We start from the raw sequence: 90,812 nt of genomic DNA on the forward strand, positions 1-90,812 counted from the left end.
CCGGCCTCCGCCGTGGCGAGACAGGCGCCGAGCGGAAAGCCGCCGCCTATGCCTTTGGCCAGAGCGGCGATGTCCGGCGTCACGCCGGAATGCTCGACCGCGAGGAAACGCCCGGTGCGGCCAATGCCCGTCTGCACCTCGTCGACGATGAGCAGCAGCCCATGCGCGTCGCAGAGCTCGCGCAGGCCGGCCAGGAAGCGCGGCGGGGCCGCGCGCACGCCGCCTTCGCCTTGAATGGGCTCGAGCAGCACGCCCGCCGTCTGCGGGCCGACGAGCGCGCGCACGGCGTCGAGATCGCCAAAGGGAGCCTGGTCGAAGCCGTCGGTCGGCGGGCCGAAGCCGTCGAGATATTTGGGATTGCCGCCGGCGGCGATGGTCGCCAGCGTGCGGCCATGGAAGGCGCCCTCGAAAGTGATGAGCCGATAGCGCTCCGGCCGACCTTCCACTGCATGGAACTTGCGCGCGGTCTTGATCGCGCATTCGACCGCCTCGGCGCCCGAATTGGTGAAGAAGACCAGATCCGCGAATGTCGCCTGCGCGAGCCTGCGGGCGAGGCGCTCGGCCTCTGGAATCTGAAAGAGATTGGAGACGTGCCAGGGCTTCGCCGCGGCGGCCGTCAGCGCGCCGACGAGATGCGGATGGCCATGGCCGAGCGAATTGACCGCGACGCCGGCGCCGAAGTCGAGATAGCGCTCGCCATCGCTGGCGGTGAGCCAGGCGCCCTCGCCCCGCTCGAAGGCGAGATCGGCCCGCGCATAGGTCGGAAACAGCGCCGAAACCACTTGGCGACTCCTTCGGAGAGACCTTAGCTCGCCGGCGCCCGTCGGGTCCCGCCGCCATGCAGCGGCCGCCATGCAGCGAGGGTCTGAAAATCAAAGTGCCGCCCTTCTGGGGCGGCATCTTTCTCGTGGAAACATTCTAGGTCCTCCCCTTGCGCGGGTCAAATCCCATTCCCCCGCCTCATTCTCCATGGCGACGCGGCGCCGGGACTGCGGCGAAACGACGGCGCCGGCGCCGCCGCGATCGACCGCGCGACAAAGCCGCCGCGCGCCGATGACGCATATAGAGACGTTCGTGCGCGGCGAAATGCGCCGCCAGATGCGCCGCCATGCGTGAAATCCCATGCGTTTCGACGCCCATAGTGAGTCTTTCGCGCAACACCCGCGGGGAATGAGCGGCATTACCTTGTGGGGAACGCTGTTTCGCTTGCCAGGGACTCTTGCGCGTGATTCAACTGGTAGGGTAGCGTTCGCGTCATCGCCCACGACATCTCGTGTGGCGCCTTCATTCGAGTGTGTGCGCGTCTTGTCGACTCCGGCGTCGCCGGTTGCGCGAGCGTTCGCCGATTCTCTCGGCTGAAGCCGGCTTAATCGAGGAGGACCTTAATGTCCTGGACCGACGAGCGCGTCGAGATGCTACGCAAGCTCTGGAACGACGGCCTCAGCGCCAGTCAGGTGGCTGCCGAGATCGGCGCAGGCATCACGCGCAACGCCGTTATTGGTAAGATTCATCGTCTCGGACTCGCACAGCGCGCCAAGACGCCCATAGCGGCGCGTCCGCGCGTCGCGAAACCACAACGCCCGCAGGCCGCTGCGCCGCGCGTGCATCACGGACATGCGCCCGCTGTCGTCGGCAATGTCGCGTTGGCATTCGCGCCGCGCGCGCTGGTGATGCCGGACGCCCGCCCGCAAGAGGAAGTCGTCATTCCAATGTCCGAACGCGTCACGCTGATGGAGCTCAGAGAGTCGATGTGCCGTTGGCCGATCGGCGATCCGACATCGGCCGAGTTTCGCTTCTGCGGCGCGCGCTCGCCGGGCGGCGGCGGCAGCCCTTATTGCGGCTATCATTCGCAGATCGCCTATCAGCCTGTGCAGGATCGTCGCCGCGCGCGCGATCAGCTTCGCTCCGCCGCGCGTCTCGCCTGAGACGCGTTCGTCTCGGGCGCCGAGCGTCCCGAGATCATTACGGCGAGCTTACTCCGCGTTCCAGAAATAGTGCCAGACGCCATCCGCGCCGACGCCGATCCGCATCACTTTCGGGCGGCCGTCGGCATTGGATGCGGCGAGATCGGCGAAGCGCACGCAGGCCCAGAGCGCGCGCGTCTCTTCCTCGCTCGCCGGCGGCGCGGGACGTCGCGCGAAAGCCGGCCATTCATAGCTCTCGAACGGCCCGCGCGTGATGCGCAGGAAGGGCTGCGACAATACGGCGCGCGCGAGCGAGAGCATCTCGCGTCCCGCGCGATCGAATGAGAGCGATTTCAAGGTCTCGATCGGATCGGCGCCCGCCGGCCGCCGCGCGCCGCGCTCGAACAAGGGGCGCACCTCGTTCCAGTCGATCGGAATGCGCAGCGCCTCTATGTCGCCCGTCTCGCAAGCGGCGAGAATCTTCTCGCGCAGCGCGCGCACCGGCGCGGGCAGTGCGGCGAGGTCGCGGAGCGGCTGGGAGATCGTCTCGACAACTGGTTTTATCGGCTTTTTCACGCGCGCACGCGGAAAAGCGCGCTCAATGGCGCAGGCCGCTCGAGAATTCGCCGTCGCGCAAGCGCCGCGGCAAACGTTCCACGAAAGCCGCGACCTCCTCCTCGCCATAAGTGGCGACGAGCTCGTGCAGCGCCGCCGAGAGCGCGACATGGGCGAAGGAATCCCCTTCGATCCCGGCGAGCGCGGCTTCCGCGAAAGCCTCGGCGAGATAAGCGAGCGCGACTCGCCGCTGCTCGGAGCCGGCGGCGTCGTCCAATGTGGAGGAAGGAAAGCCCGTCATGCGATCACTCTAATCAACGGCGGCGCGCCGCGCGAGACGGGTCCTTGCCGGAGGGTTAACGCACATCCGCGTTTGCGACGTCAGGAATTCCCGTAACGATACGCGATGTCGTGCGCGATGCGGCCGCCTTCGTCGAGATAGCGTGAGATGGCCAGGCGCGCATTGGGCGTGCAGGAGCGATAGGTGGTCTCATAGCCGCGAAAGCCGCGGTTGAATGCGCCCGTCAGCTTCAGCCGGCGCTGGCCCGTCTTGGCCTCCGCCTCCAGCAGCGAGCTCATTTTGGCGCGCCAATCCTCGCCATCCTCGGAGCCGCAGAGATCGCGCAGATAGGAGAGCGCGCCGAGTATCTCGGAGAGTCGGAGCAATTGCGGCTCATAGGGCGGCGGCGGCCCTTCGGCGGCAGGCTGCTGCGCGGCGCCGTTGGGCTGCGCCTGCTGCTTGCCTCCCGGCGGCGTTTTCGCGGCGTTCTTCTTCTTCGGCTTGGCCTTGCCCTGCTGCGGCGCCCGCTCGATCACGCGCGGCGCCGAATGCTGCTGGCCCCAGCCGAACAGATTCTGCAGAAAATCCTGCGCGCGCGCCGGCTGCGCGAACAAGGCGCAAGAAAGCGCGAGGGCGCTGGCGAGCCTGAAGGCTCGCGGTCCGGAGCGCGGCCAGGACCGCGAGCCTTCAGGCTCGCTCTTCGTCGCGATCGTTCTGTTTGACGAGAATGGCATCGCTTCGCCGCTTTCTTTCGAGCTTCGACGTATCTCCCTCTCCCCGCGCGCGGGGAGAGGGTCGGGGTGAGGGGCTCGGGGCGTTGGCCACAGACGGGAAACGCCCCGAGCCCCTCATCGGCGCCTTCTCCCCGCATGTGGGGAGAAGGCGCCGACGCCTCGCGAACGCGTCAAGGATAGAGCCGCGCCTTGGTCCAGCCCGCGCCCTCGCGGGAAAATTGCACGCGATCATGCAGGCGGAAGGGCCGATCCGCCCAGAACTCGATCGCGACCGGAAGGATCCGATAGCCGCGCCAATGCGGCGGCCGCGGCACCTCGCCGAGCCCGAAGCGCGCGGCCTGATAAGCGACCGCTTTCTCGAGCGCGAATCGGCTCTCCAGCGGTTGCGACTGGCGGCTCGCCCAGGCGCCGATGCGGCTGTCGCGCGGGCGGCTGGCGAAATAAGCGTCGGCCTCGGCGTCCGATACGGGCTCCACCGGACCGCGCAGCCGCACCTGGCGGCGCAGCGATTTCCAGTGGAAAAGCGCCGCCGCCTTCATCGTGGCCGCGAGCTCGCGGCCCTTGGCGCTCTCGGCGTTGGTATAGAAGGTGAAGCCGGATTCGCCCCAATCCTTCATCAAAACCATGCGGGAATCCGGCAAGCCGGTTTCGTCCACGGTGGAGAGCGCCATCGCTTCGGGAACGTCGGGCTCGCTCGTCCTCGCCTCCTCGAACCACTCGCCGAATAATGCGTAAGGTTCGGAGGCCTCGCAGAAGTCACTCTGTTTTAACCCCTTCACGGGAAAATCCTCAGCTGCCGCCGAAACGAGGGCGGTGGTCATGGTGGTAAGGCAGCGCATTGCACGACCCGCGAGACACACATAACGCCGCCGCAGCCGCTTCTCAAATCGGTCTCGCCGCCGCGCGTCTTCTCGCAGCCACGCTGATGGCGGCGGCGCTCGGCGGCTGTTCTTTCGCCATTCCCGGCGGCGAGCCGGCCCCGGCCTGGAAGAATGTCAGCGACGATGTGACCGGCTCCATTCCGCATAAGACCACGCCGACTCTCTCCCATTCGCTCGACCAGGAGGATTGGCGGCGCGCCAATGCGGCCCTTGGCGTCGCGCTCGATCCTCAGGGCGCCGGCGCGACGGTCAATTGGGACAATCCCGAAAGCCATGCGCGCGGCTCCTTCACGCCGGTCGGCCAGCCCTATCCTTCGGAGGGCAAGGTCTGCCGCGCCTTTCTGGCGGAAGTCGGGACGAAAGAGAGCCACGAGCAATTGCAGGGCACGGCCTGCCGCGACAAATCCGCCGATTGGGCGCTGATCGATGTGCGGCCCTGGCGCAAGGCCTGAGAAATCCGGCCTGAAAAATCAGCGGTCTCGTCCTCCGACCTTCGCCGCATCCTTGCGCGCGGCCGCCTCTTCTCCCAAATAGACATGTCAGACATGAGCGTCCGCGCCGCATGAGGCGGGCGCCACTATGGGCTTTTGAAGAAAATGCGCGATCCATATGATGTCCTGGGCGTCGCCAAGACGGCGAGCGCCGCCGAGATCAAGAAGGCGTTTCGCAATCTCGCGAAAAAATACCACCCGGATCAGAACAAGAACGACCCCAAGGCCAAGGAGAAATTCGCCGAGGCCAATTCCGCCTATGAGATTCTCGGCGACGAGAAGAAAAAGGCGCAATTCGACCGCGGCGAGATCGACGCCGAGGGCAAGCCGCGCTTCACCGGCTTCGAGGGATTCGGCGCGGGACCGGGCGGCGGCTATCGCGGACAGCGCGGCCCTGGCGGTGCCGAGCATTTCGAGTTCCATTTCGGCGGCGACGCTCCGGGCGGCGGCGGCCGCGCCGGCTTCGACCCTTCTGATCTTTTCGCCGATCTCTTCGGCGCCGGGGCGGGCGGACGCCGCGGAGCCCGCGCGCCGCGCCGCGGCGAGGATGTGGCGCTGCAAGTGACCATCTCGCTGGCCGAGGCGGTGACGGGCGGCAGCACGCGCGTCTTTCTGCCCACCGGCCGCACGCTCGATGTGAATATTCCGATCGGCATAGAGGACGGCAAGCAGATCCGCCTGCGCGGCCAGGGCCACGCCGCCCCACCCGGCGGCGAGCCCGGCGACGCCATCGTCACCATCCATGTCGCGCCGGACCCGCTGTTCGCCATCTCTGGCCGCGATCTGAAGCTCGATCTGCCGATCGCCTTCTACGAGGCGGTTCTGGGCGCCAAGGTCGCGGCGCCGACGCTCTCCGGCAAGGTGGAGCTGACCATCCCCGCCGGCTCCAACGGCGGCCGCGTGCTGCGCCTGCGCGGCAAGGGACTGCCCGCCGCGGAGGGCAAGCCGGCTGGCGATCTCTATGTGACGCTGCGCGTGCTGTTGCCCGAAGGCGCCGACGCCGAGCTCGAGGCCTTCGCTCAAAAATGCCGCACGGCCAAGCCCTACGATCCGCGCAAGGGAATGTGAGACGGGCGCGTCGCCTTCTCCGCCGGCAGGAGAAGGCGGAGCCCCAGAAACGGCTTCGTGACCGGCTGCCCGCTCCCTTATGCTGAAGCCCGAATCGGTGACGGGAAAGGACGGCGATGTCGGGGGCTGCGGCGTTTCAGTGGGGCGAGTATCGTGAGGCGCTGCTGTTTCTGGGCACGGCGGGAGTCGTCGCGCCTTTGTTTCATCGGCTGCGCATCAGCCCCATTCTCGGCTTTCTGCTCGCCGGCGCGGCGCTCGGCCCTTTCGGCCTCGGCAAGCTCGCCGAGCGTCATGAGCTTCTCTCGGCGATCGCGCTGAGCGATCTCGAGGGCGTCGCCAAGATCGCCGAATTCGGCCTCGTCTTCCTCTTGTTCATGATCGGCCTCGAGCTCTCCTGGGAGCGCCTCGCGCGCATGCGCACGCTCGTCTTCGGGCTCGGCCTCTCGCAGGTTCTGCTCTGCGGCGGGGCGCTGACGGCGGCGGGCGTGTTCTGGGCCGGGCTCGGCCCCGCGCCGGCGGCGCTGCTCGGCGCGGCGCTCGCAATGTCCTCCACGGCGATCGTCATTCCGCTGCTCGCCGAGCGCCGGCGCCTCAATCGCGCCGCCGGCCGCGCCGCCTTCTCGGTGCTGCTGCTGCAGGATCTGATGGTGGCGCCGCTGCTCTTCCTCATCTCCTTCCTCTCCGATCCGCAAGTGGAGAGCGAAGGGCTGAAAGCGCTGCTCGCCTTTCTGCCGGCGCTCGCCGCCATGGGCGGACTGATCATCGCCGGACGGCTGCTGCTGCGGCCGCTGTTCCATCTGGTGGCGGCGGCGCAATCCATCGAGCTGTTCACCGCGGCGAGCCTGCTGGTCATCATCGGCGCCGGCGTCGCCAGCGCGGCGGCGGGCTTTTCGATGGGGCTCGGCGCCTTCATCGCCGGCCTGCTGCTCGCCGAGACCGAGTTTCGCCGCGAGATCGAGGTGACGATCGAGCCGTTCAAAGGCCTGCTGCTCGGCCTCTTCTTCGTGTCGGTGGGCGCCGGGCTCGATTTCGATCGCGTGATCGAGGACCTGCGCCAAGTGCTGGTCATCGCCATCGGCCTCATCGTGACCAAGACCCTCATCGTCTTCCTGCTCGGCCGCGCCTTTCGCCTGCGCCCGCGCATAGCGGCGGAAGTGGCGCTGCTGCTCGCGCCCGGCGGCGAGTTCGCCTTCATTCTCGTCGGCGCCGCCATCGCCTCCGGCGTGCTGCCGAAAAATCTCGGCGCCGACGCCATGCTGGCGGTGACGCTCGGCCTCTTCGTGCTGCCGGCGCTGGCGCGCCTCGGCGAATGGGTCAATCCGGGCCGCCGCCTGCAAGACGACGAGGCCGAGTTCGGCCATCTCGCGCCGGAGCGCGAGATCGCCGCCGGCCGCGTCGTCATTGTCGGCTATGGGCGCGTCGGAGCGCTCATCGGCGCCATGCTGAGCCGTCACGAGATTCCCTTTGTCGCCGTCGACAATGACGTGAAGCTCGTCGCGCAGACGCGCGACAAGGGCGTCGATATTTATTGGGGCAATTGCATGCGGCGCGAGTTTTTGATGCGCCTCGGCGTCGCCCAGGCGCGCGCGCTGGTGGTGACGGTGGAGAATCCGCAAGCCGCGCAGGAGATCGTGCGCCTCGCGCATCAGCAGCGCGCCGATATGACCATTGTTGCGCGCGCCCGCGACGCCTGGCACGCCACCCATCTCTACGAGCTCGGCGCCAGCGACGCGATACCAGAGACGATCGAGTCGAGCCTGCAGCTCGCCGAGACGGTGCTCGTCGATGTCGGCGTGCCCATGGGCTATGTGATCGCTTCCATCCATGAGAAGCGCGACGAATATCGCAAGCTGCTGCAGCCGACCGGCGAGGCGGCGCGCCAACGCGCCGCGCGCGCTTCGACGCGGCTGCGCGAGCTGAAGAAAAGGCGCGCCCGTCCGACGCAGGGGCTGGAAGACGAGTAGGAACGGCGGTTTTGGGCGCTAACTACTGGATCAATTTGAGCAGGGCTTCGCGCATGGCGTTGCGCGCGATCTCCTGCTTGGGGCGGTAGACCTCCGGCGGCGCGAATTTCGGTTTCCAATCGGCAGGAGGCTCGACTTGAAATGTCTTGCCGAAATGCCCTGTCGAGTTTGGAACTTCGGTTTGCGTCCCTCCCTCGAAAGCTGCTTTGTATTCCTCCAAGCCGCCACGGCAGAGCAAGTCGTCATCACGGCGAGCGGACGAGGTGCGGTTTTCGATCGTGATCGCCAAATCGATCATTTTTGCTTTCGTCTCTGCCGGCTGACTCTTCACAAACGAAAAGGTCGAGGGATTGAGGCCCAACAATTGGGTCATGCGATTGCCCGGCGCCGTCAGGTCCTGGCATTTGGCGCCGTCGATCGCGATGAGCGCATAGGCGTAGAGCGCCATCGCGCCCGCCGTTTGGCGCATTCCCTCCGACTGCGACACGGTTCCGACAGTCCATAGCTCGCGCATATAGGCGTAAACGACGAAATATTCCGCGCCGCGCAAGACCCGGCGCTGTAGCCAGTTCATCGCTTTCACGCGGGTGACCGGGGTCTGATCGGCGTCCTTCAGCGCGGCTCCGAGACCGTTCCAATCTTTCATATAGAGAAGACCATTCAGGTCAGCGGCATTCGCCGGAAGCTCCGGCGAAGGAGCATCGGATGCGACTTGCGCGCTGGCAGAGCTCGTCGTCCAAAAAGCGACGAAAAGAAGTAACGCGAAAATCGCGCGAAAATGTTTCATGCCACGCTCTGCGTCGTGCCGACGATAAAAAGTACCGAATATCTCCTTACGAAGACGCTTTTTTGACGGAACGCGAATGGCGGACGGCTTCTCGGGACGAAAGTTTTCGATTCGACCTTCATTCGTCATACGCTTCGATTTCGCGCAGAAAGGCCGGCGCGTCGACGATCTCGCCGGGCGGAAAATCGCCGATCATGCTCGGCCGCGTGATCGCGAGCCGACGCAGCATCATGTCGCTGGCCACCGCGCGGGGGGAGAGACGGCCGCGCCTCGCAATATCGAGCCGCAAATGCAGCAACCGCCGATAGAGCCGCTCCTCGGCCACGCTGAGCCGTTCCTCAGTCGGCGCGATGGAGAGGCCCGGCGCCACAGCGGGGATAGACGCCTCCTCCGGCTCGTCGAGCCTCTCGGCGCCGGCGCCGGAGAAGCGGGCGAGCAGCGCCACGCGCCAGCCGAGCGCGACGAGGCCCGCGCGGCGCGGCAGCGCCATCAGGCCGCCGCGGCAATTGTCGCAGCGCCCGCAGCGGCCGCTCTCCTCGCCGAAAGCGGCGAGCAGCGTCTGGAAGCGGCAGGCGGGGGTGAGGCAGAGGCGCGCCATGGCGCGTCGCCGCTCCGTCTCGCCGAGCGCGACCGGATCGTCCGCCGGCGGCGCGAAGCCGAAGCGGCCGGCGAGCTCGCGCGGATCGAAGAGGGCGAGCGCATCGGCCGGCAGTCCGTCGCGGCCGGCGCGGCCGATCTCCTGATAATAGGCCTCGATCGAATCGGGCGGATCGGCGTGGACGACGAAGCGCACGTCCTTTTTGTCGACGCCCATGCCGAAGGCGATGGTCGCGATCATCGCCACGCCGGCGCGTTCGAAGAAAGCGTCCTGATGGGCCGCGCGCGTCGCCGCATCGAGGCCGGCGTGATAGGCGAGCGCGTCGAAGCCGAGCCCGCGCAGCGTGGCCGCCATAGCGTCGGCCTTGCGGCGCGAATTCACATAGACGACGCCGCTCTCTCCCTCCCGCCGGCGCAGGAAGCGCGTCAGCCGCCCCGCCGCATCGCCGCGGGGACGGAAAGAAAGGCGCAGATTGGGCCGCGCGAAGGAGGAGACGAAAACCTCCGGCGCGCGCGTGAACAGGCTGGCGATGATATCGGCGCGCGTGCGCGGGCCGGCCGTCGCCGTCACCGCCAGCACCGGCGCGCCGAGCCGCGCGGCGATCTCCCCCAGCCGGGCGTAATCCGGGCGAAACTCATGCCCCCAATGGGAGACGCAATGCGCCTCGTCCACGGCGAGCAGCGCCACGCCGGCGGCGCGCAAGAGCGCGATGGTTCCGTCTCCGGCGAGGCGTTCCGGCGCGAGATAGACGAGCTTCGCGCGCCGGTCCGCTATGGCGGCGAGCGCGGCGCCATGCTCCTCTTCGCTCTGGCCCGAATGTAGCGCGACGGCGGCGACGCCCGAGCGCGCGAGGCCGCGCAATTGATCGCGCATCAGCGAAATGAGCGGCGAGACGACCACGACCGGCGCCACGCCCAGGGCCGCCGGCAATTGGTAGAGCAGGGATTTGCCGGCCCCGGTGGGCATCACCGCGAGCGCGTCGCGCCCCTCGAGCAGAGCCGCGACCACGGCCGCCTGTCCCGGCAGAAAATCCTCATGCCCGAAGCGCGTGCGCAGGATGCGCCGCGCCTCTTCCATATCGGCGGGCGAGCGGCGCAATGGCTCAGAAGGATGCGGCGCGCGGGACGAGCACGGATATGCGCACCAGCTCGGACAGGCTCTTGACCTGCATCTTCACCATCAGCCGGGCGCGATGCGCCTCCACTGTGCGGACGCTGATGCCGAGCTCATGGGCGATGATCTTGTTGGGGCGGCCTTCGAGCACGCCGACCAGCACCTCGCGCTCTCGCGCCGTGAGGCTGGCCAGACGGTCGCGCGCTATCGCCGCCTCCGAGCTATGGCCATCGCCCGCGCCGCGAAGACCGAGCGCCTGGCGGACAGAGCGGAGCAGCGTCTCCTCGCCGAAGGGCTTTTCGAGAAGATCGACGGCGCCGGATTTCATCGCTTGAACCGCGAGCGACACATCGGCATGGGCGGTGATGACGATCACCGGCAAATCGAGCCCGCGCGCTTTGATCTCGGCGAGCAGCTCCAGGCCGCTCTCGCCCGGCATGCGCACATCGGTGACGACGCAGCCGCCGTCGCCGGGGCCGAGGCTGGCGAAAAACTCGCGCGCCGAGGCATGGGCGCGAACGTCGAAAGCCTCCATCTTCAGGAGGAGCCTCAGCGAGTCGCGGACGGCGGCGTCATCGTCGATGACATGAACGACCGGAGTATGGGCGAGGGCGCTCATTCGAGCGCTCCGCCGAGCCGAGGCTCCAGGGCGTGCTCGTCAGAAAAGCCGAAATCGAAATAGTCTACCGATTGCATAGAGAAGCGGGTCCGACCACCCGAGCGTTTTGCGCCTCGACAGGCGCGTCGGGCCGGGATGATCCTATGCTGCGCGTCGATTGGCAATAGCCCGCGTGACGCCCACGTGACCTCCGGCGAATGAGGCGTTCCGCTTCGGCGCCGTTCCAGAGTCCTTCCGGCTCGTTCGAATGGGAAGGACTCTGGACGCTATTGCTCTGCGCTGCGCGAGCCGGCTCCCGCTCGGCGCGAAAAAACTCTAACGTTCGCCGCGCAGATAGGACGCCCGCGCGCCGAAGCGCGCGATGATCGGATCGCCGCCACAATGGGACTCCGGCGGCTCGCCGCGCGCGGCGCGCCGCTCGGTCCGGCGCCCCTCGCGAAAGAAGGACAGCACCACGCCCGGCTCGCGGAGAGGCGCGCCCTTGGCCCCACCGCGGCGGGCGTCGAAATAATGGCCGAGCAGCGCGGTCTCGAAAGCCGCCTCGCTCTCGGCGTGATGCGGACGTTGGGCGCGGCCCGCCTGTGGATGGGCGGTGAGCAGCAGGCGCAGCACGATCAGCAGATCGGCGGCGCGGCCCGTCACGCCGAGATCGAGAAAGCCGCGCAGATCGGCGACAATCATCTCGCGCACTGCCTCGAGCCCACGATGGCCGTTGAGGAGATAGCTCTCGAGCAGCGCGTCATGCTCGCAAGAGGGGATGGCGCCGAGAACCAGCTCGTTGGAGGCCAGGCCCGCCTGGGCCGCGCATTGCGACACGGTGATCATGAGAAGCTCCTTACGCGTTACGCAAACTCGTTACAGTTCGATTGAAGGGCGATCAGCAGGCGGCAAATGGGCCGCGGCTGTCGGCGAATGGGCAAAGCGGCTCGGCAAAGACGAGAAGCCGAAAGGAACGCTTCAAATTGATCGATTGCGTGCGGAGATCAAATTGATCCATGGATGTCATCAGCGCCAATTCTCCCTGGGCGGCGAGATTGCAGCGGGCCGCGCTGTTCCGTCAATACTTGCTGGCGACCAATTCCAAAATTAGGACATGTACTTATGCGGCGCATCGGCGCCGCGGGTCGTCGCAAAAATCGTTCTATATCAATATATTATGATATAAGCCGGCATGGGGTTGGACGCGGGATTTTTACGATCGTCTGTGAAAGAATAGAAAATTCTATTCATTTATCGAGCGAATATACTACAAATATATTCAAATTCGATGCATTTTGCCCGACGACACGGCGAAGGCGCCGCCGCGCTTTTTCACGCCGCGCGGCTAAGATCGGCGATCACCGCGCCGAGAAAGCGCGCGGCCTCGCCGCCGGTGACGACCCGATGGTCGAAGGTGAGGCTCAACGGCAGCATGCGCCGCGCGACGGGACGGCCTTCGTCATCGGCGACGATCGCGCGCCGGATGCGGCCCGCGCCGAGAATGGCGACGGTCGGCGGCAGCACGATCGGCGCGGCGTAGCGCCCGGCGATCATGCCGAAATTGGAGAGGGTGATGGTGGCGCCGCGCAATTCCTCCGGCGGAATGCGCCGCGCCTCTATATCGGCGCGCATTTTGTTCAGCCCGGCGCGCAGATCGGAAGGATCGCGCTGGGCGACATTGCGCAGCACGGGCACGAATAATCCGCCTTCCGCCGAATCGACGGCGATGCCGAGATCGATGGCGGTGAGCACGCGTCGCGCCAGCGCATGGGATTCGAACCAGGCGTTGAGCCCCGGCTCGACGCGGCAGCCGGCGACGAGCGCGCGAATGAGCCGCAATGTCGTATCTTCGCCCTGCGGCCAAGCGTCTATGTCGGCGTCGTCCACCACTGTCGCCGCGGCCACCTCGGCTTGCGCCAACGCCATATTCTGCGCCATGGCGCGACGAAAGCCGCGCAGAGGCTCGGACGGCGCCGTCTCCGCCAATATGCGCGCCACGCGCTGCACATCGCTCGCGGTGATGACGCCATCGGCGCCGGAAGGCGTCACCATCGCGAGATCGACATCCAGCCGCCGCGCCAGCGCGCGCACCGCCGGCGTCGCGCGAAGGCCGGCGCCATTGCGCCCGAGCGGCGCCGCGCCTTCCTGCAGCACGCGGCCGCTCGTCTCCATCGCGCCGACGACGGTTCCCTTGTCCTCTCGCGTCGCGAGAGGCGCCGCTTCCGCATCGCCCGCAAAGGCGATGAGCGGGCCGCCGATGCGGATGATCTCGCCCGCCTGCGCGAACAGCTTTTCGATGCGCCCGGCTTGCGGCGAAGGAATCTCGACGACCGCCTTCGCCGTCTCCACGGAGACGAGCGGCTGATCGATCGCGACCTCCTCGCCGGGCGCGACATGCCATTGCACCAGCTCGGCCTCTTGCAGTCCCTCGCCGAGATCGGGAAGCTTGAAGACGCTCATGCCGCCTCCATCGTTTTGCGCACGGCGTCGGCGATGCGCGCGACGCTCGGCAAATATTGTCCCTCGAGCCGCGCCAGCGGCATCACGACGTCATAGCCGGTGACGCGCCGCACCGGGGCTTGCAGAAAATACAGCCCGCGCTCGGCGATGACGGCGGCGATCTCCGCGCCGAAGCCCGCGGTGCGCGCGGCCTCCTGCACGATGATGCAGCGGCCGGTCTTCTCCACCGAGCGCAAAATGGTCTCGGCGTCGAGCGGCTTCAGCGTCGCAATGTCGATGACCTCGCAATCGACGCCTTCGCTCGCGAGGCTGTCGGCGGCGGCGAGCGCCTCGTGCAGCATGCCGCCCCAGGCGACGAGGGTGACGTCGCGCCCCTCGCGCGAGACGAAGCATGTGTCGAGCGGCAGGCTCTCGCCATCGTCGATTACCTCTTGCTTGAACAGACGATAGAGCCGCGTCGGCTCGAGGAAGACGACCGGATCGGGATCGCGAATGGCGGCGAGCAGCAGGCCATAGGCGCGCGCGGGCGAAGACGGAATGACGACGCGCAGGCCCGGCGTATGCGCGAGCATGGCCTCGGGGCTTTCCGAATGATGCTCCGGCGCGTGAATGCCGCCGCCATTGGGCGCGCGCAAGACCATGGGACAGCTGAGCCGTCCGCGCGTGCGATTGCGCAGACGCGAGGCGTGATTGATGAGCTGATCCAGCGCCGGATAGATGAAGCCGCTGAATTGAATCTCCATCACTGGCTTCAGCCCCATCGCCGCCATGCCGACGGCGACGCCGGCGATGGCCGCCTCGGCGAGCGGCGTATCGAGAACGCGCGCCGAGCCGAAGCGCTGCTGCAGGCCGAGCGTCGCGCGAAACACGCCGCCATTGACGCCGATATCCTCGCCGAGAAGCAGCACGGTGGGATCATGCTCGAGCGCACGCGCGAGCGCGCGATTGACGGCCTCGACGAGAGTGAGCTCAGCCATTGCCGCCATCCTTCGGCGCGAAGCGCCGCGCCTCCTCATATTGATCGCGCATCGACTCCGGCAGCTGCGCGAAGAGATAATCGAACATTGCCGAGAACGCCTGCGGCGGCGTCGCGAGATAGGCGGCGACGGCGCGCTCCACCTCATCGGCGCAATCCTTCGCGAATGCCTTCTCCTGCTCGTCGCTCCACAATCCATGCGCGATGAGATATTTGCGCAGTCGACCGATCGGCTCCTTCTCCGCCTCACGCCGTACGACCTCGACGTCGCGATAGCGCGACGCGTCATCGGCGGTCGTATGGTCGCCGAGCCTATAGCTCAGCGCCTCTATGAGCGTCGGTCCGCCGCCGTCGCGCGCTTTCTCGATCGCCGCATGCGCGACATGGCGCATGGCGATCACATCATTGCCATCGACCTGACGTCCTTCGACGCCGGCGGCGACGGCCTTTTGCGCGAGAGTCGCCGTCGCCGATTCCATTTCGCGCGGTGTCGAGATCGCCCATTGATTATTATTGATGACGACAACGAGCGGAACGCGCCAGACGGCGGCCATGTTCAAGGCCGAATAGAAATCCCCTGTCGAGGCGCCGCCATCGCCGAGGATCGTCACCGCGACGCGCTTCTCATTACGCAGCTTGAAGGCGTAAGCGGCGCCGGCCGCATGCGCCACCTGCGTGCCGACGGGAACGCAAATGGGAAAGTCGCTTCGAGGCACAGCGTAATCGCTGCCGCGCTCGTCGCCGCCCCAATAGACGAGATTTTCCACCATCGTCATGCCGCGCAGCAATTGCGCGCCATGATCGCGATAGGATGGCGCGAGCACATCCTCGCTGCGCATGGCCGCGCCTATGCCGACGCCGATCGCCTCCTGCCCCAGAGCGGAGGCGAAAGTGCCGAGCTTGCCGGTGCGCTGCAGAGCGATCGCTTTTCCGTCATAAGCGCGCGTGCGCGTCATGGCGCGATAGAGGCCGAGCAAAAGCTCGGGGTCTATCGCTTCGCGCGGCGTCGCGGGGTCGAGCTCGCCCGACGCGGAGAGGAAGCGAAGAAAGTCGATCTGGAAGGAGACGCCAATGGTCATCGGGCCTGCCTCGAGCTTCGTCAGAGTGACGTAAGGCGCCGCCTCGCGCTTTTCATCCGCCCTAGGGAATTTTTTGCTGCGTGAGCCGAAGAGCGCTTGAATCGATCGTGCGCGCGCCCAGTTCATGATTCATGTCCGCGTCGTCCCTGTCCGCGTCGTTCAAATCAGACGCTTTCCCCTTCGTCGACGAGTTCGGCCCGGCGAAAATCGTCTATGTGAGCACGCCGGGCGTCGGCCTCGAGGCGATCGTCGTCATCGACAATATCGCCGCCGGCCCCGCCATAGGCGGCGTGCGCATGGCGCCGGATGTCGGCGTCGAAGAATGCTTCCGCCTCGCGCGCGCGATGACGTTGAAGAACGCCGCCTGCGGCCTGCGCCATGGCGGCGGCAAATCCGTCATCTTCGGCGATCCTGCCATGCCGCGACAGGAGAAGGAGCAGCTCATCCGCGCCTTCGCCAAGGCGATCGAGCCTTTGACGGACTACATCCCCGGCCCGGACATGGGCACGAATGAAACATGCATGGCCTATGTGCATGACGAGATCGGCCGCGCCGTTGGATTGCCCGCCGAGCTCGGCGGCGTTCCGCTCGATGAGATCGGCGCGACAGGCTATGGCGTCGCAATAGCCGCCGAGGCCGCTGCGCCATCCGCCGGGCTGAAGCTCCAAGGCGCGCGCGTCGTCGTCGAAGGCTTCGGCGCCGTCGGACGACATGCGGCGCGATTCCTTTCACGCAGAGGCGCGAAATTGGTGGGCGCTTCCGATAGCCGCGGCGCGATCTATGACGCGGCGGGACTCGACATAGAAGCATTGGCGCAAATTCGCAGCGAAGGCCGCAGCGTCGCCAGTTATCCGCGCGGCGAAGCGCTGGCGCCCGATGCGCTGCTCGCCGCGCCTTGCGATATTTTCATCCCCGCCGCGCGGCCTGATGTGCTGCGCGCCGACAATGTCGGCGGCTTGCACTGCAAGCTCGTGGTGCAGGGCGCCAATATTCCCGCGACAGCCGAGGCGGAGCGCATCATGTTCGAGCGTGGAATCGTCGTTGTACCAGATTTTATCGCCAATGCCGGCGGCGTGATTTGCGCTTCCGTGGAATATGCCGGCGGCGACGAGAAGGCCGCCTTTGCGGCGATCGAAGAAAAAATCTCCCGCAACATGCGAGAGATCATCGCGCGCGCCTCCACAATGCGCGTCTCGCTGCGCGACGCCGCCACCGCGCTGGTGCAGGAGCGTCTGCGTAAGATGATGGCGACGCAGCGCTGGCGCTAGAGTTCTATTCTATCGCGTTTTCTTCACGCGAACCGGTTCCCACTTCGCTCGAAAACACTCTAATTCACGGTCTCTATCGCCACTGCCGCCGCCTCGCCGCCGCCGATGCAGAGCGCGGCGACGCCGCGTCGCAGCCCATATTTGCGCAGCGCCGCGAGCAGAGTAACGACGATGCGCGCGCCCGAGGCGCCGATCGGATGACCGAGCGCACAGGCGCCGCCATGCACATTCACTCTGTCGCGCGGCAGATCGAGCTCGCGCATCGCTGCCATGACGACGACGGCGAACGCCTCGTTGATCTCGAAGAGATCGACGCTCGACAGCGGCCAGCCCAGGCGCTCGGCGAGCTTGCGCATGGCCGAGATCGGCGCCGTCGGAAACAGATTGGGCGGCCCCGCATGCGTCGCATGCGCGCGAATGATTGCGAGTGGCGTGAGGCCGGCGCGCTCGGCGCGATCCCGCCGCATCAAGGTCAGCGCCGCGGCGCCGTCGGAAATGGCGCTGGAATTGGCCGCCGTCACCGTGCCGCCGTCACGAAACGCAGGCTTCAATTTCGCGATCGCCTCGATCTTCGCTTTCGCCGGCAATTCGTCACGCGCAATCGTCGTCGAGTCACGGCCCTGCGTTTCGAGCGGCGCGATCTCCCAGTCGAAGTCGCCCTGCTGCGCCGCACGCCGCGCGCGCTCGAGCGAGAGCGTCGCATAATCATCCTGCATTTGCCGCGTGAATTGATGAGTCGTCGCGCAATCCTCGGCGAAATCGCCCATCAGCCGGCCTTTGTCATAGGCGTCCTCGAGCCCGTCGAGAAACATATGATCGAGGAGCCTCTTATGGCCCATGCGATAGCCTTCGCGCGCGCGCTCCAGCAGATAGGGCGCATTGCTCATGCTCTCCATGCCGCCGGCGACGATGGCGTGCGAGCTGCCGGCGAGCAATTGATCATGCGCGAGCTGGATCGCCTTCATGCCAGAGCCGCACATTTTGTTGATCGTCACGCAGCCCGCGGCCTCCGGCAGACCGGCGGCGAGCGACGCCTGCCGCGCCGGCGCTTGGCCCAATCCCGCCGAGAGCACGCAGCCCATGAGCACATCGTCGATCTGATCTGTCGGCGCATCGGCGCGCGCCACCGCGGCGCGAATCGCCGCTACGCCGAGCCCCGGCGCCGAAACACTCTTCAGCTCGCCGAGCATCGCCCCGATCGGCGTGCGCGCGGCGCCGATGATGACGACGGGATCGAATGTCTCGCTCATGTCCACGCCCGAAATTCGAGGTCCGGCGCCGCGCCGCCGTCGAGCAGCGCTTTCACCGAGGCGTCGTCCACTTCCGCGAGCGTCGCCGGCGACCAATGCGGATCGCGATCCTTGTCGATGACGGCGGCGCGAATGCCCTCGTAGAGATCATGCGTCGAAAGAAGATTGCAAGCCGTGCGCAACTCCTGACGCAGGCAGGCCTCGAGATTTTCCGCATCGGCGGCGCGGCGCAGCAGCTGCAGCGTCACCTTCAGGCTTGTCGGCGAGCGCATGGCGAGCGTCGCCGCCGCCTCCCGTGCGAATTCCGAACCATCGGCCTCGAGCGCGGCGATGATGCGCTCGACGCTCGAATGCGCCATCACGCGCCGCAGCAAAGTCTCGTGCCGCGACAAAGCGCCGAGGCCGGATGATTTCGCGAAGCGCGCCAGCAGCGACCGCACCTCTTCCGCCTCGCCAATGTCGCATAGAAGGGCGAGCAGCTCGGGAAGCGAGGCCGAATCCACGAGCACATCGGCGAGCCCGGCGAAGATCGCGTCATGCGGACCGACGGTCGCGCCGGAGAGCGCCATGAAGCGTCCGACGCCGCCATTGCGTGTGAGCAGCCAGGAGCCGCCGACATCTGGAATGAAGCCGATTCCCGTCTCCGGCATTGCGAAGCGCGTGCGCTCGGTGACGATGCGAAAATTGCCATGCGCGGAAAGCCCAACGCCGCCGCCCATGACGATTCCGTCCATCACCGCGACATAGGGTTTCGGAAAGGCGGCGATGCGCGCGTTCAACCGATATTCCTCGCGCCAGAAAGTCTCATAGAGGCTGCGCTCGCCATTGCGCAGCTCATAGAGCGCGCGAATGTCGCCGCCGGCGCAAAAGCCGCGCTGACCTTCGCCCGTCACGACGACGGCGACGATCTCCCGATCGGCGCCGAAGCAGTCGAGCGCGCTGGAAAAATCGCGCACCATATCCAGCGTCAGGCTGTTCAGCGCCTTCGGCCGGTTCAAAGATAGGCGCCCGACATTGCGCGTGCGGGAGACGAGAATATCGCTCATGCGACGCGCCTTCTCTCTCGTTGGAGAAGCGATGCGCGCGCGGCGCGGCTCTGACTCTCGCGTCCTAGATTTTCGCAAATGAACGCTCCGGCCTCGATCAGCGCGGCGAGATCGACGCCGGTGTCGATTCCCGAACGCTGGAGCATATAGACGACATCCTCCGTTGCGACATTGCCGCTCGCGCCCGGCGCGAAGGGACAGCCGCCGAGGCCGGCGACGGATGCGTCGACGATGCCGACGCCCATCTCGACGCAAGCGAATATATTGGCGAGCGCCTGGCCATAGCTGTCATGAAAATGAACCGCGATCTGCGCCAATGGAATGTCGCGTCCGACCTCTTCCACGAGCCGCCGCGCCTGCAAAGGCGCGCCGACGCCGATCGTGTCGCCGAGCGAAATCTCGTGGCAGCCGAGCGCGGCTAGATCGCGGGCCAGCGTCGCGACGGCGCGTGGCGCGACATCGCCTTCATAGGGACAGCCGAGCGCGCAGGAGATATAGCCGCGCACCTCGAGTCCTGCGCCGACCGCCGCTTCGACGACGGGCGCATAACGCGTCAGGCTCTCCGTGATCGTGCAGCCGATATTTTCTTCGGAGAAGCTCTCGCTCGCCGCGGCGAAAATGGCGACGCCGCGCACGCCGCAAGCGAGCGCTTCCTCGAGCCCGCGCATATTGGGAATGAGAACGGACAGATGAACATGCGGCGGCAAACGAAGATGTGCGAGCACGCGCTTCGTATCCGCCATTTGCGGAACGCGCCTTGCCGAGACGAAGCTTCCCGCTTCTATGTCGCGCAGCCCCGCCGCGGCCAGCTTTTCGATCAGCGCGACCTTGGTCTCCACTGACACCATTGCGCTCTCGTTCTGTAGGCCGTCGCGCGGGCCGACCTCGACGATTCGCACGCGCTGCGGAATGCTCATCATGCCGCTTCTCCCTCGGCGAAGACGATCAGCCGCTCGCCCTGCCGCACCATATCGCCGATCGTCGTCCGAATCTCCGATATGCGTCCGTCGCGCGGCGCGGACAATGCGATTTCCATCTTCATGGCCTCGAGCATGACGAGCGGCGCGCCTTTCTTCACGCTCTCGCCGACGCTGGCGAAGAGTCCGGTGACGCGCGCCGGCAGCGGCGCCGCGAGCGCCGCCTCATCGTCGCGCTCCGCGCGCGGCGGCGCGAGCGGATCGACGAGCGAAAGCTCGTGGTTGCGTCCATTCCATATGATGACGAAGCCATTCGCGCGCTCGACGATCGAAAGCTTTCGCGCGACACCGTCCACGCGTAGGCTCATGCGACCTGCGTCGCTCTCGAGCGCGACGCAATGCAGCGACTTCGGCGTTTGCAAGCGATAGGCGCCCTTGGGCAGAGGCGCGAGCGTCAAGGGAATGTCGCGATCCTCGAGGCGGACGAACAGCTTCTGCCGCGCCGCGCCATTGAGGCGCCAAGCGTCGCACGCGTCCCAAGGCGATTCCTCATTGCGCTCGGCGCGAAGACGGCGCAGCCAAGCGGCGGCGCCCGCAGCGAGCACGATCGTCTCGGCGTCCTCGTCCAGCGCTTCCGATCCCGCGAGGACAAGCTCGAGACGCCGTGGCAGAAATCCCGTGTCGATCTCGCCCGCAGCATGCGCTTCGCTGTCGAGAATTGCGCGCAGCAAAAGCAGATTCGTCTCCACGCCGACGATCTCGCAATCGCGCAGCGCCGCGGCGAGCTTTGCGCGCGCGGTCTCTCGGTCTTCGCCATGCGCGACGATCTTGGCGAGCAGCGGATCGTAGAAAGGCGTTACCGCATCGCCTTCACGCACGCCGGTTTCGACACGAATAGCGCCATCCTCGCGCGGCGTGCGCCAGTGCTCGAGCCGGCCGACGCAAGGTAGAAAATCGCGCGCCGGCGCTTCCGCATAGAGCCGCGCCTCGATCGCATGTCCATGCCGCGCGATCTCGTCCTGCTGCGCAGGCAGCGGCTCGCCGGCTGCGACGCGCAGCTGCCATTCGACGAGATCGACGCCCGATATCATTTCGGTGACCGGATGCTCCACTTGGAGCCGCGTGTTCATCTCGAGAAAATAGAAGCTGTCGCCCGTCACGAGAAATTCGACGGTCCCGGCGCCGATATAGGAGACCGCGCGCCCGGCGGCGAGCGCGGCCTCGCGCAAGGCGCACCTCAGCTCCGTCGAAAGGCCCGGTGCGGGCGTCTCCTCGATGATCTTCTGATGACGGCGCTGGATCGAGCAGTCACGTTCTGGGAAAGCGACGAGGGCGCCATGCGTGTCGCCGAAAATCTGCGCTTCTATATGCCGCGCGCCGTCGAGCGCCTTCTCGATCAGCAGCGAATCGTCGCCGAATGCGGACGCCGCCTCTCGCCGCGCGCTCTCGATCGCGCCGCGCAGCTCGCCCTGCGTCGCGACGTGGCGCATGCCTTTGCCGCCGCCGCCCGCGGAAGCCTTGACGAGCACGGGAAAGCCGATGCGCGTCGCCGCCGTGACGAGGCTCTCCGTATCTTGCGCGCCGTGAAAGCCCGGCACGATCGGCACGCCGGCGCTTTCCATCAATGCGCGTGCGTGCGTCTTGGAGCCCATGAGACGCATGGCTTGCGGCGTCGGTCCGATGAAGACGAGGCCGGCCTCGGCGCAACGCTCGGCGAAAGCTGCGTTCTCGGAGAGAAAGCCATAGCCGGGATGCACGGCTTGCGCGCCCGCGCGGCGCGCGACGGCGATGATCTTGTCGATTGCGAGATAGCTCTCACGCGCAGGCGCTGCGCCCAGCGGATAGGCTTCGTCGGCGAGCGCCACATGACGCGCATGCGCATCGACGTCGGAATAGACGGCGGCGGCGATGATGCTCATGCGCCGCGCCGTCGCGATCACGCGGCACGCGATCTCCCCGCGATTGGCGATGAGAATCTTACGAAACATCGTCGCGATCTCGTCTCCAATAGGGGGCGCGCTTCTCGAGGAAGGCCGCGAGACCCTCCTTTCCTTCCGCAGACGCGCGCCGTGCGGCGATCCGCTGCGCTGTCTCGCGCATCAGCGCTTCGTCGATTGGATGCTCGGCAAAGAGCGCCATGGAGGCTTTCGCCTCTGCTTGCGCGCCGGGCGCGCCGGCGAGCAGCGCGTCCACGATGCGCGCCAGCCGCGCGTCCAGCTCTGCCGCGGGAGCGATCTCGTGAACGAGGCCGAGCGCGCGCGCCTGCATCGCGGAGATCGTCTCGGCGCTGAGAAAATAGCGCCGCGCCTGGCGCGCGCCGATAGCGCGCTGAACATAAGGACCGATCACCGAGGGCGTGAGGCCGATCCTCGCCTCGCTCAAGCAGAAGCTCGCTGCATCGCTCGCGACGGCGATGTCGCAGCAGGCGACGAGGCCGACGCCGCCGCCATAGGCCGCGCCATGGACGCGCGCGAGCGTCGGCTTGGGCAGCGTGTCGAGCGCGCGCATCGCACGCGCGAGTAGAAGCGCATCCTCCTCATTGGCGCGTGGCGTGTCGGCGGCGACGCGCTTCATCCATTCTATGTCGCCGCCGGCGCAAAAGGCGGGGCCCTCGCCGGCGAGCAAGAGAATGCGCGTCTGCGAATCGTTCGCGGCGCTTTCCAGAGCCGCGATGAGCTCGACGACCATTGCTTGGTCCAGCGCATTGCGACGCTCCGGTCGCGCGAGCGTGAGAGTGGCCAAGCCGCTGGAATCGAGGGACGAGCGAATAAGGGACATTTGCGCCTCACATGCGGAACACACCGAAGCGCGTCGCCTCGAGGGGCGCATTGGACGCCGTGGCGAGAGAGAGCGCAAGCACGCGGCGCGTATCCGCCGGGTCGATGACGCCGTCGTCCCAAAGACGCGCGCTCGCATAATAGGGATGGCCTTGCCGCTCATATTGCGCGCGGATTTGCGCCTGATAGGCGTCATGGTCGGCTTGCGGCCAATCGCGGCCTTTGGCGGCGTAGCTGTCGCCGCGCACGCGGGAGAGAACATCGGCCGCCTGCTCTCCGCCCATCACGGAAATGCGCGCATTGGGCCAGCTCCACAAGAAGCGCGGACCATAGGCGCGGCCGCACATCGCATAATTGCCGGCGCCGAAGCTGCCGCCGACGACGACGGTGAATTTCGGCACGGCGGCGGTCGCCACCGCCGTCACCATTTTTGCGCCATCCTTGGCGATGCCGCGCGCCTCATAATCACGACCGACCATAAAGCCGGTGACATTCTGCAGAAACAGCAAGGGAATCCCGCGGTGCGCGCAGAGCTCGATGAAATGCGCGCCTTTGAGCGCGCTTTCGCCGAACAGGACGCCATTATTCGCGAGCACGCCGATGCGATAGCCGCAAATATGCGCGAAGCCGGCGACGAGCGTCTCACCATAGAGCTTCTTGAACTCGTCGAAATCGCTCGCATCGACGAGCCGCGCGATCAGCTCGCGCGCGTCATATTGGCGGCGGCGATCGGTCGGAACCAGACCATAGATCTCCATCGGATCATAGAGCGGCTCGCGCGCCTCGCGCTTGTGCAATGAGGGCGGCGGCGCCGCGCCGAGCGTCGCGACGATGTCACGCGCGATGCCGAGCGCATGGCCGTCATTCTCCGCATAATGATCGACGACGCCGGAGCTGCGCGCATGTACTGTGGCGCCGCCCAATTCTTCCGCCGTGACGATCTCGCCTGTCGCGGCGCGCACCAGCGGCGGCCCGGCGAGAAAAATCGTGCCGGTATCGCGCACGATGATGGACTCGTCCGACATGGCGGGCACATAGGCACCGCCGGCCGTGCAAGAGCCCATGACGACCGCGATCTGCGCTATGCCCGCAGCGGACATTTGCGCCTGATTATAGAAAATGCGGCCGAAGTGATCGCGATCGGGAAACACCTCGTCTTGACGCGGAAGATTGGCGCCGCCGCTATCGACGAGATAAAGGCACGGCAGGCGGCTCTGCGCGGCAATCTCTTGCGCGCGCAAATGCTTCTTCACCGTCAGCGGAAAATAGGCGCCGCCCTTCACGGTCGCATCATTGGCGAGGATCATGCAGGCGCGGCCGCAGATGCGTCCGACGCCGGCAACGACGCCGGCGCAAGGCGCCTCGCCGTCATAGAGATCATAAGCTGCGAATTGGCCGATCTCGAGAAAAGGCGACATGGGATCGATGAGCGCGTCTATGCGCTCGCGCGCCGTCATCTTGCCGCGGGCGACATGCTTCTCGCGCGCCGCGGCGCCGCCGCCTTCGGCGATGCGCGCAGCCGTTGCGCGCAGATCGGCGACGAGGCCGCGCATCGCCCGCGCATTGGCCGCGAATTGCGCAGAGCTCGTATCCAAGCTCGTCTCCAGAACTGTCATTGCCAAATTCTCTCTTGGCCAATTCTTTCGTCGCGGCAGCTCGCCGCGACCGTCACGCAGTTTCGCTGTAAAGCTCACGGCCGATCAGCATGCGACGAATCTCGCTGGTGCCGGCGCCGATCTCATAGAGCTTGGCGTCGCGTAGCAGCCGGCCGGTCGGATAATCATTGATATAGCCATTGCCGCCGAGGCATTGGATGGCTTCGAGCGCCATGCGCGTCGCGCTTTCCGCTGCGAAGAGAATGGCGCCTGCGGCGTCCTTGCGCGTCGTGCGGCCGCGGTCACAGGCGCGCGCGACGGCATAGACATAGGCGCGCGCCGCATTTTGCGCCGTATACATATCGGCGAGCTTGGCCTGCATGATTTGGAACTCGCCGATCGGCTGGCCGAACTGCTTGCGATCGTGGACATAGGGCACGACGATATCCATGCAGGCGCGCATGATTCCGATGGGGCCGCCGGCAAGAACGGCGCGCTCGTAATCGAGCCCGCTCATCAGCACATTTACGCCCCGCTCCGGCAGGCCGAGCACATTCTCCTCGGGAACCTCGCAATCGCTGAACAGCAATTCGCAGGTGTTGGAGCCGCGCATGCCGAGCTTGTCGAGCTTTTGTGCCGGCGTGAAGCCTTTGAAGCCCTTTTCTATGATAAAAGCGGTAATGCCATGCGCGCCGGCGGCGGGTTCGGTCTTGCCATAGACGATGACGATATCGGCGTTGGGTCCATTCGTCACCCACATCTTATCGCCATTCAGCACATAGCGGTCGCCGCGCTTTTCCGCGCGCATCGACATATTGACCACATCGGAGCCGGCGTCCGGCTCGGACATGGCGAGGGCGCCGATGTGCTCGCCGGAAACGAGCTTGGGCAAATAGCGCCGCTTCTGCTCGCATGTGCCGTTGCGGCGCAGCTGATTGACGCAGAGATTGGAATGCGCGCCATAGGAGAGGCCGACGGAAGCGGAGGCGCGGCTCAGCTCCTCCATAATGACGACATGCTCGAGATAGCCGAGCCCGACGCCGCCATATTCCTCCTCGACGGTGACGCCGAGCAGGCCGAGCGCGCCCATCTTGAGCCAGAGATCGGGAGGGAAGTCATTCTCGCGATCGATCGTCGCGGCGCGCGGCGCGATCTCTCGCGCGGCGAAAGATTCGACCTGGTCACGCAACATGTCGGCGGTTTCGCCGAGCGCGAAATCGAGCGAAGGAATCCAGTGACGCATCGGTCCCGAGCCTCCCGGACGCGATAGAAGCGTATATTTGGCGGGCGCGCGGCGTTTCAAGACCGAGAACGCGGGCGGAGCCTCTTTTGCGTCACTCCTTCATCGCCAACAGCCGCGCGTCGCCGCCGAAGGAGGCGGTGTTGATCGTCACCGTCTCCTCACGCAGGAAGCGGCGCAGATAGTCGGGGCCGCCGGCCTTCGGCCCGGTGCCGCTCATGCGCGATCCGCCGAAAGGCTGGCTGCCGACGACCGCTGCGATCATGTTGCGATTGACATAGAGATTGCCGGCGGGCGTCGCCTCCGCGAACATGCGCATGCGCGCCTCTATGCGCGTGTGCAGACCCATTGTGAGGCCGAATCCATTCGCGGAAATTTCATCGATGAGAGTCGACAGATCCTTTTCATCCTCTGCGCGCCAAGTCGCAATATGGAGGACGGGGCCGAAAATCTCCTCGCGCAGATCGCCGGCGCGATCGAGCTTTACGATATGCGGCGCGACGAAGCTGCCGCTCTGCGGCGCCTCGCCGGCGTAGAGCACGCGCCCTTGCGCGCGGCGCTGCACCAGATAGTCGCAAAGCCGCGCTTGCGCCGCGCTATCGATGACGGGGCCGATGTGTGTGGAAGGATCGCGCGGGTCGCCGATGCGCAGCTCCTTTGTTGCGCCGATCAGCATGGCGAGCGCGTCCTCGGCGATATCCGCCTGCAGGCAGAGGAGGCGCAGAGCCGAGCATCGCTGGCCTGCGGAACGAAACGCCGAGGCGAGCACGTCGTCGACCACTTGCTCGAGCAGAGCTGTCGAATCGACGATCATCGCGTTGACGCCGCCGGTCTCGGCAATGAGCGGAACGATCGGCCCATTCGACGCCGCGAGCGTTCGGTTGATGGAATGCGCGGCTTCGCTCGAGCCGGTGAAGACGACACCGGCGACATGCTCATCCGCCACGAGCGCTGCGCCGAGTGCGCCGTCGCCCGGCATATAATGAAGAGCGTCGCGCGGGACGCCCGCTTCATGCAGAAGCGCGACGGCCTCGCGCGCGACGAGCGGCGTCTGCTCCGCGGGCTTGGCGATGGCGCTATTGCCCGCCGCGAGCGCAGCGGCGACTTGGCCGAGAAAAATCGCCAATGGAAAATTCCATGGCGAGATGCAGACGAAATTGCCGCGCCCACGCCGGCGCAGGCGATTGTCTTCGCCGGTCGGACCGGGAAGATTCTCTTCCGCGCAGAGCCGCCGGGCCTGTTCCGCATAATAGCGGCTGAGATCGGCGGCCTCACGTATTTCCGCGAGCGCATCGTCGAGCGTTTTGCCGCCCTCTCGTTGCAGCAATGCGATGAGAGGGCCGCTGTGCGCCTCGACGAGATCGGCGGCGCGCTCGAGAATGGCGGCGCGCGCTTCTACAGGCGTCGCCTCCCATGCGGGAAAGGCGCGTGAAGCTATCGCCATTGCGGCGCGCGCCGTTTCGACATCGGCTTCGACGACGGAGCCGATGAGCGAAGAATCGGTAGGTGAACGTAATTCGTGCGGGGCGAGGCCGGTGCGCCCCGATGATGGCGCAGCGGTCAGAATGGCGGGCGCCGCGTCTCTCTCGGCGAGCAATGCAGCGAGCGCGTCACGGTCGCCGAATTCGACGCCTTTGGAATTCGCGCGCAGGGGCCGATAGAGATCGGCCGGGAGCGGCAAGCGCGAATGGCGCGCGCGCGAGGCGTCGGCGATGATCGCGCCGGGGGAGGCGAGCAATTCGCTCTCCGGCGTTGCGGAGTCGGCGGCGCGCGCGATGAAGGATGAATTGGCGCCATTCTCGATGAGGCGCCGGACGAGATAGGCGAGGAGATCGCGGTGCGGGCCGACCGGCGCGTAGACGCGGCAGCTAGAGTTCCTCTGCTCTTCGAGCAACGCGCCGAACAGTTCTTCGCCCATTCCATGCAGACGTTGGAACTCATATTGCGCGGGATCGCCCGCGCGCTCCACGATCGTCGCCACTGTGGCGGCGTTATGTGTCGCGAATTGCGGGAATATGCGCGGCGCGGCGAGCAGACGATCAGCGCAGGCGATGTAATTCAAATCCGTCATCGCCTTGCGCGTGAAGACAGGATAGTCGGCGAGGCCGCGCTCCTGCGCGCGCTTGATTTCCGTATCCCAATAGGCGCCTTTGACGAGGCGGACCATGAAGCGCCGATCATGCGCTTGCGCGAGCGCCTCTATATGGTCGATCACCGCGGCGGCGCGCTTCTGATAGGCTTGAATCGCGAGGCCGAATCCGTCCCAGTCGGCGAGCGACGAATCGGCGACGACGGCGTCTATGACGTCGAGCGACAGTTCGAGACGATCCGCCTCTTCGGCGTCGATGGTGAAGACGAGATCGTGACTGCGGGCGAGGCGCGCGAGCTCTAGCAGCCGCGGCGCCAGCTCGCGCAGCACGCGCGCGCGCGACAAGGGTTCGAAGCGCGGATGCAGCGCGGAGAGCTTGACGGAGACGCCCGGCCGCTGTGGAAGCGTGCGCGCGCCGGCCTTTGCGCCTATGGCGTCGATCGCCGCCGCATAGGCTGCAAAATAGCGCTCGGCGTCCGCGACGCTGCGCGCGCCTTCGCCGAGCATGTCGAAAGAATAGCGCCAGCGCTCATCGGCGGACGCACGCGCGAGCGCCTCGTCGATCGTCTGGCCGAGCACGAAATGACCGCCCATCAGCTTCATCGCCTGCCGCGCGGCGCCGCGCAGCGCGGGCATGCCGAGACGCCGCGCCGCTTGCGCGACGAGTCCGCGCGGAGTCTCTTCTGTGGCGAAAATCTTGGTCGACAATCCGAGCGCGAAGGCGGCGGCTTGCACGAGCAGCGCATCGGAAGCTGGCGCATGGCGATCGAAGGCGCCGGCGGCGAGCTTGTCGGCTATGAGAAGATCGAGAGTGGAATCGTCGGGCACGCGAAGCAGCGATTCGGCGAGCGCCATGAGCGCGAGCCCTTCGCGCGTCGATAGCGAATATTCCTGCAGCAGCTTTTCTACATTGCCCATGCCTTTCGGCGCGCGCATGGCGGCGAGCAGGCGCCGCGCGAGCGGCTCGACGCGGGCGCCCCGCTCGGCGTCGCCTGGCTGCGACAAGAGTTTCGCCGCGATCTCTTCATCGGCGGGAAACCAAGGCGCATGAAACGGCTCGACAGGCGGCATATCATTCGTCCCGAACGATGGCGCGCCACCGGCGAAGCTCGCGGAGAAGAGACGCGAGCTCTGCTGTCGTGATGGTCGCACATCGTCATTGAAAAGGTGGAAGTCGTCCATAGTTGTTTCACAAGCGAAGGCGGGAACACGCCGTTCGCGAGAGGGCGAGCCGGCGCGAACGTCGCCGTTCCTACCATTCGACATGAGCACGAGAGGTCGCTGCGGCAAGATGCGGCCAGAGGGAGACGCTCGAATAATGTTGCCCAATGTCGACGATATCGGTCGTTTCGCGCTGTTTCTCGATCTCGACGGCACAGTCGCGGAAATCGCCGAGCGGCCGGAAGCTGTGCGGGTCGAGGCGGCCACGATCGCGCTGCTCGATGCGTTGCGGCGCACGGCGGGCGACGCACTCGCTGTCGTCTCGGGCCGCGACATCGCCGTCATTGACGCGCTTCTCAGCCCGCTGCGGCTGCCGGTCGCCGGCGTGCATGGATTGCAGCGTCGTGACGCCGCCGGCCGTATGCATGGCGCCGCTGAAGCCGGCGGCGATCTCGACTCTGTCATACGTACGATCACGCAAGGCCTCGATGGCGAGGAGGGCGTTGTCGTGGAGCGCAAGACGGGCGCGGTCGCGCTGCATTATCGCCTTCGGCCGGAGCTCGAGGAGAAATGCCGCGGCGTCGCCGAGCGCGCGACGCGCGAGCGTCCCGATCTCGAGATTCTGCCGGGAAAGAAGGTTTTCGAGATTCGCCTGCAGGGGGCCGACAAGGGAGACGTCATCGAGGCCTTTTTGAAGGAGGAGCCGTTTCGCGGGCGCATGCCGATTTTCGCGGGCGACGATGTGACCGATGAGGTCGCCTTCGGCGCCGTCAACGCGCTCGGCGGCCTCTCCATCAAAGTGGGGAGAAGCGCCACTCTGGCGCGCTATAGAGCGGCCGATCTGCGCGAGTTGCATCGCTGGCTCGCCGATCTCGCGCGCATGTCGCAAGCGGAGCGCGCGAGATGAGCGACGCGCAGCAGAACGAACGCAAGATCAGCGATCTCGAGCTTGGCGTCGTCGGAAATTGCTCCTTCGCCGCGCTGATCGATCGCGACGCCAGCGTGGTGTGGTGCTGTCTGCCGCGTTTCGACGGCGATCCCGTGTTCCACAGCCTGCTCGGCTCGCCGCCGGACATGGAGGATGGCGGCTTTTTCGCGATCGATCTCGAGGATCGCGTTCACAGCGAGCAGGATTATTGCGGCAACACGGCGGTGCTCGAGACTGTGCTGCATGGCAAGCAGGGCTCGGTGCGCGTCACTGATTTTGCGCCGCGCTTCTTCTGGCGCGATCGTCTCTATCATCCCAACATGCTGATCCGTCGGCTGACGCCGGTATCCGGCACGCCGCGCATTCGCATTCGGCTGCGTCCGCGCTACGATTATGGCGCGGCTCTTCCCAGCCTCACCTTCGGCTCGCATCACATTCGTTATGTCGGCCCGCATTCGGTTCTGCGGCTCACCACCAATGCGCCGCTCGATTATGTGCGCGAGGAGACGCTGTTCAATCTGAGCAGCCCTGTCGATCTCGTGCTCGGTCCGGACGAGACATTGCACGAGGGCATTGCGCATACGGCGCGCAATTTCGAGGAGCGCACGCGCGACTATTGGCGCCGCTGGGTGCATCGGCTGGCGATTCCCTTCGAATGGCAGAGCGCGGTGCTGCGCGCCGCGATCACGCTGAAGCTCTGCACCTATGAAGGAACGGGCGCCATCGTCGCCGCGCTGACGACGAGCATTCCCGAGGCGCCGGGAACGCAGCGCAATTGGGATTATCGCTATTGCTGGGTGCGCGACGCTTATTTCGTCGTGCGGGCGCTCAATCGCATGGCGGCGATGCGCAAGATGGAGAATTACTTCGATTGGCTGATGAATGTCGTCGCCTCGGCGGCGGGCTCGCATATTCAGCCTGTCTATGGGCTCGGTCTCGAATCGGAGCTCACCGAGCGCATCATCCCCAATCTTCCGGGCTATCGCGGCATGGGGCCGGTGCGCGTCGGCAATCAGGCCTATCAGCATTTTCAGCATGATTCCTACGGCAATGTGATACTCGGCGTCGCGCAGGCCTTTCTCGATCGGCGCCTGTTGTCGCCGCCGACGCGCATGGATTTTCTGCGGCTCGAGGATATGGGCCGGCAGGCGCTCGCCTGCTACGACAAGCCCGACGCCGGCATGTGGGAGCTGCGCTCGCGCGCCCGCATCCATACGACGTCGAGCCTCATGTGCTGGGCGGCCGCGGATCGGCTCGCGCGCATCGCCGATTACATCGGCGAGCCGGAGCGCGCGCGCGATTGGCGCATCGAGGCGGAGCGCATCAAGCAGGTGATTCTCGAGCGTGCCTGGTCGCAGAAGCGCCAAGCCTTCGTCGAATCGTTCGACGGCGAGCATCTCGACGCCGGCGTGCTGCTGATGACGGAGGTCGGCTTCATCGATCCCAATGATCCGCGCATGGTCTCGACGCTCGAGCAGATCGAATCTGCGCTCGGCCGCGGCGCGCATATGATGCGCTATGAGGCGGCCGATGATTTCGGCGAGCCGACGACCGCCTTCACCACCTGCTCCTTCTGGCGCATCGACGCGCTCGCTCGCATGGGCCGGCGCGAGGAGGCGCGCGACTATTTCGAGGCGCTGCTCGCTCAGCGCAATCGGCTCGGCATCATGTCCGAGGACATAGACGTCAAAACCGGCGAAGCCTGGGGAAACTATCCGCAGACCTATTCCATGGTCGGTATCATCAACTGCGCCATGAGGCTGTCGCGTTCTTGGGAGAAAGCCATATGAAACGCCTGGTCGTCGTCTCCAATCGCGTCGCCGACCCCGGCTGCAGCCAGGCCGCCGGCGGGCTCGCAGTGTGCATTCTCGACGCTCTGCGCAAGCGCGGCGGCTTATGGTTCGGCTGGAATGGCGAGATCGTGGCCGATGACGCGGAGATCGACGTATCCCGCGTGAAATTCGACGAGCTGACGCTCGCCACCATGCCGCTCAGCGAGCGCGACTATCGCGATTATTATCTCGGCTTCGCCAATGCGGCGCTATGGCCGGTGCATCATTACAGGCTCGATCTCGCGCGCTTCACGCAAGAGGCGACCGACGGCTATCGCCGCGTCAATGATCGTTTCGCGGAAAAGCTTGCGCCCATGCTGAAGAGCAATGATCTCGTCTGGGTGCATGATTATCATTTCATTCCGCTCGGCGCGGCGTTGCGCGAGCGTGGCGTCTCCAATCGCATAGGCTTTTTCCTGCATATTCCGTTTCCGCCGCCGGATGTGCTCTGCGCCATGCCGGAGCACGAATGGCTGATGAAGGCGCTCGTCGAATATGATCTCGTGGGCTTTCAGACGAAGACCGATCAAGCCAATTTCTTGCGCTTCATGTGCGACTTCATGCAGGGCGAGATGCTGACGCCCGATCTCGTGCGCGTCGGCGGCAAGACGGTGACGGCGTCTGTCTTCCCTGTCGGCATAGACGTCGATTCTTTTGCCGCCATGGCCGAGAGCCCGAGCGCGGCGAAGCGCATCGAGCGCCTGCATCGCGCCGGCGAGCCGCGCATAAATGTCATTGGCGTCGATCGGCTGGATTACACCAAAGGCCTGCCGGATCGCTTGCGCTCCTTCAAGCGGCTGCTCGAAATCTATCCGCAGAATTGCAAGGCGGTGACGCTGATGCAGATCGCGCCGCCGACGCGCGAGGATGTGCAGGCCTATGCCGACATACGTCATGAGCTGGAGGCGCTGTCCGGCGAGATCAACGGGCAGTTCGGCGATTTCGATTGGACGCCGGTGCGCTATCTGCATCGCCGCGTCGACCGCGACACTTTGGCGGCGCTCTATCGCGGCTCACAAGTGGGGCTGGTGACGCCTCTGCGCGACGGCATGAATCTCGTCGCCAAGGAATATGTCGTCGCGCAGGACGCCGAGAACCCCGGCGTGCTGGTGCTGTCGCGCTTCGCCGGCGCGGCGGAGGAGCTGCAGGAAGCGCTGATCGTCAATCCGTATGACGCCGACGAGGTCGCGAATGCGATGCAGAGGGCGATCGTGATGCCGCTCGCCGAACGCCGACAGCGTCACGCGGCGCTGCTCGCGCGCGTGCGCAAGCATGATTCCTTCAATTGGATGGATGGATATTTGCGCGCGCTCAGCGCTTGCCGCATGCCGCTGGCGGCGTGAACACCCGGTCTGTCAGCCGCCGCTGGCGCGCGACGCCGGCGATGCAGAGAATAAGAGAATATTCGCGTGGGCGGGCCGCATAGCATCAGATATGCGTTCGGAATCCGCACGGCGTCAGGGAACGCGCGCCAGCATGGCTTTGACGATCACGCGATGAAAAGGCAGGATCGTGGCCAGATAGACGCGGCCGAGCAGATTGTGGGTAGCCACCAGCGTGGTCGCGACGACGCTGCATTCCACGCTCGTTTTGCGAAGCTCGACGATGACGCGGAAGTCGAGATGCTTGTCGTCGAGCCCTAGGACGATGCGATCGGCCGATTGCTCGAGGACCGGAAAAATCCCCACGCGATCGCGCGCCTCGGAAGTGTCGGTCACGAGGCCAAAGGGCGCGACGAGGATATTGCGGAGCGTCATCAGAGCGCCGATCCACGCCGGTCGATCCGACACCATTCGGAGCGCCGCCGTGCGCGCGTCCGGCGCGGCCGAGAGGCCGATCGACACGCTATAAGCGTCGATGAAATCGGAGCCGGGAAGCACGCCGGCCGCATCGTCCGACGGCGCAATCTCGATGATCTCGATTTCGCGGCCGCCGAACATTGCGTTTTTACGCCACCGCGGCCGATTTGCCGCGCGCGCGCTTGCGCTCATTGGGGTCGAGATAGGTCTTGCGCAGGCGGATCGACTTCGGCGTCACCTCGACCAGCTCGTCGTCCTCGATATAGGCCAGCGCCTTCTCCAGCGTCATCTTGATCGGCGGGGTGAGGCGCACGGCCTCGTCCTTGCCCGCGGCGCGGATGTTGGTGAGCTGCTTGCCCTTGAGGACGTTGATCTCGAGGTCGTTGTCGCGCGTATGCTCGCCGACGATCATGCCGCGATAGACCTTCCAGCCCGGCTCGATCATCATCGGACCGCGATCCTCGAGCTTCCACATGGCGTAGGCGACGGCCTCGCCCTGCTCATTGGAGATCAGCACGCCATTGCGACGGCCGACGATCTCGCCCTTGTGGTGCGAATAGGAGTGGAACAGGCGGTTCATGATCGCCGTGCCGCGCGTGTCGGTCAGCAATTCGCCCTGATAGCCGATGAGGCCGCGCGTCGGCGCATGGAACACGAGACGCAGGCGATTGCCGCCCGAGGGGCGCATCTCGATCATCTCGGCCTTGCGCTCGGACATTTTCTGCACGACGACGCCGGAATGCTCCTCGTCGACGTCGATCACGACCTCCTCGATCGGCTCCAAAATCTCGCCGTCCTCGTCCTTCTGGAACACGACCTTCGGACGCGAGACGCCGATCTCGAAACCCTCGCGGCGCATGGTCTCGATCAGAATGGAGAGCTGCAATTCGCCGCGGCCGGAGACGATGAAGCTCTCGCCGCCGGGCGAATCTTCGACGCGCAGCGCGACATTGCCCTCGGCTTCCTTGAACAGGCGGGCGCGGATCATGCGGCTCGTGACCTTGTCGCCCTCCGTTCCCGCCAGCGGCGAGTCGTTGACGAGGAAGGTCATGGAGAGCGTCGGCGGATCGATCGGCTGCGCCTGCAATGGCTCGTTCACCTCGAGCGCGCAGAGCGTGTCGGCGACGTTATATTTCTCGAGGCCGGCGATGGCGACGATGTCGCCCGCCTCCGCCTCGTCGATCGGCTGGCGCTCGATGCCGCGGAAGGCGAGAATCTTGGAGACGCGGCCTTGCTCGACGACCTTGCCGGTGCGGTCGAGCACCTTCACCGCCTGATTGGGCTTCACGCTGCCGGCGAAGACGCGGCCGGTGACGATGCGGCCGAGATAGGGGTTCGCCTCGAGCAGCGTGCCGAGCATGCGGAAGCCGCCCTCTTCGATCTTGGGCTCCGGCACATGCTTGATGACGAGATCGAACAGCGGCCCCATGCCGTCCTGAGGACCGGTCGGCTCCTCCGCCATCCAGCCCTGCTTGGCGGAGCCGTAGATGATCGGGAAGTCGAGCTGCTCGTCGGTGGCGTCCAGCGCGGCGAAGAGGTCGAACACCTCATTGACGACCTCGCTGATGCGGGCGTCCGGCTTGTCGACCTTGTTGATCGCGACGATCGGGCGAAGGCCGATCTTCAGCGCCTTGCCGACGACGAATTTGGTCTGCGGCATCGGCCCTTCGGCCGCGTCCACCAGCACGATGGCGCCGTCCACCATGGAGAGGATGCGCTCCACCTCGCCGCCGAAATCGGCGTGGCCGGGGGTGTCGACGATATTGATGCGCGTGTCCTTCCAGGCGATGGAGGTCGCCTTGGCCATGATGGTGATGCCACGCTCTTTCTCGAGATCGTTGCTGTCCATCACCCGCTCGGCGACCCGTTGATTCTCGCGGAAGGCGCCCGATTGCCGGAGCAGCTGGTCGACGAGCGTCGTCTTGCCGTGGTCGACGTGGGCGATGATGGCGATGTTACGCAGCTTCATGGGGTAGGGCCGATCGGTTCGCGGGCGAAGCGCGGCCCGGCGCACCTTTCGGGGCGCGAGGCGGACCGCGGCTTTTTGCAGTGCGGCATCTCATACAGGAGCGCGGCGCGAATGGGAAGCGTGGCGGCAAGGGTCGTCGGACTCTCGCTGCAGGCCGGCCCCGCCCGAGGCTGGAGGAGGGAGCCGCCTCATCAGGGGCCGGAGAAGCGTTCCGGCGGCGTCGCCCGGATGAAATCCCCGATAGACGAGGACATTCCGACGCCATAGGTCACGCCCGTCTCGATCCGCTCATAGACATTGTCGATCCCTCTCGGGGTCTCGATGGTGATCCAATTGACGGAATGGCTGCCGGCGCCCGCGGTGGTGAAACGGGACCAGCGGCCGAACTGCCACACCGCCATCGGCTTTTCGGTGGTGAAATCATTCCACGGGCCATGGGTGGTGACGGACCCCGAGGGTAGGGACGGAAGCCCGACGCCGAGGCCGAGGCCGACATAGACGTACATGCAGGCGATGTTGTTGGTCGTGTCCCAGACGGTGAAAACGGCGAAATCGACCAATGGGCCGCCGCCGAGCTTGAGCCGCGCGAATTTGGCAAGCCGGGAGGCATGGGCGGCGGAGATCGCGGTCACCATGGCGATCCGGAATTTCTGGCTGAGCTTGGGTCGCGGCGGGACTTTTTTCGGCGGCCTCGGATCGGTTTTGAGCTTGGGCATGATCCAGAGTCGCACGGCGCGGTCGCGATCGTCGTCCAGCGCGTGAGCCTGGGCCTCTTCCTCGCCGACGGCGTTGGGCTCGATCTGGCTCGCATCGACGCCGTGATCGAGGAGATAGGCCTGGACTGTCCCCACCCGGACCATGGAGGTCTCCATGTTCCAGCCGTTCGTCCCGATGCGGCTCGCCGAGCCGGTCATCCAGACGAATCCTTGATTATGCTCGAGAAGCGGCACGACGCGCTCGGCCAGAAATTTCTGGTGCTCCGTCTTCAGCGGACGAAACTTGCGCTTGTCGAAGTCGTCGAAGTCGAAATTATAGAGCAGGGCCTTCAACATGCCGGCGCCGCTGAAATTCTGGTCGATTTCGACCTTGCCAGGACCCGTGGGTCGAAACATCGCGCGCTCCATTCGATCGTGAAAAAAGATTTGCGCGGGAAAAGCTCCGCGCCACGGTCGAATTATGCGTGCGTCGCCCGGCCAGACTGTGCGCTGGCGCACAGTCGCCACCCTATTCTGCGATGCGGATATTTTTGAGCGGCGTCACCGTGGCCGCGCCCTTCGCCTCGCAGAGCGTGCGGCGGCGGTCCTGGATCGCGAGCCGCGCCTGGTCCAGCGCCAGCGAGACCACATGCAGCGCGGTTCCGTCCATATTGCGCAGGCGCAGATCCGCGACGGAGCTGACCAGCGCCTGGTCGAGCTCGCGCTCATAGCTGTCGAGCTCGGCGACATCCTGGGCGGCGCGGGCGGCGGGCAGAATCTCGAGCAGGCGCTCGATCAGCTGCTCGGAGCGCTGATGCGTTTTCGTCCGCATGCGGCTGGCGAGCGCCGCCGCGGCGGAGCCCAAGAGCGAGGCGAGCATCGCGCCGAGATAGAAGAAGTCGCTGTATTTGTCGAAAAATCCGTGCTCGTTGCCGTCGATGAAGTCGATCGTGCCCTGATGCGCCGGGACCGCCGCATCCTTGTCGGTGGAGGGGGCCTCGATATTATTGGCGAGCGGCGCGAGCGCGGCGATGGTCGATCTATGGGTCAGGAACTGGCGCGTCGCCTCGCCGGCGACGGTCGCCGGAATCGACGCGCGCCCGACGAGGAGGACGGCGACGCTGGTGGTCTCCAGCGCCTTGTCCGGGCGGGGCGGGTCGCCGCCGAAAGCGCCATGGACGATCTCGGTCGATTCGAGCGTCGGATAGCGCTTGGCGATGGCCTGGGCTTCCGACACGGGGAGAAAGACCGGCGGCTTGCCGGCCCCGGCGACGATTTGGTGGATGATCTCGCTCGCCGGGCCGATCTGCGGAACGGCGACCAGAAAGACGGCGTCCACCTTGCGCGCCCGCAGCGCCGCCTCGACCTCCCCCGGCTGTAGCGTGACTGTCGTAAAGCCTTGCTCGGGAATGTCATATTGAGCCAGGATTGTCCCGAGCAGCCGGACATTGCCATGCCCGCCGACGATCTCCTGGACGACGCCGATTCTCTTGCCGCGCAGATCGGCGACGCGCTTGATCTTGGAGCCGCCCGGCGCGACCAGCACCGCGGCGTTGCGATGCAGGACGACGATGGCCTGCGCCGAGGGCGGCAGCGCGTCGCTGCGCGCCACTGCGAGATCGGCCGAGCCATGCTCGAGCGCGGCCGCTGCGGCGGCGGAATCGACGACCGGCACGACCTTCAGCCGCACCGGCTCGTGCTGATGCGAGAAGGCCTGCGCCGCCGCTGTGAGCAGGCGGTAGTCCTGCGCACCCTGGGCGACAGCGACCCGCAGCTCGGTCGGGCGGTTATACAGATACAGCGCAGTCGCCGCCCCGCCGACGAGGGCGAGGCAGACGATCAGCGCCACGAGAATGGTTCGCAGCATGGGATCAGCCTCGGGTGCGAAGCCGAACTTCCTCATATAGTGCGACCGTTTCTCGATTTATCGAAGGCGAAGTCGTGGAGGCGGGAGCGTTTCCGGTCCAGAGCGTTTCCGGTCCATGTCTGATCGGAAACGCTCCCTTCCGGCGGAAGCCAGGGGCTAGGGCTTTTCCTTCGCGCCGCGGGCGCTCCGCTTGGCCAAGGTGCGCAGGCGCAGCGCGTTGAGCTTGATGAAGCCCTCGGCGTCGCGATGGTCATAGGCCACCGCGCCCTCCTCGAAGGTGACGAGCTCCTTGTCGTAGAGCGAATAGGGGCTCTCGCGGCCGACGACATGGACAGAGCCCTTGTAGAGCTTCAGCCGCACGCGGCCGGTGACGAGCTCCTGGCTCTTGTCGATCAAGGCCTGCAGCATCTCGCGCTCCGGCGCGAACCAGAAGCCATTGTAGATCAGCTCGGCGTATTTCGGCATGATCTCGTCTTTCAGATGCGCCGCGCCGCGGTCCAGCGTCACGCTCTCTATGCCGCGATGGGCGATCAGCAGAATAGCGCCGCCGGGAGTCTCGTACATGCCGCGCGACTTGATGCCGACGAAGCGGTTCTCGACGAGGTCGAGCCGGCCTATGCCATGGGCGCGACCGAGCTCGTTGAGCTTGGTCAGCAGCGCCGCCGGAGAGAGCGTCACGCCATCGACGGCGACGGCGTCGCCCTTCTCGAAATCGACGGTGACATATTGCGGGAGGTCCGGGGCCTTCTCCGGATCGATGGTGCGGGAATAGACATAATCCGGCACTTCCTCCGCCGGATCCTCGAGCACCTTGCCCTCGGATGAGGTGTGCAGAAGATTGGCGTCGACCGAGAAGGGCGCGTCGCCGCGCTTGTCCTTGGCGATCGGAATCTGGTTCTTTTCCGCGAAATCGATGAGCGCGGTGCGGGAGGTCAAATCCCACTCGCGCCAGGGGGCGATGACGGTGATGTCCGGCTCCAGCGCGTAATAGCCGAGCTCGAAGCGGACCTGGTCGTTGCCCTTGCCGGTGGCGCCATGGCAGACGGCGTCGGCGCCGAGCTTGCGGGCGATCTCGATCTGCTTCTTGGCGATGAGCGGGCGGGCGATCGAGGTTCCGAGCAGATAGAGCCCCTCATATTGGGCGTTGGCGCGGAACATGGGGAAGACGAAGTCGCGGACGAACTCCTCGCGCAGATCCTCGATGAATATGTGCTCGGGCTTGACGCCCAGCAGCTCGGCCTTGGCGCGGGCGGGCTCCAATTCCTCGCCCTGGCCGAGATCGGCGGTGAAGGTCACCACCTCGCAGCCATAGGTCGTCTGCAGCCATTTGAGGATGATCGAGGTGTCGAGGCCGCCGGAATAGGCGAGAACGACGCGTTTGATGTCTTTCTTGGAGCGGGTCATTCGAGGTTCTTCTTTCGGCGCCGCCTCGCGCGGGCGCGCATCGCGCCGCGACTATAGAGGCGCGCCGCGCTCGCGCAAGCCGGAGCGCGCCGTGAGCGGGCGCTCTCGTCATCGCGGCCGCGGCGCGCTACAATGGCGCATGACCACCAAGCGAGCGGCGCCGGGGACGACGGCGCGGGGCCTCACGCCGGCGCGGCGCGCCGCGCTGGATATTCTCACCAAGGCGAACCGGCCGGTCGGCGCCTATGAGATGATCGATCTTCTCGCCGGCGAGAGCGGCAAGCGCCCGGCTCCGATCTCGGTCTATCGGGCGCTCGGCTATCTGCTGGACCAGGGACTCGCGCATCGGCTGGCCTCCCGCAACGCTTTCGTCGTCTGCGGCCATGCGCATGAGGCCGGCGAGCCGGTGATCTTTCTGATCTGCGACGAATGCGGCGAGGTGAGCGAGGCGACGAGCCCGGAGCTGACGCGCGGCCTCGCCGGCCTCACTGCGGCGGCCGGCTTCCAGCCGCGCACGCGCGTCGTCGAGATCGCGGGCCTGTGCGGGCGCTGCGCCACGGCGGAGGGAAAAGCGAGCTGAGCTCCTCCTGCTCGAGAACTTTACCATCGGGAAAAGGATTGGTGTCGACGAGACCGCCGATCTTCGCCAATATCTGCGATCGCGCCCCAGTTGATATCGACGGCCCGCGTGGAGCGATATCGGCGCGCGAGTGATGCGGACGCTCTCGGCGACGAGGGAATCGCAACTGTTACGTCTACCCTGAGCAGACTTCGATGCTCATATGACAGGAGACAAGCTTTCCGCTGCGACCGGCACAAACCTTGCCTCGAATGCCCTGAACTCGGTCTATGGCCAGTCGACAGGGGTGGGGCGGTCGACAGCGAAGACGAGAGGGCGGCCGATCGATTTCGAGCCGTCTCGGGAATCGTGAGCCATAACGCTCCAGCGACAGGTGCCCCATGACGAACTCCGACGTTTTTGCGGATTTTGCGAGGTCCTACAGAGGCAGACGGGCGGTCGAGATGACGCTCTCCGAATACCTCGATCTATGCCGCGAGAATCCGAAGACTTATGCGACCGCAGCGGAGCGCATTCTCGACGCGATCGGCGAGCCGGAGCTGATCGACACATCGCGCGACCCGAGGCTCGGCCGCATCTTCATGAACCGCACCATCCGCGTCTATCCGGCCTTCGCCGAATTCTTCGGCATGGAGGAGACGATCGAGCGGATCGTCAGCTTCTTCCGCCATGCGGCGCAGGGGCTCGAGGAGCGCAAGCAGATCCTCTATCTGCTCGGCCCCGTCGGCGGCGGCAAATCCTCGCTCGCCGAGCGCCTGAAGGCGCTGATGGAGATCGATCCCATCTATGTGCTCAAGGCCGGCGAGGAGCTCTCGCCCGTCTTCGAGAGCCCGCTCGGCCTCTTCGATCCGGCGACGGCGGGCGACATGCTCGAGCAGAGCTACGGCATTCCGCGCCGGCGCCTCAATGGGCTGATGAGCCCCTGGTGCCTCAAGCGTCTCGACGAATATGGCGGCGACATCACCCAATTCAGCGTGGTGAAGATCACGCCCTCGCGTCTGCGCCAGATCGGCATAGCCAAGACCGAGCCGGGCGACGAGAATAATCAGGACATCTCCTCGCTCGTCGGCAAGGTGGACATTCGCAAGCTCGAGAATCTCGCGCAGGCGGACCCCGACGCCTACAGCTATTCCGGCGGCCTCAATCGCGCCAATCAGGGCCTGCTCGAATTCGTCGAGATGTTCAAGGCCCCGATCAAGATGCTGCATCCTCTGCTGACGGCGACGCAGGAGGGAAATTACATCGGCACCGAGAATATTGGCGCAATTCCCTTCTCCGGCATCGTCATGGCCCATTCCAACGAGGCGGAATGGCAGAGCTTCAAGAACAACCGCAACAATGAGGCCTTCATCGATCGCATCTATGTGATCAAAGTGCCTTATTGCCTGCGGGTGACGGAAGAGCAGCATATCTACGAGAAGCTGCTGCGCGGCTCTGAGCTCGCCGAGGCGAGCTGCGCCCCGAGCACGCTGGAGATGCTCGCCCGCTTCATCGTGCTCTCGCGCCTGAAGCCGCATGAGAACTCCAATCTCTTCTCCAAGATGCGCGTCTATGACGGCGAGAGCCTGCGCGAGGTGGACCCGCGGGCGCGCAGCATGCTCGAGTATAAGGACGCCGCCGGCGTCGATGAGGGCATGGACGGCTGCTCGACGCGCTTCGCCTTCAAGGTGCTGGCGGCGACCTTCAACCATGACACGGTCGAGGTCGCGGCCGATCCCGTGCATCTCATGTATGTGCTGGAGCAGTCGCTGCGCCGCGAGCAGATGCCGCCGGAAATCGAGAAGCGCTATCTCGAGTTCATCAAGGCCGAGCTCGCGCCGCGCTACGCAGAATTCATCGGCCATGAGATTCAGAAGGCCTATCTAGAGTCCTATCAGGATTACGGACAGAATCTCTTCGACCGTTATATCGACTATGCCGACGCCTGGATCGAGGATCAGGATTTCAAGGACCCGGACACGGGACAGCTGCTGGACCGCGACCTTTTGAACCAGGAGCTGACCAAGATCGAGAAGCCCGCGGGCATCGCCAATCCCAAGGACTTCCGCAATGAGGTGGTGAAGTTCGCGCTGCGCTGGCGCGCGGCGAACGAGGGGCGCAATCCCTCCTGGGCGAGCTATGAGAAGATCCGCGACGTTATCGAGCGGCGCATGTTCTCCCAGGTGGAAGAGCTGCTGCCGATCATTTCATTCGGATCGAAAAAAGACACGCAGACAGAAAAAAAACATGCAGAATTCGTAAGCCGCATGATGGCCCGCGGCTACACGGAGCGCCAGGTGCGCCGTCTGGTCGAGTGGTACATGCGCGTAAAACAAGCCGGTTGACCGAAAGGCGGCCGGCGAAGAAACGGGTGATGAAACGATGCACATCGTCGATCGTCGGTTGAACCCCGGAAGCAAGAGCTTCGCGAACCGCCAGCGCTTTCTCCGCCGCGCCAAGGATATGGTGGAGAAGGCGGTTCGCGAGGCGAGCAAGGACCGCGCGATCGGCGATCTCGAGAGCCCCGGAGAGATTTCCATTCCCTCCGAGGGCACGCGCGAGCCCACATTCCGCCACACGCAGGGCTCGCGGCGCGATCTCGTGCTGCCCGGCAATAAGGATTATGTCGAGGGCGATCTCATCGAGCGCCCGCGCGGCGACGGCGAGGGCGAAGGCGGCGGCGGTCAGGTCGGCCGCGGCGACGGGCAGGAGGACGCCTTTCGCTTCATCCTCTCGCGTGACGAGTTTTTGAGCATCTTCCTCGATGATCTCGAGCTGCCCGATCTCGCCAAAAGGCGCGTCGCGCAAACAGAGAAGGAAGGGCTGCGCCGCGCCGGCTACACCACCACTGGCACGCCGGCCAATCTCGCGCTGCACCGCACGCTGCAAACGTCGCTCTCGCGCCGCATCGCGCTGAAGCGTCCCAAGCAATCGGCGATCGACGATCTCGAGAGCCGCCTCGTGGAGGCGCAGAGCCGCGACGACGCCGACTCCGAGCGCCTCGCCGCCGAGCTCGAGACGCTGCGCAACAAGCGGTCGCGCATCTCCTATCTCGATCCGATCGATCTGCGCTATCGCCGCTTCGAGCGTTTTCCGAAGCCCGTGACGCAGGCGGTGATGTTCTGCCTCATGGACGTCTCCGGCTCCATGACCGAGCATATGAAGGATCTCGCCAAGCGCTTCTTCATGCTGCTGCATGTGTTTTTGACGCGGCGCTACAAGCGCGTGGAGATCGTCTTCATCCGCCATACGGATCGCGCCGGCGAGGTGGACGAGGACACATTCTTCCGCTCCGCCGAGACCGGCGGCACCATGGTCTCCTCCGCTCTGCAGGAGATGCTGAAGGTCATTCGCGAGCGCTATGATCCGGGCGTGTGGAATATTTACGCCGCGCAGGCCTCGGACGGCGACAATCTCTCCAGCGACAATCCGCAGACGCGCGACCTGCTGCAGAACCAAATTCTGCCGCTGTGCCAATATTTCGCCTATGTGGAAGTGAGCGGGCCGAATACCGAGACGCATGGCTATGTGCCGCATCACGGGCAGAGCTCGCTATGGCTCACCTATGCCGCGCTGCAAAAGGAAAGCGAGAAGTTCCAGATGCGTCGCGTCTCCCGGCGCGAGCATATCTATTCCGTGTTCCGGCAATTGTTCCAACGGCGCGCGGCCAAGACGGCGGAGGTCGGCTGATGCGCGGCGAGCTGCTCTATGAAGGCAAGGATTGGGATTTCGGCACGATCCAGCGCATCCACGACGCGGTCGCGGACATTGCGCATAAGGAGCTCGGGCTCGACACATTCGCCAATCAGATCGAGATCATCACCGCCGAGCAGATGCTCGACGCCTACGCCTCGACCGGCATGCCGCTCTTCTACAAGCATTGGTCGTTCGGCAAGCGCTTCGCCCAGCACGAGGGCATTTATCGCATGGGGCTGCAGGGCCTCGCCTATGAGATCGTCATCAACGCCGATCCCTGCATCAGCTACATAATGGAGGAGAATTCCGCCACTATGCAGACGCTGGTGATCGCGCACGCCGCCTTTGGCCACAATCATTTCTTCAAGCATAATTACCAGTTCCGGCAATGGACCGATCCAGAAGGCATTCTGGATTATCTCTCCTTCGCCAAGGCCTATATCGCCAATTGCGAGGAGCGCTACGGCCATGCGGAGGTGGAGCGCCTGCTCGACGCCGCCCATGCGCTGATGCCGCAAGGCATAGACCGCTATCCGCGCAAGCGTCCGCTCAATCTCCATATGGAGGAGAAGCGCGAGCAGGATCGCAAGGAGGAGCGCGAGCGCGTCTATGACGATCTGTGGCGCACTGTGCCCGGCCGCGCGCGCGGCGCAATGCAATTGGCCGGCGACAAGCGCCGCGCCCTGCTCGGCCTGCCGCAAGAGAACATCCTCTATTTTCTCGAGAAGGCCGCGCCGCGTCTAAAACCCTGGCAGCGCGAGGTGCTGCGCATCGTGCGTCTGATCGCGCAATATTTCTATCCGCAGCAGCAGACCAAGGTGATGAACGAGGGCTGCGCCACCTATTGCCATTATCGTCTGCTGGGCCGCCTGCACGAGACGGGGCAGATCGGCGACGGCAGCTTCCTCGAGTTCCTCACCTCGCACACCAACGCCACGCGGCAGCCTTTCTACGACAGCCCGTCCTATAATGGCATCAACCCTTATGCGCTCGGCTTCGACATGATGCGCGACATAGAACGCATCGTGCGCGAGCCGACCGAGGAGGACCGCTATTGGTTCCCCGAGATCGCCGGAACCGGCGACGAGATGGAGGTGCTGCGCCATGTCTGGGCGAATTATCGCGACGACAGCTTCATCGCGCAGTTCATGAGCCCGCGGCTCATCCGCAATTGGCGCCTGTTCCATGTCGTCGATGATCGCGAGCAGCCGAATCTCGAGGTGTCGGCGATCCATAATGAGCGCGGCTATCGCGATCTGCGCCGCAGCCTCTCCGCGCAATATGACGTGGGGGGCTATGCGCCGGACATTCAGATCGTCGATGTCGATCTCGCCGGCAATCGCAAGCTCGTGCTGCATCATCGCGTGCGCGACGGCAAGATGCTGGAGCTGACCAACGCCGCAATGGTGCTCGGCCATCTCGCCAATCTGTGGGGCTATGAGGTGCTGCTGCAGGAGATCGACGCCGGCACGGAGCAGGTGCTGAAAGAGCATATGGTGCGGCCGGAGGCGGGGTGAGGGGATTCGGGCTCTACAATCTCCCTCATGCTGAGGAGCGGCCGATAGGCCGCGTCTCGAAGCACGCGGCCTCTTATGGTTCCGCAGCGGCGAGCCCACTTCCCTTCGACGTCCATCTGTGCGACGGCTGCGCGAACGCTTCGCCTCACGCATGCCGCACGAATGACCATCAAGCGCAAATATCACCATGGCGCCCTCAAGGAGGCGCTGGTCGAGGCTGCGCTCGAGCTGCTGGCGGAAGGCGGGCCGGCCAATCTCAGCCTCGGCGAGGCGGCCAAGCGCGTCGGCGTCACGGCGGCCGCGCCCTATCGCCATTTCGCCAGCCGCGAGGATCTGCTGAACGAGGTCGCCCGGCGCGGCTTTCTCTCCTTCGGCGCGGCGCTGGAAAAAGCCTGGGACGAAGGGCGGCCGGAGGCGGCGACCGCCATGTGGCGCATGTGCGCGGCCTATCTCGCCTTCGCGCGTGAGGAGCCCGGCCTCTATGCCGCAATGTTCGGCTCGGCGGCGACGCTGGCGAGCGAGCCCTCAGCCGACGCCGCCGATCATGCGCTGGATATTCTGTGGCGCTCTGTGGTGGCTTTTCTCCAACAGCGCAGCGTCCCTGCGCAGGGCGCGCGCAAGCTGGCGTTGCAGCTCTGGGCGCTCGCCCATGGCGTCGCCATGCTGACCATCTCCGGCCATCTCGACGCCGCCAAGGGGCTCGATCCCGTCCCCGTGCTCGACTCCGCCGCGCGCAATCTCATGGAATCCGCCGTCCGCCGCGTGGAAACCCCTTCCGTTTAAGTCTCCGCCCGCCGGGCGAGACGGGCGGAGCGATCCTTCAACGCGTCGTAGATGGGCTCGTTGCGGCAGACGGCGGCGATGGCCATGGCCGAGAAGCAGGCCGCCAGCATGGGCAGCAGCAGCTGGGAATTATCGGTCATCTCGGTAATGAGGATCATGCCTGTGAGCGGCGCGCGCACCACGGCGGCGAAAAACGAGGCCATGCCGATGAGCGCGAATTTCATTCCCGTGGTCGGCCCATCCTCGCCCGGGATCATGAGGCCGAAAAAGAGCCCGATTTCGGCCCCGAGCGCCAGCAGCGGCGCGAACAATCCGCCCGGCGTTCCCGCCGCATAGGAGACGACGCCGAGCGCGAAACGCAGCGCGAAGACCAGCGGCAGGGCGTCGAGCGCATAGGCGCCGTCCAGAGTTTTTTGCGTGAGATTATCGCCGCCGCCGACGAGATCGGGCGCGAGAAAGCCGATGGCGCCGACGCCGGCGCCGACCAGAGCGGCCTTCGCCTCCGCCGGCCAGGGCGAGCGATCGGCTATGTCCAGCGCGCGGAGAATGGCGCGATTATAGGCGAGGCTGGCGAGCCCCGTCGCGGCGCCGAGCGCGAGGCCGAGCGGAACATCGAGCGGCCCAACGGGATAATGCGTCGCGACGCGCAATTCCGGCTCCGGCCCGAGCAGAAGGCGCACGACCGATATGGCGCCGACCGAAGCGCCGAGCGCTATGGTCGCATGGCGCATGTCGAAGCGGCGCAGCAATTCCTCGAGCACGAAGGCCGCGCCGGCGAGCGGCGCATTGAAGGCGGCGGCGAGCCCGGCTCCGGCGCCCGCGGCCAGCAGCGATTGCTGATCACGCCAATCATAGCGCAAATAGCGGCCGAACTGATGCGCGAGCGTCGCGCCCATCTGCACCGACGGCCCTTCGCGGCCGAGCGCGAGGCCGGCGCCCATCGCCAGCATGCCGCCGATGAATTTCACCGGCAGCAGCAGCGGCGGGGAGGGCGGCTCGTCGCCGTCGATCACCGATTCGACATGCGGAATGCCGCTTCCCACCGCCGCCGGGACGAAACGGCGCACGAGATAGGCCGCGAGCCCGGTGGCGAGCGCCGCGCCGACGACCATGATCGCGAGGCCGAGCAGCGGACGCTCCGCGAACCATTCGGGAATGGCCATGCGCATGCGCCCGGCGGCGTCGAGGATGAGGCGGAAGCTTCCGCAGAGCGCGCCAACGGCCACCCCGGCCAGCAGCGAGACGGCGCCGAGCGAAAAAAGGCCGCGCAGCTCGGACGGCGGTGAGGGCGTCTCCACGGCCGGGGCGGCGTCGGCTATATGGGATTCGACCACCACATCGCTCGTCTCGCCGAGCAGAAGCAGGCGCTCCGTCCCCGCGGCGGCGACCAGCGCCAGGCGGCGCGAGCGGCCGAGCGCCAGCGCGACCGAGGCGGCGCGCGCGCGGCCCTTGCGCCTGCGGCGGCCGAAGGCGAGGCGGAACAGAAAAGGCAGCGCCGCGGCGCCGATGAGCGTCGCCAGAGCGAGGAGAGCGCTTGCGTCCTCGTCGGAAAAACCGGTCATGGAAACGATTCGCGAGAGAGGCCGCGCGCAGGATAGCGCGCCGCAGCGCGGGAGACGAAATCGGCTGGGATGCGCATGGGGCGGAATCTTTGGCGGACCCCTTGCGAAACAACAATGTTAATGTATGTTACATTCACATTGCGACGGCGGCGCACGGATCGTCCGCGCGCGCCCGCGATGAGCGAAGGAACTGGAGAGTCCGAACATGGGCTGTCATCGTCACTCCCGCATGGGCCACGAATCTCACTATCGCTTCGGAGACGGCGGACGGCCATGGAAGCCGCTCGAGCTTCTGGCGATGGTTCTGGGCTTTATCGTCTTCTGGCCGATCGGCCTCGCCATCGTGCTCTTCAAGGTGTGGCAGCGGAAGATGGGCTATGAGGGCGATCTCTTCGCCTTCGCGCAGGAGCGCGCGGCCGATGTCCAGGCCCGCTGGAAAGAGGCGACCGGCCAGCCCGGCCAGCCCGGCCCGACCGGCGGCTGGCGTGGTCCGGGCTTCATGCGCTCCTCGGGCAATGTCGCCTTCGACGATTGGCGCGAGAGCGAGCTCGCCCGCCTCGAGGAGGAGCGCCGCAAGCTCGCCGAGGCCGAGCGCGAGTTCTCCGAGCATATAGACGAGCTGCGCCGCGCTCGGGACCGCGAGGAATTCGAATCCTTCATGCGCGCGCGCCGCGATCGCGGCGAGCCGCAGAGCTGACCCATTTGCGAGATGGGCGCGTCCCGCGGGACGCGCCCTTTTTTTTAGCTTATTTGCAGCTCGTCAGCGGATCGACGCAATAAGCGACATTCTTCCAGCTGAAGACGCTGGGCGTGCGCGCGTCGATGGTCAATCGCAGCCATTCGCCCGGCGCATTGGTCGAGCCCTGGACGGTGACGCGCGTGAGATTGGCCGCCGCCGCCGCATTATGAATCTTGCCGGTCGTGCTCGACGGATCGGCGAGCGGGTGATCCGATCCATAGAGATGCGAATCGCCATTGATGAGCAGCACCGGACGACGAAAGCGCACGGCCTGGTTCGCCAGCTCGCGAACGAAACCGGTGTAGCGATCGAGCCCGTCGCCGCCCGCCGCGAGCGCGGACGGGTCCCACATATCCGCCTGCAGGCCGATCACCACAGCGGCCGCATGCTCGCGCTCGGCGAGATTGAAGGCGGCTTGCAGCCAGCGAATATCGGCGTCGGTGCGGGCGGCGATCTCCGCCTCGCGCGCGGTCTTGTCCTCCAGGCTGCTCCAGGGCAGGCCGTCATTGTCCGAGCCCGGCATGTTCACCGTCACGAAGACGGTCCGCGCATCCATCCAGATCACATTCTCGGCGAATTGCGCATCGGCCGGATAGGAGGGCGAGAAATATTTCGCCTGGCTGTAGACCTCCATATCACGGAGGCCGAGCGTCCAGCCCGGCCGCGCGAAGAACAGGCTGCGCACGGCGGCCAGCTCCTGCAGCGGCTTGCCGGAAGCGGATTCTTTCGACTTGTGGCAGTCGGTCCATTCATTGTCGCCCGGCGTGTAGACGACCGGCGATTTGAACTTCTGGAAGGCCGCGAAAATCTGCTGGTTCCAGCCGGGATTCGACGCCGCGATCGGCGGCAGCGTTCCGGCGCTGGTGCAGGGCATGCTGCCGGAATGAATGTCGCCGACATGCATCACCAGGCTCACCTCGGGATCGGAATTGACCGAGTCGAGCAGCAGATTCGCATTGTTCAGAAGATTGAGATTATAGGGCCAGTCGCCGAAAACGGCGATCGTGGTCTTGTGCTCGTGGCGCGGCTCCAGCCGCCGCTCCAGGCCGCGCTCATCAGCGCCCGCGGAAACGCCGCTCGCGAGAACAGCCGCCAAAAGCGCTATCGAAAATCGTCTTGCGCGCATGAAAATCCCCCAGCTCGGCCGAGCGCGAAGATGCGCTCTGGCTTCAGCTGGCCCGATTACGACGCGCGCGTGACGGTGGGATGTCGCTCGTTGCGGCCGACGTTCCGGGCGATCGGCGATGATACGGAGAGATTCGTCGAACCGTATCTCGCGCTCGCCGCGCCATTCCGGCTAACATTCGAGAAACGCTGGCGTTAACCAAACTTCTCGACGCCGCGTTAACGCTTGCGCCGTCATTGTTGCGGCATGGCTCGCCGCATAACGCCATTGCTGCTGCTCTCCCTCGCGCCGCTCGCCGCGGCGGGGCTGTCGGGTTGCGGATTCATGGCCAAGCCGCAGCGCCCGGCATGGCGCGCACACGCCGAGAACGCCTGCCTTGCCGAAAAGCGCGTGCAGCCCACCGCCTATGTGCAATTCGCGCCGGAGATCGACGGGCCGGGCATTTGCGGCCTCACCAAGCCGCTGAGGGTCACGGCGCTGCAGGGCGGCGCCGTCGCGTTCAACGCGCGGGCGACGCTCGACTGCTCCATGGTGGCCGAGCTCGACCAATGGCTCGCCGATGTGGTGCAGCCCTCGGCCATGGCGCGCTTCGGCCAGCCGGTGGCGCAGATCAATTCCATGGGCTCCTATTCCTGCCGCGGCATGAATGCGCAGGCGGGCGCGCCGCTCTCGGAACATTCCTTCGGCAATGCGCTCGATATCGGCGGCTTCGTGCTCGCCGACGGGCGCGAGATTTCCATCGTGCGCGATTGGACGCATGGCGAGCAGCAGGTGAAGGATTTTCTCGCCGAGGTGCACGGCGGCTCCTGCCGGCATTTCACCACCGTGCTGTCGCCCGGCTCCAACGCCTTTCATTACAATCATATTCATGTCGATCTCGCCATGCATGGCCGCAATGGCGATCGGCATATCTGCAAGCCGGTCCCGCGCGACGTCGCGCCGCCGCCGGGCCAGGACCCGCAGCTCATCGCCCATGGGCCGGACGACGACGATGTCGACACGCCCGGCGCCCAGCCGCCGCTCGCCGCTTTTCAGGCGCAGGCCTCGCGCGGCGTCAATGACAGCCTCATCCTCGCCGCGCCCGTGCCGCCCGTGCGGCCGAAGCCCTCGGCGCTCTCGCCCGAAGGCGCGGCGAAGGATTGGGACGTCACCTCCAGCATCCGCCCGCGCGCGCGCTGATCCGCCCGCGTGGGTTGCGCGGGACGCGTGATTGCCGATATGAACATCAATCTCATAGACTAATAGTCTGCGTCAGCCGGATCGACGGCGCTAAAGAGCGAGCCTTCAGGCTCGCTCTCGACGCCATGCGAATTGAATGATGCGGAGCTTCTCGAGGAGCGACATGCAGACGAATTTCGGTCTTTTCCCGTCTCGCGGGTTTTTGCGCGCGATCGGCCTCGCGCTTTCGTTGAGCCTCGCGACTGCGGCCTCCGGCGAGACGCTGCTCAACGTCTCCTATGATCCGACGCGGGAGCTGTTCAAGGCCATCGACAAGGCCTTCGTCGCCGATTGGAAGAAGAAGACCGGCCAGGATGTGCTGATCCAGGCCTCGCATGGCGGCTCCGGCGCGCAGGCGCGCTCGGTCATAGAGGGGCTCGCCGCCGATGTGGTGACGCTCGCTCTCGCCAATGACATAGACGCCATCGCCAGCAAGACCGGCAAGATTCCGGCCGATTGGCAGAAGCGCCTCCCCAATAATTCCTCGCCCTACACATCGACGATCGTGCTGCTCGTGCGCAAGGGCAATCCCAAGGGGATCAAGGATTGGGACGATCTCGCCAAGCCCGGCGTCGTCGTCGTCGCGCCCAATCCCAAGACCGGCGGCGGCGCGCGCTGGAACTTCCTCGCCGCCTGGGCCTATGGTTTGAAGAAGTTCGACGGCGACGAGGCCAAGACGAAAGAGCTGGTGAAGGCGATCTACAAGAACGCGCCCGTGCTCGACTCCGGCGCGCGCGGCTCCACCACCACTTTCGCGCAGCGCGGCTTCGGCGACGTTCTCATCGCCTGGGAGAACGAGGCCTTTCTCGCCATCGACGAGTTCGGCAAGAACAAATTCGAGATCGTGGTTCCGTCGCTGTCCATTCTCGCCGAGCCGGCGGTGTCGATCGTCGACGGCAATGTGGACGCCAAGGGAACGCGCAAGGCCGCAGAAGCCTATCTCGGCTTCCTCTACACGCCGGCCGGTCAGGCGCTCATCGCCAAGCAAGGTTATCGCCCGTCGAAGCCGGAATTCGCTGCGCCGGAAGATTTGAAGCGCTTCCACAAGCTCGATCTTGTGACGATCGACAAGACTTTCGGCGGCTGGCCGGCGGCGCAGAAGAAATTCTTCGTCGATGGCGCGCTCTTCGACGAGATGCAGAAGCCCTGACGCGAAAGCGGCGGACGCTGGAGGTCCGCCGCTCTTTCCCTTTTCGTCAGTGCGCGGCGACGCTCGCCTGGCCTTGCAGCTTGCGCAGCAGCTTTTGCGTCACCTCGCCGGTGACGGGAAGATGATTGTCGCGCTCATATTTCTCGATCGCCTGCTTCGTCGCGCCGCCCATCTTGCCATCCGCATGCAGCGCATAGCCGAGCTTGGCGAGCGCGCGCTGCGCGACCTGCACATTCTTATCGGCCTCGTCGGCCTTGGGCGCGGCCTTATGCGCATTGCCGAGCAGCGCGCCGATCGCGTCGCGCTTCTCGCCGCGCGCCTGCTCCGGCTTCGCCGCGGGCTTGGGCGCCGCCGCATGGGGTACGAGCGCGGGCTGGATGGATTGCGGCTGGGCGGCGGGCGCTGTCGCGGTCTGCGGGCGCGCGGGCGGCAGCGGCGCCGGCGCCTCGACCGCAGCGCGGGACTCCGGCGCGCGGGACTCGGGCGCAAAGGCGCGGAAGAGCGGCGCCGGATGGCGGCCGTCCTGGAAATAGAGCGCGTTCAGCGGCACGCCGATCGCCGTCGCGCCGGCGAGGCAGAGAAACACGACGCCGCGTCGGCGTCCGCCGAACAGCCTGGTCAGCGCGCCTTTCTTATTGGCCTTCGCCTTGTCCTTGGCGCCGCGGCCGCGCCGCTGCGTCTCGCCGCGATCCTCGTCGCGGAGCAAAAAATCATGATTTGTGGCTGCGAGAGCTTCACGCAATTTTCTTCACCCTGTCTTCGGCGGCCTCGAGCTCCTCGGCGGGACGGATGACGCCGCGGCGGGCGATCGTCTCGATCCTGGCGAGAGCGGGGGCCTTGTTCTGAAAGGGACGGCAATCGAGGGGCAGGCGCACGGTGACGCTGGTGCCGCTGCGCGGCGCGCTTTCCACCGCAATGGTTCCGCCATGCAGTCCGACGAGGCCGCGCACCACGGAGAGGCCGAGGCCGGTGCCTTCATAGGCGCGATCATGGCTGGCGCTGGCCTGGAAGAAAGGATCGCCGAGCCGGCCGAGATCGGAGGCGGAAATGCCGATGCCGCTGTCTGTGACGGAGAGCGCGAGGCAATTGCCGTCCGGAGCGAGGCGGATGCGCACGCGGCCATTGGCGGGCGTGAACTTCACGGCGTTGGAGAGGAGATTGATGAGGATCTGCTTGCAGGCGCGCTTATCGCCGACGATTTCCTCGAGCCGCTCGGGATAATCGCGCGAGAGAGTCACCTGGCCTTGCTCGGCCTTCAGCTGCATCATGCTCACGCATTGATCGACGAGCTCGGGCAGAGAGAAGGGCTCGGGCGAGAGCTGCATCGAGCCCGATTCGATCTTCGACATGTCGAGGATGGTGTTGACGACGGCGAGCAGATGCTGGCCCGAATTGCGGATGATCTCCGCATATTCGCGGCGCTTGGCCGGATCGGCCGGCGCGAGCTGCTCGCTCGCCAGCATTTCCGAGAAGCCGATGATGGCGTTGAGCGGCGTGCGCAGCTCATGGCTGACATTGGCGAGGAAGCGCGTCTTGCCGGCGGCGGCCATCTCGCTCTCGCGGCGCGCCGCCTCTATCGTCTCGGCGGCGTGGCGCTGCGCCGTCACATCGCGCAGAATGCAGACGACGCCGGCCGAGCGCTCGCCGTCGGCGGCCTCCACCAGGCTGCTGCGCGCCTCGAAGAAATGGAACACCGGCTCGACGAACTCGCCGCGCTCGTTGCGCGCATGGCCGGTGCGCAGCCGCAGCGTGGCGCGCATCGCCTCGCCGGTGGCGATGGCGTCGGAGACGAGCTTGAGGAAGGCCGGACGATCGCCGACATGGACGCGCTGGAAAAAGCCGCGCCCCATCAATTCGCGCGCGTCGAGCCCATAGGCCTTGGCGGCCTCTCCGACGACAGAGGCGACCGCGCCGCCCTCGTCGAAGCCGATGACGAGATCGCCCGCCGCCTCGGAGACGAGCCGCAGATCGCGACGATTGCGCGCCTCCGCCTCGGCGCGGACCGTCTCGACCTTCCCCGCGCTGCGGGCGAGCAGCACGACATAGAGGACCAGCGGCGCCGCCAGCAGCGTCTCGAAAAATCCGCCGCCGGTCGCCGCCGTGAGGGCCGCGACGGCGAGCATGGCGAGAGCGGCCGAGGCCGTCGCCGAAACGAGGATGAGATCGCAGGCGAATGTCGCCTCTATGAGAGCGAGCGCGCCGAAGGGCGCCGCCGCGCCGACATGCGCGCCGGTGAAGAGGCAGGCCGCGGCCAGCGCCAGCCAGCCGAAGGCGGCGATGGATTGGGCGGTCCTCAAATTGTCGAGGCGCAGCAGGGCGACCACCGACAGCAGCGGCAATTGCGCCAGAGCGAAGATCGCGCTCTCGCCGAGCGTCGGCGCGCCATTGACGACGATCCACAGCGGCGCCGCGATCAGCACGCCGGCGGCCAGAACGAGATGAGACAGGAGGAAGGCTTCGCGACGCGCGCGCTCCATCGAATCGATCGCCCGCCCGGATTGCGCCAGACGCTCGATCCATTCATTCGACACGGTCGCCCAAGGTGCAGCTGGCTTACGCAAAATCACACGCTCCCGATTGAGGGCAATGTGACAAATCGGTCTTAAGTGACTGCTAAACCGACCACAGAAATGGAAGATTTCGGTTTTTACGGGCGCTGAACGGCGCATATGGTTTGCGACTTCTTAGCCCCGCGCCGCATTTACGAAGCGGTAACGGCGGCGCGCCATCGTTTCTCTCGCGCGCGGCGGCTCCCCGCCGGCGAAGCGAGGCGGCGGCCGTGGGATTTCTCTTCAAGAGTCTGTTTTTCTTTGGGGTTATCTGTCTCGTCATTCTGCGTGACGCCGAGCGGCGACCTGCGCCGCGCGACCCCGCCGTGGCGGCGCGGGTCCCCGCTGCGGCCTCGGTCATTCCTCCCGCCAGACCTCGGGCTTCCGCCAAATCCGAGCCCTCGAAATCCGAGCCCTCGCCCGTCGGCTTGGCGCGCGATGCGCTCGCCGATCTCGCCGAGGAGGCGTCCAGCCGAATCGTCGCTGTCGCGCGTGACCATTGCATGGCGCATCCGATGGATTGCCTGCAGGCGGCGGAGCGAATCGGCCGCGCGACGGCGGCGGTCGAGCCGCCGCGGCGGCCCGCCGGTCTCGGCGCGGCGCCGTGATTGCATCATCGCTGGCGATTGCGCCAAAACGGACAGTAGCCATATAACTGTCGGAAAGGCGTCTCGAGCGGGCGAGCGAACAATGGTGATAGACGAGATCATCGGCAATTTCGAAATGCTCGACGAGTGGGAAGATCGGTATCGATATCTCATCGAGCTCGGCCGCACTCTCGAGCCGCTGCCGGAGGAAGCCCACACCGAGGAGAACAAGGTGCGCGGCTGCGCGAGCCAGGTCTGGCTCGACAGCAAGGTGATTCGCGAGGGCCGCGGCGCGCCGATCCTGTCGCTGCGCGGCGACAGCGACGCTCATATCGTGCGCGGCTTGGTCGCGCTGATTCTGGCGCTCTATTCCGGCCGTCCGGCCGATGAGATCGCCGGTCTCGACGCCATGCCGCTGTTCACCGAGCTCGGCCTCGCCCAGCATCTGACGCCTCAGCGCAGCAATGGCGTCCGCTCCATGGTCGAGCGCATCAAGAACGAGGCGCGCGCCGCTCTGGCGGCGTGAGGCTCGTCCGTCCTGCTCGGCGGCTATCGGATTCACGCATCGCTAGACACTGTGGCCGTCATGGCCGGGCTTGTCCCGGCCATCCACGCCAAGCAGCTGAGAAACCGAAGGAAAACGCCCGCTATCGACGGATTCATTCTCCCTGGCGGACGCCATCGGAGCTTCGGAGTTACGCGAACCTTCTAAGACGCCTCGGCGTCCCGGCGTGGATGGCCGGGCCAAGCCCGGCCATGACGTCGCGGGGACGAGGGCGAGGAGGTGTGTGCTTCGATCGCCGCTCGACGGAGAGAGGGGCGCCTCTGGCGCATCGTCCCGAAAAGTGCGAAGCGATTTTCGCAATCGAACGCGCAAGTCCAAATAGGGGCCGGCGCCGCGCGCATTCCGCTCGGCGCCGTCGGGCATGACCGAAAATCCACATGTGACCTTCGTCCTCGGCGGCGCTCGCTCCGGCAAGAGCGCCTTCGCAGAGCGGCTCGTGACCGCCGAGCCCGGCCCCTGGACCTATATCGCCACGGCGCAGGCTTTCGACGAGGAGATGCAGATCCGAATCGCCGCGCATAGAGAGCGGCGCCCCGGGGATTGGCGCACGGTCGAGGCGCCGCAGGCGCTCGCCGCGGCCATTGGCGAGGCCCCCGCGGAGCTTCCGCTGCTGGTCGATTGCCTCACGCTGTGGCTGACCAATCGCTTGCTCGCCGAAGCGGATTTGCGCGCCGATCGCGCGACGCTGCTCGAAGCGCTCGCCGAGCGGCGGGCGCCGACCGTGCTCGTCTCCTCCGAGGTCGGCCTCTCCATTGTGCCGGAGAATGCGCTGGCGCGGCGCTTTCGCGACGCCGCCGGCGAGCTGCATCAGGCTGTCGCCACAGCGGCGGGGAGGCTCTATCTCGTCGTCGCCGGTTATCCGCTCACGGTGAAGTGACGGGCAGTCAGGCGCTCGGTCACCTTCTCCAGCATGGCCGGATCATCCATGGCGCGGGCGAGCAGCACGCCGCCCTCGAAAGCCGCGAGCATAGCCTCCGCCTCGGCCGCCTCGCCGCGCAGGGCGAGGCGGAGCCAGGCCAGCGTCTCGGCGAAGAAACGCCGCGCTTCCGCGCCGACATCGGAAGGCAGGCCGCCCACTTCCGCCGCCAACATGCCGAAAAGGCACATGCGTTTCTTTTCCGCCACGGTGCGGCGGAACATTTCCGCCACCAGAGCCACGGCCTCCGCCGGCGTTCGCGACTGCGGATCGCCCAGCTCCGCGAGGCAAAGATCGGCGTAGCGCCGCGCCACGGCGGCGACCAGCGCCGGCTTGGTGGGGAAAAAATAATGGACGCTGGCGCTCTTCACCCCGACATCCGCGGCGATGTCGCGAAAGCTCACGCCATTATAGCCGTAGCGGCAGAGCCGCTCCTCCGCGCTGTCCAGAATCCTCGCGGCCGTCGCCTCGCCGCGTCGCGCAGTCGTCATTCTGCTCCGTCCTTCCGCCGGGGGAGTAGCGCCATTGACAGGCTCTTCGTCAATGGCGCATGGTGTTAACCTATCATCTGATAGGTAGGCTCTATTCACAAGGAGGGAAGGCCATGTACGATATGCAGAATGTGAAGCGGCTCAAAAAGATCGGCGACTCTGCGCCGGCCGCCTGGGAGGCCTTCAAGCAATTCGACGCCGCGGCCATGGCAGATGGCGCTATTCCAAAGAAATACAAGGAGCTGATCGCGCTCGCCGTGGCCATGACGACGCAATGCGCCTATTGCCTCGAGATCCATCGCAAGCAGGCCATCGCCGCCGGCGCGACCGAGACGGAGCTGGCCGAGACGGTCTTCATCGCCGCGGCGCTGCGCGCCGGCGCCGCCGTCACCCATGGAACCCATGTCGCCGGCGTGGAGTGACGGCGCGGCGCGCCGCTCGGAAACGCGCTAGAGCCTTTCCGGTTCGGATCGAACCGAAAAGACTCTAGAGTCTTGGTTCTGTCGTGTTTTCTTCACGCGAACCGGTTCCCACTTCGCTCGAAAACACTCTATTGCGCCGCCAGCCGATCGGCGGCGGCCAATATTTCCGCCAGCGTGAAATCCGTGCGGCCCTCGAAGCTCTGAAAAATCGCCTCTATGCGCGGCAGATCGGCGAGGCTCTCGACGCCGAGCCGCACATCCGGCCGCGCGACCTCCGGCGGGGCCTTCAGGCTCAACGGGCGATAGATTCGGCCGTGCTCGCGCAGAAAAGCCGGGCCGCGGCGACGCTGCTCCGGCTCGCCGCAACGTTTCTCGGCCTCGGTCAGCGCGGCGGCGGTGAAGCCGTCGATCTCCATGCCGCGCGGATAGGCCGGCGCCAGAGTGTTGCCGATCCAATCCAGCATTCCATCGGTCATTTGCAGCAGATCGGCGACCTGGGTGACGAGCGCCGGATCGATGAGCGGATTGCGGGCGTCGAGCGAGACGCCGCCCTTGGCAGCGGCCGCCGCCATCGCCGCGAGCTGGCGGCCGATGAGATCGTCGCGCGCGCCGGTCTGGCATGGCGTTCCGCGCGCGGCGCAAAATTCGCGGATCGGCGCATCGTCCGGCTCATCGCTGGTGGTGACGACGATGCCGGCGAGCTTTTCCGCATGGGCGAGACGATCGAGCAGCCGTCCCAGCAGCGGCGCGCCGGCGAGCGGCGCAAGCACGCCGGTCGCTCGGCCGTCCTGCGTCGTCGCGGCGGAGATGATGGCGAGGACGTTCATGAACGCCGCCTTTCGTGAGCGGCCGCCCTCGGCGGCCTTCCTCGCACGATAAAAGCAAGCGATACGCCAGCTCGCCGCTCGCTCAATCCTGCGAGAGCGGCTCGCCTTCCTCGCGCGGCTCCGGCAGCGGCTCCAGCGGCGGCTCGCCGCGGGCGCGTTGCGCGGCGCGCTCCAGCATCTGCATGAAGTCGTCTATGTCCGTCTCGCGCGTGCGGTGATTGAAGATCGCCGCGCGGATCGTCGGATGCCCGTCGAGCAGAGTGAGCGAGGGCGCCGCCTCGCCGCTCTCATGCAGCTCCATCACGATCTCGCGATTGAGCCGGCCGCTCTCATCGTCGTCCTTCACGCCGAAGCAGACGACATTGAGCGCCACCGGCGCGCGCATCTCGAAAGTCTGCGAGGCTTCGATATGGCCGCGCAGCCGCTGCGCCAATGCGCAGCTTTTTTCGATGCAGGCGCCGAGCTGCTGCGCGCCGAAGACTTCTATGGTGAACCAGGTCTTCAGCGCGCGAAAGCCGCGCGAGAGATCGGCGCCGAGATCGCAAGGCCATATCTCGCCGGCCGCGAGCCCGCGCGGCGCGCGCGTCAGATAGGCGGCGTTGGCGGCGAAGGCGCGGCGATGCGCCTCCGGGTCGCGGACGAGGAAGAAGCCCGCGTCATAGGGCACATGCAGCCATTTGTGGAAATCGAAGGCGATGGAATCGGCGCGCTCGAGGCCCTTCACCAATGGCTTCAGCGCCGGCGAGAGAACGGCCAGCGCGCCGAAGGCGCCGTCGATATGGAACCAGAGATCTTCCGCCTTCGCTATGTCGGCGAGCGCGTCGAGATCGTCGATCGCGCCGGTATCGACGGAGCCCGCCGTGCCGACGACGAGAAACGGATGCAGCCCCGCGGCGCGATCCTCGGCAATGGCGCGCTTCAGCTCGTCGATGCGCAGCGAATGAGAACTGTCCGACTCGATGAGCCGCAAATGGCGCGCGCCGAGGCCGGCCAGCTCCATGGCCTGCCGCACGCAATTATGCGCCTCGCGCGAGGCATAGGCGACCAATTGCTCCTCGAGCGCCTTCAGCCCGTTCTTGCGCACATTCTTTTCGCCGAGCGCATGCTCGCGCGCGACCAGCAGCGACAGGAAATTGGCGATCGAAGTGCCGGTGACGAAGACGCCGGACGCATCCAGGGGGAAGCCGAAGGCCTCCGCCATCCAGGCGGCGATCTGCCGCTCGACGTCGAGCGCGATATGGTTGCGGCCGCCGCAATTGGAGTTGAGCCCGGCCGCGAGCATTTCCGCGATCATGCCCACGGGCGTGCCGGCGCCCTGCGCCCAGCCCATGAACAGCGGATGGATATTGCCATTGGCGTAGGGCTGGATGAAGCGCTCGAAATCTTCCAGCGCGGCGGAGAGGCCATGGCCCTCGGCCGGCAGCGGGCGCCGGAAGCGCTCGCGCGCCTCCGCTGAAGGCTCGCGCCAGACCGGCCGCTCGCGCAGAGTGGCGAGATGGTCGATCATGGCGTCGAGCGCGCGATGGCTCTCGGCGCGGAACGCCTCCCAATCCGTGGGATCGAGATCCGCGGGCGAGGCGTCGGCGGGCGCCGGGACGGCCGCGCCGATCGGCTTCGGCGGCCGTTGTGAGTGGTTCATTCCCGCTTCATCCCCGGGAGCTTCGTAAGTGGGACAGGACTAATCAGCTTTCGCGCTGCGAAGCAATATCGCCGCCGAAAGCGGCGCAGCTTCCGCTCTCGCCCGGGCCGTCCGCCCCGGCCAGCCGGGCGACCTCCGCCCGCACCACCGGCAGGAGCTCCGCCGCGAACCAGGGATTGCGCTTCAGCCAGCCCGTGTTGCGCCAGGAGGGATGCGGCAGCGGGATGATCTTCGGGGTGAACGCCGAAAACTCCCGCCAGCGGCCGACCGCTTCAGTGACGCTCGCGCTCGCGCGCAGCGCGACGCCGAGACGGCGCAGATGATAGGCCTGCGCATATTTGCCGACCGCCAAAATCGTCTCCACCCGCGGCAGCGCCGAAAACAGCGCGTCGCGCCAATGTGGCGCGCATTCCCGGCGTGGCGGCAGATCGCCGCCATGGGCGTCATAGCCCGGAAAGCAGAAGCTCATCGCGGCGACGCCGATGCGCGAGACATCGTAGAAAGTCTCGCGGTCGACGCCCATCCAATCGCGCAGTCGATCGCCGGACGGATCATCGAAGGGAAGGCCGGAGCGATGCACGCGCATTCCGGGGGCCTGGCCGGCGATCAGCAGCCGCGCTCGCGGCGAGACGCGCAGCACCGGCCGCGGCTCATGCGGCAGAGGCGCGCCCTGCGGCCGCTCGACGCAGATGCGGCAGGCGCCGACATCGGCGACGAGCGCGGCCAGAACGGTTTCGCTTTCGGTGGAAAAGGTCACTTTTGCGTTCCCTCGCGGGACCATTCCATCAAATTCGACAAATGTCGTGAGTCCCCCGTTAACGTTTCCGTCCCATTATCGGCGACGCTCGACCTGACGCCTAGATTGCGGAGATTTATTTCGGCTTCTGGAAAGGTCGTGACGGCGTTTCCCTTTTCGGGGTCGCCGTTCGAAGGCGAGAATTTCGTTGCTTGCGGGTCCAGCGTATCATGAATGACATCACCGCCGAGATGATCGAGCGAGGCCGGGGCAAGGATCCGCGCATCGTCGCCGAGCGCCGACGCCGCAGCGCCGAGGTGCGCGCGGCGCGTGAGAAGCTCACCACCTCGGACACCGGCCATCGCGGCTGCGACGTCGGCCTGCTGCGCGCCTATGCTTCCGCCCGCATCCATTCCGCCGTGCCGGCCACGGCGCTCATCGCCATGGTGGCGGCGCTCACCCGCTATTGGATGGAGGGCGAGCTCGACGTCATCTGGACCGTGCTGGCCTTCTCCAGCCTGCTGCTGTGCTACGGCCTCGCCAAGAAGCTCGAGCGTCTTTCCGACGACGAGATCAATGTGGTCGGCTGGCGCAGCAAATTCGTCGCCGCGGAATTTCTGCACGGCCTCGTCTGGGCGGCGATGGCGCTGCTGCTGCTGCAGGCGAGCGACCCCAACGCCAAGGCTTTCGTCACCGCCATGCTGATGCTGGCGGCGGCCTTCAATACTATGGTGACGGCGACCATACCCTTCGCCGTCTATGCGACGATCACGCCCATGTCGCTCGCCATCGTCGTCTGCCTGCGCATAGACGGGATAGAGGATACGAGCCTCTCGCTGCTGGCGCTGGTGGGCGCGGCGCAGGTCTTCTTCGTCGTGCTGGCCAAGCGCTTTCACCATGTGACGCGCGAGAGCCTGTTCTTCCGTATCGAGAAGGACGATCTCATCGGCGAGCTCGAGCACGCCAAGGCCAATTCCGACGAGGCGCGTCGCCGCGCCGAGGAGGCCAATCTCGCCAAATCGCGCTTCCTCGCCACAATGAGCCATGAGCTGCGCACGCCGCTCAACGCCATTCTCGGCTTCTCGGAAGTGCTGAAGAACGAATTGTTCGGCGTCCACGCCGTGGCGGCCTATAAGGATTACTCGCAGGACATTCACTCGAGCGGCCAGCATCTCTTGATGCTCATCAACGAGATTCTCGATCTCTCGCGCGTCGAGGCGGGCCGCTACGAGCTGAAGGAGGAGAGCGTCTCGCTCGCTGGCGTCGTCGAGGATTGCCGCCATCTGCTGACCATTCGCGCGCAAAAGCGCGGCATAGAGATGATCGAGGCCAAGGAGCCCGATCTCCCGCGCATTTGGGCGGATGAGCGCGCGGTGCGGCAGATCGTGCTGAACCTTTTGACCAACGCCATCAAATTCACGCCGCAGGGCGGCCAGGTGACGCTCAAGATCGGCTGGACCAGCGCCGGCGGGCAATATGTGGCGATCCGCGACACGGGTCCGGGCATTCCAGAGGAGGAGATCGCCGTCGTCATGTCCTCCTTCGGCCGCGGCACGCTGGCCCAGAAGAATGCGGAGGAAGGCACCGGCCTCGGCCTGCCCATCGTCAAGGGCCTCGTCGATCTGCACGGCGGTCTGTTCAAGCTGAAGTCGAGAGTGCGCGAAGGCACGGAAGCGATCGTCGTCTTCCCGCCGGAGCGCGTGATGAACGCGCTGCCGAAATTCGACGACGACGCCCCGCAATTCGCCAGCCTCGAGCGCAGACGCAACGCGGCGGCGTGAGGGGCGCTGGCGGCGGCTCCTGTAAGAGCGATATAGTCTGCCGGCAGCCCTCTTTCTGCGTCCGAGAATGACCGATATGATTTCCCCGAGCGCGTCAGACTCCGCCCTCGTCCTCTTCTCCGGTGGGCAGGACTCCGCCACCTGCCTCGCCTTCGCGCTCTCGCGCTTCGCGCGCGTCGAGACCGTCGGCTTCGACTATGGCCAGCGTCATCGCGTCGAGCTCGAGCAACGCGGCGTGCTGCGGGAGGGGATGAAGCGCATCTCGCCGCTGTGGGCGGAGCGGCTCGGCGAGGACCACACCATCTCCATAGAAGCGCTCGGCGCCATCTCCGACACGGCGCTGACGCGCGAGGCCGAGATCGCCTTCGACGCCTCGGGCTTGCCAAATACTTTCGTGCCGGGGCGGAACATCCTCTTCCTCACCTTCGCGGCGGCGCTCGCCTATCGGCGCGGGATCGGCAGTCTCGTCGGCGGCATGTGCGAGACGGATTTTTCCGGCTATCCCGATTGCCGCGACGCGACGATCCGCGCGGTGGAGACAGCGCTGACTTTGGGCATGGACCGGAAGCTCGCAATCCTCACGCCGCTGATGTCGATCGACAAGGCCGCGACCTGGAAGCTCGCCGAGGAGTTGGGCGGCGAGCCGCTGGTGCGGCTCATCGTCGAGGAGAGCCACACCTGCTATCTCGGCGAGCGCGGCAAGCGCTTCGACTGGGGCTATGGCTGCGGCGAATGTCCCGCCTGCCGCCTGCGCGCCGCCGGCTGGGAGAAATATCGCGCGGCTCAGCCTTCCGGCGCGCCGAGCTGACGAAACATCACCAAGGCGTCGACCAAGCCCAGCGTCGGATGCTGGAAGGCGCGCGGCTGCCGGCCGACGATCTCGAAATCGAAAGAGCGCCATAGGCGGATGGCGCGGATGTTCGTCTCGACGACGAAGTTGAACTGCATGCCGCGAAAGCCGCGCTCGCGCGCATGATCCAGCGAATGCGCGCACATTGCGCGGGCGACGCCGCGACCGGCCGCTTCGGCGCTGGTCATATAGCCGCAATTGCAGATATGGGCTCCGCCGCCGGCCTGATTGGCGCGCAGGTAATAGGAGCCGATGATCCTCCCCTCGTCGTCTTCCGCGACGAAGGTCTCGCGATCCGCGCCCAGCCAATAGGCGAGGGCGTCGGCCTCGCTCATGTCGCGATCGAGCGCATAGGTCTCGCCGGCGCGGATGGTCGGGCCGATGACGCGCCAGATCGCCGGCGCGTCGCTGTTTCGAGCGGGGCGAATGCGCATGGGTCGTCCTCGACCGAGCGGCTCAGGCCGTTCGAGCCGCGATATCGACGAAGCTCTTGCCCTCGCGATCCTCGATCTCGACTAGCCATAAATCCGGATCGAAGGCGATCTCCTTGCGGGCGCGCTCCTCGGCCTCCAGCGGCGTCACCCATTCATCCGCGTGCAGACGCGCGAAAAGGCGATCGACGCCTTCCGGCAAATCCACGCTCTGCGGCGCCGGCCCGAGCAGCGCCGCGCGTCCATCCAGGCGGTCGATCTTCACGAAGATCGCGCCCGCTTCCTCGGAGCCGCGGCGGCGCAGCATGGCGACGGAGCCGGCCGTCTCGGCGCGGCGGATGAGGGCGGAGACGAAAAAGTCGGATCGGAGACGCATGAATTCTTTTCAGCCATGAGAACCCGTCCGCGCAAGCGCTTTCGACATTGCCGCCGGCGGCGGCGCTTCGATCGACGAGCGCGAGACGGCTCAGCTCCAGCTCGTTCTTGACGCTGTCTCATCGCTCAGATACCAATTTCGCCAAGGCCGCCGCTCGCGCGTGCGGCCGGGGGATGGGGTCCCCCTTCAACCGCCGCAAAGGCTGATGACTCCTGCTGATGTCCGATGATCGACCGATCGTCGGAGAGAGCGATCTATTCGCTCGGCAGGAGTCCGTCATGAGTCCGATCGCCGCGGTTTTTCCGTTTCGTAAAGTCCGATCCGTCGAATGCGCGCGCATCGTCGCCGCGCTTTCGATCGAGCTTCGTCGCGCAGAGGCGCGCGCCCTCGGCCGGGCGGTCACGGCCAATCCAATGAGATTCGAATGACCGCGTTCACCGGCTGCGCCGCGTCGGCGCGGCCGGCGACGAAAAAATCGAATCCGAAACGTCGACCGCAACGGTCGAAATGAGGAGAGTGAAATGAAAATTCGCAAATTCGGGCTCGCCGCGAGCCTCGGCCTCGCGGCGCTCATCGGGCCGACGCTCGCTCGCGCCGACGACCGGCTGGACCAGGCGATCTATCACGTCAATGAAGCGATCACCCACGGCGGCAAGCTGCATGACGCCGGCCTGCTCTCCTATCACGCCGATCTCGCGCTCGAGAAAGCCGAGGGCCTTCAGAAGTTCAAGCCCAATCCGCACATGGCCGAGGCGATCGTCCATATAAAGGCGGCGATAGAGGAGGGGCAGGCGAACCACACCGAAGCCGCGACCAAGCAGGCGAAGGAAGCGCTCTCGCATCTCGAGGAAGCGAGCAAAGAGACCGCCCAATAAAGCTCTGCAACGCGCGAGGCCGCGATCGGCCTCGCGCGAAGCCCCTACCGGCAAAGGCTCGAGATGATCTATGTTCTCATCATGATCGGCAGCGCGATCGGCGGCGTCGCGCGTTATTGGCTCTCTGGAGTCGTTTCCCGCTGCTTCGGCGAGGCCTTTCCCTGGGGCACGCTGATCGTGAATGTCTCCGGCTGTTTCGCCATCGGCTTTTTCGCGACGCTCACGTCGCCGGGGGACGGCCGTCTCTTCGTCGATACGCAGACGCGCCAATTCGTGATGATCGGCCTATGCGGGGGCTATACGACCTTCTCCTCCTTCGGCCTGCAGACGCTCAATCTGGCGCGCGGCGGCGAGGCCTTCGCTGCGCTCGCCAATATCGGCCTGTCGTTCGGGCTCTGCCTTTTCGCCGTCTGGCTCGGACATGTCGCCGCCGCTCATCTCAACGCGCTGAAAGGAGCCTGACGATGCAATTGCCTCGAGACGCGACTCTGCTGCGCATCTTCATTGGCGAGGACGAGAAATTCGAAGGGCGACCGCTGCATGAGGCGATCGTGCGGACGGCGCGCGCGCTGCACCTCGCCGGCGCCACCGTGCTGCGCGGCCCTGTAGGATTCGGCCATAACAGCCGGCTGCGCACGACGAAGATATTGAGCCTCTCGGAAGATCTCCCCATTGTCATAGAGATCGTCGACGAAGAGGAGAAGATCGACGCCTTTCTGCCGACGCTCGACTCGATGATGAGCGGCGGGCTGGTCACGCTCGAGAAAGTGCGCGTGATGCGCTATGGCGAGAAGACGTGATCACGCCAGATCGGCGAGCTGCCCCCGCGCCGCCGAGCGGATGAGGCGCTTCTCCGCCTCCCATCGCGTCGCCTCATCGACGCTCGTCAGAAATTCGATCTTGCCGCCCGCGAGCGCGGCGATCGGCAATCCGTCGCGAAACAGCAGGCGATTGCCGGTGAGCGCGGCGAGCTTGCCGCCCGGGGTCAGCACGCCGATGAGATTGAGCGGATCGGCCGCCGACAGCGACACATATTGCCCGTCGGCCGGCCGGCGGCGAATCTCGCGCAGCAGGCCGACGGCGTCCGGCAGCGCATATTGCTCGCCGGAAAAGCCGGCGACGAAACGCCCGCCGCGAATTTCGCCGCGCGCCTCGAGCCGTCGATAGACGCGCAAGAGATCGCGCCAGGGCGGCAGCCAGCCGCCTTCGCGCGCCAAAAGGCGCCAGAAGACGACGCCATAACGGCGCAGCAGCGCCTGCGCGATGTGCTCCACGCAAGCATGACGCGCTTGCGAGCCCGGCGGCGCATAGGCGCGGCGAATGAGCGACCAGCGCCCGGCGCTCTCCATGCCGAAGGAAAGCACTTTGCCGCGCCGCCGCGCGCCGTCGAAAGGCTTGCGCTTCTCGGAAGGCACGAGCAGCGCGCGCAGCCCGCCGAAACTATCCGAAGTGACGAGGCCGAGCGCGGCCAGCTCGCCCAGCGCCGTCTCCAGCTCCGAGCGCAACAGCCGCGAGGCGTCGACCAGCTCCTCGAAGAACAGCGCCCCCTCGGCGCGCAGCGTTTCGAGCGCCAATTGCGCGCGGCCGCTCAGCGCCGGCGGCTCGGTGGGGGTGGCGATAGAGGTCCAATCGCCGAGCCGTCGCCGCTCCAAAAGGGCGACCGGCGAGCTTTTGATCGGCGAGACCGCGCGGGCGCCTTTGGTGGCGGCGGGCGGCGTCAGCCGCGCCCAGGCGATGCGGCCGGAGAGGCAGAGCGAATCGAGATATCCGGTCTCGTAATCGGAGAGGCGGGCCGGGAGAATTTCCGTCTCCCACGCGCCCGCCGGCGCTTCATATCCCTCGAGCCCGGAGAGTGCGGCAGGCAGCGCCTCCGGCCCCTTCAGCCGAGCGTCCTCGGCGACATGCTGCCAATCGAAGAGGAAGCGCAGGAAGTCGCGCGCCGCCACCGGCTCGATCTCCGCGCGCAGACGCTTGATCGTGTAATGGTGGATGCGCGCCAGCAGGCGGCGGTCGCACCATTGCTCGTCATTGGCGCCGGGCAGGAAACGCCCGCGCATGATCGTGCCTTCCACCTCCAGCGCGACGAGCGCCGTCGCGAGGCTCGTGGGCTCGAGGCCGAGCGCCGCGGCGAGCCCCGTTTGCGTGACCGGACCCAGCCCCTCGAGCCGACCGCGCAAAATCTCGATCAGCGCCTGCTCGGCCGACCATAGCGCCGGCGCCTCGCTCTCGGGCGGCGAAATCTTCGGCGCCAGCCGCGCCTTGGGCCAGAGGGCGTGAAATTGCGTCAGCCGCTCGGCCGCGACCCAGAACGCCGCCTGCCCGGTCTCGAAACGCGTCGCGCGCTTTTGGCGGGCCAGCGCCTCGAGCCAGCCCGCCCAATCCGGCGCGGCGGCGACCTCCGCCTCTGTGAGGCAACCGATCCACAGCAGCGCGTCATGCAGCTCCTCCGGGTCGATGGGCTCGGGCCAGGCCTCGCTCTTCACGCGCTCGATCGCCTCCTCGTCCAGCCGGCCGAGATCGGAGGCGCTCTGCGGGTCCTGCCAGCGTCGCGCCATCACCGCCTGCGCGCGGCGCTCCTCGAGCGGGGCGTCGTCGAGGAAAGCGTAAGGCCGCGCCGACAGCGCCTCCAGCGCCAGCGGCGAAGGTTGGGTGAGATCGCAGGCGACGACGCGCACCTCGCCAGACTCCATGCGCCGCAGCAAGCGCTCGAGCCCTTCGATGTCCATCGCCTCGTGCAGACAGTCCCAAATCGTTTGGTTCGTCAGCGGATGGTCGGGAACCTCGCGCTCGCCGGCAAGATTTTCGGCGCAGGCGATCTGATCGGGAAAGACGGCGGCGACCAAATCCTCCGCCTGCATGCGCAGAAATTGCGGCGGCGTTTTCTTGCCGCCCTGGAAGCGCGGCAGAGCGAGCGAGATTCCCGCCGTCCAGCGCCAGCGCGTCATGAACATTGGCGCGGCGAGCATCGCCTGCACCAGCACGCCGCGCACGCTGCTCGAGTGGAGATATTTCGCCACCTCGGCGAGCTCGAAGCTGTGCGCCGTGGTGAGCGAGAGCAGGATATTGTCCTCGGTCGCGGCCGCCTGAAGCTCGAAGTTGAACTTGCGGCAAAAACGCTTGCGCAGCGCGAGGCCGAAAGCGCGATTGATGCGCCCGCCGAAGGGCGAATGCACGACGAGCTGCATGCCGCCGGCCTCGTCGAAGAAGCGCTCCAGCACCAGAATGTCCTGCGTCGGCAGCACGCCGCCGAAGGCGCCGAGCGCCCCGGCGAGATATTCGACCAGCTGCTCCGCGGCGGGCGGCGCGACGCCGACCTCCTCCATCAGCCAGCGCTGCGCCTCGCCGCCGCTGGGGTCCCGGCGCAGACGTTCCGCGATCTCGGCGCGCAGGCGCGAGACAGAGAGGGACAGCTCATCGGCGCGCGCCGGCGCCTCGCCGAGCCAGAAGGGAATGGTCGGCGGCTGGCCCTGCGCATCCTCGACGCGCAAGGTCCCGCGCTCGACGCGTTGCACGCGATAGGAGGCGTTGCCGAGCTGGAAAATGTCGCCGGCCATGCTCTCGACGGCGAAATCCTCATGCACCGTGCCGACGATATGATTCTCCGGCTCCAGCAGCACTTGATAATCGGCGGTTTCGGGAATGGCGCCGCCGGAGGTGAGCGCGGTCATGCGCGCGCCGCGCCGCTCGCGCAGAATGTGATTCACCGCATCATGATGCAGCAGCGCGCCGCGCCGTCCGCGCCGCGTCGCATAGCCCTCGGCGAGCATCTTCACCACATCGTCGAATTCGGCGCGCTCCAATGCGCGATAGGGCCAGGCGCGCTTGAAACGCTCATAGAGCTCGGCCTCGCTCCATTCCTGCGCCGCCACCTCGGCGACGATCTGCTGCGCGAGCACGTCGAGCGGGCGATGCGGAATTGTGAGCCGGTCGAGTTCGCCGCGCCGCACGCTGTCGAGCAGCGCCGCGCATTCGACGAGATCGTCGCGCGAGAGGGGAAACAGCCGCCCCTTGGGCAGGCCGCCGACGACATGGCCGGACCGCCCGACGCGCTGCAGAAAGCTCGCTATGGAGCGAGGCGAGGCGATCTGGCAGACGAGCGTCACATCGCCGATATCGATGCCGAGCTCCAGCGAGGCGGTCGCGACAAGGGCTTTCAGCTCGCCGCGCTTCAGCCGCTGCTCGGCGAGAAGGCGATGCTCCTTCGCCATGCTGCCGTGATGCGAGGTGACGGCCTCCTCGCCGAGACGATCCGACAATTCCCGCGCGATGCGCTCGGCGAGGCGGCGCGTGTTCACGAAGACCAGAGTGGTGCGATGCTCGGCGATCAGCTCGGCGAGCCGGTCGTAAACTTGCGTCCAGACCTCCGCCGACATCACCGCCTCGAGCGGCGCGCCGGGAACCTCTATGGCGAGATCACGGGCGCGGTGATGGCCGGAATCGACGATAGCGGGCTCGCGCGCCGGCGCGGCGCTCGAGCCCGCGCCGACCAGAAAATGCGCCACCGCGGAAATGGGGTTCTGCGTGGCGGAAAGGCCGATGCGCTGCAATCCGTCGCCGCAGAGCGCGGCGAGCCGTTCCAGCGAGAGCGAAAGATGCGCCCCGCGCTTATTGGGCGCGACGGCGTGGATCTCGTCCACGATGATGGCGCGCGTCGTCGCCAGCGCCTTGCGGCCCGATTCGGAGCCGAGCAGCACATAGAGCGATTCGGGCGTGGTCACGAGAATATGGGGCGGGCGCTTGCGCATTCGCTCGCGCTCGGCCGAGGGCGTGTCGCCGGTGCGCACCAGCACGCGAATATCCACGTCCGGCAGCTCGGCCTGTCTCAGCTTTTCACGCACGCCGGCGAGGGGAGCCTCGAGGTTGCGGCTGACGTCATTGGACAGCGCCTTGAGCGGCGAAACATAGACGATGCGGGTTTCGTCGGGCAGCGTCCCGGCGAGGCCCTGGCGGATGAGATCGTCGATCGCCGCCAGAAAAGCCGCCAGCGTCTTGCCGGAGCCGGTGGGCGCCGCGATCAGGATATTTCGGCCGGATTTGATTTGGGGCCAAGCTTCCGCTTGCGCGGGCGTCGCATTGCGGAAATGATCGGCGAACCATGCCGTAACCGCCGGATGAAAAAGGTGCGACAGATGCATGGCCTTGAGGAGAGGAGAGAGCCCCGTGGAGAGTTCAGGCTAGCGGCGATCGGGTCGCGCGCCAACCATGAGATTTGGGAATTTCGCGGCGCCGCGACAAGCGCGCGGCGGCTTCAGCCACATTTCGGGCCGGACGGGAGGCGGCCGCTCACGGCGAGCGGACGATCCGCCATTGCGCCGAGAGGATGTTCATGCGCAGCAAATTCATCGACACGTCGTCGTTTCTCTATGCCGGCTTCGCCATTCTCGCGGCGTCCTTGTTCGCCGCCTTCGCTTTCGTCGGCAAGCAGGCGACCGACTATCGCGACGTGCGGCAGCTCATCGGCGAAAAGCGGATCCATCACAACATACTCGATCGGCTCCAAGAGGCCGAATCCGCGGAGCGCGGCTATTTGCTGACCAATGACGCGGCCTATCTCGCGCCCTTCGACGCCGCCAAGGCGCGCATAGGCGCGGATTTCGACGCTCTGCTGCGGGTGAGCGAGCCGGGCGAGGAGCGTAATACGCTGGAAGCGCAGCGGGCGCTGGCCAATGAGAAGCTCGCCGAAATGGCCAAGACCGTGGAGCTGCAGGCAGCCGGACGGCATGAGGACGCGGTGGCGATCGTGCGCGCCGGCTCCGGCAAGGCCTTCATGGAGCGGCTGCGCGTCGGCCTCGACGACAAGACCGCTCGCCAGCAGCAGCTTATCGATTCGCAATCGCGCGCCGTGGAGACGAACGGCTCGCTGCTGCGCGCAGGCGCGGCGCTCGCCATTTCCATCACCATTCTCATCGGCGCGGCGACCATCGCTCTGCTGCGCGGCCGGCTCGACGAGATCGCGTCGGCGCAATCGGAGCTGCGCGATGTCAACGCCGCGCTCTCCACCGAGGCGGCGCAGCGCGAGCAGCTCGCCGAGCAATTGCGCCAATCGCAGAAGATGGAGGCGATCGGCCAGCTCACTGGCGGCCTCGCGCATGATTTCAACAATATGCTCGCCGTCGTCATCGGCAGCGTCAATCTCGCCAAGCGGCGGCTCGCGACCGATCCGGCGGAGACGCTGCGCTATCTCGACAGCGCGCTGGAAGGCGCCGAGCATGCGGCGACGTTGACGCATCGGCTGCTCGCCTTCTCGCGCCGCCAGCCGCTCGCGCCCGAGCCGATCGACCCTAATAAAATGGTCTCGTCCATGGCCGAGATGCTGCGCCGCACGCTGGGAGAGGATGTGCGGCTCGAGGCGGTCTTCGCCGGCGGCCTATGGCGCGCCTATGCGGATACCAGCCAGCTCGAGACGACGATCCTCAATCTCGCGCTCAATGCGCGCGACGCCATGCCCCAGGGCGGCAAGCTCACCATAGAGACGAGCAACGCCTATCTCGACGAGGAATATGCCGCGCGCGAGGTGGGCATACCGCCCGGCCAATATGTGCTGATCGCCGTCACCGACACCGGAACCGGCATGAGCCGCGAGACGGTCGCACGCGCTTTCGATCCTTTCTTCACCACCAAGCCCGCCGGGCGCGGCACCGGGCTCGGCCTCAGCCAGGTCTATGGCTTCGTGCGTCAGTCGGGCGGGCATGTCCGCATCTATTCGGAGCAGGGGCTCGGCACGACGGTCAAGCTCTATCTGCCGCGCCATCATGGCCCGGCCAGCGCGACGACCACATCCGCGACGCCTGCGCGCACCGCGCCGCGCAGCGAGAAGAGTGAGACGATCCTCATCGTCGAGGACGATGTGCGCGTGCGCGATCTCACCGCCGACACGCTCGCCGAGCTCGGCTATAATGTGCTCGCCGCCGAGAGCGCCGCCGCCGCGCTGCGCCAGCTCGAGGTGAACCCGAATATTTCGCTGCTGTTCACCGATGTGGTGATGCCCGACACCAATGGCCGCAAGCTCGCCGAGGAGGCGTGGAAGCGCCGGCCCGATCTGAAGATTCTCTTCACCACCGGTTACACGCCCAACGCCGTCGTCCATAATGGCGTGCTGGACCCCGGCGTCGAGCTGATCGTGAAGCCCTATTCGATCGATCGGCTGGCGCGCAAGGTGCGCGATGTGCTGGACGGCGCGCGCGCCGCTCCCCCGGAGACAAAGACGTCGCGGCGCAAGGTCATGATCGTCGACGATGACGCCGCCGTGTGCGAGGCCATGGCGGAGCTGCTGCGCCTCGAGAATTACGACGTCGGCGTCGCCAGCGACGGGATGCGCGCGCTCGAGCTGACGCAGAGCTTCAAGCCCGACGTCGCTCTGCTCGATCTCGGCCTTCCCATCATGGACGGCTATGAGACGGCGCGTAAGCTGCGCGCCACGCCGGAAGGGCGCGACCTTCTCCTCATCGCCTCCACCGGCTCCGGCGGAGACGAGGTGCGGCGTCTCTGCGAGGATGCGGGATTCGATCTCCATCTCGTCAAGCCGATCGATCTCGACACGCTGAAGACGCTGATCGACGGCCAAAAGCCGCACCCCTCTCGTGCGACGTGAGGCGCTCCCCATATAGAGGCGCCGAAGGACCATCGCCTATGGTCAGCGCCAATGAACGCGACGCCCGAGCAGCTGAAGATGATCGTCGAATCGGCCTTCGCCGCGCGATTTCTGATCGCCGACGATCGCATTCTCTATGTCAATCGCGCGACCGAGGACATGTTCGGCTATTCGGCCGAGGAGCTCGTCGGCCGCACCGTCGATATGCTGCTGCCGGATGCGGCGCGCGCCCGCGACGCCGGCCTGCGTGAGGAGTATTACAAGGCGCCGCGCCGCATTCTGCTCGGCGTCGACAAGGATCTTCGCGCGCGCAAGAAATCGGGCGTCGAATTTCCCATTCATCTCGGCCTCGCGCCGATCCGCGAGGACGGACGCTTATACGTCGCCGTGACGGTGTTCGACATCTCGCATCACAAGGAGATCGAGCGGCAGCTCGTCGAGCGCGCCGATGAGCTTCAGCTCGCCAATGAGCGTTTGGCGCGCTTCGCCTATATCGCCTCGCATGATCTGCAGGAGCCGCTGCGCAAGATCGCCGCCTTCGCGGATATCGTCACAGCTTCGATCGCCAAGGGCGATCTCGCGGAGGCCGCGCATGCGAGCGAGGTGGCGCGCGCCTCGGCGCTGCGCGCGCGCCAGCTGGTCGACGGGCTGCTCGCCTTCTCGCGGCAGGTCTCGACGCCGCCGCGGCTGGAGACGTTGGACCTTCGCCGCGAGATCGAGGCCGTCGTCTCCGATTTCTCCGAGCTGATCCGTCAGACGCAGGCGCAAATCGCCGTAACGGTTCCGCCCGGCGTGCTGATCGAGGCCGACAAGCTGCAATTCGAGCGCTGCCTCTCGAGCCTGCTCTCCAATGCGATCAAATATCGCAAGCCCGGCCGCGCGCCGAATATTCGCTTCTTCCTTCAGCGCGAGCCGGAACTCGCCCTTTCGGTCGCCGATGACGGAATAGGCTTCGAGCCGAAATATGCCGAGGCCATATTCGAGCCGCTGCGCCGTCTCCACAGCTTCACGCAATATCCCGGAACGGGCGTCGGCCTCGCTCTGTGCAAATCCACATGCGAGCGCCACGGCTGGCGCATAGAGGCCGATTCGCAGCTCGGCGCCGGCGCGACTTTCACCATGACCATTCCGCGCGGCGAGAAGGTTAGTCCTCTGAAAGCTTCAGCGTGAGGCATTTGGCGGCGCCGCCGGCCTTCATGAATTCCGAGAGCGGCGTGACGACGGGCGCGAAGCCCGCCTCGCGCAAGCGCTGCTGCAGCTGCGGCGATGCGTCGTTCATCGCGAGGCCGCCATCGAGATCGACGGCGTTGCAGGCAAAGCGCATCGCATCCGCTTCGTCGATCTCTATGCGCTTCTCGGGCGGAACGATCGCCTCGATCGCAGCGCGCGAGGCGGCGTCGAACGCCGGCGGATAATAGAGAAGATAGCCGCCGGCCAGCGGGCAGCAGCATGTATCGAGATGATAGAAGCGCGGATCGACGAGCCTGAGCCCGATCACGCGCCGCCCGATGATGCGCTCCAGCGCCGTCGGCGCCTCATCGGCCGAGCGCATGCCATGGCCGCACCAGACAACCTCGGCGCCGCGATCGATGAGCGCGTCGCCCGCGCCCTCGAAGGGGAGATGCTCTGGCCAAGCCGCGACGCGAAAGCCGCGCGCCTCGAAGAAGGCGCGAAACAAGGGCTCCTCCGGCCGCCGCTCCTCGGCGCGAAAGCGGCTGACGACGGCGATGTTTCCGAGCACGAAGCCGGCGTTGGCGGTGAACACCATATCCGGCAGGCCCGCCGCCGGCGTAACCAGCTCCACCTCGGCGTTCTCTGCGACGAGCGCGCGCAGATTTTGCCATTGCTCCCGCGCGAGCGTGCGCGTGGTGCGGCCGATCTGATGCTCCATCCAGGGATTGATGACATAGCGCACGTCGAAATCATCCGGCGCGCACATCAGCACGCGCTGGCGCCGCTCCTCGCGCGGCGCGCGCGCGGGCTCGAACATGGAATGCCGCTGCGTCATCTCGAGTCCTTTCGTTTCCTGGCATGAAGACGGCGCCGAGACTGCTCCGTCTCGGCGCCGCAACGATGACAGGCGGCGATCAGCTCGCCAGAGCGCGCTTGGCCGGACGCGCGCGCTCGACCAATTCGGCGAGCGTCTCCTCGAAGCGATCGAGCGCCCAATCCAAATCCTCGCGCGCAATGACGAGCGGCGGCGACAGGCGCACGACGCTGTGATGCGTCACCGTGGAGAGCACGCCCTTGTCGCACAGCATCTCGCAGACCTCGCGGCCAGTAGCGTAGCGCGGATCGATCTCGGCGCCCGCCCACAGGCCCTTGCCGCGCACGTCGCGCAGCGCGGGACTGTCCATGTTGCGCAAACGGCGCAGCATATGCTCGCCTAACGTCTGGCTGCGCTCGACGAGCTTCTCGTCGCGCATCACATGCAGCGCCTCGAGCCCCACCGCCGCGGCGAGCGTGTTGCCGCCGAAGGTCGAGCCATGCGAGCCGGGCGTGAACATATCCATCAGCGCGCGCGTGCCGACGAAAGCCGAAACCGGCAGCACGCCGCCGCCGAGCGCCTTGCCGAGCATCACGCCATCCGGCTTGATGTTCTCGTGCTGAAACGCGAACCAGGCGCCGGTGCGCCCGAGCCCCGCCTGCACCTCGTCCACAATGAGCAGCAGGCCGCGCTCGTCGCAGAGCTTACGCAGGCCGGCGAGCCAGCCGACCGGCGGAACGATGACGCCCGCCTCGCCCTGCACGGGCTCGACCATTATGGCGACGGTATCGGGACCGACCGCCGCTTCCGTCGCCGCGAGATCGCCATAGGGAACCGCGCGGAAGCCGCCGCCATAGGGACCGAAATCGTCGCGATAGGACGGCTCCGAAGAAAAGCCGACGATGGTCGTCGTGCGGCCGTGGAAATTGCCCTTGGCCACGATGATCTCGGGGTTTTTCAGCCCGCGCACGCGGCGGCCGTAGCGGCGCGCCGCCTTGATCGCCGTCTCCACCGCCTCGGCGCCGGTGTTCATCGGCAGCGCGACATCGAGGCCGGTGAGATTGCACAGCTCCGTGAGGAAAGCGTCGAGGCGATCGTCGTAATAAGCGCGCGACGGAACCGCGAGACGCTGCGCCTGCTCGGTGAGGACTTTCAGAATGCGCGGATGCGCATGACCGTGGCTCACCGCGGAATAGGCGCTCATCATATCGACATAGCGTCGACCGTTCACATCGAACAGAAAGGCGCCTTCGCCGCGCGAGAGCGTGACCGGAAGCGGCGCATAATTGCGAGCGCGATGCGGATTATCGACGGACTTGACGTTGGCGTTCATGAACGAATGACCTCGCTGGTTCGTTATGTGGGCGTCGCCTCGACGATTTGCATCAGTGCGGGCGATCGGCGGCTCACGGGACACGACGCCTCTGCGAGCCATTCTCTCGTGGAGCGCGTCGTTACGCCGCTCCGACGTTCGCGTTGCAAATACATCGAACACGGGGTATTTGCGAGACAAATAAAGCAGCAAAACGACGAGATGGGAAGCACAGCTATGGAATCATGTGCAGCAACCAACGATATCGCAGCGAGAGCTGAGGAGCTGCTCTTTCGTATTACTGTTCCGTCTGCGCTATTCCGCGATGGGAATTTGCAAGTGCGAACGCCGATTACCGGCGAAGTCATCGCCAGAGCAAAAACAAAAGACAGCGATGCTTTAGATTTGGCGATCAGCGAGGCCGACGCCGCCTATCGCGAATGGCGCAATATTCCGGCGCCGCGGCGTGGCGAATTGGTGCGCCTCTTCGGCGATGAATTGCGCTCGGCCAAGAATGAGCTCGCCGAGCTCATCACCATAGAAGCCGGCAAGATCGTCTCCGAAGCGCGCGGCGAAGTGCAGGAGATGATCGATATTTGCGACTATGCCGTCGGCCTGTCGCGCCAGCTCTACGGTCTCACAATAGCGACCGAGCGTCCCGGCCATCGCATGATGGAGACATGGCATCCGCTCGGCGTCGTCGGCATCATCTCCAGCTTCAATTTCCCGGTCGCCGTCTGGGCCTGGAACGCCGCCATAGCGCTCGTCTGCGGCGACGCGCTGGTGTGGAAGCCGTCCGAAAAGACGCCGCTGACCGCGCTCGCCACACATGCGCTGTTCGAGCGCGCGCTGGCGCGTTTCGGCGAGGCGCCGAAAGGACTCTCCGCTCTCGTCATCGGCGGGCGCGAGCTCGGCGAGCGGCTCGTCGACGATCGCCGCGTCGCGCTCGTCTCGGCGACCGGCTCCACCGCCATGGGCCGCGCCGTCGGGCCGCGGCTCGCGCAGCGCTTCGCGCGGTCCATTCTCGAGCTCGGCGGCAATAACGCCGCTATCGTCTGTCCGTCGGCGCCGCTCGATCTCGCTGTGCGCGCCATCGCCTTCGCGGCCATGGGCACGGCCGGCCAACGCTGCACCACGCTGCGCCGCCTCATCGTGCACGAGTCCGTCTATGACCAGCTCATCGGCCGGCTCTCGCTCGCCTACGCCTCGGCGCCGGTCGGCGATCCGCGCGAGGGCAAGACGCTCATCGGCCCACTCATCGACGGCGATTCCTATCGCGCCATGCGACACGCGCTGGACGAAGCCGCGACGATCGGCGGAAAAATCTACGGCGGCCAACGCCTGTTCGCACAGGAGCGGCCGGACGCGTATTACGCGCGGCCGGCGCTGGTGGAGCTGGCCGAGCCGGCGCCGGTCTCGCGCCGCGAGACATTTGCGCCTATTCTCTATGCGATGAAATATCGCGATCTCGGCGATGCGCTGCATATGCAGAACGATGTGAGCCATGGCTTGGCGTCGTCGATCTTCACGACCGATCTGCGCGAGGCGGAGCGCTTCCTCTCGGCGGAAGGCTCCGATTGCGGCATCGCCAATGTGAATATCGGCCCTTCCGGCGCCGAGATCGGCGGCGCATTCGGCGGCGAGAAGGAGACCGGCGGCGGCCGCGAGGCGGGCTCCGATTCCTGGAAGGCCTATATGCGCCGCGCCACCAACACGATCAATTATTCGAGCGCTCTGCCGCTCGCGCAAGGCGTCGTCTTCGACGTGTGATCCTTAGGCCGATCGATCTCGAGGAGTCCGACATGACCGAGACCCATGTTTCCGCCGATACGATCCGCTCGATCTTTTCCGCGGCGATGACGCAAATGTATCGCGACGAGGTGCCGCGCTATCAGGAGATGACGCGCATCGTCGGCGAGATCGATGGCGAAGCGCTGGCGCGTGATCCTGCGCTGGAGGCGCGGCTGCGCCGCTCCGGCGCTTTCGATCTCATCGGCGTCGAGCGCCATGGCGCCATTCGCGTCGGACGGCCTGAGGAGCTCGCGGGGCTGCGGCGGCTCTTCGCCGTCATGGGCATGTATCCGGTCGGCTATTACGATCTCACGCCCGCCGGCGTGCCGGTGCATTCGACCTGCTTCCGGCCTGTCGAAGCGGCGTCGATCAGGCGTTGCCCTTTCCGCATCTTCACCTCGCTGCTGCGTCCGGAACTCATAGAGGGCGAGGACCTGCGTCGCGAGGCGCAGGAGATTCTCGCGCGTCGGCGCATCTTCACGCCGCGCTGCCTGCATCTCATCGACATCTTCGAGGCCAATGGCGGGCTCGGCGAAGCGCTGGCGATCGAGTTCGTGCATGAGGCGCTGCACACCTTCCGCTGGCGCGGCGAGGCCACCGTCACCGCCGGCGTCTACGAGGCCTATCGCAAGGCGCATCCGCTCGTCGCCGATGTCGTCTGCTTCCACGGCCCGCATATCAATCATCTGACGCTGCCGACGCTCGACATAGACGCCGCGCAACAGGCGCTCGCCGAGCGCGGGCTCGATCCGAAATCCATCGTCGAAGGCCCGCCGCAACGGCAGTTCCCGATATTGCTGCGCCAGACGAGCTTCAAGGCCATCGCCGAGCCTGTGCGCTTTGCGGGACGCGATGAGGCGCGCGGCGAGCATCGCGCGCGCTTCGGCGAGATCGAGCAGCGCGGCGCGGCGCTCACCGCAAAGGGCCGCGCGCTCTATGACAGATTGCTCGCCGAGACGCTCGCCGCCAATCCGCCGCGCGATGGCGCGACGAGCGATTACAGGGCCGAGCTGGAGCGCCGCTTTGCCGCCTTCCCCGATGACGCGGCGACATTGCGCGCGCAGGGCCTCGCCTTCTTCCGCTATGCGCCGGGCGAGAAGCGGGGCGCGACAGGCGATGTCGAGACTCTGTTGCGCGACGGCGCGCTCGTCGCGGAGCCGATCACCTATGAAGATTTTCTGCCGGTGAGCGCGGCGGGAATCTTCCAGTCCAATCTCGGAGAGGGCGGACGCCGCGAGCTATCGGCCTCGGCCAATCGCGAAGCGTTCGAGCATGTGCTCGGAACGAAGGTCGCCGATGAGATGGCGATTTATGCGCATGAGGAGAAAAGCTCGCTGGAGCGCGCGCTCGCCGCGCTCGGGCAGCGATCACCAATGGCCGAGAATGCAGGCCGATAGCGGATAGCCCATGGCGAGGCCGAGCGTCACGCCGCCGAGCACATCGCTGGGATAGTGATGCGCGGTGGCGATGCGCGACCACGCCATGGAGAGCGCGAGCGCAGCGGCGGAAGCGGCGGCCGAAGGCCAGGCGAGAACGATCGGCGCCAGCACGCCGCTGAGCGTCATCATATGGCCGCTCGGAAAGGAATGTTCGTCGAGTATCTTCAGAAGCGACGTCAGCCGCGGATCGACGTGAAACGGACGCTTGCGTCCGATGCGCTTCTTGATGATCGGAAACAGCGTGTGCAAAAGCGCGGCGTTGAGTCCGCCGAGCGCGATCACCGGCCAGGCGTCGCGCCCGACGAGCCAGAAGATCGCCGCGGCGAGGATCGGATAGATCCAGCCATTGCCGAGCTTGCTGATCGTGATCGCGAGCATTCGGCCCAGCGTGAATTGCGTGGAGCGCGCGACGAAATGCACGCCGGCGAGATCGGCGCGCAGCAGGCGCTCGCGCCAGAGGAGCAGCGTCTCGGCGAGAACGAGACGTTCGAGTGAGAGGCGGCGGTTCGAAGCGAGCAGCATGGCGAGAAAGCTAGGCGCCGCGTGCTGCCGTTTCGTGACACATGAACGACGTTTCGATTGCAGCGCGCGCCGCGAACGTCACATCATTGTCAATCCGCACGCGAGCCTGCATGCGCAGAAGGAGATAGATCGCGAGCTTCAGCGCAGGGCCGCGCGCGATGTTTTTTTCGCCGCCCGCGAAGCTCGCGCCTATCCGGCAATTTTTCCCGAAGGTCCGCGAGCCCTATTTGGGCGTCGCAGGCGCGGGGTCGAAGAGAAAATAGCGCCCGCCCAGCGCGCCCTCATAAGGCCGGCCGTCGCCGTGGCGTCGCAATTCGAAACGGACCACCGTGTTCGGAACCAGGACGCGCAGCGTCGTCGGCGAGCTAGCCTCGATGGCCACCTGCAGCGGCTCGTCCGCTCGATCGATATCCGTCAGCCAGACGAGGCTTTCCATTTCGACCCTTCCCGTGACCCGCTCGCCATCCCGAGCCGCCGGGCGGCGGCCGCTGCTACGGCTTCGATTGAGGCGACGCCAGTTTGGCGACATCACGGCGCGACTGCGGCGTGAGCAGGACGTCTCACCCGAGGGGTCGTGAGGAAGGCTCGGCGCTCATGCCGATTCTTCCCGTGTCAGATTACCGACAAATCATACAGACAGAGGCGCGGCCGAAAACCTATATCTCGCCGGCCCCGCTCTCCGCTTTTTCGCGCCGATAACGTTGCGACGACGTCGAGGACGATGGCCGACAAACAAAGACATGGCTCGAGAGATCGCGAGCCGATGCTTCACGAGGCGACATCTCCATTCCGCTCTGCGATCCGCCGGGCGATGGCTGTTGCAGGAGGACTCGTCGATGAGGAAACTACTGAATTCGGTATCGCTGCTCGCCGTGCTGACGGTGGCGCCGATCGGCGTCGCTGCGGCCAACGACAAGCTCGACCAGCTCTCCAAGAGCGAAGACAACTGGGTGATGCCCGGTAAGAACTATCATTCGGACAATTACAGCACTCTGACGCAGATCAACACGAGCAACGTCAAGGATCTGAAGGTCGCCTGGACCTTCTCGACCGGCCTGCTCAACGGCCACGAGGGCGCGCCGCTCGTCGTCGACGGCAAGATGTATATTCACACGTCTTTCCCGAACAACACTTTCGCGCTCGATCTGGACGATCCGACCCGCATCCTCTGGCAGGACAAGCCGAAGCAGAATGCGGCCGCCCGCGCGGTGGCCTGCTGCGATCTCGTCAACCGCGGTCTGGCCTATTGGCCGGGCGACTCCAAGACCCCGCCGCTCATCCTGAAGACGCTGCTCGATGGTCATATCGAGGCGCTCAACGCCAAGACCGGCGAGCTCCTGTGGAAGATGGAGAATTCCGACTATAAGGTCGGCTCCACGCTCACCATCGCTCCCTATGTCGTGAAGGATAAGGTTCTCGTCGGCTCCTCCGGCGCCGAGCTCGGCGTGCGCGGCTATGTGACGGCCTATGACGTCCACACGGGCGAGCAGTCCTGGCGCGCTTACGCGACCGGTCCGGACGAGGACGTGCTGCTGGGCAAGGACTTCAACAGCAAGAACCCCCATTACGGCCAGAAGGGCCTCGGCACTTCGACCTGGGAAGGCGACGCCTGGAAGATCGGCGGCGGCACCAATTGGGGCTGGTACGCTTATGATCCGGGCACGAATCTCTTCTACTACGGCTCGGGCAATCCGGCGCCGTGGAACGAGACGATGCGTCCGGGCGATAATAAATGGACGATGACCATCTTCGGCCGCGACATCGACACGGGCGAAGCGAAGTTCGGCTATCAGAAGACCCCGCATGACGAGTGGGACTTCGCCGGCGTGAACTTCATGCTGCTCACCGAGCAGAAGGACAAGGAAGGCAAGGAGCGCAAGCTCCTGACGCATCCGGACCGCAACGGCATCGTCTACACGCTCGACCGCACCAATGGCGATCTCATCTCCGCGGATAAGATCGACGACACGGTCAACGTCTTCAAGACGGTCGATCTGAAGAGCGGCCTGCCGGTTCGCGATCCGGAGTATGGCACGCGCATGGACCATCTCGGCAAGGATATTTGTCCTTCCGCCATGGGCTATCACAATCAGGGCCATGATTCCTACGATCCGACCAAGCAGCTGTTCTTCCTCGGCGTGAACCACATCTGCATGGATTGGGAGCCCTTCATGCTTCCCTATCGCGCGGGTCAGTTCTTCGTCGGCGCGACGCTGAACATGTATCCCGGCCCGAAGGGCGATCGTCAGAAGGGCGAAGGCCTCGGCCAGATCAAGGCCTACAACTCGATCACCGGCCAGTTCAAATGGGAGAAGTTCGAGCGCTTCGCGGTTTGGGGCGGCACCACGGCGACGGCCGGCAACATTGTGTTCTACGGAACGCTGGACGGCTTCATCAAGGCCCGCAACAGCGATAATGGCGAGCTGCTGTGGAAGTTCAAGCTTCCCTCCGGCGTGCTCGGCTATCCGATCGTCTACAACCACAAGGGCACCGAATATGTCGCCATTCTCTACGGCGTCGGCGGTTGGCCGGGAGTGGGCCTCGTGTTCGATCTGCAGGACCCGACCGCCGGCCTCGGCGCGGTGGGCGCGTTCAAGCAGCTCGCCAATTACACGCAGATGGGCGGCGGCGTGATGGTCTTCTCGCTGAACGGCAAGGGTCCTTACGACGACGTGAACCTCGGCGAATATAAGGCCCATTGATCCATCGGCAGTCGTCGGCCGCGTCCTCCCCTGTTCGCGACCGACACAGCGCGCCGCCCGGATGCATGAAGCGCGTCCGGGCGGCATCGCCACACATGCAAACTGATCGGATCGCTCCCATGTCGCGTATCACCTCTCCGCGTCTCGTCGCCTCCGGACTCGCTCTGGCGCTGCTGACCGGCGTCGCCGGCGCTCTCGCGCAAGAGACGAAGCCTTCGGCCGCCGCTTCTGCGAGCAAGGCCGACACATTGCGCATCTGCGCTTCGGAAGCGCAGTCGCCGCTCTCCCTCAAGGACGAATCCGGCCTCGAGAACCGCATCGCCGTCGCGCTCGCCGAGGCGATGGGCCGCAAGGCGGAATTCGTTTGGTCGTCGAAGCCGGCGATTTATCTCGTGAGGGATTATCTCGACAAGAATCAGTGCGACGTCGTCATCGGACTGGACACGGGCGATCCGCGCGTCGCGACGAGCAAGCCCTATTTCCGCACCGGCTATGTGTTCGTGACCAAGGCCGAGAAGAATCTCGATCTCAAATCCTGGTCCGATCCGCGCATCAAATCCTTCAACCACATCGCCGTGCCATTCGGCTCTCCGGCCGAGGTGATGCTGAAGGAGATCGGCGAATATGAGAACGACATGGCCTATCTCTATTCGCTGGTGAATTTTCGTTCGCCGCGCAATCAATATACGCAGATCGACCCTGCGCGCATGATCGGCGAGGTGGCGAGCGGCAACGCCGAGCTGGCGTCCGCCTTTGCGCCCGATGTGGCGCGTTTCGTCAAATCCTCGCCGACGCCTCTGCGCATGACGCTGATCGACGACGATTCCAAGCGCAGCGACGGACAGAAGATCGGGCAGCACTATGACCAATCGGTCGGCGTGCGCCTTTCGGACAAGGAACTGCTCGCGCAAGTGAATGCGGGCCTCGATCGCGCCAAGCCGAAGATCGACCAAATCCTCACGGCGGAAGGCGTTCCGCTTCTGCCTATCGTCAATCCGGTCGCAGCGCACTGACGCTTGGCGAATATCGAAGAGACCGACAAAAATGAAATCGAGCAAGAAAAAGGCCTGTGTCCTGATCGGCGGCGCCTTCGCCAGCCTGATCGCCCTCTCGGCGATCGCGCAGAATGCGGGCATCACCTTTCGCAACACGATCACCGGCGAAGTGCTGAACTTCGACGACGCGCTTCCCGAGGGCAAGGATACGCCCGGCGTGAAGAAATTCATGCAGACGGGCGTCAATCCTTACAATGAGGATGTGAGCTGTCTGAAGCAGGGAGAGCAGCTCTTTCTCTCCGCCTGCTCTGGTTGCCACGGCCATTTGGGCGAAGGCAAGATCGGCCCCGGCCTCAACGACTCCTATTGGACCTATCCGCAGAACGCGACCGACGAAGGATTTTTCTCGACGATCTTCGGCGGCGCTCAGGCGTCCATGGGGCCGCAATACGCCAATCTTCAGCTCGACGAAATGCTGAAGGTCATGGCCTGGGTCCGCCATCTCTATAAAGATCCCGTTGCCGGAGCGACCTGGCTGACGCCGGAGCAGCGCGCGAAATACAAGCCCTATCCCGGACACGAGACATTCCCCGACGATCCGCCCGGTCAGTGCAAGACCTCGGGAAAATGAAAGACGTCGGGAAAATGAAAGTCGCGCACGCGTGAGCGGCGCGGCGGCCGCGGCGAGAGCCGCGCATAAATTGGAGGAAGGCACGATGGGAGTTTTGAAGATTGCGGCGGCCGTCGGCGTTGCGTTCGTCATGAACGCGGCTGCTATCGGCGCGGCCTCGGCCTATGACGGCACCAAATGCAAGGCCCCCGGCGATTGCTGGGAGCCCAAGCCCGGCTTTCCGGATAAGGTCGCCGGCTCCAAATACGATCCCAAGCACGATCCGAAGGAGCTCGCCAAGAACCAGTCCGCCGTAGCGGCCATGGAAGAGCGCAACAAGAAGCGCGCCGAGCACTTCAAGAAGACGGGCGCGTTCGTCTACGACGTGACCAAAATTCCGTAAGCGCACGCGCGAGAATGCCGTCCCCGCGCCCCCGGGGACGGTCGTCATGCGGCCACGATCCGGGTCCGGCGTTATTCGACAACAACGCGTCGGACCCCTTCCCGGGATCGTGGCCGCAACGTCCTCTCTTCCGACGAGATTGTTGGACCTGTTCAGCGTGACAGACACCGCCGAAACCGACGCCGTCTTGGCCGATTGGCGCGCCAAGGCGCAGGAATTCGAGACGCGCGTCGCGCGCGTCGTCCTCGGCCAGAATCGCGTCATCCGCTTGGTGACCATCGCCATTTTCGCACGCGGCCATGTGCTGCTGGAAGGCGATGTAGGCGTCGGCAAGACGACGCTTCTGCGCGCTGTCGCACGCGCGCTCGGCGGCGCCTTCTCGCGCATAGAGGGCACGGTCGATCTCATGCCGAGCGACCTCCTCTATCACACCTATCTCGCCGACGACGGCCGCCCGCGCGTCGAGCCCGGCCCGGTGCTGCGTCACGCGGAAGATCTCTCCATCTTCTTCTTCAACGAGATCAATCGCGCGCGTCCGCAAGTGCATTCGCTGCTGCTGCGGCTGATGGCGGAGCGCAGCGTCACCGCCTTCGATCGCGACTATTTCTTTCCCGCGCTGCAAGTGTTCGCCGATCGCAATCTCGTCGAGCGGGAGGAGACATTCGAGCTGCCCGCCGCGGCGCGCGACCGCTTTCTCATGGAGATATCCATGAGGACGCCGAGCGATGCGGCCGCGCGGCGCGCGCTGATCTTCGATCCTCGCTTTCACGACGTCGATCGCCTGCTCGATGAAATCGGCGAGCCCGTCTTCGATTATCGCGCGCTGGCCTCTGTCGCCGAGCTCATCCAGAACCGCGTCCACGCCAGCGAGACGCTCGAGGCCTATGTCGCCAAGCTCTGGGATGCGCTGCTCGATCCCTACGCCGCGGGCGTCTCTCTGCCGGATGTCGAGATGCGCGGCCTTGTGCGCGGCGGCGCGAGCCCGCGTGGCCTCGCCTTTCTCGTGCGCGCGGCGCGCGTGCGCGCCTGGCTCGAAGGGCGCGACGCGCTGACGCCGGAGGATATTCGCGAAATCTTCCTCGAGACGATGGCGCATCGCATCTTCGTTGATCCGATCTATGCGATGCGCGGCGACGACATTGTCCGGGATCTGTGCCGCGCCGCTTTCGCGACGGTCCCGGCGCCTTGAGACGCGAGGCGTGACGATGCAGCGCTTCGACCTCGCCTATCGTCCACGCGGCCGCGTCTCCAACGGCTCGGTCGGCGCGCATGGCGGCGTCGATGTCGGCGGCATAGGCGTGTTTCGCGATCACGCGCGCTTCATTCAATTTCCCGATGCGCGCCGTATCGACATTCGCGCGACCATGCGCGACCCGACCGGCGAGACTCATGTGCGTCGCTTCGAGCAGCGCAACGCCATCGACGTTTATGCGCTGGTCGATCTTTCCGCCTCCATGGGCTTTCGGGGCGCGGCGCGCCGTCTCGATCTCGTCGCCGATCTCTGCGCGGCGCTCGCCTTTTCGGCGACGCGCATCGGCGACCGTTTCGGCGTCATCGCCTGCGACGAGTCAGTGCGCAATGATCTTCTGCTGCCGGCGACGCGCGCGCGGGGCGCCGCGGTCGCAGCGGCCGAGCGCTTGCGCGACGCCGCGCCGCGCGGCGCCTCGGCGAAGGCGCTGACGGAAGCCGCCGGTCTCATCGCCGGGCGTCGCAAGCTCGTCCTACTCATCTCCGATTTCCACTGGCCGCGCGACTTTGCGACGCGCCTTTTCAGCCTGCTCGCGCAGCATGATCTCGCGCCTATTCTCGTCGCGGATTCCACGGAAGAGCGCGATCTTCCGCACTTCGGCCTCGTCGAGCTCGACGATCTCGAGAGCGGCGCGCGGCGGCTCGTCTTCATGCGCCCGAGCCTGCGTCGCCGCTGGCTCGCGCGCGAGGCCGAGCGGCGCGACGCGCTGCGTCGTCTCGCGCTCGCGCATGGACGCCCGCCTTTCGTCATGAGCGACTCTTTCGACGCCGACGCGCTGTCGCGTCATCTGCTCGGGCTGTGACATGCGCGCAGCGTTCTTCGCTCTTTCGCTTCTTCTCGCGCTGGCCGCGCCCGCTGCGGCGGAAGTGAAATCCGTGCGTCTCTACGCCGATCGCAGCTTTGGCTTCTTCGTCGGCGATCTAGTGACTGCGCGGCTCGAGATCATCGCCGATTCCGCCTCCCGCTTGCAGACGGCGTCGCTGCCACGCCCCGGCGCGCTCGATTATTGGCTCGATCTGCGCGACGTCCATGTTCGCGAGCAGCCCATCGGCGACGGGCTCACACGCTGGGACATAGAGCTCGTCTATCAGCTCTTCTATGTCGCGCTAGATGTGCGCAATCTGCAAATCCCGCCTTTTCCTCTGCGCTTTCTGCGCGAGGGCGAGAGCGAGATCGCGCGCGCGCCCGCCTGGACGATCGGCGTCTCGCCCTTGCGCGAGGTGCTGCCGGCGCGCCGCGACAATCCCACCGATTACATGCGCGCGGACCGCGGCGTCGAGCAAGGCGACGCAACGACTCCGGCGGCGCGCGCAGGCATATTCGCCGCGCTCGCATTCGGCGCGTTGGCGCTGGTCGCGCATGATCGTGGCTGGCCGCCGTTTCATCGTCGCCGCGCGCGCGTCTTCGCGGCCGCCGCGCGTCGCATCGCCGCTCTGACGAAGGGCGACGGCGAGGCGTCGCGCCGCGCGGCGATGCTCGCATTGCATCGCGCGATCGACGAAGCCGCCGGCCGCCGCATCTTCGCCGAGGACCTCGACGCCTTTCTGTCCAGCCATGCGGAATTCGCATCGGTGAAAGAGGCGCTCGGCCGCTTCTTCAACAGCTCGCGCGCGCTTTTCTTCGGCGTCGCCGATGCGGGCGGCGATCTTGCGGCGACAGAGCTGCTCGCGCTGGCGAAAACATTGGCGGCGTTGGAGAGGAGCGTGGGATGAGCTTCGGCCTCGCCTCTCCGCTCGCGCTTTTCCTGCTGCCGCTGGCGCTCGCGCCGCTGCTCTTCTCGCCATTGCGGCTATCGCCCATATCTTCCGTCTCCGCCGCGCCGCAGGATGCGCTCTCGACCCTCGTCGCATGGGCGCTGCGCCTCTTGGCCAGTCTCGCCATCGGCGCGAGCACGCTCGCCGTCGCCGGGCCTTTTCGTGAAGGCCTCGCCATCCAGCGCTATGGCGAAGGCGCGGAAATCTCGATCCTCGTCGATCGCAGCGCGAGCATGAACGAGACATTCGCCGGCCGCACGCCGGCCGGCGGCGAGGAGTCGAAAGCTTCCGCCGCCAAGCGATTCATGACGGATTTCGTCGACCGGCGGGCGCATGATCTCTTCGGCGTCACCGCCTTCTCCACCTCGCCGATTATGGTCATGCCGATGACCAATCATCGCGCGGCGGTGCGCGCCGCGATTCAGGCGATCGACCGGCCGGGCCTCGGCTACACGAATATCGGTCGCGGCCTCGCAATGGCGCTCTCGCAATTTCCCGCGGGCGGCGAGATCGAATCGCGCGTGATATTGCTCGTCTCCGACGGCGCAGCCGTCATCGACCCGCGCATTCAAGATCAGCTGCGCGCCGATTTTCGCAAGATCAGGCCCAATCTCTATTGGCTGTTTCTGCGCACGCGCGGCGCCAAAGGGATAAGCGACCAGCCGGACGCCGGCGAGCTGGACACGCCGCAGGCCTTGCCGGAGCGCCATCTCGATCTCTTCTTCAAATCGCTCGGCATCGGCTATCGCGCTTTCGAGGCGGAAGGCCCCGCTGCTGTGGCCGACGCCATAGCGGAGATCGACCGGCTCGAACGTCGCCCGTTTCGCTATGTCGAGCGCATTCCGCGCAAGGACCTGACGGACCAGAGTCTCATCGTCGCCGCCTTCGCGACCTCCGTGCTGGTCGTCGCCAAATTCGCCGAGACGCGTCTGAAGCAGACGGCGCGCGCAGGCGCGTCGCCGCAATTCGCGAAGAGGGCCGCATGAGCGAAGCCCTCCGCGCGCAATTTTTGCAGACGCTCGCGCGCTTCTTGGCGCGCTGGCGTTCGACGCTTCTTCTCGCTTTGCTCGCCGCGGCGCTCGCCGGGGCGCTGCAAAACGCCATCGCCGCATGGCGCGTGCGCGTCGACAATGCCGCGATCGGCGCGCTCGCCGCGGGGCGAGATATAGAGACCGATTCTGCTTCTGCGCCCGAGCTCATCGCTGCGCGCATCGAATTTCTGGCCGAGCGCGAGGAATTCGACAAGGCGCGCGCGCTGCTGGAGCCGCTGGGCGCCGCCGGCCGCGACGAGCTTTCCGCCACCGCCCATTATGATCTCGGCAACGCCTTGCTGCGCCACGCCTTCGATCTCCTGGAGCGCGGCCAGCTCGAGCCGGCGGGTCCCTTCGTCGAGCTGGCGCGTCGCGAATATCGTCGCGCATTGCAATATCGGCCGGAGTTCTGGGACGCGAAATATAATCTCGACGTCGCCGCGCGCCTGGTGCGCGACAATCCGCAGCTCGAGCATTCAGGCGGCGACGAGCTGCCCGCGGACCCCAAGAAAATCTGGACCGATATTCCCGGCGCGCCCAAGGGGCTGCCATGACAGGCCGACGATGATGATCGCCCGCTTGCGCGATGCGCGCTTTCTCTCGCTCGCCTTCGCTCTGGCGATGCTGGTGGCCGCCTTTGCGTTTCCGCGCGCCGAGGTGGTTCGCAATGGCGCCGATGTGCTGGCGACGCTCGACATCACCGGCAGCATGAACACGCGCGATTATTCTCTGGACGGCGCGCCGGCCAGCCGCATCGAATTTGCCAAGCAGGCCTTGCGGCGGCTCGTCGCCGATCTTCCCTGTCCCTCGCGCGTCGGCCTCGCCATCTTCACCGAGCGCGAGCCCTTTCTTCTGTTCGAGCCCATAGACGTCTGCGAGAATTTCGCCGCCCTCGACGCCGCGATCGGCACGCTCGACTGGCGCATGGCCTGGGAGGGCGACAGCCGCATCTCCGCCGGCCTGTTCCGCGCGGTCGAGATGGCGCGACGCACCGGCGCCGATCTCCTCTTCATCACCGATGGCCAGGAGGCGCCGCCGCTGCCGACCTATGGCGCGCCGGTTTTCGATGGCCAGCGCGGCGAGATATCGGGGCTCATCCTCGGCGCCGGCGGCTATGAGCCCGCGCCCATTCCGAAATTCGACGATCGGGGCCGCGAGACCGGTTTTTTCGGCGTGGACGAGGTGCCGCATGAGAGCCGCTTCGGCCTGCCGCCGCCGGACGCCGAGCAGCGCGAGGGCTATAATCCGCGCAATGCGCCATTCGGCGGAGAGATGCGCGCCGGCACGGAGCATCTCTCCAGCGTGCGCGAGCCCTATCTGCGCCAGCTCGCCGAGACCACGGGCCTCGGTTACGCCCATTTGGAGAAGCCGGATGGGCTCGCGAGCGCGCTGCTCGCCGTCGCGCGGCCGCGGCCGAGCCTCGCGCCTTTCGATCTGCGCCCCGCTTTCGCCGCGGCCGCGCTCGTCGGCTTCGCCAGCCTCTATCTCATCGTCCCGCTCGCGGAGATTTTCACGCGGCGACGCCATTCCCGTCTCGCAACCACACGCTCGAGGAGAATAGAGTGAAACCGAAAATCGCCCTCTTGGCCTTGCTTTTGTCTATCGCGCCGGCGCTGGCGCATGGCCCGACGCCGATCAAGGTCGATGAGAAGATCACCGTCGCCGCCGATCCCAAGGCGGTCTGGGCGCTCGTCGGCCATTTCGGCGCGCTCGACTGGCATCCCGATGTCGCCAGCGTGAAGGCGACCGGCGGCGACGCCAATGGCGCGGTGCGCGAGATCACGCTGCGCAAGGGCGGCGTCGTCATCGAGAGCCTCGACGAATTTGATCCGCAGCAGATGAAGCTCAGCTATCGCATGTCGGACGCCAATCTCGACGCTCTGCCGATCAGCTCCTATTCGGCGACTTTGGCGGTGAAGCCGGCGGCGGGCGGCGGCAGCGAGGTGCAATGGTATGGTCGCCTCTATCGCGGCGACACCAGCAATGAGCCGCCGGACAATCTCAATGACGACGCCGCGCGCGAGGCGATGACCACATTCCTGAAGGATGGGCTGCAAGGCCTCGCCAAAAAGCTGCAAGGCAAGTGACGGCATGAGAGCGCCGCGTCTCGCCGCCCTCTGCGCGACGCTCGCGGCGCTGCTCTACGCCTGCGGGGACACGGCTCCGCAGCAGCGCACGGCCGTGGAAGTGAAGCGCAAGGACGAGCTGCCGAAATGGCTGACGCCGATCGATCGCGTCGATCCCGCCTATTGGCTGGCGGCGCGCAAGAGCGGCGGCGGGCCGGTGGAAGAGGGCAGGGTGGCGCGATTGCAAGCGGCGCTGGATATCGGCGGCGCGCATTTTCTGGAAGCGCCGCGCATGCTCGCCAATCGCGCCGCACAGCTCGGCGACATGCTTTCTGAGATCGGCGTGGCGGAAGACGAGGCGCAATCGATCGAGAGCCTCGCACGCGTCGCGGCGGCGACGGGAAGCAAGCAGACCTTCGGCGATCTCTGCCAGCATTATTTCAATCTGCGCAAGCAGGGCGCGACGCGGGAATCGGCGCTCGCCGATTTGTCGGAGCGCTATAGCGTGCAGAATCGCGGGCAATAAATAGGCGAGCCTCGAAAGGCTCGCCTATTGGCGAACCGCGTCAGCCGCGGTTGTAGACGTCCTGCAGGCGCACGATATCGTCCTCGCCGAGATAGGAGCCGGTCTGCACCTCGA

General features: G+C 66.0%; 81 protein-coding genes and 1 riboswitch (1 of these 82 cut by a window edge). Of the genes, 41 read left to right on the plus strand and 40 right to left on the minus strand.

Annotated features, from left to right (window positions below):
- Positions 1–782, minus strand: partial view of an aspartate aminotransferase family protein gene (locus tag A1351_RS06210; RefSeq protein ID WP_064032509.1) — the 5' portion only. 406 nt of this gene lie to the left of the window's left edge; only the first 782 of its 1,188 coding nucleotides appear in the window; it begins with the start codon at positions 780–782; its stop codon lies off the left edge, out of view.
- A 603-nt stretch (positions 783–1,385) separates the two neighbouring features.
- Here A1351_RS06210 and A1351_RS06215 point away from each other — a divergent pair.
- Complete coding sequence (locus A1351_RS06215; RefSeq protein ID WP_024881391.1) at positions 1,386–1,925, plus strand: GcrA family cell cycle regulator; 540 nt, start codon at positions 1,386–1,388, stop codon at positions 1,923–1,925.
- 48 nt (positions 1,926–1,973) lie between these two features.
- Here A1351_RS06215 and A1351_RS06220 read toward each other — a convergent pair whose 3' ends face one another.
- The 4 genes from A1351_RS06220 to pdxH form a co-directional block, all read right to left on the minus strand.
- Positions 1,974–2,480, minus strand: coding sequence for a hypothetical protein (locus A1351_RS06220; RefSeq protein WP_245291588.1), 507 nt, complete (start codon positions 2,478–2,480; stop codon positions 1,974–1,976).
- Between the two features lie 22 nt (positions 2,481–2,502).
- A complete protein-coding gene (locus tag A1351_RS06225; RefSeq protein ID WP_024881389.1) occupies positions 2,503–2,760 on the minus strand; it encodes a hypothetical protein in 258 nt (85 codons plus the stop codon).
- Positions 2,761–2,840: 80 nt separating this feature from the next.
- Complete coding sequence (locus A1351_RS06230; protein ID WP_036309794.1) at positions 2,841–3,353, minus strand: TIGR02301 family protein; 513 nt, start codon at positions 3,351–3,353, stop codon at positions 2,841–2,843.
- A 290-nt stretch (positions 3,354–3,643) separates the two neighbouring features.
- On the minus strand, positions 3,644–4,294 hold the full coding sequence (gene pdxH, locus A1351_RS06235) for a pyridoxamine 5'-phosphate oxidase (RefSeq protein ID WP_083967171.1): 651 nt from the start codon (positions 4,292–4,294) through the stop codon (positions 3,644–3,646).
- A gap of 17 nt (positions 4,295–4,311) precedes the next feature.
- Here pdxH and A1351_RS06240 point away from each other — a divergent pair, with 17 nt between their 5' ends.
- The 3 genes from A1351_RS06240 to A1351_RS06250 all read left to right on the plus strand — a co-directional run bounded on the left by A1351_RS06240 (position 4,312) and on the right by A1351_RS06250 (position 7,877).
- Positions 4,312–4,806, plus strand: coding sequence for an RT0821/Lpp0805 family surface protein (locus A1351_RS06240; RefSeq protein WP_026599588.1), 495 nt, complete (start codon positions 4,312–4,314; stop codon positions 4,804–4,806).
- Between the two features lie 144 nt (positions 4,807–4,950).
- Positions 4,951–5,913, plus strand: coding sequence for a DnaJ C-terminal domain-containing protein (locus A1351_RS06245; RefSeq protein ID WP_024881385.1), 963 nt, complete (start codon positions 4,951–4,953; stop codon positions 5,911–5,913).
- A gap of 116 nt (positions 5,914–6,029) precedes the next feature.
- Positions 6,030–7,877 carry a cation:proton antiporter gene (locus A1351_RS06250; RefSeq protein ID WP_064032510.1) on the plus strand — a complete coding sequence of 616 codons (1,848 nt, stop codon included), beginning with the start codon at positions 6,030–6,032 and terminating at the stop codon, positions 7,875–7,877.
- Positions 7,878–7,899: 22 nt separating this feature from the next.
- Here the strand turns inward: A1351_RS06250 and A1351_RS25180 are convergent, their stop codons facing one another.
- The 7 genes from A1351_RS25180 to pdhA form a co-directional block, all read right to left on the minus strand.
- Positions 7,900–8,793, minus strand: coding sequence for a hypothetical protein (locus A1351_RS25180; RefSeq protein WP_064032511.1), 894 nt, complete (start codon positions 8,791–8,793; stop codon positions 7,900–7,902).
- Positions 8,783–10,360 (minus strand): ATP-dependent DNA helicase RecQ, encoded by a 1,578-nt coding sequence (locus tag A1351_RS06260; protein ID WP_083967172.1) that lies wholly within the window; start codon positions 10,358–10,360, stop codon positions 8,783–8,785. Before A1351_RS06260 ends, A1351_RS25180 begins: the two co-directional genes overlap by 11 nt.
- 4 nt (positions 10,361–10,364) lie before the next feature.
- On the minus strand, positions 10,365–10,994 hold the full coding sequence (locus tag A1351_RS06265) for a response regulator transcription factor (RefSeq protein ID WP_024881382.1): 630 nt from the start codon (positions 10,992–10,994) through the stop codon (positions 10,365–10,367).
- 315 nt (positions 10,995–11,309) lie between these two features.
- Complete coding sequence (locus A1351_RS25185; RefSeq protein ID WP_024881381.1) at positions 11,310–11,819, minus strand: hypothetical protein; 510 nt, start codon at positions 11,817–11,819, stop codon at positions 11,310–11,312.
- 486 nt (positions 11,820–12,305) lie between these two features.
- Positions 12,306–13,433, minus strand: coding sequence for a dihydrolipoamide acetyltransferase family protein (locus A1351_RS06275; protein WP_064032512.1), 1,128 nt, complete (start codon positions 13,431–13,433; stop codon positions 12,306–12,308).
- A complete protein-coding gene (locus tag A1351_RS06280) occupies positions 13,430–14,410 on the minus strand; it encodes an alpha-ketoacid dehydrogenase subunit beta (protein WP_064032513.1) in 981 nt (326 codons plus the stop codon). The genes A1351_RS06275 and A1351_RS06280 overlap by 4 nt, the downstream gene beginning before the upstream one ends.
- Complete coding sequence (gene pdhA, locus A1351_RS06285; RefSeq protein WP_198162234.1) at positions 14,403–15,614, minus strand: pyruvate dehydrogenase (acetyl-transferring) E1 component subunit alpha; 1,212 nt, start codon at positions 15,612–15,614, stop codon at positions 14,403–14,405. The genes A1351_RS06280 and pdhA overlap by 8 nt, the downstream gene beginning before the upstream one ends.
- 5 nt (positions 15,615–15,619) lie before the next feature.
- Between pdhA and A1351_RS06290 the strand changes: the two genes are divergently transcribed.
- Entirely contained in the window at positions 15,620–16,756 is a 1,137-nt protein-coding gene (locus A1351_RS06290; RefSeq protein ID WP_064032514.1) for a Glu/Leu/Phe/Val dehydrogenase, read from the plus strand.
- Positions 16,757–16,815: 59 nt separating this feature from the next.
- Here A1351_RS06290 and A1351_RS06295 read toward each other — a convergent pair whose 3' ends face one another.
- The 8 genes from A1351_RS06295 to putA all read right to left on the minus strand — a co-directional run bounded on the left by A1351_RS06295 (position 16,816) and on the right by putA (position 28,741).
- Positions 16,816–18,006: an acetyl-CoA C-acyltransferase gene (locus A1351_RS06295; protein ID WP_064032515.1), complete on the minus strand. Its 1,191-nt coding sequence runs from the start codon at positions 18,004–18,006 to the stop codon at positions 16,816–16,818.
- Positions 18,003–19,052: an enoyl-CoA hydratase/isomerase family protein gene (locus A1351_RS06300; RefSeq protein WP_026599579.1), complete on the minus strand. Its 1,050-nt coding sequence runs from the start codon at positions 19,050–19,052 to the stop codon at positions 18,003–18,005. The genes A1351_RS06295 and A1351_RS06300 overlap by 4 nt, the downstream gene beginning before the upstream one ends.
- Positions 19,049–19,969, minus strand: a complete 921-nt coding sequence (locus A1351_RS06305) for a hydroxymethylglutaryl-CoA lyase (RefSeq protein WP_064032546.1) — start codon at positions 19,967–19,969, stop codon at positions 19,049–19,051. The genes A1351_RS06300 and A1351_RS06305 overlap by 4 nt, the downstream gene beginning before the upstream one ends.
- Entirely contained in the window at positions 19,969–21,957 is a 1,989-nt protein-coding gene (locus A1351_RS06310; protein ID WP_064032516.1) for a biotin carboxylase N-terminal domain-containing protein, read from the minus strand. Before A1351_RS06310 ends, A1351_RS06305 begins: the two co-directional genes overlap by 1 nt.
- Entirely contained in the window at positions 21,947–22,747 is an 801-nt protein-coding gene (locus A1351_RS06315) for an enoyl-CoA hydratase-related protein (RefSeq protein WP_024881372.1), read from the minus strand. The genes A1351_RS06310 and A1351_RS06315 overlap by 11 nt, the downstream gene beginning before the upstream one ends.
- A 7-nt stretch (positions 22,748–22,754) precedes the next feature.
- A complete protein-coding gene (locus A1351_RS06320) occupies positions 22,755–24,362 on the minus strand; it encodes a carboxyl transferase domain-containing protein (protein WP_024881371.1) in 1,608 nt (535 codons plus the stop codon).
- A gap of 52 nt (positions 24,363–24,414) precedes the next feature.
- The gene (locus tag A1351_RS06325; protein WP_024881370.1) at positions 24,415–25,584 is read right to left on the minus strand and encodes an isovaleryl-CoA dehydrogenase; all 1,170 of its coding nucleotides are present in this window, start codon (positions 25,582–25,584) and stop codon (positions 24,415–24,417) included.
- 91 nt (positions 25,585–25,675) lie between these two features.
- Positions 25,676–28,741 carry a bifunctional proline dehydrogenase/L-glutamate gamma-semialdehyde dehydrogenase PutA gene (putA, locus tag A1351_RS06330; protein ID WP_064032547.1) on the minus strand — a complete coding sequence of 1,022 codons (3,066 nt, stop codon included), beginning with the start codon at positions 28,739–28,741 and terminating at the stop codon, positions 25,676–25,678.
- Positions 28,742–28,988: 247 nt separating this feature from the next.
- Here putA and otsB point away from each other — a divergent pair, with 247 nt between their 5' ends.
- The 3 genes from otsB to otsA are packed head-to-tail and all read left to right on the plus strand — an operon-like array spanning position 28,989 to position 32,934.
- On the plus strand, positions 28,989–29,738 hold the full coding sequence (otsB, locus tag A1351_RS06335; RefSeq protein WP_024881368.1) for a trehalose-phosphatase: 750 nt from the start codon (positions 28,989–28,991) through the stop codon (positions 29,736–29,738).
- A complete protein-coding gene (locus A1351_RS06340; protein ID WP_024881367.1) occupies positions 29,735–31,549 on the plus strand; it encodes a glycoside hydrolase family 15 protein in 1,815 nt (604 codons plus the stop codon). The genes otsB and A1351_RS06340 overlap by 4 nt, the downstream gene beginning before the upstream one ends.
- Complete coding sequence (gene otsA / locus A1351_RS06345; RefSeq protein ID WP_024881366.1) at positions 31,546–32,934, plus strand: alpha,alpha-trehalose-phosphate synthase (UDP-forming); 1,389 nt, start codon at positions 31,546–31,548, stop codon at positions 32,932–32,934. Before A1351_RS06340 ends, otsA begins: the two co-directional genes overlap by 4 nt.
- A 114-nt stretch (positions 32,935–33,048) precedes the next feature.
- On the opposite strand, the gene A1351_RS06350 is transcribed toward otsA, so the two are convergent.
- The 5 genes from A1351_RS06350 to A1351_RS06370 all read right to left on the minus strand — a co-directional run bounded on the left by A1351_RS06350 (position 33,049) and on the right by A1351_RS06370 (position 39,325).
- Complete coding sequence (locus A1351_RS06350) at positions 33,049–33,531, minus strand: DUF2867 domain-containing protein (RefSeq protein ID WP_036291232.1); 483 nt, start codon at positions 33,529–33,531, stop codon at positions 33,049–33,051.
- A 7-nt stretch (positions 33,532–33,538) separates the two neighbouring features.
- The gene (gene typA / locus A1351_RS06355; RefSeq protein WP_024881364.1) at positions 33,539–35,359 is read right to left on the minus strand and encodes a translational GTPase TypA; all 1,821 of its coding nucleotides are present in this window, start codon (positions 35,357–35,359) and stop codon (positions 33,539–33,541) included.
- 191 nt (positions 35,360–35,550) lie between these two features.
- A complete protein-coding gene (locus A1351_RS06360) occupies positions 35,551–36,471 on the minus strand; it encodes an OmpA family protein (protein WP_026599570.1) in 921 nt (306 codons plus the stop codon).
- Positions 36,472–36,583: 112 nt separating this feature from the next.
- Complete coding sequence (locus A1351_RS06365; protein ID WP_245291589.1) at positions 36,584–37,921, minus strand: TAXI family TRAP transporter solute-binding subunit; 1,338 nt, start codon at positions 37,919–37,921, stop codon at positions 36,584–36,586.
- Between the two features lie 156 nt (positions 37,922–38,077).
- Entirely contained in the window at positions 38,078–39,325 is a 1,248-nt protein-coding gene (locus tag A1351_RS06370) for an argininosuccinate synthase (protein WP_024881361.1), read from the minus strand.
- Between the two features lie 91 nt (positions 39,326–39,416).
- On the opposite strand from A1351_RS06370, the gene A1351_RS06375 reads away from it, so the two are divergent.
- The 5 genes from A1351_RS06375 to A1351_RS06395 all read left to right on the plus strand — a co-directional run bounded on the left by A1351_RS06375 (position 39,417) and on the right by A1351_RS06395 (position 45,880).
- Positions 39,417–39,905 carry a Fur family transcriptional regulator gene (locus A1351_RS06375; protein WP_245267415.1) on the plus strand — a complete coding sequence of 163 codons (489 nt, stop codon included), beginning with the start codon at positions 39,417–39,419 and terminating at the stop codon, positions 39,903–39,905.
- Positions 39,906–40,285: 380 nt separating this feature from the next.
- A complete protein-coding gene (locus A1351_RS06380) occupies positions 40,286–42,229 on the plus strand; it encodes a PrkA family serine protein kinase (protein WP_024881359.1) in 1,944 nt (647 codons plus the stop codon).
- 37 nt (positions 42,230–42,266) lie between these two features.
- Positions 42,267–43,574, plus strand: coding sequence for a YeaH/YhbH family protein (locus A1351_RS06385; protein ID WP_064032518.1), 1,308 nt, complete (start codon positions 42,267–42,269; stop codon positions 43,572–43,574).
- Entirely contained in the window at positions 43,574–45,097 is a 1,524-nt protein-coding gene (locus tag A1351_RS06390; RefSeq protein WP_024881357.1) for a SpoVR family protein, read from the plus strand. The genes A1351_RS06385 and A1351_RS06390 overlap by 1 nt, the downstream gene beginning before the upstream one ends.
- 162 nt (positions 45,098–45,259) lie before the next feature.
- Entirely contained in the window at positions 45,260–45,880 is a 621-nt protein-coding gene (locus A1351_RS06395; RefSeq protein ID WP_024881356.1) for a TetR/AcrR family transcriptional regulator, read from the plus strand.
- Here A1351_RS06395 and A1351_RS06400 read toward each other — a convergent pair.
- Complete coding sequence (locus tag A1351_RS06400; protein WP_083967174.1) at positions 45,877–47,442, minus strand: ClC family H(+)/Cl(-) exchange transporter; 1,566 nt, start codon at positions 47,440–47,442, stop codon at positions 45,877–45,879. The genes A1351_RS06395 and A1351_RS06400 overlap by 4 nt on opposite strands.
- A gap of 205 nt (positions 47,443–47,647) precedes the next feature.
- Between A1351_RS06400 and A1351_RS06405 the strand changes: the two genes are divergently transcribed.
- Complete coding sequence (locus tag A1351_RS06405; protein ID WP_083967175.1) at positions 47,648–48,139, plus strand: DUF2852 domain-containing protein; 492 nt, start codon at positions 47,648–47,650, stop codon at positions 48,137–48,139.
- Positions 48,140–48,188: 49 nt separating this feature from the next.
- Here the strand turns inward: A1351_RS06405 and A1351_RS06410 are convergent, their stop codons facing one another.
- Entirely contained in the window at positions 48,189–49,277 is a 1,089-nt protein-coding gene (locus A1351_RS06410; protein ID WP_064032519.1) for a metallophosphoesterase, read from the minus strand.
- 276 nt (positions 49,278–49,553) lie between these two features.
- On the opposite strand from A1351_RS06410, the gene A1351_RS06415 reads away from it, so the two are divergent.
- Both A1351_RS06415 and A1351_RS06420 read left to right on the plus strand, forming a co-directional pair.
- Positions 49,554–50,486 (plus strand): extensin family protein, encoded by a 933-nt coding sequence (locus A1351_RS06415; RefSeq protein WP_064032520.1) that lies wholly within the window; start codon positions 49,554–49,556, stop codon positions 50,484–50,486.
- Positions 50,487–50,649: 163 nt separating this feature from the next.
- The gene (locus tag A1351_RS06420) at positions 50,650–51,675 is read left to right on the plus strand and encodes a sulfate ABC transporter substrate-binding protein (protein ID WP_083967176.1); all 1,026 of its coding nucleotides are present in this window, start codon (positions 50,650–50,652) and stop codon (positions 51,673–51,675) included.
- A 46-nt stretch (positions 51,676–51,721) separates the two neighbouring features.
- Here the strand turns inward: A1351_RS06420 and A1351_RS06425 are convergent, their stop codons facing one another.
- Together A1351_RS06425 and A1351_RS06430 are read right to left on the minus strand one after the other, a co-directional pair.
- Positions 51,722–52,417, minus strand: coding sequence for a peptidoglycan-binding protein (locus tag A1351_RS06425; RefSeq protein ID WP_064032521.1), 696 nt, complete (start codon positions 52,415–52,417; stop codon positions 51,722–51,724).
- Positions 52,410–54,236: a PAS domain-containing sensor histidine kinase gene (locus A1351_RS06430; RefSeq protein WP_245291590.1), complete on the minus strand. Its 1,827-nt coding sequence runs from the start codon at positions 54,234–54,236 to the stop codon at positions 52,410–52,412. Before A1351_RS06430 ends, A1351_RS06425 begins: the two co-directional genes overlap by 8 nt.
- Positions 54,237–54,454: 218 nt before the next feature.
- Here A1351_RS06430 and A1351_RS06435 point away from each other — a divergent pair, with 218 nt between their 5' ends.
- From A1351_RS06435 to cobU, 3 genes are all read left to right on the plus strand, one after another.
- Complete coding sequence (locus A1351_RS06435) at positions 54,455–54,832, plus strand: hypothetical protein (protein WP_026599561.1); 378 nt, start codon at positions 54,455–54,457, stop codon at positions 54,830–54,832.
- Between the two features lie 82 nt (positions 54,833–54,914).
- Positions 54,915–55,337 (plus strand): SufE family protein, encoded by a 423-nt coding sequence (locus tag A1351_RS06440; RefSeq protein ID WP_024881346.1) that lies wholly within the window; start codon positions 54,915–54,917, stop codon positions 55,335–55,337.
- Between the two features lie 400 nt (positions 55,338–55,737).
- The gene (cobU, locus tag A1351_RS06445; RefSeq protein WP_024881345.1) at positions 55,738–56,253 is read left to right on the plus strand and encodes a bifunctional adenosylcobinamide kinase/adenosylcobinamide-phosphate guanylyltransferase; all 516 of its coding nucleotides are present in this window, start codon (positions 55,738–55,740) and stop codon (positions 56,251–56,253) included.
- On the opposite strand, the gene A1351_RS06450 is transcribed toward cobU, so the two are convergent.
- A complete protein-coding gene (locus tag A1351_RS06450) occupies positions 56,232–56,783 on the minus strand; it encodes a TetR/AcrR family transcriptional regulator (RefSeq protein WP_024881344.1) in 552 nt (183 codons plus the stop codon). The two genes, cobU and A1351_RS06450, sit on opposite strands and share 22 nt — an antisense overlap.
- A 113-nt stretch (positions 56,784–56,896) precedes the next feature.
- Here A1351_RS06450 and A1351_RS06455 point away from each other — a divergent pair, with 113 nt between their 5' ends.
- The gene (locus A1351_RS06455; protein ID WP_024881343.1) at positions 56,897–57,205 is read left to right on the plus strand and encodes a carboxymuconolactone decarboxylase family protein; all 309 of its coding nucleotides are present in this window, start codon (positions 56,897–56,899) and stop codon (positions 57,203–57,205) included.
- 128 nt (positions 57,206–57,333) lie between these two features.
- Here A1351_RS06455 and A1351_RS06460 read toward each other — a convergent pair whose 3' ends face one another.
- The 3 genes from A1351_RS06460 to A1351_RS06470 all read right to left on the minus strand — a co-directional run bounded on the left by A1351_RS06460 (position 57,334) and on the right by A1351_RS06470 (position 60,428).
- Positions 57,334–58,032: a spore coat biosynthesis protein F gene (locus A1351_RS06460; protein ID WP_024881342.1), complete on the minus strand. Its 699-nt coding sequence runs from the start codon at positions 58,030–58,032 to the stop codon at positions 57,334–57,336.
- 82 nt (positions 58,033–58,114) lie between these two features.
- Positions 58,115–59,671 (minus strand): pyridoxal-dependent decarboxylase, encoded by a 1,557-nt coding sequence (locus tag A1351_RS06465; protein WP_024881341.1) that lies wholly within the window; start codon positions 59,669–59,671, stop codon positions 58,115–58,117.
- 43 nt (positions 59,672–59,714) lie between these two features.
- A complete protein-coding gene (locus tag A1351_RS06470) occupies positions 59,715–60,428 on the minus strand; it encodes a uracil-DNA glycosylase family protein (protein WP_064032522.1) in 714 nt (237 codons plus the stop codon).
- A gap of 209 nt (positions 60,429–60,637) precedes the next feature.
- Here A1351_RS06470 and A1351_RS06475 point away from each other — a divergent pair, with 209 nt between their 5' ends.
- Entirely contained in the window at positions 60,638–62,188 is a 1,551-nt protein-coding gene (locus tag A1351_RS06475; RefSeq protein WP_024881339.1) for a HAMP domain-containing sensor histidine kinase, read from the plus strand.
- Between the two features lie 76 nt (positions 62,189–62,264).
- A complete protein-coding gene (queC, locus tag A1351_RS06480; RefSeq protein WP_064032552.1) occupies positions 62,265–62,996 on the plus strand; it encodes a 7-cyano-7-deazaguanine synthase QueC in 732 nt (243 codons plus the stop codon).
- On the opposite strand, the gene A1351_RS06485 is transcribed toward queC, so the two are convergent.
- Positions 62,972–63,472: a GNAT family N-acetyltransferase gene (locus tag A1351_RS06485; protein ID WP_024881336.1), complete on the minus strand. Its 501-nt coding sequence runs from the start codon at positions 63,470–63,472 to the stop codon at positions 62,972–62,974. The genes queC and A1351_RS06485 overlap by 25 nt on opposite strands.
- Before the next feature lie 22 nt (positions 63,473–63,494).
- Positions 63,495–63,845: a DUF1491 family protein gene (locus A1351_RS06490; protein ID WP_024881335.1), complete on the minus strand. Its 351-nt coding sequence runs from the start codon at positions 63,843–63,845 to the stop codon at positions 63,495–63,497.
- A 160-nt stretch (positions 63,846–64,005) separates the two neighbouring features.
- A riboswitch (Fluoride riboswitch) is annotated at positions 64,006–64,067 on the plus strand.
- Between the two features lie 299 nt (positions 64,068–64,366).
- On the opposite strand from A1351_RS06490, the gene smbP reads away from it, so the two are divergent.
- From smbP to A1351_RS06510, 3 genes are all read left to right on the plus strand, one after another.
- Entirely contained in the window at positions 64,367–64,720 is a 354-nt protein-coding gene (gene smbP, locus A1351_RS06500) for a small metal-binding protein SmbP (protein WP_064032523.1), read from the plus strand.
- 63 nt (positions 64,721–64,783) lie between these two features.
- Positions 64,784–65,182: a fluoride efflux transporter CrcB gene (gene crcB, locus A1351_RS06505; RefSeq protein WP_064032524.1), complete on the plus strand. Its 399-nt coding sequence runs from the start codon at positions 64,784–64,786 to the stop codon at positions 65,180–65,182.
- Between the two features lie 2 nt (positions 65,183–65,184).
- Complete coding sequence (locus A1351_RS06510; protein ID WP_064032525.1) at positions 65,185–65,520, plus strand: DUF190 domain-containing protein; 336 nt, start codon at positions 65,185–65,187, stop codon at positions 65,518–65,520.
- On the opposite strand, the gene A1351_RS06515 is transcribed toward A1351_RS06510, so the two are convergent.
- Positions 65,521–69,855, minus strand: coding sequence for a DEAD/DEAH box helicase (locus A1351_RS06515; RefSeq protein ID WP_064032526.1), 4,335 nt, complete (start codon positions 69,853–69,855; stop codon positions 65,521–65,523).
- A gap of 191 nt (positions 69,856–70,046) precedes the next feature.
- Here A1351_RS06515 and A1351_RS06520 point away from each other — a divergent pair, with 191 nt between their 5' ends.
- Both A1351_RS06520 and A1351_RS06525 read left to right on the plus strand, forming a co-directional pair.
- Positions 70,047–72,311, plus strand: coding sequence for a response regulator (locus A1351_RS06520; protein WP_245291591.1), 2,265 nt, complete (start codon positions 70,047–70,049; stop codon positions 72,309–72,311).
- 51 nt (positions 72,312–72,362) lie between these two features.
- Positions 72,363–73,481, plus strand: a complete 1,119-nt coding sequence (locus A1351_RS06525) for an ATP-binding protein (RefSeq protein ID WP_026599552.1) — start codon at positions 72,363–72,365, stop codon at positions 73,479–73,481.
- Here the strand turns inward: A1351_RS06525 and A1351_RS06530 are convergent.
- Positions 73,456–74,319: a dimethylarginine dimethylaminohydrolase family protein gene (locus A1351_RS06530; RefSeq protein ID WP_024881327.1), complete on the minus strand. Its 864-nt coding sequence runs from the start codon at positions 74,317–74,319 to the stop codon at positions 73,456–73,458. The two genes, A1351_RS06525 and A1351_RS06530, sit on opposite strands and share 26 nt — an antisense overlap.
- Before the next feature lie 79 nt (positions 74,320–74,398).
- Positions 74,399–75,631 carry an ornithine--oxo-acid transaminase gene (gene rocD / locus A1351_RS06535; protein WP_026599551.1) on the minus strand — a complete coding sequence of 411 codons (1,233 nt, stop codon included), beginning with the start codon at positions 75,629–75,631 and terminating at the stop codon, positions 74,399–74,401.
- A 216-nt stretch (positions 75,632–75,847) separates the two neighbouring features.
- Here rocD and A1351_RS06540 point away from each other — a divergent pair, with 216 nt between their 5' ends.
- Together A1351_RS06540 and A1351_RS06545 are read left to right on the plus strand one after the other, a co-directional pair.
- Positions 75,848–77,380, plus strand: a complete 1,533-nt coding sequence (locus A1351_RS06540) for an aldehyde dehydrogenase family protein (protein ID WP_064032528.1) — start codon at positions 75,848–75,850, stop codon at positions 77,378–77,380.
- A gap of 32 nt (positions 77,381–77,412) precedes the next feature.
- Entirely contained in the window at positions 77,413–78,798 is a 1,386-nt protein-coding gene (locus A1351_RS06545) for a VOC family protein (RefSeq protein WP_064032553.1), read from the plus strand.
- Here the strand turns inward: A1351_RS06545 and A1351_RS06550 are convergent.
- Together A1351_RS06550 and A1351_RS06555 are read right to left on the minus strand one after the other, a co-directional pair.
- Entirely contained in the window at positions 78,769–79,362 is a 594-nt protein-coding gene (locus tag A1351_RS06550; protein WP_026599549.1) for a phosphatase PAP2 family protein, read from the minus strand. The genes A1351_RS06545 and A1351_RS06550 overlap by 30 nt on opposite strands.
- Before the next feature lie 223 nt (positions 79,363–79,585).
- On the minus strand, positions 79,586–79,798 hold the full coding sequence (locus tag A1351_RS06555; protein WP_024881322.1) for a hypothetical protein: 213 nt from the start codon (positions 79,796–79,798) through the stop codon (positions 79,586–79,588).
- Between the two features lie 400 nt (positions 79,799–80,198).
- Between A1351_RS06555 and A1351_RS06560 the strand changes: the two genes are divergently transcribed.
- The 12 genes from A1351_RS06560 (at position 80,199) to A1351_RS06615 (ending at position 90,698) form a co-directional block, all read left to right on the plus strand.
- Entirely contained in the window at positions 80,199–82,064 is a 1,866-nt protein-coding gene (locus A1351_RS06560) for a methanol/ethanol family PQQ-dependent dehydrogenase (RefSeq protein WP_064032554.1), read from the plus strand.
- A gap of 119 nt (positions 82,065–82,183) precedes the next feature.
- Entirely contained in the window at positions 82,184–83,077 is an 894-nt protein-coding gene (gene moxJ, locus A1351_RS06565) for a methanol oxidation system protein MoxJ (RefSeq protein WP_024881320.1), read from the plus strand.
- 31 nt (positions 83,078–83,108) lie between these two features.
- Positions 83,109–83,690, plus strand: a complete 582-nt coding sequence (gene moxG, locus A1351_RS06570; RefSeq protein WP_024881319.1) for a cytochrome c(L), periplasmic — start codon at positions 83,109–83,111, stop codon at positions 83,688–83,690.
- A gap of 85 nt (positions 83,691–83,775) precedes the next feature.
- Complete coding sequence (locus A1351_RS06575) at positions 83,776–84,072, plus strand: methanol dehydrogenase (RefSeq protein WP_024881318.1); 297 nt, start codon at positions 83,776–83,778, stop codon at positions 84,070–84,072.
- Positions 84,073–84,229: 157 nt separating this feature from the next.
- Complete coding sequence (locus tag A1351_RS06580) at positions 84,230–85,261, plus strand: MoxR family ATPase (RefSeq protein ID WP_064032555.1); 1,032 nt, start codon at positions 84,230–84,232, stop codon at positions 85,259–85,261.
- Between the two features lie 16 nt (positions 85,262–85,277).
- On the plus strand, positions 85,278–86,123 hold the full coding sequence (locus A1351_RS06585; protein WP_064032529.1) for a DUF58 domain-containing protein: 846 nt from the start codon (positions 85,278–85,280) through the stop codon (positions 86,121–86,123).
- Between the two features lies 1 nt (position 86,124).
- Entirely contained in the window at positions 86,125–87,033 is a 909-nt protein-coding gene (locus tag A1351_RS06590) for a hypothetical protein (RefSeq protein ID WP_064032530.1), read from the plus strand.
- Positions 87,030–88,061: a vWA domain-containing protein gene (locus A1351_RS06595; protein WP_064032531.1), complete on the plus strand. Its 1,032-nt coding sequence runs from the start codon at positions 87,030–87,032 to the stop codon at positions 88,059–88,061. The genes A1351_RS06590 and A1351_RS06595 overlap by 4 nt, the downstream gene beginning before the upstream one ends.
- A complete protein-coding gene (locus tag A1351_RS06600) occupies positions 88,058–88,660 on the plus strand; it encodes a hypothetical protein (protein WP_024881313.1) in 603 nt (200 codons plus the stop codon). Before A1351_RS06595 ends, A1351_RS06600 begins: the two co-directional genes overlap by 4 nt.
- A 10-nt stretch (positions 88,661–88,670) precedes the next feature.
- Positions 88,671–89,672 (plus strand): vWA domain-containing protein, encoded by a 1,002-nt coding sequence (locus A1351_RS06605; protein ID WP_051465457.1) that lies wholly within the window; start codon positions 88,671–88,673, stop codon positions 89,670–89,672.
- Entirely contained in the window at positions 89,669–90,193 is a 525-nt protein-coding gene (locus tag A1351_RS06610) for an SRPBCC family protein (RefSeq protein WP_024881311.1), read from the plus strand. The genes A1351_RS06605 and A1351_RS06610 overlap by 4 nt, the downstream gene beginning before the upstream one ends.
- 4 nt (positions 90,194–90,197) lie before the next feature.
- The gene (locus tag A1351_RS06615; RefSeq protein WP_024881310.1) at positions 90,198–90,698 is read left to right on the plus strand and encodes a hypothetical protein; all 501 of its coding nucleotides are present in this window, start codon (positions 90,198–90,200) and stop codon (positions 90,696–90,698) included.
- Positions 90,699–90,812: the final 114 nt, after the last annotated feature.

Origin of the sequence: Methylosinus sp. R-45379 (genome assembly GCF_001644125.1) — a bacterium.
In the GTDB taxonomy this organism is placed as follows: domain Bacteria; phylum Pseudomonadota; class Alphaproteobacteria; order Rhizobiales; family Beijerinckiaceae; genus Methylosinus.

Excerpts from the sequence above, each read along its gene's own strand:
- A1351_RS06365 (WP_245291589.1), bottom strand. The coding sequence starts at position 37,921 with ATGCTGCGAACCATTCTCGTGGCGCTGATCGTCTGCCTCGCCCTCGTC.
- A1351_RS06305 (WP_064032546.1), bottom strand. The coding sequence starts at position 19,969 with ATGAGCATTCCGCAGCGCGTGCGAATCGTCGAGGTCGGCCCGCGCGAC.
- A1351_RS06585 (WP_064032529.1), top strand. The coding sequence starts at position 85,278 with ATGCAGCGCTTCGACCTCGCCTATCGTCCACGCGGCCGCGTCTCCAAC.
- A1351_RS06550 (WP_026599549.1), bottom strand. The coding sequence starts at position 79,362 with ATGCTGCTCGCTTCGAACCGCCGCCTCTCACTCGAACGTCTCGTTCTC.
- A1351_RS06225 (WP_024881389.1), bottom strand. The coding sequence starts at position 2,760 with ATGACGGGCTTTCCTTCCTCCACATTGGACGACGCCGCCGGCTCCGAG.
- A1351_RS06575 (WP_024881318.1), top strand. The coding sequence starts at position 83,776 with ATGGGAGTTTTGAAGATTGCGGCGGCCGTCGGCGTTGCGTTCGTCATG.
- crcB (WP_064032524.1), top strand. The coding sequence starts at position 64,784 with ATGATCTATGTTCTCATCATGATCGGCAGCGCGATCGGCGGCGTCGCG.
- A1351_RS06440 (WP_024881346.1), top strand. The coding sequence starts at position 54,915 with ATGGTGATAGACGAGATCATCGGCAATTTCGAAATGCTCGACGAGTGG.
- smbP (WP_064032523.1), top strand. The coding sequence starts at position 64,367 with ATGAAAATTCGCAAATTCGGGCTCGCCGCGAGCCTCGGCCTCGCGGCG.
- moxG (WP_024881319.1), top strand. The coding sequence starts at position 83,109 with ATGAAATCGAGCAAGAAAAAGGCCTGTGTCCTGATCGGCGGCGCCTTC.
- cobU (WP_024881345.1), top strand. The coding sequence starts at position 55,738 with ATGACCGAAAATCCACATGTGACCTTCGTCCTCGGCGGCGCTCGCTCC.
- A1351_RS06540 (WP_064032528.1), top strand. The coding sequence starts at position 75,848 with ATGGAATCATGTGCAGCAACCAACGATATCGCAGCGAGAGCTGAGGAG.
- A1351_RS06525 (WP_026599552.1), top strand. The coding sequence starts at position 72,363 with ATGAACGCGACGCCCGAGCAGCTGAAGATGATCGTCGAATCGGCCTTC.
- A1351_RS06340 (WP_024881367.1), top strand. The coding sequence starts at position 29,735 with ATGAGCGACGCGCAGCAGAACGAACGCAAGATCAGCGATCTCGAGCTT.
- A1351_RS06265 (WP_024881382.1), bottom strand. The coding sequence starts at position 10,994 with ATGAGCGCCCTCGCCCATACTCCGGTCGTTCATGTCATCGACGATGAC.
- A1351_RS06275 (WP_064032512.1), bottom strand. The coding sequence starts at position 13,433 with ATGAGCGTCTTCAAGCTTCCCGATCTCGGCGAGGGACTGCAAGAGGCC.
- A1351_RS06350 (WP_036291232.1), bottom strand. The coding sequence starts at position 33,531 with ATGTTCGGCGGCCGCGAAATCGAGATCATCGAGATTGCGCCGTCGGAC.
- A1351_RS06520 (WP_245291591.1), top strand. The coding sequence starts at position 70,047 with ATGCGCAGCAAATTCATCGACACGTCGTCGTTTCTCTATGCCGGCTTC.
- A1351_RS06380 (WP_024881359.1), top strand. The coding sequence starts at position 40,286 with ATGACGAACTCCGACGTTTTTGCGGATTTTGCGAGGTCCTACAGAGGC.
- A1351_RS06300 (WP_026599579.1), bottom strand. The coding sequence starts at position 19,052 with ATGAGCGATATTCTCGTCTCCCGCACGCGCAATGTCGGGCGCCTATCT.
- pdxH (WP_083967171.1), bottom strand. The coding sequence starts at position 4,294 with ATGACCACCGCCCTCGTTTCGGCGGCAGCTGAGGATTTTCCCGTGAAG.
- A1351_RS06605 (WP_051465457.1), top strand. The coding sequence starts at position 88,671 with ATGATGATCGCCCGCTTGCGCGATGCGCGCTTTCTCTCGCTCGCCTTC.
- A1351_RS06250 (WP_064032510.1), top strand. The coding sequence starts at position 6,030 with ATGTCGGGGGCTGCGGCGTTTCAGTGGGGCGAGTATCGTGAGGCGCTG.
- A1351_RS06450 (WP_024881344.1), bottom strand. The coding sequence starts at position 56,783 with ATGACGACTGCGCGACGCGGCGAGGCGACGGCCGCGAGGATTCTGGAC.
- A1351_RS06315 (WP_024881372.1), bottom strand. The coding sequence starts at position 22,747 with ATGTCCCTTATTCGCTCGTCCCTCGATTCCAGCGGCTTGGCCACTCTC.
- A1351_RS06370 (WP_024881361.1), bottom strand. The coding sequence starts at position 39,325 with ATGACCCGCTCCAAGAAAGACATCAAACGCGTCGTTCTCGCCTATTCC.
- typA (WP_024881364.1), bottom strand. The coding sequence starts at position 35,359 with ATGAAGCTGCGTAACATCGCCATCATCGCCCACGTCGACCACGGCAAG.
- putA (WP_064032547.1), bottom strand. The coding sequence starts at position 28,741 with ATGCCGCCTGTCGAGCCGTTTCATGCGCCTTGGTTTCCCGCCGATGAA.
- A1351_RS06515 (WP_064032526.1), bottom strand. The coding sequence starts at position 69,855 with ATGCATCTGTCGCACCTTTTTCATCCGGCGGTTACGGCATGGTTCGCC.
- A1351_RS06400 (WP_083967174.1), bottom strand. The coding sequence starts at position 47,442 with ATGACCGGTTTTTCCGACGAGGACGCAAGCGCTCTCCTCGCTCTGGCG.
- A1351_RS06465 (WP_024881341.1), bottom strand. The coding sequence starts at position 59,671 with ATGAACCACTCACAACGGCCGCCGAAGCCGATCGGCGCGGCCGTCCCG.
- A1351_RS06545 (WP_064032553.1), top strand. The coding sequence starts at position 77,413 with ATGACCGAGACCCATGTTTCCGCCGATACGATCCGCTCGATCTTTTCC.
- A1351_RS06555 (WP_024881322.1), bottom strand. The coding sequence starts at position 79,798 with ATGGAAAGCCTCGTCTGGCTGACGGATATCGATCGAGCGGACGAGCCG.
- A1351_RS06290 (WP_064032514.1), top strand. The coding sequence starts at position 15,620 with ATGTCCGCGTCGTCCCTGTCCGCGTCGTTCAAATCAGACGCTTTCCCC.
- otsA (WP_024881366.1), top strand. The coding sequence starts at position 31,546 with ATGAAACGCCTGGTCGTCGTCTCCAATCGCGTCGCCGACCCCGGCTGC.
- pdhA (WP_198162234.1), bottom strand. The coding sequence starts at position 15,614 with ATGAACTGGGCGCGCGCACGATCGATTCAAGCGCTCTTCGGCTCACGC.
- A1351_RS06485 (WP_024881336.1), bottom strand. The coding sequence starts at position 63,472 with ATGCGCATTCGCCCCGCTCGAAACAGCGACGCGCCGGCGATCTGGCGC.
- A1351_RS06475 (WP_024881339.1), top strand. The coding sequence starts at position 60,638 with ATGAATGACATCACCGCCGAGATGATCGAGCGAGGCCGGGGCAAGGAT.
- A1351_RS06455 (WP_024881343.1), top strand. The coding sequence starts at position 56,897 with ATGTACGATATGCAGAATGTGAAGCGGCTCAAAAAGATCGGCGACTCT.
- A1351_RS06530 (WP_024881327.1), bottom strand. The coding sequence starts at position 74,319 with ATGACGCAGCGGCATTCCATGTTCGAGCCCGCGCGCGCGCCGCGCGAG.
- A1351_RS06320 (WP_024881371.1), bottom strand. The coding sequence starts at position 24,362 with ATGACAGTTCTGGAGACGAGCTTGGATACGAGCTCTGCGCAATTCGCG.
- A1351_RS06560 (WP_064032554.1), top strand. The coding sequence starts at position 80,199 with ATGAGGAAACTACTGAATTCGGTATCGCTGCTCGCCGTGCTGACGGTG.
- A1351_RS06280 (WP_064032513.1), bottom strand. The coding sequence starts at position 14,410 with ATGGCTGAGCTCACTCTCGTCGAGGCCGTCAATCGCGCGCTCGCGCGT.
- A1351_RS06385 (WP_064032518.1), top strand. The coding sequence starts at position 42,267 with ATGCACATCGTCGATCGTCGGTTGAACCCCGGAAGCAAGAGCTTCGCG.
- moxJ (WP_024881320.1), top strand. The coding sequence starts at position 82,184 with ATGTCGCGTATCACCTCTCCGCGTCTCGTCGCCTCCGGACTCGCTCTG.
- A1351_RS06325 (WP_024881370.1), bottom strand. The coding sequence starts at position 25,584 with ATGCGTCACTGGATTCCTTCGCTCGATTTCGCGCTCGGCGAAACCGCC.
- A1351_RS06595 (WP_064032531.1), top strand. The coding sequence starts at position 87,030 with ATGAGCTTCGGCCTCGCCTCTCCGCTCGCGCTTTTCCTGCTGCCGCTG.
- A1351_RS06490 (WP_024881335.1), bottom strand. The coding sequence starts at position 63,845 with ATGCGTCTCCGATCCGACTTTTTCGTCTCCGCCCTCATCCGCCGCGCC.
- A1351_RS06415 (WP_064032520.1), top strand. The coding sequence starts at position 49,554 with ATGGCTCGCCGCATAACGCCATTGCTGCTGCTCTCCCTCGCGCCGCTC.
- otsB (WP_024881368.1), top strand. The coding sequence starts at position 28,989 with ATGTTGCCCAATGTCGACGATATCGGTCGTTTCGCGCTGTTTCTCGAT.
- A1351_RS25185 (WP_024881381.1), bottom strand. The coding sequence starts at position 11,819 with ATGATCACCGTGTCGCAATGCGCGGCCCAGGCGGGCCTGGCCTCCAAC.
- A1351_RS06360 (WP_026599570.1), bottom strand. The coding sequence starts at position 36,471 with ATGTTTCGACCCACGGGTCCTGGCAAGGTCGAAATCGACCAGAATTTC.
- A1351_RS25180 (WP_064032511.1), bottom strand. The coding sequence starts at position 8,793 with ATGACGAATGAAGGTCGAATCGAAAACTTTCGTCCCGAGAAGCCGTCC.
- A1351_RS06510 (WP_064032525.1), top strand. The coding sequence starts at position 65,185 with ATGCAATTGCCTCGAGACGCGACTCTGCTGCGCATCTTCATTGGCGAG.
- A1351_RS06215 (WP_024881391.1), top strand. The coding sequence starts at position 1,386 with ATGTCCTGGACCGACGAGCGCGTCGAGATGCTACGCAAGCTCTGGAAC.
- A1351_RS06245 (WP_024881385.1), top strand. The coding sequence starts at position 4,951 with ATGCGCGATCCATATGATGTCCTGGGCGTCGCCAAGACGGCGAGCGCC.
- A1351_RS06615 (WP_024881310.1), top strand. The coding sequence starts at position 90,198 with ATGAGAGCGCCGCGTCTCGCCGCCCTCTGCGCGACGCTCGCGGCGCTG.
- A1351_RS06405 (WP_083967175.1), top strand. The coding sequence starts at position 47,648 with ATGGGCTGTCATCGTCACTCCCGCATGGGCCACGAATCTCACTATCGC.
- A1351_RS06310 (WP_064032516.1), bottom strand. The coding sequence starts at position 21,957 with ATGTTTCGTAAGATTCTCATCGCCAATCGCGGGGAGATCGCGTGCCGC.
- A1351_RS06590 (WP_064032530.1), top strand. The coding sequence starts at position 86,125 with ATGCGCGCAGCGTTCTTCGCTCTTTCGCTTCTTCTCGCGCTGGCCGCG.
- A1351_RS06395 (WP_024881356.1), top strand. The coding sequence starts at position 45,260 with ATGACCATCAAGCGCAAATATCACCATGGCGCCCTCAAGGAGGCGCTG.
- A1351_RS06295 (WP_064032515.1), bottom strand. The coding sequence starts at position 18,006 with ATGAGCGAGACATTCGATCCCGTCGTCATCATCGGCGCCGCGCGCACG.
- A1351_RS06420 (WP_083967176.1), top strand. The coding sequence starts at position 50,650 with ATGCAGACGAATTTCGGTCTTTTCCCGTCTCGCGGGTTTTTGCGCGCG.
- A1351_RS06390 (WP_024881357.1), top strand. The coding sequence starts at position 43,574 with ATGCGCGGCGAGCTGCTCTATGAAGGCAAGGATTGGGATTTCGGCACG.
- rocD (WP_026599551.1), bottom strand. The coding sequence starts at position 75,631 with ATGAACGCCAACGTCAAGTCCGTCGATAATCCGCATCGCGCTCGCAAT.
- A1351_RS06460 (WP_024881342.1), bottom strand. The coding sequence starts at position 58,032 with ATGAACGTCCTCGCCATCATCTCCGCCGCGACGACGCAGGACGGCCGA.
- queC (WP_064032552.1), top strand. The coding sequence starts at position 62,265 with ATGATTTCCCCGAGCGCGTCAGACTCCGCCCTCGTCCTCTTCTCCGGT.
- A1351_RS06600 (WP_024881313.1), top strand. The coding sequence starts at position 88,058 with ATGAGCGAAGCCCTCCGCGCGCAATTTTTGCAGACGCTCGCGCGCTTC.